General features: G+C 56.1%; 98 protein-coding genes, 5 tRNA genes and 1 riboswitch (2 of these 104 cut by a window edge). Of the genes, 67 read left to right on the top strand and 36 right to left on the bottom strand.

The genetic code is table 11. The features are described 5' to 3' along the window. On the bottom strand, nt 1-311 hold the start of the coding sequence (locus HMJ29_RS04525; protein ID WP_171590351.1) for an aspartate-semialdehyde dehydrogenase. It extends 685 nt beyond the left edge of the window; the window shows 311 of its 996 coding nt (coding positions 1-311); it begins with the start codon at nt 309-311; its stop codon lies off the left edge, out of view. Nucleotides 312-479: 168 nt separating this feature from the next. On the opposite strand from HMJ29_RS04525, the gene HMJ29_RS04520 reads away from it, so the two are divergent. Further along, entirely contained in the window at nt 480-3,080 is a 2,601-nt protein-coding gene (locus tag HMJ29_RS04520; protein ID WP_171590350.1) for a lamin tail domain-containing protein, read from the top strand. Between the two features lie 349 nt (nt 3,081-3,429). Here HMJ29_RS04520 and HMJ29_RS04515 read toward each other — a convergent pair whose 3' ends face one another. Then, nucleotides 3,430-3,645 carry a hypothetical protein gene (locus HMJ29_RS04515; RefSeq protein WP_171590349.1) on the bottom strand — a complete coding sequence of 72 codons (216 nt, stop codon included), beginning with the start codon at nt 3,643-3,645 and terminating at the stop codon, nt 3,430-3,432. Between the two features lie 249 nt (nt 3,646-3,894). Here HMJ29_RS04515 and HMJ29_RS04510 point away from each other — a divergent pair, with 249 nt between their 5' ends. The 4 genes from HMJ29_RS04510 to HMJ29_RS04495 all read left to right on the top strand — a co-directional run bounded on the left by HMJ29_RS04510 (nt 3,895) and on the right by HMJ29_RS04495 (nt 7,701). After that, a complete protein-coding gene (locus tag HMJ29_RS04510; protein ID WP_171590348.1) occupies nt 3,895-5,433 on the top strand; it encodes a DUF1800 domain-containing protein in 1,539 nt (512 codons plus the stop codon). 34 nt (nt 5,434-5,467) lie between these two features. Then, nucleotides 5,468-6,682 carry a DUF1501 domain-containing protein gene (locus HMJ29_RS04505; RefSeq protein WP_171590347.1) on the top strand — a complete coding sequence of 405 codons (1,215 nt, stop codon included), beginning with the start codon at nt 5,468-5,470 and terminating at the stop codon, nt 6,680-6,682. Nucleotides 6,683-6,787: 105 nt separating this feature from the next. After that, nucleotides 6,788-7,177, top strand: coding sequence for an SPW repeat domain-containing protein (locus HMJ29_RS04500; protein ID WP_171590346.1), 390 nt, complete (start codon nt 6,788-6,790; stop codon nt 7,175-7,177). Between the two features lie 152 nt (nt 7,178-7,329). Then, nucleotides 7,330-7,701 (top strand): hypothetical protein, encoded by a 372-nt coding sequence (locus HMJ29_RS04495; RefSeq protein ID WP_171590345.1) that lies wholly within the window; start codon nt 7,330-7,332, stop codon nt 7,699-7,701. An 82-nt stretch (nt 7,702-7,783) separates the two neighbouring features. Here HMJ29_RS04495 and HMJ29_RS04490 read toward each other — a convergent pair whose 3' ends face one another. From HMJ29_RS04490 to HMJ29_RS04480, 3 genes are all read right to left on the bottom strand, one after another. Beyond that, nucleotides 7,784-8,632 carry a transporter gene (locus tag HMJ29_RS04490; protein WP_171590344.1) on the bottom strand — a complete coding sequence of 283 codons (849 nt, stop codon included), beginning with the start codon at nt 8,630-8,632 and terminating at the stop codon, nt 7,784-7,786. Nucleotides 8,633-8,689: 57 nt separating this feature from the next. Continuing rightward, complete coding sequence (locus HMJ29_RS04485; protein WP_171590343.1) at nt 8,690-11,164, bottom strand: TonB-dependent receptor; 2,475 nt, start codon at nt 11,162-11,164, stop codon at nt 8,690-8,692. Between the two features lie 141 nt (nt 11,165-11,305). Further along, on the bottom strand, nt 11,306-12,685 hold the full coding sequence (locus HMJ29_RS04480; RefSeq protein ID WP_171590342.1) for an Nramp family divalent metal transporter: 1,380 nt from the start codon (nt 12,683-12,685) through the stop codon (nt 11,306-11,308). Between the two features lie 162 nt (nt 12,686-12,847). On the opposite strand from HMJ29_RS04480, the gene HMJ29_RS04475 reads away from it, so the two are divergent. After that, nucleotides 12,848-13,846, top strand: coding sequence for a cation diffusion facilitator family transporter (locus HMJ29_RS04475; RefSeq protein ID WP_171590341.1), 999 nt, complete (start codon nt 12,848-12,850; stop codon nt 13,844-13,846). 115 nt (nt 13,847-13,961) lie between these two features. Here HMJ29_RS04475 and HMJ29_RS20595 read toward each other — a convergent pair whose 3' ends face one another. Together HMJ29_RS20595 and HMJ29_RS04470 are read right to left on the bottom strand one after the other, a co-directional pair. Further along, nucleotides 13,962-14,093: a hypothetical protein gene (locus HMJ29_RS20595; protein WP_262922199.1), complete on the bottom strand. Its 132-nt coding sequence runs from the start codon at nt 14,091-14,093 to the stop codon at nt 13,962-13,964. A 104-nt stretch (nt 14,094-14,197) separates the two neighbouring features. Then, nucleotides 14,198-15,610, bottom strand: coding sequence for a PQQ-dependent sugar dehydrogenase (locus HMJ29_RS04470; RefSeq protein ID WP_171590340.1), 1,413 nt, complete (start codon nt 15,608-15,610; stop codon nt 14,198-14,200). 146 nt (nt 15,611-15,756) lie between these two features. Here HMJ29_RS04470 and HMJ29_RS04465 point away from each other — a divergent pair, with 146 nt between their 5' ends. The 3 genes from HMJ29_RS04465 to HMJ29_RS04455 all read left to right on the top strand — a co-directional run bounded on the left by HMJ29_RS04465 (nt 15,757) and on the right by HMJ29_RS04455 (nt 17,840). After that, complete coding sequence (locus HMJ29_RS04465; protein WP_171590339.1) at nt 15,757-16,191, top strand: GNAT family N-acetyltransferase; 435 nt, start codon at nt 15,757-15,759, stop codon at nt 16,189-16,191. 258 nt (nt 16,192-16,449) lie between these two features. Next, complete coding sequence (locus tag HMJ29_RS04460) at nt 16,450-17,097, top strand: HD domain-containing protein (protein WP_171590338.1); 648 nt, start codon at nt 16,450-16,452, stop codon at nt 17,095-17,097. A gap of 116 nt (nt 17,098-17,213) precedes the next feature. Further along, the gene (locus HMJ29_RS04455) at nt 17,214-17,840 is read left to right on the top strand and encodes a hypothetical protein (RefSeq protein WP_171590337.1); all 627 of its coding nucleotides are present in this window, start codon (nt 17,214-17,216) and stop codon (nt 17,838-17,840) included. Between the two features lie 306 nt (nt 17,841-18,146). Here the strand turns inward: HMJ29_RS04455 and HMJ29_RS04450 are convergent, their stop codons facing one another. Continuing rightward, entirely contained in the window at nt 18,147-18,677 is a 531-nt protein-coding gene (locus HMJ29_RS04450; RefSeq protein WP_171590336.1) for a hypothetical protein, read from the bottom strand. A 234-nt stretch (nt 18,678-18,911) separates the two neighbouring features. Beyond that, nucleotides 18,912-20,957 carry a HelD family protein gene (locus HMJ29_RS04445; protein ID WP_171590335.1) on the bottom strand — a complete coding sequence of 682 codons (2,046 nt, stop codon included), beginning with the start codon at nt 20,955-20,957 and terminating at the stop codon, nt 18,912-18,914. 249 nt (nt 20,958-21,206) lie between these two features. On the opposite strand from HMJ29_RS04445, the gene HMJ29_RS04440 reads away from it, so the two are divergent. Together HMJ29_RS04440 and HMJ29_RS04435 are read left to right on the top strand one after the other, a co-directional pair. Next, entirely contained in the window at nt 21,207-22,022 is an 816-nt protein-coding gene (locus HMJ29_RS04440) for an ion transporter (RefSeq protein ID WP_171590334.1), read from the top strand. Between the two features lie 123 nt (nt 22,023-22,145). After that, entirely contained in the window at nt 22,146-24,593 is a 2,448-nt protein-coding gene (locus HMJ29_RS04435) for a prolyl oligopeptidase family serine peptidase (protein ID WP_171590333.1), read from the top strand. A gap of 86 nt (nt 24,594-24,679) precedes the next feature. Here HMJ29_RS04435 and HMJ29_RS04430 read toward each other — a convergent pair whose 3' ends face one another. Continuing rightward, nucleotides 24,680-26,116, bottom strand: coding sequence for a hypothetical protein (locus HMJ29_RS04430; RefSeq protein ID WP_171590332.1), 1,437 nt, complete (start codon nt 26,114-26,116; stop codon nt 24,680-24,682). A gap of 406 nt (nt 26,117-26,522) precedes the next feature. On the opposite strand from HMJ29_RS04430, the gene metK reads away from it, so the two are divergent. Continuing rightward, nucleotides 26,523-27,785, top strand: coding sequence for a methionine adenosyltransferase (gene metK / locus HMJ29_RS04425; RefSeq protein ID WP_171590331.1), 1,263 nt, complete (start codon nt 26,523-26,525; stop codon nt 27,783-27,785). A 115-nt stretch (nt 27,786-27,900) separates the two neighbouring features. Here metK and hpf read toward each other — a convergent pair whose 3' ends face one another. The 4 genes from hpf to HMJ29_RS04405 all read right to left on the bottom strand — a co-directional run bounded on the left by hpf (nt 27,901) and on the right by HMJ29_RS04405 (nt 30,784). Then, on the bottom strand, nt 27,901-28,200 hold the full coding sequence (gene hpf, locus HMJ29_RS04420; RefSeq protein ID WP_135529833.1) for a ribosome hibernation-promoting factor, HPF/YfiA family: 300 nt from the start codon (nt 28,198-28,200) through the stop codon (nt 27,901-27,903). Nucleotides 28,201-28,230: 30 nt separating this feature from the next. After that, entirely contained in the window at nt 28,231-29,118 is an 888-nt protein-coding gene (locus HMJ29_RS04415; protein ID WP_171590330.1) for a tyrosine-type recombinase/integrase, read from the bottom strand. A gap of 151 nt (nt 29,119-29,269) precedes the next feature. Then, on the bottom strand, nt 29,270-29,467 hold the full coding sequence (rpsU, locus tag HMJ29_RS04410) for a 30S ribosomal protein S21 (RefSeq protein WP_088844346.1): 198 nt from the start codon (nt 29,465-29,467) through the stop codon (nt 29,270-29,272). 177 nt (nt 29,468-29,644) lie between these two features. Then, on the bottom strand, nt 29,645-30,784 hold the full coding sequence (locus HMJ29_RS04405) for an acyl-CoA dehydrogenase family protein (protein WP_171590329.1): 1,140 nt from the start codon (nt 30,782-30,784) through the stop codon (nt 29,645-29,647). A 238-nt stretch (nt 30,785-31,022) separates the two neighbouring features. On the opposite strand from HMJ29_RS04405, the gene HMJ29_RS04400 reads away from it, so the two are divergent. From HMJ29_RS04400 to HMJ29_RS04350, 11 genes are all read left to right on the top strand, one after another. Continuing rightward, nucleotides 31,023-31,967, top strand: a complete 945-nt coding sequence (locus HMJ29_RS04400) for a polysaccharide biosynthesis/export family protein (protein WP_171590328.1) — start codon at nt 31,023-31,025, stop codon at nt 31,965-31,967. A 32-nt stretch (nt 31,968-31,999) separates the two neighbouring features. Next, nucleotides 32,000-34,456, top strand: coding sequence for a GumC family protein (locus tag HMJ29_RS04395; protein WP_171590327.1), 2,457 nt, complete (start codon nt 32,000-32,002; stop codon nt 34,454-34,456). Between the two features lie 18 nt (nt 34,457-34,474). Next, on the top strand, nt 34,475-35,251 hold the full coding sequence (locus tag HMJ29_RS04390) for a tyrosine-protein phosphatase (RefSeq protein ID WP_171590326.1): 777 nt from the start codon (nt 34,475-34,477) through the stop codon (nt 35,249-35,251). Nucleotides 35,252-35,304: 53 nt separating this feature from the next. Then, nucleotides 35,305-36,312: an NAD-dependent epimerase/dehydratase family protein gene (locus HMJ29_RS04385; RefSeq protein ID WP_171590325.1), complete on the top strand. Its 1,008-nt coding sequence runs from the start codon at nt 35,305-35,307 to the stop codon at nt 36,310-36,312. Nucleotides 36,313-36,489: 177 nt separating this feature from the next. Further along, entirely contained in the window at nt 36,490-37,887 is a 1,398-nt protein-coding gene (locus HMJ29_RS04380; RefSeq protein ID WP_171590324.1) for a tetratricopeptide repeat protein, read from the top strand. A 186-nt stretch (nt 37,888-38,073) separates the two neighbouring features. Continuing rightward, entirely contained in the window at nt 38,074-38,904 is an 831-nt protein-coding gene (locus tag HMJ29_RS04375; protein ID WP_171590323.1) for a phosphosulfolactate synthase, read from the top strand. A 94-nt stretch (nt 38,905-38,998) separates the two neighbouring features. Continuing rightward, complete coding sequence (locus HMJ29_RS04370; protein WP_171590322.1) at nt 38,999-39,901, top strand: alpha/beta hydrolase; 903 nt, start codon at nt 38,999-39,001, stop codon at nt 39,899-39,901. Between the two features lie 147 nt (nt 39,902-40,048). Further along, on the top strand, nt 40,049-41,386 hold the full coding sequence (locus tag HMJ29_RS04365; RefSeq protein WP_171590321.1) for a PQQ-dependent sugar dehydrogenase: 1,338 nt from the start codon (nt 40,049-40,051) through the stop codon (nt 41,384-41,386). A gap of 144 nt (nt 41,387-41,530) precedes the next feature. Beyond that, nucleotides 41,531-42,199, top strand: a complete 669-nt coding sequence (locus tag HMJ29_RS04360) for a spermidine synthase (RefSeq protein WP_171590320.1) — start codon at nt 41,531-41,533, stop codon at nt 42,197-42,199. Between the two features lie 86 nt (nt 42,200-42,285). After that, the gene (locus HMJ29_RS04355; RefSeq protein ID WP_171590319.1) at nt 42,286-42,921 is read left to right on the top strand and encodes a DedA family protein; all 636 of its coding nucleotides are present in this window, start codon (nt 42,286-42,288) and stop codon (nt 42,919-42,921) included. 153 nt (nt 42,922-43,074) lie between these two features. Beyond that, entirely contained in the window at nt 43,075-43,818 is a 744-nt protein-coding gene (locus tag HMJ29_RS04350; RefSeq protein ID WP_171590318.1) for a shikimate dehydrogenase family protein, read from the top strand. Between the two features lie 34 nt (nt 43,819-43,852). Here HMJ29_RS04350 and HMJ29_RS04345 read toward each other — a convergent pair whose 3' ends face one another. Next, nucleotides 43,853-46,339, bottom strand: coding sequence for a TonB-dependent receptor (locus HMJ29_RS04345; protein ID WP_171590317.1), 2,487 nt, complete (start codon nt 46,337-46,339; stop codon nt 43,853-43,855). 323 nt (nt 46,340-46,662) lie between these two features. Here HMJ29_RS04345 and HMJ29_RS04340 point away from each other — a divergent pair, with 323 nt between their 5' ends. Both HMJ29_RS04340 and HMJ29_RS04335 read left to right on the top strand, forming a co-directional pair. Then, complete coding sequence (locus tag HMJ29_RS04340) at nt 46,663-47,847, top strand: sensor histidine kinase (protein ID WP_171590316.1); 1,185 nt, start codon at nt 46,663-46,665, stop codon at nt 47,845-47,847. A gap of 201 nt (nt 47,848-48,048) precedes the next feature. Then, complete coding sequence (locus HMJ29_RS04335; protein ID WP_171590315.1) at nt 48,049-48,813, top strand: LytR/AlgR family response regulator transcription factor; 765 nt, start codon at nt 48,049-48,051, stop codon at nt 48,811-48,813. Between the two features lie 96 nt (nt 48,814-48,909). On the opposite strand, the gene HMJ29_RS04330 is transcribed toward HMJ29_RS04335, so the two are convergent. From HMJ29_RS04330 to HMJ29_RS04320, 3 genes are all read right to left on the bottom strand, one after another. Continuing rightward, entirely contained in the window at nt 48,910-51,471 is a 2,562-nt protein-coding gene (locus HMJ29_RS04330; protein ID WP_171590314.1) for a TonB-dependent receptor, read from the bottom strand. Between the two features lie 187 nt (nt 51,472-51,658). Then, the gene (locus HMJ29_RS04325) at nt 51,659-52,504 is read right to left on the bottom strand and encodes an ABC transporter permease (RefSeq protein WP_171590313.1); all 846 of its coding nucleotides are present in this window, start codon (nt 52,502-52,504) and stop codon (nt 51,659-51,661) included. Then, the gene (locus tag HMJ29_RS04320) at nt 52,501-53,430 is read right to left on the bottom strand and encodes an ABC transporter ATP-binding protein (protein ID WP_171590312.1); all 930 of its coding nucleotides are present in this window, start codon (nt 53,428-53,430) and stop codon (nt 52,501-52,503) included. The genes HMJ29_RS04325 and HMJ29_RS04320 overlap by 4 nt, the downstream gene beginning before the upstream one ends. Nucleotides 53,431-53,636: 206 nt before the next feature. Between HMJ29_RS04320 and HMJ29_RS04315 the strand changes: the two genes are divergently transcribed. Both HMJ29_RS04315 and HMJ29_RS04310 read left to right on the top strand, forming a co-directional pair. Beyond that, the gene (locus HMJ29_RS04315) at nt 53,637-54,944 is read left to right on the top strand and encodes a histidine kinase (protein ID WP_171590311.1); all 1,308 of its coding nucleotides are present in this window, start codon (nt 53,637-53,639) and stop codon (nt 54,942-54,944) included. 174 nt (nt 54,945-55,118) lie between these two features. Continuing rightward, nucleotides 55,119-55,868 (top strand): LytR/AlgR family response regulator transcription factor, encoded by a 750-nt coding sequence (locus tag HMJ29_RS04310; RefSeq protein WP_171590310.1) that lies wholly within the window; start codon nt 55,119-55,121, stop codon nt 55,866-55,868. A gap of 76 nt (nt 55,869-55,944) precedes the next feature. Here the strand turns inward: HMJ29_RS04310 and wrbA are convergent, their stop codons facing one another. After that, nucleotides 55,945-56,556 (bottom strand): NAD(P)H:quinone oxidoreductase, encoded by a 612-nt coding sequence (wrbA, locus tag HMJ29_RS04305; protein ID WP_171590309.1) that lies wholly within the window; start codon nt 56,554-56,556, stop codon nt 55,945-55,947. Between the two features lie 411 nt (nt 56,557-56,967). Between wrbA and HMJ29_RS04300 the strand changes: the two genes are divergently transcribed. The 6 genes from HMJ29_RS04300 to HMJ29_RS04275 all read left to right on the top strand — a co-directional run bounded on the left by HMJ29_RS04300 (nt 56,968) and on the right by HMJ29_RS04275 (nt 63,664). Then, nucleotides 56,968-57,657 carry an RNA polymerase sigma factor gene (locus HMJ29_RS04300; RefSeq protein WP_171590308.1) on the top strand — a complete coding sequence of 230 codons (690 nt, stop codon included), beginning with the start codon at nt 56,968-56,970 and terminating at the stop codon, nt 57,655-57,657. 4 nt (nt 57,658-57,661) lie between these two features. Further along, nucleotides 57,662-59,254, top strand: coding sequence for a hypothetical protein (locus tag HMJ29_RS04295; protein ID WP_171590307.1), 1,593 nt, complete (start codon nt 57,662-57,664; stop codon nt 59,252-59,254). Nucleotides 59,255-59,373: 119 nt separating this feature from the next. Continuing rightward, nucleotides 59,374-59,739 (top strand): DUF6970 domain-containing protein, encoded by a 366-nt coding sequence (locus HMJ29_RS04290; protein WP_171590306.1) that lies wholly within the window; start codon nt 59,374-59,376, stop codon nt 59,737-59,739. Between the two features lie 234 nt (nt 59,740-59,973). Continuing rightward, a complete protein-coding gene (gene uvrB / locus HMJ29_RS04285) occupies nt 59,974-62,010 on the top strand; it encodes an excinuclease ABC subunit UvrB (RefSeq protein WP_171590305.1) in 2,037 nt (678 codons plus the stop codon). Between the two features lie 216 nt (nt 62,011-62,226). Then, nucleotides 62,227-62,949: a GAF domain-containing protein gene (locus tag HMJ29_RS04280; protein ID WP_171590304.1), complete on the top strand. Its 723-nt coding sequence runs from the start codon at nt 62,227-62,229 to the stop codon at nt 62,947-62,949. 175 nt (nt 62,950-63,124) lie between these two features. Further along, a complete protein-coding gene (locus HMJ29_RS04275; RefSeq protein WP_171590303.1) occupies nt 63,125-63,664 on the top strand; it encodes a hypothetical protein in 540 nt (179 codons plus the stop codon). Here HMJ29_RS04275 and HMJ29_RS04270 read toward each other — a convergent pair. Further along, on the bottom strand, nt 63,633-64,139 hold the full coding sequence (locus tag HMJ29_RS04270; protein WP_171590302.1) for a DUF421 domain-containing protein: 507 nt from the start codon (nt 64,137-64,139) through the stop codon (nt 63,633-63,635). The two genes, HMJ29_RS04275 and HMJ29_RS04270, sit on opposite strands and share 32 nt — an antisense overlap. 163 nt (nt 64,140-64,302) lie before the next feature. On the opposite strand from HMJ29_RS04270, the gene HMJ29_RS04265 reads away from it, so the two are divergent. Then, nucleotides 64,303-65,838, top strand: a complete 1,536-nt coding sequence (locus tag HMJ29_RS04265; RefSeq protein ID WP_171590301.1) for an ArnT family glycosyltransferase — start codon at nt 64,303-64,305, stop codon at nt 65,836-65,838. A 164-nt stretch (nt 65,839-66,002) separates the two neighbouring features. Further along, nucleotides 66,003-66,806, top strand: a complete 804-nt coding sequence (locus HMJ29_RS04260; RefSeq protein WP_171590300.1) for an outer membrane beta-barrel protein — start codon at nt 66,003-66,005, stop codon at nt 66,804-66,806. Between the two features lie 109 nt (nt 66,807-66,915). Here the strand turns inward: HMJ29_RS04260 and HMJ29_RS04255 are convergent, their stop codons facing one another. Further along, entirely contained in the window at nt 66,916-67,563 is a 648-nt protein-coding gene (locus tag HMJ29_RS04255) for a hypothetical protein (RefSeq protein ID WP_171590299.1), read from the bottom strand. Nucleotides 67,564-67,697: 134 nt separating this feature from the next. Beyond that, nucleotides 67,698-67,770, bottom strand: a tRNA-Gly gene (locus tag HMJ29_RS04250). Nucleotides 67,771-67,950: 180 nt separating this feature from the next. Between HMJ29_RS04250 and HMJ29_RS04245 the strand changes: the two genes are divergently transcribed. The 3 genes from HMJ29_RS04245 to HMJ29_RS04235 all read left to right on the top strand — a co-directional run bounded on the left by HMJ29_RS04245 (nt 67,951) and on the right by HMJ29_RS04235 (nt 70,304). After that, entirely contained in the window at nt 67,951-68,193 is a 243-nt protein-coding gene (locus tag HMJ29_RS04245) for a hypothetical protein (RefSeq protein WP_171590298.1), read from the top strand. A 412-nt stretch (nt 68,194-68,605) separates the two neighbouring features. Next, nucleotides 68,606-69,142, top strand: coding sequence for a GNAT family N-acetyltransferase (locus HMJ29_RS04240; protein WP_171590297.1), 537 nt, complete (start codon nt 68,606-68,608; stop codon nt 69,140-69,142). 52 nt (nt 69,143-69,194) lie between these two features. Continuing rightward, nucleotides 69,195-70,304 (top strand): hypothetical protein, encoded by a 1,110-nt coding sequence (locus HMJ29_RS04235; RefSeq protein ID WP_171590296.1) that lies wholly within the window; start codon nt 69,195-69,197, stop codon nt 70,302-70,304. A gap of 512 nt (nt 70,305-70,816) precedes the next feature. Here the strand turns inward: HMJ29_RS04235 and HMJ29_RS04230 are convergent. The 4 genes from HMJ29_RS04230 to HMJ29_RS04215 form a co-directional block, all read right to left on the bottom strand. After that, a complete protein-coding gene (locus tag HMJ29_RS04230) occupies nt 70,817-73,159 on the bottom strand; it encodes a B12-binding domain-containing radical SAM protein (RefSeq protein ID WP_171590295.1) in 2,343 nt (780 codons plus the stop codon). Nucleotides 73,160-73,398: 239 nt separating this feature from the next. Then, nucleotides 73,399-74,892 carry a hypothetical protein gene (locus HMJ29_RS04225; protein ID WP_171590294.1) on the bottom strand — a complete coding sequence of 498 codons (1,494 nt, stop codon included), beginning with the start codon at nt 74,890-74,892 and terminating at the stop codon, nt 73,399-73,401. A 116-nt stretch (nt 74,893-75,008) separates the two neighbouring features. After that, the gene (locus tag HMJ29_RS04220) at nt 75,009-75,581 is read right to left on the bottom strand and encodes an AraC family transcriptional regulator (protein WP_135529793.1); all 573 of its coding nucleotides are present in this window, start codon (nt 75,579-75,581) and stop codon (nt 75,009-75,011) included. After that, on the bottom strand, nt 75,578-75,931 hold the full coding sequence (locus HMJ29_RS04215) for a hypothetical protein (protein WP_171590293.1): 354 nt from the start codon (nt 75,929-75,931) through the stop codon (nt 75,578-75,580). The genes HMJ29_RS04220 and HMJ29_RS04215 overlap by 4 nt, the downstream gene beginning before the upstream one ends. A 276-nt stretch (nt 75,932-76,207) precedes the next feature. On the opposite strand from HMJ29_RS04215, the gene HMJ29_RS04210 reads away from it, so the two are divergent. Beyond that, nucleotides 76,208-76,483, top strand: coding sequence for a hypothetical protein (locus tag HMJ29_RS04210; protein ID WP_171590292.1), 276 nt, complete (start codon nt 76,208-76,210; stop codon nt 76,481-76,483). 121 nt (nt 76,484-76,604) lie between these two features. Here the strand turns inward: HMJ29_RS04210 and HMJ29_RS04205 are convergent, their stop codons facing one another. Both HMJ29_RS04205 and HMJ29_RS04200 read right to left on the bottom strand, forming a co-directional pair. Continuing rightward, on the bottom strand, nt 76,605-77,699 hold the full coding sequence (locus HMJ29_RS04205; protein ID WP_171590291.1) for a YncE family protein: 1,095 nt from the start codon (nt 77,697-77,699) through the stop codon (nt 76,605-76,607). Between the two features lie 27 nt (nt 77,700-77,726). After that, nucleotides 77,727-79,616 (bottom strand): TonB-dependent receptor plug domain-containing protein, encoded by a 1,890-nt coding sequence (locus tag HMJ29_RS04200; RefSeq protein ID WP_171590290.1) that lies wholly within the window; start codon nt 79,614-79,616, stop codon nt 77,727-77,729. A 248-nt stretch (nt 79,617-79,864) separates the two neighbouring features. Then, a riboswitch (cobalamin riboswitch) is annotated at nt 79,865-80,093 on the bottom strand. A 116-nt stretch (nt 80,094-80,209) separates the two neighbouring features. On the opposite strand from HMJ29_RS04200, the gene HMJ29_RS04195 reads away from it, so the two are divergent. After that, nucleotides 80,210-80,809 (top strand): DNA-3-methyladenine glycosylase, encoded by a 600-nt coding sequence (locus HMJ29_RS04195; protein WP_171590289.1) that lies wholly within the window; start codon nt 80,210-80,212, stop codon nt 80,807-80,809. A 217-nt stretch (nt 80,810-81,026) separates the two neighbouring features. Here the strand turns inward: HMJ29_RS04195 and HMJ29_RS04190 are convergent, their stop codons facing one another. Then, entirely contained in the window at nt 81,027-82,214 is a 1,188-nt protein-coding gene (locus HMJ29_RS04190) for a class I SAM-dependent methyltransferase (protein WP_171590288.1), read from the bottom strand. 156 nt (nt 82,215-82,370) lie between these two features. Continuing rightward, on the bottom strand, nt 82,371-82,985 hold the full coding sequence (locus HMJ29_RS04185) for a hypothetical protein (protein ID WP_171590287.1): 615 nt from the start codon (nt 82,983-82,985) through the stop codon (nt 82,371-82,373). A gap of 406 nt (nt 82,986-83,391) precedes the next feature. Here HMJ29_RS04185 and ahcY point away from each other — a divergent pair, with 406 nt between their 5' ends. Continuing rightward, the gene (gene ahcY / locus HMJ29_RS04180) at nt 83,392-84,711 is read left to right on the top strand and encodes an adenosylhomocysteinase (RefSeq protein WP_171590286.1); all 1,320 of its coding nucleotides are present in this window, start codon (nt 83,392-83,394) and stop codon (nt 84,709-84,711) included. Between the two features lie 54 nt (nt 84,712-84,765). On the opposite strand, the gene HMJ29_RS04175 is transcribed toward ahcY, so the two are convergent. The 3 genes from HMJ29_RS04175 to HMJ29_RS04165 all read right to left on the bottom strand — a co-directional run bounded on the left by HMJ29_RS04175 (nt 84,766) and on the right by HMJ29_RS04165 (nt 86,854). Beyond that, nucleotides 84,766-85,056 (bottom strand): hypothetical protein, encoded by a 291-nt coding sequence (locus HMJ29_RS04175; protein WP_171590285.1) that lies wholly within the window; start codon nt 85,054-85,056, stop codon nt 84,766-84,768. A gap of 63 nt (nt 85,057-85,119) precedes the next feature. Then, nucleotides 85,120-85,989: an SDR family oxidoreductase gene (locus HMJ29_RS04170; protein ID WP_171590284.1), complete on the bottom strand. Its 870-nt coding sequence runs from the start codon at nt 85,987-85,989 to the stop codon at nt 85,120-85,122. Between the two features lie 70 nt (nt 85,990-86,059). Further along, a complete protein-coding gene (locus HMJ29_RS04165; RefSeq protein WP_171590283.1) occupies nt 86,060-86,854 on the bottom strand; it encodes a T9SS type A sorting domain-containing protein in 795 nt (264 codons plus the stop codon). Nucleotides 86,855-87,002: 148 nt separating this feature from the next. On the opposite strand from HMJ29_RS04165, the gene HMJ29_RS04160 reads away from it, so the two are divergent. The 7 genes from HMJ29_RS04160 (at nt 87,003) to nadD (ending at nt 92,327) form a co-directional block, all read left to right on the top strand. Then, nucleotides 87,003-87,764, top strand: coding sequence for a glycosyltransferase family 2 protein (locus tag HMJ29_RS04160; protein ID WP_171590282.1), 762 nt, complete (start codon nt 87,003-87,005; stop codon nt 87,762-87,764). Continuing rightward, nucleotides 87,761-88,819, top strand: coding sequence for a glycosyltransferase family 9 protein (locus tag HMJ29_RS04155; protein WP_171590281.1), 1,059 nt, complete (start codon nt 87,761-87,763; stop codon nt 88,817-88,819). The genes HMJ29_RS04160 and HMJ29_RS04155 overlap by 4 nt, the downstream gene beginning before the upstream one ends. A gap of 90 nt (nt 88,820-88,909) precedes the next feature. Then, nucleotides 88,910-90,136, top strand: a complete 1,227-nt coding sequence (locus HMJ29_RS04150; RefSeq protein ID WP_171590280.1) for an O-antigen ligase family protein — start codon at nt 88,910-88,912, stop codon at nt 90,134-90,136. A gap of 63 nt (nt 90,137-90,199) precedes the next feature. Beyond that, nucleotides 90,200-90,838, top strand: coding sequence for a sigma-70 family RNA polymerase sigma factor (locus HMJ29_RS04145; protein ID WP_171590279.1), 639 nt, complete (start codon nt 90,200-90,202; stop codon nt 90,836-90,838). Nucleotides 90,839-90,858: 20 nt separating this feature from the next. Beyond that, nucleotides 90,859-91,143, top strand: a complete 285-nt coding sequence (locus HMJ29_RS04140; RefSeq protein WP_171590278.1) for a hypothetical protein — start codon at nt 90,859-90,861, stop codon at nt 91,141-91,143. A gap of 9 nt (nt 91,144-91,152) precedes the next feature. Continuing rightward, nucleotides 91,153-91,737 (top strand): guanylate kinase, encoded by a 585-nt coding sequence (gmk, locus tag HMJ29_RS04135; RefSeq protein WP_171590277.1) that lies wholly within the window; start codon nt 91,153-91,155, stop codon nt 91,735-91,737. Beyond that, nucleotides 91,734-92,327: a nicotinate (nicotinamide) nucleotide adenylyltransferase gene (gene nadD, locus HMJ29_RS04130; protein ID WP_171590276.1), complete on the top strand. Its 594-nt coding sequence runs from the start codon at nt 91,734-91,736 to the stop codon at nt 92,325-92,327. Before gmk ends, nadD begins: the two co-directional genes overlap by 4 nt. Before the next feature lie 86 nt (nt 92,328-92,413). Here the strand turns inward: nadD and frr are convergent, their stop codons facing one another. The 3 genes from frr to HMJ29_RS04115 form a co-directional block, all read right to left on the bottom strand. Next, on the bottom strand, nt 92,414-92,977 hold the full coding sequence (gene frr / locus HMJ29_RS04125; RefSeq protein ID WP_171590275.1) for a ribosome recycling factor: 564 nt from the start codon (nt 92,975-92,977) through the stop codon (nt 92,414-92,416). Nucleotides 92,978-93,089: 112 nt separating this feature from the next. Then, nucleotides 93,090-93,851 carry a UMP kinase gene (pyrH, locus tag HMJ29_RS04120; RefSeq protein WP_171590274.1) on the bottom strand — a complete coding sequence of 254 codons (762 nt, stop codon included), beginning with the start codon at nt 93,849-93,851 and terminating at the stop codon, nt 93,090-93,092. 101 nt (nt 93,852-93,952) lie between these two features. After that, nucleotides 93,953-94,456, bottom strand: coding sequence for an acyl-CoA carboxylase biotin carboxyl carrier protein subunit (locus tag HMJ29_RS04115; protein WP_171590273.1), 504 nt, complete (start codon nt 94,454-94,456; stop codon nt 93,953-93,955). A gap of 98 nt (nt 94,457-94,554) precedes the next feature. Here HMJ29_RS04115 and HMJ29_RS04110 point away from each other — a divergent pair, with 98 nt between their 5' ends. The 19 genes from HMJ29_RS04110 to rpsG form a co-directional block, all read left to right on the top strand. Next, nucleotides 94,555-97,152: a M1 family aminopeptidase gene (locus tag HMJ29_RS04110; protein WP_171590272.1), complete on the top strand. Its 2,598-nt coding sequence runs from the start codon at nt 94,555-94,557 to the stop codon at nt 97,150-97,152. Nucleotides 97,153-97,392: 240 nt separating this feature from the next. After that, nucleotides 97,393-97,472 (top strand) — tRNA-Tyr (locus HMJ29_RS04105). A gap of 73 nt (nt 97,473-97,545) precedes the next feature. Next, a tRNA-Gly gene (locus tag HMJ29_RS04100) sits at nt 97,546-97,618 on the top strand. Between the two features lie 62 nt (nt 97,619-97,680). After that, a tRNA-Thr gene (locus tag HMJ29_RS04095) sits at nt 97,681-97,752 on the top strand. Nucleotides 97,753-97,918: 166 nt separating this feature from the next. Beyond that, entirely contained in the window at nt 97,919-99,106 is a 1,188-nt protein-coding gene (gene tuf, locus HMJ29_RS04090; protein ID WP_135431220.1) for an elongation factor Tu, read from the top strand. A 118-nt stretch (nt 99,107-99,224) separates the two neighbouring features. Then, nucleotides 99,225-99,298: transfer RNA gene (locus tag HMJ29_RS04085), tRNA-Trp, on the top strand. A gap of 53 nt (nt 99,299-99,351) precedes the next feature. After that, entirely contained in the window at nt 99,352-99,546 is a 195-nt protein-coding gene (gene secE, locus HMJ29_RS04080; protein ID WP_171590271.1) for a preprotein translocase subunit SecE, read from the top strand. 21 nt (nt 99,547-99,567) lie between these two features. Beyond that, nucleotides 99,568-100,134, top strand: a complete 567-nt coding sequence (nusG, locus tag HMJ29_RS04075) for a transcription termination/antitermination protein NusG (RefSeq protein WP_088844289.1) — start codon at nt 99,568-99,570, stop codon at nt 100,132-100,134. A 189-nt stretch (nt 100,135-100,323) separates the two neighbouring features. Next, nucleotides 100,324-100,767, top strand: coding sequence for a 50S ribosomal protein L11 (gene rplK / locus HMJ29_RS04070; RefSeq protein WP_171590270.1), 444 nt, complete (start codon nt 100,324-100,326; stop codon nt 100,765-100,767). 18 nt (nt 100,768-100,785) lie between these two features. Next, the gene (rplA, locus tag HMJ29_RS04065; RefSeq protein WP_171590269.1) at nt 100,786-101,481 is read left to right on the top strand and encodes a 50S ribosomal protein L1; all 696 of its coding nucleotides are present in this window, start codon (nt 100,786-100,788) and stop codon (nt 101,479-101,481) included. Between the two features lie 19 nt (nt 101,482-101,500). After that, the gene (gene rplJ, locus HMJ29_RS04060) at nt 101,501-102,055 is read left to right on the top strand and encodes a 50S ribosomal protein L10 (RefSeq protein ID WP_171590268.1); all 555 of its coding nucleotides are present in this window, start codon (nt 101,501-101,503) and stop codon (nt 102,053-102,055) included. 64 nt (nt 102,056-102,119) lie between these two features. Further along, a complete protein-coding gene (gene rplL / locus HMJ29_RS04055) occupies nt 102,120-102,500 on the top strand; it encodes a 50S ribosomal protein L7/L12 (RefSeq protein ID WP_171590267.1) in 381 nt (126 codons plus the stop codon). Between the two features lie 286 nt (nt 102,501-102,786). Next, nucleotides 102,787-106,662 (top strand): DNA-directed RNA polymerase subunit beta, encoded by a 3,876-nt coding sequence (gene rpoB / locus HMJ29_RS04050; RefSeq protein WP_171593253.1) that lies wholly within the window; start codon nt 102,787-102,789, stop codon nt 106,660-106,662. 81 nt (nt 106,663-106,743) lie between these two features. After that, nucleotides 106,744-107,325 carry a MolR family transcriptional regulator gene (locus HMJ29_RS04045; RefSeq protein ID WP_171590266.1) on the top strand — a complete coding sequence of 194 codons (582 nt, stop codon included), beginning with the start codon at nt 106,744-106,746 and terminating at the stop codon, nt 107,323-107,325. Nucleotides 107,326-107,588: 263 nt separating this feature from the next. Next, the gene (rpoC, locus tag HMJ29_RS04040) at nt 107,589-111,941 is read left to right on the top strand and encodes a DNA-directed RNA polymerase subunit beta' (protein WP_171590265.1); all 4,353 of its coding nucleotides are present in this window, start codon (nt 107,589-107,591) and stop codon (nt 111,939-111,941) included. Between the two features lie 315 nt (nt 111,942-112,256). Continuing rightward, the gene (locus HMJ29_RS04035; protein ID WP_171590264.1) at nt 112,257-112,604 is read left to right on the top strand and encodes a DUF3467 domain-containing protein; all 348 of its coding nucleotides are present in this window, start codon (nt 112,257-112,259) and stop codon (nt 112,602-112,604) included. A 119-nt stretch (nt 112,605-112,723) separates the two neighbouring features. Then, entirely contained in the window at nt 112,724-113,599 is an 876-nt protein-coding gene (locus HMJ29_RS04030; RefSeq protein ID WP_171590263.1) for a hypothetical protein, read from the top strand. A 218-nt stretch (nt 113,600-113,817) separates the two neighbouring features. Then, nucleotides 113,818-114,246 (top strand): 30S ribosomal protein S12, encoded by a 429-nt coding sequence (gene rpsL, locus HMJ29_RS04025; protein WP_045688446.1) that lies wholly within the window; start codon nt 113,818-113,820, stop codon nt 114,244-114,246. Between the two features lie 84 nt (nt 114,247-114,330). After that, on the top strand, nt 114,331-114,553 hold the 5' end (the start) of the coding sequence (gene rpsG / locus HMJ29_RS04020; protein ID WP_171590262.1) for a 30S ribosomal protein S7. It continues 245 nt past the right edge of the window; the window shows 223 of its 468 coding nt (coding positions 1-223); it begins with the start codon at nt 114,331-114,333; the stop codon falls past the right edge of the window.

Here is a 114,553-nt window from a genome sequence, read left to right as displayed (position 1 = left end):
AGCTTCTTGGTGGGGTCCATGCGCCAAGCCGAGGAATTGTCGATAACCACGGTGCCAACCTCGGCAAAGCGGGGGGCATCCTCCTTAGAGGTAGTACCGCCCGCTGAGAAAATAGCTACTGCTGGCCGGGCCGCAATGGCGTCGTCCATGCTCACCACTTTGTATTTCTTGCCCTGAAATTCAATTTCCCGGCCTACTGATTTCGCAGAGGCTACGGGCAGGAGTTCAGTGACCGGGAAGTTGCGCTCGGCCAGTACTTTCAGCATTTCGCCCCCGACCAGGCCGGTGGCACCTACTACGGCTACTTTCATGAGTTTAGGAGTTGTACGGCCGCAAATGTACGGCACGAAATTCTGGTTATATTTCATGCCTGATTATAGAATACCAAGCTTCTGGTACTTTTCAAGGGACTAACTGCTTGTGGTGAGAATAAGCAAGCATAATTTTGAGCTACGCCCCAGCTACTTAGTCTATTCTTTGTGAAGAAATGGTTACTTCTGCCGCTGCTACTAAGCGCGGTGCCTGCCGCCGCTCAGCTGGTTGACACATTCACTGACGGCAACTTTACCCAAAACCCCACCTGGACCGGCGACGGGGCCGCTTTTCAGGTAAACGCGGCCCAGCAGCTCCAAACCAACGGGCCGGCCACTACCGGTACCGCGCTGCAGCTGGTTACGCCCTGCACCGCTACCACGGGTACAACCTGGGAGTTTTGGGCCAATCTGAAGCTGGCTACCAGCAGCGGCAACTACGCCGATGTGTGGCTGATGGCTGACCAGGCCGACCTGAAAGCCACCGGCACCAAAGGGTACTTCGTGCGCCTCGGCGGGGCGGCCGATGAGGTCTCTCTTTTCCGTAAAGACGCTACCGGGAGCCCGGTAGTTGTCATTAACGGGCAGGATGCCACGCTCAGCTCCACGAACAACAACCTGGTGCGGGTGCGCGTGACCCGCACGGTGCAAAACCAGTGGAAGCTGGAGCGCGACCTAACCGGCGGGGTGGCCTACGTGAGCGAGGGCATCGCCACCGATGCCACGCACCAGCGCAGCGTCTACTTTGGGGTGTACGCCACGTACTCATCGGCTAACAGCAAGGCCTTTACCTTCGATGATTTCCGGGTGACGGACGCCACGCCGCCGGTGCTGGTAAAAGCCACTGTGCCCGCCGCCCAGCAACTTGATCTTGCCTTCAATGAGGCTGTAGCGCTAGGCCAGGTGGCCACCAATTACCGGCTCACTACTGGCCTGGCAGCAACCGCCGCCCAGCGCGATGCCACCGACCCCACCCTGGTACACCTGACGTTTGCCACCGACCTGCCGCTGGGCGCCCTGACCCTGGAAGCGCAAAACGTGGCTGATCAGTTTGGTAATGCGGCGGGACTGCTCACGGCCACGGTGCAGAACAACGGGTTTCCGGTGGCACCCAGGCTAAACCAGCTGCTTATCACGGAAATTATGGCCGATGAGAGCCCAGTGGTAGGCCTGCCGGCTTCAGAGTTTGTCGAAATCTATAACCCCTCCGCCACCGCCTTGCTTGATTTGGCCGGGGTGCGCCTCCTCAAGCCAGGCAGTGCCAGCAGCGCGGCCGTGTTTCCGGCGGGGGCGGTGCTGCTGCCCGGCGAGTATGCCGTGGTATGTGGCAGCACCCGCGCCACGCAATTTGCCGCGTATGGCAAGGTGTTCGGGCTCACCAATTTTCCCAGCCTGACCAACTCCGGCGACCAGCTGCTGCTGCGTGGGAAAGACGGCCGCACGCTCTTCGAAATCAGCTATTCAGACACGTGGTACAAAGACACCCGCAAGAAGGAGGGCGGCTGGACGCTTGAAATGCTGGATGCCGCCAACCCGTGCAGTGGCCTGGAGAACTGGTCGGCTAGCCTTGACCCCAGTGGGGGCACCCCGGGCCGCCACAACTCCGTGCAGGCCGCTAACCCCGACCGCACGGCGCCTAAGCTGCTGCGGGCCCTGGCGTTGTCGGCTACGTCGGTGCGGCTGGTTTTTGCGGAGAAGCTGGATAGCACGGCGGCCGCGGCACTTGCTCTGTATGCCCTCAGTACCGGTACGGCCATTACGCAGGCAGCTCCGATAGCGCCAGATTTTCGGGTAGTAGACCTCACGCTGGGCAGCCCGCTCATGGCCAACCAGCCGCTCTCAGTAACCGTGCAACGAGCCGTAGATTGCGCCGGCAATGCAGCGGGGCTGGCCACCTCGGCCACGTTTGCCCTGCCCGTGCCGGGTAGCCCCGGCGATGTAGTGGTGAATGAAATTCTATTTAATCCGCGCTCTGGCGGGGTTGATTTCGTGGAGCTGCTCAACCGCTCTGCTAACTACCTGGATATGCGAGGCTGGCAATTGGGCGGGCAAAAAACAGATGGTTCACTGGCTTGGGAGCCCATCAGCTCGGAGCCTAGGCTACTGGGCCCGGGACAATTAGTGGTGCTAACCACCCAGCCTGAGGTAGTGCGGGCCCACTATACCACCAACGACCCGGAAGCTTTTCTGACTATGCCCGCGCTGCCTTCTTACCCCGATGCGGCCGGCCTGGTGGTAGTGGCCGATGCCCTAAGTAAGGAGCTAGACCGCTATTCCTACACTGAAAAGCAGCACCTGGCCCTGCTGGATTCGCGGGATGGGGTGTCGCTGGAAAGAATCAGGGCCACGGGGCCGAGCTTGCCCGTAAATTTTCATTCTGCGGCCAGCAGTGTGGGCTACGCCACACCGGGCCGCCCCAACTCCCAGCAGCAGGCTGACCCCACCGGCGCGGGCATGCTAACGCTGGAGCCGGAGCTATTTACCCCCGATGACGACGGGCAGCAGGACTTTATCACGCTTAGTTACCAGCTTGATGGGCCCGGCTATGCGGGTTCCGTAACTGTTTATGATGCTCAAGGCCGCCTCGTGCGCCGGCTGGTACGCAACGAAACCCTGCCCACTAAAGGATTCTGGCGCTGGGATGGCCTGACTGATCAGAACCAAAAAGCCAGCGTAGGCTACTATGTGCTGTTGGTAGAGCTGTTCAGGGCGAACGGCGGTGAGAGGCACGAATATCGCAAAACAGTGGTTGTAGGTGCCCGTTTTTAGGCGAGGAGAGGGGGTGAAAGTAATTTTCACGCAACAAAGGCTAAAGGGTTACATTTTGTGGGCTTTGCAGTGTCAATTTCATAACAAGACGGCGCAACAGCGGCTGTATCATTTGTGTTGGCGCGTTGCCACGCAGACACTGCGCTCGGTTTATGGGCGTGGAGCAGGCAGCCGGCTCCGTTAACGAGGACAAGCAGGCCGATACGGTGCTACTCCGCGCCCATCCACTGGCGGCTATAACCAACGCCGACCGGATTGCGGCGGTAGTGCCGCGGGAAAACTTTACCCGAAAGCCGAACGAAAGGCTTTGCTGGGAGCCGCGCGGAATACCCAGCAGCGGCTTTGCTACTTACATGGTAGTGTCAGCGGCTTGCATGGTAGAGGTGGAGTCGGGCGGTAAGTCAATCCGCGGGGCAAGCTCGTCCGTTTCGGCTTGCGTTTTCACGCCCGGCGTAGGGGCGGTGCTGGCATCATATTTATTTCTGTCGGCGGTATCAACTTGGCACGAACTCAGGGCGGCAGTGGCAATACTGACTACCAGAAAGAGCTTACTGAGATTTTTCATTTCGTAAAAGGGTAAGAATGAGCTAAGAGGAATAGCTATTAAAACGAAATAGGTAGGTGCTTGGGTTGTGAATTAGACAAATAAGCCAACTGCTGCCTTCAATCAGTAGACTTTTTTCGGCCTGTTCTTTAGGCAACAAGGTGCCGAAAACGACCTTGCCGCTGCGGGTGGGAAGTAGGCTGTAGTGTTGGGCATTAAACCTCCTGCCGCGAGGCGCATCTAACCACCCGAACCCACCCCGCAGCCGGTATGACTTCGCAGCAGCAACTACAGCATTTGTACTGGCGCGCCGGCTTCGGGCCGCGGCCCCAAGACGTAAAAGCCGGCAGCTCGCCGCGCAAGGTATGGCACCAGCTGCTGCAAAACTCTCAGGTTTTTGAGCCGCTTACGGGGCCGGCCCCACCGCCCAACGAGCCGCAGCTGGTAATGTCTGCCGCCCCAGCTGCTGGTACTCCGCAAAGCAGCATGATTACCACCCCCGACCAGACCCAAAGGCAAGGCATGATACCGGCGGCCGGAGGTGCGGCGCAGATGCAAGCCGGCTCCGTAGGCCAGATGCGCCGCCGGGAGCTGACGCCGGCCCAGCGCAAGCAGCGGAACCTGGAGATTCGGAGTGCTTTCTATGCCATGAACACGGGCTGGCTGAACCGCATGGCTACTTCACCGGCCCAGCTGCGCGAGAAGCTGACGTTTTTCTGGCACGGGCACTTTGCCTGCCGGGTACGCCAGCCAGAGGCGGCGCTGCAGCTCAACAACACCATTCGGCGGCTGGCGCTGGGCAAGTTCTCTGAGTTGCTGCTGGCCGTGAGCCAGGAGGCAGCCATGCTGCAGTTTCTCAACAATCAGCAGAACCGTAAGCAGCGCCCCAACGAGAACTTTGCCCGCGAGGTAATGGAGCTCTTCACGCTGGGCCGCGGCCACTACACCGAGCAGGATGTAAAAGAGGCCGCCCGAGCCTTTACCGGCTGGGGTGCTGATGCCCAGAACCGCTTTGTATTCCGGGCGAAGCTGCATGATGATGGTCCCAAAACCTTCCTGGGCCACACCGGCAACTTTGGGGGCGAGGACATTCTGCGCATCATCTTGGAGCAGCCCCAAACGGCGGAGTTCATTACCACTAAGCTCTACCGCTTCTTCGTGAACGATACGCCCAACCCGGCCCACATTAAGTTGCTGGCGCAGGAGTTTTACAAGAGCCAATACAATATCAGTGGCCTACTGGAGCGCATATTTCTGGCCGACTGGTTTTATGCCGCGCCCAACGTGGGTACGCGTATTAAGTCGCCGGTGGAGCTGCTGGCGGGCATGAAGCGCACGTTTGGTGTGCAGCTCGCCGACGACCGGCCCCTAGTTGTATTTCAGAAGGCGCTGGGCCAAACGCTGTTTCAGCCGCCTAATGTGGCGGGCTGGCCCGGTGGTCGCAGCTGGATAGACTCTTCTTCCTTGCTGTACCGCCTGCAATTGCCCTCGGTACTGTTTAAAAACGCCGAGTTTCGGGTGGCGCTAAAAGACGACGAGAACGACATTGCCCCGCAGCTTTCCCGCGCCGACCGCACCTTTCAGCAGTCCGTGCAAACCACCGTGAAACTCGCGCCAGTACGGGAGCTACTGGCCCAAACCCCCGCACCGCAGCAAGCCGCCCAGCTGGCCGATTTCGTGCTGCAAACGCCCATCCGGCCTGATAGTCTGGCGCTGGTACAAACTGCCGCGGCCAGCGCCCCCGACGAAAGCCGGCTGCGCACCCTGGTAACGGCCCTGCTCAGTTTGCCGGAGTATCAGTTGATGTAACCAAACGGTTGGCGCTGCCTAAAACCCCTTTCCTATGCCTACTTCCCGTCGTGATTTTCTAAAGGCCTCGGTGCTGGCCAGCTCCCTGCTGTTTGTGCCCAAGTTCCTGCACGCGCTTGACCGCCAGGGCCTGCAGCCACTGCGCAACTCCAATGGCCGGCGGCTGGTGGTGGTGCAGCTGGGCGGCGGCAATGATGGCCTCAATACCATCATCCCGTACCGCAACGACGAGTACTACAAGGCCCGCCCCACGCTGGGTATTCGGGAGCAGAGCGGCATCCTGACGCTAGGCCAGGACCTGGGCTTCAACCCCGCCATGACCCAGCTCAAAGGCCTGTATGATCAGGGCAAGGTGGGCATTCTAAACGCCGTGGGCTACCCCAATCCCGACCGCTCGCACTTCCGCTCTATGGACGTCTGGCAGAGCGCCTCCGACTCAGATAAGTACGTGGGCACGGGCTGGCTGGGCCGCTACCTTGATGCTACCTGCTCCGACGGCCACCTGCCTTATACTGGCCTAGAGCTGGATGACACGCTGAGCCTGGCCATGAAGGGCAACTTGCGCAAAGGCCTATCCCTCAAGAACCCCGAGAAGTTTCATCAGCTCACCCAAAACCGTTTCATTGCTCAGGTAAGCCGCGAGAAAGCTTCTGCTGCCAGCGGCTCAGAGCTGGATTACCTGTATAAAACGCTGGCAGAAACGGCTTCCTCGGCGGAGTACCTGTACCAAACCTCCAAGGTGTACAAGTCGGGGGTGGCGTACCCCAATACGGAGTTTGGTAAGAGCCTCAAAACCACCGCTGAGCTCATTAATTCCGGCATTGACTCGCGGGTGTTTTATGTGTCGCTCACGGGGTTTGATACGCACGTGCGGCAGCAGGAGCAGCAAGGCCGGCTGCTGGGTGACCTGAGCAGTGGCCTAGGCTCGTTTACCGAAGACTTGCAGAAAGCCGGCAACCTTGATGATACCCTGATTCTGGTGTTTTCGGAATTTGGGCGCCGTGTGAGCCAAAACGCCAGCAACGGCACCGACCACGGCACCGCCAACAATGTGCTGCTGCTGGGGGGCGGGCTGAAGCAGCAGGGCATCCTTAACGCGGCCCCCGACCTGCTCAACCTCGACCAGGGCGACCTGCGCTACCAGCTCGACTTTCGTAGTATTTACGCCACTGTGCTCCGCGACTGGCTAGGTGCTGATGATCAGCTGATATTAGGGCGAGAGTTTGCGCGCCTGCCCGGGCTGGTATAGGCGGTGGCTGCATGTGTGAGATGATAAACTGCAGCAGCTCAACTATATCCTTTGGTTTTCAGAAGCGTAAAAAAGGCGTTCGTTCTCTCTAACACCTTTTTAGCTATGAAAGTCATTTCACCCCGCATGCACGGCATGCTTGATTACGGCACCATTGCCCTGTTTGCTCTGGCGCCCACAATCTTCAACTTCGATGGGCCGTATGCCACGGCGTGCTACGTGCTGGCCGCCGGTTACCTGCTCATTACGCTGGCTACTGATTTCCCGCTAGGCCTCATGCGCCTGATTCCCTTCCCCATGCACGGGGGCCTAGAGCTAATAAGTGGTCTGGCGCTGCTGGCAGCTCCCTTCATCTTCGGTTTCCATGATGATAATACTGTAGCCCGTAACTTCTTCATGATTATGGGTATCGTGTTCCTGGGCTCCTGGATGCTGACCGACTGGCGCGCCGACACCCACACGCACACCCAGAATAACATGATGCCTCACCACTAGGCCAGAGTAAGTCTTGCTAATGAAAAAATCCCGCGACGTACGCCGCGGGATTTTTTATGATACCTGGAGTGCGGCGCATAAGGTGAACCGTATCCTTGTGGTAGCCAGGCCGTATTCTTTAGCATGGTTCCACCCCTCAAGCCTAGTATTTCATGAAAATCATGTCTCCGGCCGCCCACGGCGTTGTTGATATAGCGTTCATCACCACTCTTACCATGGCCCCCATCATGTTTGACTTGGTGCCAGCTGTTGATATTGCTTGTTTCGTAATGGCTGGCGGCTACCTGCTAGTCACTCTCCTCACTGACTTTAAGCTCGGTCTGATCAAGGTTATTCCCTTTCCTGTTCACGGCTGGCTCGACCTGCTCACGGGCCTGGCCCTGCTGGTAGCCCCCTTCCTGTTTGATTTTAAGGCGGGCAGCGCCGAGCGTAATCTCTTTTGGGTGCTTGGTGTGGTGTCAGTAGTCACGTGGTTTATCACCGATTGGAAAGCCAATACCCGCAGCCTCATGACCGATCAATAAGCCTCTCCTGGGCTACTGCCCTCATTATGCGCAAGGCCCCCTGCTGCAGTAACAGCGGGGGGCCTTATTCGTGAATGCACGCCTAGCGGCGCAGTACCAGTCCCACAAAATACTCCCGGTCGGCCTCGCGGGTAAGGGCCAGGTGGCGGCCAACGTCTAGTTGAGCGTTTTTACCAAGTAAGAACACCGGTCCGAAATTCAAAGCTGTACTCCACTTGGGCTCCCGAAAATCATGAATCGTGACGGCCTCCACAAAGCCGGTTAGCCAAGGCCGGAAGCTATGATCCAGGTTAAGGGAAGGCGCTAGCTCAACGTAATGCTGGCTGGCTTCCCGGTCGTAGTTAAGGCGGGAAGCCAATTGCCCACTGAGGTTCCAATTGTCGGAGAGGGCATACGTGGCGGGCACCAACAGGCCATACTCTAGGCCACCTTCACCTACCTTCTTTCCCGTGGGCAGCAAAACATAGCCAATGAGCCCCAGCGCCAGCGGCCCGCGCGTGGAGTCGTTGCCGATAAGATTACGTTTTACCCGCACTGTGATGTCGCCGAACCCAGCCTGTCGCTCGGGCGGACCGCCGCCGTCGGGCCACTGCTTCTCAATTACGTAAGGGTCCACGAAGAGCTGCAGATCAGTTTGGTCGGAGAGGCCTAGCTTGAGGCTAAGGGCATCGAGGCGGTAAGAGCGGGTGTGCGACGTTGCGCCGGGGCGGCTACCTATGTACCGGGCCAGGTCTGACTCAAACATGAAGTGGCCGGCATCCAGAGTGAACGGGCTTTCCGTCACGCCGGGGCGGTCGGGGGTGAGGGGGCGCATCTGGCTCCGGGGCACCGGCCGAAATAGCGTGTACCGCGGGCCGGGCGGCGTCTGCTGGGCCATTAGGGCCAGGGGCCAAAGCAGAGCCACTAGTAGCAGAGTATAGCGTGTAATCATGAGGGGAGAGGAAAAGAGGTGTGTATCCCGCCCCTACGCAAACGCCCCGGAAGTGGCCTAGAACGCCATTGTTATTTTCAGGCTGAAGTTGCGCCCCTGGTTGTAAATGCCCCGCCGCCCCGTAGGAGAGGCCGCGTAGTATTCAAAGTATTTCAGCCGGTTAAGGTGCGACTGGTACGTGGTGTTCAGGGCATTATCAAGCTGCACAAAAAGCTGCAGCCATTCCCGCTTCTCGGGGCCGGTAGCTAGGCCAGTACCCAGGCCTACGCCCAGCAGGGCATAGCCCGCCGTGCGGGTTTCAGTGTTATCAACGGCGTAAAAGCGGTTTTGCGGCGCATTATAGTCTAGCACGGCCCGCACGTAGGCGTGCACCAAGTGGCCCCAGGGTTGCTGGCTGGTGAGGCGGGCTTCAGAGCGGGTGCGCAAGGGCGGGATAAGGGGCAGGTATTTGGCGGCAGCACCGTTGGCTTCCAGCAGTTGCGCTTCGCGGTTGAGGCCCGTAACGTAAGCTAAGCTATTGCTGAGCGTCAGGCTGGGCAGCGCCCGCGGGTGCAGATTTACTGTGGCCTCAGCACCGTATAGCAATGCCCGGCCCTGCTGGTACTGGTAGGTGGCGTTGCCGGGCACAATAATCACGGGTTGTCCGTCGGGGCCATTCAGGCGGGCCTGGTAGATGTAGTTGTTGATGGCGTTGTGGAAAACGCTGGCACTCAGCTCCGCATCGGGGAGGTAAGCACTAAGGCCCAGGTCTTCCTGCAGGCTGAACTCGGGCCCGAAGCTACGGTTGCCCAGGTACACAATGTGGGCGCCCGGGTCGAGGCCATTGGAGCCAACCTCTGTGATATTGGGTGCCCGATACCCCCGGGCCACGTTGGCGCGCAGCACCAGCCGGTCGGAGAGGCTATAGGTGGCCCCCACGCTAGCCGACACTCCCCGGTACGTACCCCGAAACGCGGAGAACTGGGGCGCCAGGCCACTGCGACCCTCCACTTGCTGCGGAAAACCGGTTGCCGGGTTTTTTCCCACGTAGAAATCTGCCCACCGCAGTACCCGTGTATCGTAGCGCAGGCCCCCAGAGAGGTCGAGCTTGCCAAAGCTTTTCTTCAGAAAGAAGTACCCGCCCACATCAAATAGGGTGTAATCAGGAATGGGGAAGTCGGTAGCGTTGCGGTTGGTGTTGGTCTGGTACATGCCGTTCAGGCCCAGCGTGGCTTCAATACCTTGCCAGGCTGGGGCGGCATAGCGCAGGTCGTAATTGTAGGTATTAAGCGCCACGGCTAGGCCAGCCTGCGCGGGTGCCGTGGGGTGGTTGTACTCGCGCCGTACATTCTGCTGCGCCCCTAGCAGGGCGTGCAATTCCCCCTGCGCCAGCCGTAGCCGGGTGCGGCTGAGCAGGCGGTAGTGCTGTATGCGTTGGTGCAGCGGGTTGATGCGATAGGTAGCCAAGTCGGCATCGGAAACGAGGGGGCGGTGCTTGATGTCGTCCTGCTCACCTTCAAACACCTGCCTTGTAAAGCGCCGGCTCAGGGAGTCGCGGCTGCCGTCGGGTATCTCCTGCAGGTTGTTGTAGAGCGTGGCGTAGAGCTGGGTAGCGCCCCAGGTTTTCTCTAGGCCTGCCATGGCCGTTAGGTTGAGCTCCCGGAAAGCCGTGCCGTACACGCGGCCCTCCAGCGCGTTGCGGTAGGCCTGGGCCAGGCGGTAGGAGCCCCGTGCCGCGTACTGCCAGCCGTTGCGGTTATAGTGCAGGCCCAGGGAGGTGCCAATCAGGTTGTTGTTGGTTTGATACTCGGTCAGGGCGTCGCCGTGCAGCTCGCCGGCGGGGCCGTTGGGGAGGCGGGGCAGCATGTTAATAACGCCCGCTACGGCATCGGAGCCATAAATCAGGCTAGCGGGGCCTTTCACTACTTCAATCCGATCAATGTCGTACTGGTCAATCTCAATGCCGTGCTCATCACCCCACTGCTGGCCTTCCTGACGTAGGCCGTTGTAGAGGGTGAGCACCCGGTTGTAGCCGAGCCCCCTGATGAAGGGCTTAGAGATATTGGGCCCTGTGGTAACGGCGCTGAGGCCGGGCACACCCTTCACGGCGGCGTCAATCACGTTGCTGCTGCCGTTGAGGTTCACCTCCCGCCGACTGAGAACGGCAATAGGTACGGGGCTCTTGCGCAGCTCCGTAGTCCGTGAAACTCCCGTTACTACCACTTCCTGCAAGGCTGCCGGCGTGGGAGTAAGCTGCACGTGTACGCTGTGGGTTTGGCCCGCCACCACCGTCAGGCGCTGCCGCTGGCCCTGGAACCCAATGCTTGAAATCACTACTTCTTGGCTGCCTGCCGGTACCCCATCGAGCACAAAATGGCCCTTGGCGTCGGTGGCGGTACCCAGGCGGTTGCCGGGGAGCACCACGGTGGCCAGTTCCAAGGGCTTGCCCTCGGCCAGTACCTGCCCCCATATGCTACCCGTAGCCTGGGCTGACGCCACTTGGCTGTAGCAGCTAAGAACAAACGTAAGCAGCAGAAAGTAAGTGAGTTTCATAGCGCAGTGCGTTGGAAGATGTACTAGTTGAGAGGTGGCAACGAGAATATTTAAACTGGGGTAAATAAATATTTAGCCTCGTCTAAAAGTATAATCTCAAAAAAGCGCTGCTTTGGCCAGGCCAACAGCAGCGCTTTCGTTTTATCCGAAGAAGGTTTGGAACAGCAGGTAGCAGTTAAGCAGCACAATAATGCCCGACACGCTCCAGGCCGTAGTCTGTAGCCAAGGCTTGTTTACAAACACGCCCATTTTGGCCTTGCTGCCCGTAAACAGCACCAGCGGAATCACTGCAAAGCTCAGCTGGAAGGAGAGAATAACCTGGCTGAGCACCAGTAGCTCACCCGTGCCTTTCTCCCCGTACAGCCAGGCCACTATAAAGGCCGGCACTACCGCAATACCGCGCGTAATCAGGCGGCGCACCCAGGGTTTGAGCTTAAGATCCAGGAAGCCCTCCATCACAATCTGTCCCGCCAGTGTGCCCGTGAGGGTAGAGGTTTGCCCGGAGGCTAACAGCGCCACGGCAAACACAATAGAGGCGGCACTGGCACCCAGTACCGGTGCCAGGAGCTGGTGTGCATCGGCAATGTCGGCCACGTTTTGGTGGCCGTTGCGGTGGAAGGCCGCCGCCGACGTAATCAGGATGGCCGCATTCACGAAAAAGGCCAGGAACAGAGCCACCGTGCTGTCAATGGTAGCAAACTTGATGGCCATGCGCTTACCGGGCTCGTCCTGGTCGAAGGCCCGGGTTTGCACTATGCTGGAGTGCAGGTACAGGTTATGGGGCATTACGGTAGCCCCCAGAATGCCAATGGCGATATAGAGCATCTTGGGCGTGGTCACAATCTGGGGCTGCGGCACCAAGCCACCCAAAATGCCAAACCAGTCGGGCTTCGAGACAATGATTTCATAGAGAAAGCACCCGAAAATCACGGTTAGTAGGCCCGCTACAATGCTTTCGAGTACCCGGAAGCCTCTGCTCTGGAACAGCAACACCACCAGCACATCCAGAATGGTAATGGATACCCCCCAGGTGAGCGGCAGCCCAAACAGCAGGTTCAGGGCAATGGCAGAGCCAATTACCTCGGCCAGGTCGCAGGCGGCAATGGCTACCTCGCACAGCAGCCACAGCACCTTGGCCACCGGCGCAGAGTAATGGTCGCGGCAGGCCTGGGCCAGGTCGCGCCCGGTTACAATGCCCAGCTTGGCTGCCAGGTGCTGGAGCAGCATGGCAAACAAATTGGAAATCAGAATTACCGAAAGCAGCGTATAGCCGAAGCGGGAGCCCCCCTCAATATCGGTAGCCCAGTTGCCGGGGTCCATGTAGCCCACGGCCACCATCAGGCCCGGCCCCCAGAACGCCATCAGCTTGCGCCAAAAAGAAGCACTTTGCGCGGGTACCCGAATGGAGGCGTATACCTCGGCCAGCGAGTTATGCTTCCGGGCCCGGCGCCAGCCGGTAGCGGCCTGCGTGTCCGCTTCGGAAGGAGTAGTAACGGGAGGAGGCTGTATAGCTGGAGGCATAGAGTCAGGGGTACTTGAAATCACAAAGTAAGCAATTTTAGGGTAGTCTAAATTTATTTTTAAGACAGGTTAATTACTGGTTTTGTTTCAAAAAGTTGTGTCATCGGTGGCCCACCGGGTTTTTTACCTGAATTTTGTTGTTCGCTCCACGGTTACGTCCTCATGGTTTCACTCCCCCTCAAAACGCGCTACGGGCTATTATCGTTGGTTGTCAGTGTGGTGTTAGTAGCAATTAAGTTCTACGCCTATCTGCTCACCCGCTCCCAGGCCGTACTCACCGACGCGCTGGAGTCTATCATCAACGTAGTCACGAGTGGTTTTGCCCTGTACAGCATCTACCTGGCCAGCCTCCCCAAAGATGAAAACCACCCCTACGGCCACGGCAAAATTGAGTACCTCTCCATTGGGTTTGAGGGTGCCCTGATTCTGACGGCCGGCGTGTATATTTTCCGCTCGGCCATTCTTTCTTTGCTTGACCCGCACGCCGTAGAGCGGCCCGACTGGGGCATGGCCCTGCTGGCCTTCACGGCCGTGGTAAACCTGGTGGTAGGCTTCTTGCTGGTGCGCGCCGGCCGGCAGCATAACTCCGTAGCACTGGTAGGTGATGGGCAGCACCTGTACATGGACTCGGTGAGCACCCTAGTATCGTGCGCGGCGCTGCTGCTGGTGCTGTTTACCGGCAACGTATTGTTTGACTCCGGCGCCGCTCTGGTGCTGGGCGTATTTATTGTGGTGAATGGCTACCGCATGCTGCGCCGCTCCATTGGGGGCCTCATGGATGAGTCAGACGTGAAAACGGTGAAGCAGGTGATTTCTGAGCTGCAGGCGCACCGCCAGCCCTCCTGGATTGACGTGCATAACCTACGGGTGCTGCGCTACGGCGCCGATCTGCATGTGGATTGCCACGTGACCATGCCCTACTACTTCACTCTCGATGAAACCCACGGCCAGGTGCACCGCATTGAAGAATTCGTGGCCAGCAAGTTTGACGTAGAGGTAGAAATGTTTGTGCACGCCGACCCCTGCACCTTCGCGGCCTGCTCGCACTGCCACATGCCCGACTGCCCCGTGCGGCAACACCCCTTCAGCCAGGAAATCCCCTGGACGCTGGCCAACACCGTGAAGAACGAGCGCCACCAGCTGCTGTTGGAAGAGGAGTAACCTCACCCTCAGCCCCTCTCCTCGGGGAGAGGGGTGCCAAACGACTTGGGTGACTGAGCTATACGTTAGAATGCACCCCTCTTCCCGAGGAGAGGGGCCGGGGGGAGGTACACAGTTACTTATCAATAAACCAGGAGTAGAGCAGCCACAGCAGCGTCAGGAGCCCAAAAACGTACCAGATCCATTTGTTGGATTCAGGATCGGAGCCGCTGGTTCGCTCGCGGCGTTTCAGGAAAGGAGGAAGCATAGGGAAGAACGTAGGCTTGAACAACGAACTACTCCTCCCATACGGACGCCAAGAGTTGGCGTTCCGGGCCACGGTGCGGGCTGCACGCTTCCGCGCTTTCATGGCTATTCTACTACTAGGCGCTGCGTATAGCTTCCGGTTGGGGTGAGTACGCTAGCCGAGTACAGCCCCGGCCGCAGCCCGGCCACCGACATAGCCAACGACGACTGGCCTACGGCGAACCGGCTGCTCAGTACCACCCGGCCCAGGGCATCACGCAGTTCAGTGGGCAGGGTAGCCGTAGCTGGGGCAGGTAAGCGCAGCGTTACGCTGCCTCGGGCAGGGTTGGGCCATAGGCCTAGCATTTCTTGCCGGGCCGCGGTGGTGGGGGTAGGTACGTAGGCGAGGTTTTCGAGCACCAGAATACGGTCGTCGGTGGGGGCGGGGGTGCCGCGGCCGTCGCGGTTGCTGGTACCCACGTACACGCGCCCCTGCGGCGAAACGCAAATGGCCCGCAGCCGCCCGAAGGAGGTAAGGCTAAACACGCCCTCGCCCGCGGCAGCCGTACCGGCCGTGTTAAGCGGAATTTGGGTGAGCTTGCTGCCGCGCAAAGTAGCCGCCAGCAAGCTATTGCGCCAGCCCGGAATAGCGGGGTGGTTGTAGTAAGTGAGGGCGGCTACTCCTACGGTGGGCGCCCAGGTGAAAATGGGTTCCCGTACGTTGTTTGCGCTGCAGTAGGCCTGTTCGGCCGGGAGGTTGCAAAGGCCCTCTACGGTAGGCCAGCCATAATTGCGGTTGGGCTCAATGATGTTCACCTCGTCCTCGGCATCCTGCCCATGCTCAGAGCTGTACAGGATTCCGTTGGCCGCCCGCACTAGCCCTTGGGGGTTGCGATGCCCAAAGGTATAGCTCGCGTTGCCGGCCACTGGGTTGTCGGCCGGAATGGTGCCATCGAGGTTTAGGCGCAGCACCTTGCCATTGAGAGAGGCGCGGTCTTGGGCAGTGGGGCGGTCCTGGGCGTCGCCGGTGGTCATAAGCAGGGTGCGGTCGGGGAGGATGAGCAGGCGCGAGCCGCTGTGGGTGCTCACGGCCAGAATGCCTCCTAACAGCACCACGGGGCTGCCCAGCGTACCGTTGGCGTAGGTCAGGCGTACCAGCTTCTCCTTATAGCCATTGTCGTTGTAGTTGTACACCACATACACATAGGGCGAGGTCGAAAAATCGGGATGGAGCACCATGCCCAGTAGGCCACCTTCGGAGCTGGTTACCACATCACTGAGCGTAATAAGGGGGGTAACAGCGCCGGTGTTGGGGTTCACGCGACTGATGCGTCCGCCACGCTCCGTCATCCAGATAAAATTATCGGGGCCCCATAGTAGCTCCCACGGCACCTCTAGGCCAGTGCTCAGCGCCGAAACCGTAACGGTAGTAGTACCCACCGGAAAGGTGGTAAGCACCGGCAGCGTTTGTGCCCGCCCTACCACGGCCGCGCTGGTTACTACAAGGCCAGTGATACATACTGCATACAGAGTTTTCATAGTCAGGGGGTTATTCAAAGGATAGTGTTCCTCCGATGAACGAATTATTCTGCCAGACGGATGAAGCCGCTGCACCTTTTCAGGCCGTACCTTGCTAGCCTGTTTCTCACCTGGCTCTAGGCCACTTGTTCTGCCTGTCCTCCCGCATGTACACCATCAGCACCGACCCCGCTCAGCTCGACGTTACGGCTATTCATCACTACCTGTCCCAAGAGTCGTACTGGGCAAAGGGAATTCCGCTGGAAACGGTGCAGCGAGCTATTGCCAACTCCCTCAACTTTGGTGTGTATGCGCCCTCGGGCCAGCAAGTGGCCTACGCCCGCATCATCACCGACAAGGCCACTTTCGCCTGGCTCTGCGACGTATTTGTGCTGCCCGCGTTCCAGGGGCAGGGCATTGGGAAACAGCTACAAGCCGCCATCTGGGCCCATGCGGAGTTGCAGGGCTTACGGCGCTACTTGTTGGCAACCTTAGATGCGCACGGCCTGTACCGGCAGTTCGGGTTTCAAGACCTGGCCGCTCCGGAGCGCTATCTGGAAATCCGGCGGCCCAACCCGTACGGTACGCCCACGGCCAACTAGCAGCGCAGCCGTAGCAGTGGCCTAGGCCACTTTGGAGCCTATGTAAAGTAGGGCCCCGTTATTATACTATGCCCTCAAGCGGGGCCGTTGTGCTGTAATAAAATATAGAGAAAGATATACGTGTTTGTTGGTCAATGGCTTTGGATATAAAAGACCATTAACTGCAAAAAACACAAGCTCGTCTACTATAATCTGCCTGCCGGAGGTAGTATATTTCTATCATACGCCCCACCTAGTTGCTTCAGTATTGCCATGGTTATGAATACGACTTTGCCTGCTCGCTGGCACCAGCTGACAGCGCCTCTTATCCCAGATGAAACTCGTCGTACGGCAGCCCTCAAGCAACTCACAGAAGCGTACCAAGCCTCCGACCGGCACTATCATTCCCTGCAGCATATCCGGGCCCTGCTCAACTGCGCCGATCTGCACGCCAGCCTTCTCCAGGATGCCGAAGTGGTGCAGTTAGCCATTTGGTTTCATGATGCCGTGTACAGCACCCGCCGCGACGATAACGAAGCTCGGAGCGCTGCCCTGGCGCTGGAGTTTCTAGGACACTCTACGCTCTCTCCGGAACGCCGCCAGCGAGTGGCCTACCTCATTGAGCGCACCCAAGACCACACCCAGCCCCAGCCCGCCGCCGATCCTGACCTGCACTTCTTCCTCGACGCGGACCTGAAAATCCTCGGGGCCCCGGAAGCCGATTACTGGCAGTATGCCCGCCAGGTGCGCCAGGAGTACCGCCTCGTGCCCGATTTCCTCTACCGCCGTGGCCGCCGCAAAGTGCTGGAGAAACTACTCACCGCCCCCGTTCTCTATCAAACCTCCCTCTTCCGCAACAAGCTCGACGCGCAAGCCCGCCGCAATTTGCAAGCTGAGCTAAAAGCCTGGGAAAGTGGAGGGGTGTAAGAGTTATAAGTAAACATAAAACGACTTATCAGACAGTTTGAAGTGGAGAACGTAGCGGCAAGAGCGATGAAGTGTATTTAGCACGCTCTTATCCCTTGTCTTACCTTTCGCCCTTGATGACGCCTCCAATCTTCCACAACCGCCGAATTATTTGGGAAAGCAAAGCCAAACTGGTGGGTGTGATTAGCATCAGTTTCCTGTTTGTAGCCGCAGCCTTTTGGACCCGAGATCAATCTTCTTCCTTCATGTTTTGGGGAAGTATTCTGTTCTGGGGGGGAGGAGGCCTAATGCTCCTCTACAAGCTGCTCAACCCCAAGAACCTATTCGTAACTCATAATTCTGCGTTGGGCAAACAGGTGATTGCGGAGGAATTCAAAGCAGCACAAGCTAGCCTGGGGCCTTTCTCTTATGACGCAGCGGGGTTCCTACTAACGCAAGAACTTGGTACGGCTTATTATGCCTGGGGCGACTTGGAATCCGTTTTTGGCTACAAAAGGGACGAGTACGTCACCGATGAAATATGCCTTGACCTCTTCTTCGGCAACACCTCGTCCTTAACCTTGACGGAATCAACGCTTGGCTGGTATCAGTTCCTGATAAAACTCCAGCAGCACGTCCCCTCTATTTCCCCCGATTGGCAAATGATTATAGCAGTGCCGGCCTTTGAAACTCGGCTCATCCTGCTCTTCGACAAAGCTAGCCGGCCCCAGCACCAAGTAGAACCTCTTTGCTACAAAGAGTAGACTATCACAAACAGGACTTTCCCTCAACCAAACGGCTCTAGAAAGTCCCTCACCTGTCTGGGTTTCGTCCCTTATCATAATGTATATTATAAACGAGGACTTAGGAAAAGGATAGTTTATCCCTACTGCACCTGAATCTTGGTTGTGGTACTAGGCTGGGAAACGAGCTTCTGTTAATAGCCCATAGTAAGCTAGAAGTGGTAGACGAATTGCGCTGAGTTCGTTGGCTCGTAGCGTTAGAGTGCTAGCTGTGTTGAGGATTATACAGTGTGCTCCTATAAGAAGGGAGTACTAGGCCGTACCGGGTTATTCATTCCCGGGTTTATTGGTAAGTTGGCTCATGCTCTCTTGCAGGCGGGCCAGCTCCTCTTGCACGATTTCGGTGAAGCACGTACGCATCGTGGCCTGGAAACGAGAGGCCTGTTCTGTATAGGGCTTGAAGTTGCCGTTGTAATACGTTTCGGCGGGCGTGGTGGAGGCTGGGGACCGGCCCGCTCCAGGCTCCACAAACGCAAAGTCTTTCACCTCGTACCGGTAGCGGCCTTCGCGCACCGAGATGGTGGCAGCGTACCGCAGCTCACCCAGCACGGCCTGCCCGCCCCACTCGTATGCAAACGGGCAGGCACCCGTCGTCTTAACCACTTCCGTATCGGGCCCGCTCGTGCTGATGGGTAGCTGGCCGGCCGGCGTGACCCGCCGGGCCCACGCACCGGCGCGCAGCACCAAGTCTGCCTGAATTACTCCAGCCACCGGCACTACTGCCGTATACACGAAGCGGTGCGTTCTGGCGTAAAGCGGCCCGGTTGACCTGGCCTGCCCGCACGCAGGGCTAGCCAAGCTGCTGAGGCAAACCAACAGCAGCCACTGGAGGCGGGCAAGTACAACGCAATACTTCACCCAAATAGACCTAAGCAGGGCAATGATGCATAATCACGGCAACGCGAAACGAAGGCAGCAAAACCCTACCAACCGGAACCATCACGGCAGTGGCCTAAGCTACCACTTTCTCGGGGCTGTGCTAACTACCAGCCTACTGGTTAGTTCTGACATGCACGAGTAGAAACCGTTGCTTTAAGGAGCTAAAAAGGGCGTAAGTTCCCCTGAGTACGTTAGGGTGAGCTGGTGCATAGCCCGGGTACAGGCCACGTAGAGCATGCTTTTATCAACTTCCGTTTTGTAGTTGCGGGCAGAAGCAAAGGGCACAATAACCTCATCAAACTCCAGCCCTTTCGCCAGATGGGCCGTGGTAATGATAACCCCTTCCTTAAAGGACGAAGACTCCTCCGTAAGCAAATGAATGCCCGGAGCCTGGAGCGCCTCGAACACCTCTTCTGCCTGCCGAAGAGTTTTGCAGATAACCCCCAGCGAGTGGTTGCCCGACGCTTGAAAGGCCGTTACCAGCTGCTTAATGGCCGTTAACTCTTCTGTTGGGCGCTCAAAGCGAGCTGTGGTAGGCTCCGGGCCGTGCCTTTCCAGCGGAATGATATGGGGATTGGGAGTAATGCGTTGCGCAAAGGCAGTAATTTCTACCGTTGAGCGGTAACTGCGGTAAAGCTTAACTACATCAGCCTGCGGGAATACGCGCTCAATGGTTTCGGCTGAGGAAGCGCTGTACGGGTTCACCGTCTGGCTCACATCACCAAGAATGGTTTTGCGGCAGTGAAAAACCCGCGACAACACGGCGTACTGCACCGGCGTGTAATCCTGCATCTCATCTACCAGCAAGTGCTTTACCTGATCATAAGAGGGTAGTCCTTCCAGGCGCAGGTGCAGGTAAATCAGGGCAAACACATCGGCGTATTCCAGGGGCTGCGGGTGGGCTAGCTTCAGGAGCTCGGGCCGGCCAAGCCAGCGGTAAAAATCGCGGTATAGGTCTAGCACCTGATGAAACCTGAACATGCGAGGAATGCCTTCCCCAATGGTGGCTTTCTCGCGCCCGCTCAATTTGCGGCGCACGGCATCGCGCACGTAGGCCCTAACATCATCGGCTACCAGCGCAAACCGCTTGAGCATCGGTACGCGGTGGTAGGTTTTAAATTTTGCCTGAATCAGGGCGCTGGGTACCACCGTAGAGCCCACTCGCAACTCAGTAACGGTAAAGTAGTTGTTCTCAATATACACGAGGTACTGGTTCAGCTTGCTGAGAAACTCAAACGAAGACTTGAACTGAATGCGCTCAATAAATGCCGGATCGTGCCGCTCCAGCAACGCCGATACCTGCTCAAAAAAGGTCTGGAACGCGTAACGGTTGCCAAGCAGGTCGGCCGCCAGCTCTTCCATGCCCATCTCAGGAATGTGCTCTTCCCCCAGCTCAGGCAACACGTTGGAGATGTAGTCGGCGAAGACCTTGTTGGGAGAAAGTATGAGCACGTCTTTGGCTCTTATGGTTTCCCGGAAGCGATACAGTAGAAAAGCAATCCGATGGAGGGCAATAGACGTTTTACCTGAGCCCGCCACACCCTGAATAATCATCACCGGAGCCGTTTCGTTGCGAATTACCGCGTTCTGGTCCCGCTGAATGGTGGCGACAATGTTCTTCATCTTGTCGTCGGAGGACTTGGCTAGCTCCTGCTGCAACACATCATCGTGGATGTTCACGTCACTGTCAAGCATGAACTCCATTCGGCCGTCGCGGATCTTGTATTGCCGCTTGAGCTCAATGGTGCCCTGTACGGTGCCAGAAGGAGTGGAGTAGGAAGCCTCGCCCAGCTCAAAGTCGTAGAACAGCGAGGATATAGGGGCCCGCCAGTCGTAGATCAGGTTCTGGCGCTGTTGCTCTTCAAAGAATGAGTACACCCCAATGTAAACCGGCGTTTTCACCTGGTTAGGGGTTACAAAATCAATGCGACCAAAGTAGGGTGACTGGCCTAGCTTGAGCAGCCGCCGCTTCCGGGCCACGGCACCTTCGCCCGTGAAGGCCATGCGGTTAATAGATTGGCCCGCGGCTACCATGTCGGCTTCGTCCATGCCCGACTGGTGCTCATGGATATATTGCTTTTTCTGCCGCAGCTCGTCGGAGAATTGCTTTACGGCCTCATCTACCCGCCGGATGGCCAGCGTCAGCTTCTCCTTAATTTCTTCCAGGTATTCTTTTTCTTCCGATTCGGTTACGTTCATCACGGGCGGTTCTTCTAATGCGGACCTTAAAGGTGACACCAAAATCCGGGCTATAGAAGAAGTAGCCCCATTTAATTGGGTGAAGCGGCTGTACCTAGGTGCTCTGCTGACGGGTTTACTGAAGCGTAACCAGTAGGCAAATTGAGTGGCCTACCATTGCTGGGCCAGCTCCCGTTTGGTCTGGCCACCTAGAACCCCCTTTGGTAAGGGGCGTAAACTCAGGGTACGTCGACGTGAATTCTGCCTTCTATGCCCCACCTAGACCCCGAAAAGAAGCAGCTTCAGCATGAGCGCTACCAACTTCTGCAGCAACTCACCAACTGGCTAGAAACGCCCATGCTGGTGCTGGGCTTTGGCTGGCTGCTGCTGCTGGGAGTAGAGCTCCTCTGGGGGCTTACTCCGGTGCTGGAAATGGTGGGCACCAGCATCTGGGTGATTTTCATCCTGGATTTTCTGCTAAAGTTGCTTTTGGCGCCTCATAAACTGCGGTTTCTCAAGCGCAACATCATCACACTGATTTCACTGCTGGTGCCAGCTCTGCGCCTGTTTAGGCTGGCGCGCGTGTTTCGGGCGGCGCGGGCAGTGCGGGGCCTACGGCTGGTGAAAGTGGTAGGCTCCCTCAACCGCGGCATGAAAGCACTGGCAGCCAGCTTTGGGCGGCGCGGCGTGGGCTACGTGCTGGGCCTGACGGGCGTGGTGCTGCTCATGGGCGCGGCCGGCATGTATGCCTTTGAGAAAGATGTGCCCGACGGCCTAAAAACTTACCCCGAGGCCCTGTGGTGGACGGCCATGCTGCTCACCAGCATGGGCAGCGACTACTGGCCCCGCACCGGCGAAGGCCAGATGCTGTGCTTTCTGTTGGCGCTGTATGGCTTTGCCGTATTTGGCTACTTCACGGCTACTCTGGCCACGTTTTTCATGGGCCGCGATGCCGAGAACCCGCAGGCGGAAGTGGCCGGAGCCGATGCCGTAGCAGCCCTGCATGAGGAAGTACGCCAACTGCGCGCCGAGCTTCGGCAGTCGAGAGGGCTTGTAAATTCAGCAAGCCCTCCCAAGCCTGACTAGGATAGGTGGTGTGTTGGGGCGGTACCCAACCAGAAGGGCTACTCATGCAACACTCACGCCGGCGCTATGTCCCTTGGCTGCCGTGATGTAAGTTGCAGTCCGGCTTTGTTATGTGCCGCTTCTATGCTGAAACGACTTCTCCTGCTGCTGGCCGCTGGGCCCGCTTTATCACCTGTTGTTCGGGCCCAGCAACTGGCGCCGCTTACCGTTGAGAAAATCATGCGCGACCCCGCGCAGTGGATTGGTAGCTCACCCAGCAATATTTATTGGGCCGAGGATGGCAAGCGCATATACTTTACCTGGAACCCCGAAAAGGCCCGCCGCGACTCGCTCTACAGCATCAGCCCCAGCGGCGGCAGCGCCCGCAAGGTAAGCCAGCGGAAGCAACGGGAGTTGCCCGCCCCCGGCGGCGAATACGACCAGCGCCGCACCCGCAAAGTGTATGAAAAAGACGGCGACATCTACCTGCTCGACCTTAAGACCCAGCGCGTGCGCCGCATTACCAGCACCGCGGAGCGGGAGCTAGACCCCACGTTTGCCTTGCAGGGCCGGCTTATCAGCTATACCCGTGCCGGCAACCTCTACACCTGGGACCCCACCACCGGCGAAACCGTGCAGCGCACCGACTTCCGCCGCGGCAACAGGCCTACGGATGGCTCTTCTGATAAATCAGATAAGTTTCTGAAGGCCCAGCAGCTGGCGCTCTTTGATATCATCCGGCAGAAAGACCAGGATGCCAAGGCCCGCCAGCGTCAGCAGAAAGCCCTGGCGCGCCTGCGGCCCAAAGCCATTTGGCTGGGCCAGCAGTCGGCTCGTAACCTGCGCCTCTCACCCGATGGACGCTACGTAACCTACACGCTGGTGCAGGAGCCCAGCGGCGAGAAAGTAGCGCTGGTGCCCAATTTTGTAACTGCCTCTGGCTTCACCGAAGACATTAATACGCGCACCAAAGTAGGGGCCCCCCAAACCGCTTACCAGCTAGGCCTGTATGATATTGGCCGCGACACGACATTTGTGCTGGGCTACCGTGAGCTGAAGGGGTTGGATGAGCAACCAGCTTACCGCAAGGAGTACCAGCTGCAGCCCAAGGCCCCCGCCCCCGCCGACTCTGCCAAAGCCACTACTGCCAAGAAAGAGAAGCCGGCCAATGAGCTGCGTCGCGTAGTGCCCTATGGTCCTTTCTGGTCTGAGGATGGCCAACGGGCGTTTCTCGTGATTCGCAGTACCGATAACAAGGACCGATGGATTGTGGGCCTCGACCCTGCCACCCAGAAGATCACCCTGCTCGACCGCCAGCACGACGATGCCTGGATTAACGGCCCTGGTATTGGCTACGAGGAAGGCAACGTGGGCTGGCTGCCCGACTCGCGCCGCATCTGGTTCCAGAGTGAGGAGAGCGGCTACAGTCACCTTTATACCGTTGATGTAACCACCGGCCAGAAGAAGGCCCTGACCAGCGGCAAGTTTGAGGTGCAGAAAGCCCAGCTCAGCCAGGATAAAAAGACTTGGTACCTCACGGCCAATAAAGTGCACCCCGGTGAGCAGCACTTCTACCGCATGCCCGTAAGCGGTGGCGCCCTGACGCAGCTTACCTCCCTGCCCGGCGGCAGTGAAGTAACCATCTCCCCCGATGAGAAAATGCTGGCCGTGCGCTACAGCACGGCCAATACCCCCTGGGAGCTGTACGTAATGGAGAACAAGCCCGGCGCTAACATGCGCCGCCTTACCCACAGCACCACCCCCGAGTTTGAAAGCTACGCCTGGCGCACGCCTGAGGTTATTACCATTAAAGCCCGTGACGGGGCCGATGTGTACGCCCGCCTGTACCGGCCTACCAGCCCGCAGGCCCAAGGCCCAGCCGTAATTTTTGTGCACGGTGCCGGCTACCTGCAGAATGCTCACAAGTGGTGGAGCACCTACTTCCGTGAGTACATGTTCCATAACCTGCTGGTAGATAAAGGCTATACCGTGCTGGATATTGATTACCGCGGCTCCGCCGGCTACGGCCGCGATGTACGCACGGGCATCTACCGCTTTATGGGTGGCAAAGACCTCTCCGACCAGGTAGACGGCGCCAAGCTCCTGACGGAGAAGTACGGCGTGAACCCGCAGCGCATCGGCATTTATGGGGGCAGCTACGGCGGCTTCATCACCCTGATGGCCATGTTCACCCAGCCTGATGTGTTTAAGGCCGGCGCGGCCTTGCGCTCCGTAACCGACTGGGCCCACTACAACCACCCCTACACCGACAACATCCTCAACGAGCCCTACAACGACTCCCTGGCTTACGTTCGTTCATCCCCAATTTATTATGCCAATGGCCTGAAAGGAGCCCTGCTGATGTGCCACGGCATGGTAGATACTAACGTGCACTTCCAGGATATTGTACGCCTCACCCAGCGCCTTATTGAGCTGCACAAAGAGAACTGGGAGCTGGCAGTATACCCCGTTGAAAACCACGGCTTCGAGGAGCCTGCCTCCTGGACGGATGAGTACAAGCGGATTCTGAAGTTATTTGAAACCAACCTCAAACCCACTGGAGCGGCTGGGGGGAGTACGGGGGGGCAGTAAGCTTAAGCTTACTGTTGTGGCTAGAAACAGGTAGGCCGGCACTTCTGCAAAGGAGTGCCGGCCTACCTGTTTCTGGTGAGCCTCACTTACTTATCGGTGTTGCGGTTGAGGCGGTAGGCCACGTTGAGCTGAAACTGCTGGGTGCGATACGAATACAGAGTAGTATTTACCGCCGCAATAGTGTTGTTGTCGCGGTTGTACAAGACTCGGTTGATAGTAGAGGGGTCCTCAACAGTATCGGAGAAGTAACGCCAGTTAAGCGTGCCCGTCAGGCGTCCGCGCCGATAGCCCAACTCTGCATAAGGGGCAAACTGAGAATTGCTGTTTACCAGTACGCGTGCGTCGGGTAGGCGCAGGCCTCTGAACTCCCGTTGGCTGGCGTCGGGGAAATCTACCCGGCTCGGCAGGGAAGAGTTGTATTGCAGTGCCAGCCCTGCGCCCGCAACTACCTGGCCTAGGCCTACGGGGCGGAACAGCCGGAACCCTAGGGCCACGGAAGGGAGCGTCCTGGCGCCCACCGTGTAGGTTTTAGTGGGGTAAGTGGCCTGATTAGTTGAAAAAGCAGCAGTGTATTGGCTACGCCGCCGAACTTGCCCTTCTAGGTGCAAGGCAAACCGCCGGCCCGGAAACAAAGCATCCAAGTAGGCGCCGGCTACGGGACGCACCCCACGCTCAAGCTGCGCGCCAGACAGGTAGGCTTGCTCCAGATTAACATCCTCCAGGTTTGCTCCCGGACCCGGGTAGTTTACGTCGGTTGTGATGTAGCTTGGCTTGGAAAAATGGCTGTTCACGAAGCTGGCCCCCGCTAGCACGCCCACCTCTAAGCGCATTTTTCCGGCCCCCGTAACTGCAGGCTGGGCTCCGGGCTCTGGTTTGAGAGCTGGCAGGCCCAGGCACTCTGTTTTGTAGGCCACTAAAAAGGTGCGTAAGCTGGCGGCCTCAAAACGTAACTGGTTCCAGCGCTGCGCAACAGCTGGGCACTCCGGCTGCAGGTATAGCCGCAGCTGCTCCCGAAAATTATTCACCTGGCTAAGTATCTCTCGTCCATCGGCATTGGTGCGCGAATACACGCGGTTCACCAGTTCTAAGGGGGCTTGGCCCGCCCGCTGCACAAAATAGTGAGGGCTCGTACTCCGGAAAGCAACCGTCAGGCTAAGAGGGCCATCCAGCAGCAATTCTGTCAGCAAGGTATCCGTTACCATTCGGGTGCGGGGCGCATCGCGCTGCACATAGGTGCGGCGGCTTTCAGCGGCAGCATCATACGATAGTACCTGCGCCCGCCATTGCCGCCCACTGCTTAGCCCGAAACCACGGAGCGAGCGTGTAGATACATTCATAATGGCTGCCGTCGGCTGCGACCGGAACCGCAACTCACGGGGCGCATCCTCCCAAAACTCATTTTCAATGGTGCCGCGCAGCGTGTCACCGGCCTGGCGCACTAAATAGCCCGGCTCAAACTGCTGCGCCTGCGCCGCCACAGTTACCAGCCCCAATGCGGCAATAGTGAGTAAATTTTTACGCATAAGTAGTGAAGCTTGAACAGAACCCTTGCGCTGGCCTACACCCTATAAGCCAACACTTGCTCTGGCTACTTGAGTGGTTGTGAAATCACGTAGCCAGCCAGCTCCTGAAGATATAGCACAAGGATACGCAAAAGGGCTTCCGGAACTATGTAGGCAACTCAACATAATAGGGGCTCTATCTCATGCTATTTATTCAGGCGCAATAACTGCCTCAAGCGGCTCTGGCTACCACAGTGGCTGCGTCAGAAGGCACAACAGTGAACGAACCTAGGGGCGACCGACTCTGCTGATTATTTCTGAGGCTTCTATCCATGTATAAAACTCGTAGCTTTGCGGCCCTGCCCGGCCTTTCGCCAGGGCGGGGCAGGGGCTGCCGGCCCCTCGCGTACTTCTACCTTACAAGCTGATGCCCTACCTGTTCACCTCCGAATCTGTTTCGGAAGGCCACCCCGATAAAGTAGCCGACCAGATATCCGATGCCATCCTCGACGAATACTTGCGTCAGGACCCTACGGCTAAGGTGGCCTGCGAAACCCTGGTTACCACTGATTTTGCGCTGGTAGCCGGCGAGATTAAATCAACGGCCCACGTGGAGGCCGAGCCCATCATTCGGGAGGTGATTCGCCGTATTGGCTACAACAAGCCCGAGTATCTGTTCAACGCCGATACCTGCGAGGTAATGAACCGCCTGCACGAGCAGTCGGCTGATATCAACCAGGGCGTAGAGCGTGCCAAGCCCGAAGAGCAAGGTGCCGGCGACCAGGGAATGATGTTCGGGTACGCTACCCGCGAAACCGACAACTACATGCCGCTGGCGCTTGACCTTTCGCACCGTTTGCTGCGCGAGCTGTCGGCCATTCGCAAAGCAGGCCAGGAAATGACCTACCTGCGCCCCGACGCCAAAAGTCAGGTAACCATCCGCTACAACGACGATAACACGCCGGAGGCCATTGAAACCATTGTGGTAAGCACCCAGCACGATGATTTCGACCAGAACGAGCAGGTAATGCTCAGCCAGATTGAGCAGGATATCAAGAGCATCCTGATTCCGCGCGTGAAAGCTCAACTCAGCCAGGAGGTACAAGCCCTCTTCACGGAAGACATCAAGTACCACATAAACCCCACAGGTAAGTTCGTGATTGGTGGCCCCCACGGCGACTCTGGTCTCACGGGCCGCAAGATTATTGTGGATACCTACGGGGGCAAAGGTGCTCACGGTGGCGGCGCTTTCTCGGGCAAAGACTCTTCCAAGGTTGACCGCTCAGCAGCCTACGCCGCTCGTCACATTGCCAAAAACCTGGTAGCAGCCGGCGTAGCCGATCAAGTGCTGGTGCAGGTGGCCTACGCTATTGGCGTGGCCGAGCCAGTGGGCGTGTTTGTAACTACTTACGGCACTACCAAAGCTACCGGCTCGTTCGGTCATCAACTCACCGACGGCGAAATTGCGGGCAAGGTGCAGCGCATTTTTGACCTGCGCCCCTACGCTATTGTGCAGCGCCTGGGCCTGCAGAACCCCATCTTCGCTGAGTCTGCCGCCTACGGGCATATGGGCCGCCAGCCCGGTACCAAAGAAGTACAGCAAGCCGATGGCTCCACTAAAACCGTGGAAACCTTCACGTGGGAAAAGCTGGATTACGTTGACAAAATCAAGGCTGAATTCGCTCTGTAGAATAGCTTAATTGCACAAAAAAGCCCCGACTGCATTGCAGCAGTCGGGGCTTTTTTGTGCAATTAAGCAGCACCAAGTGGCCTAGCCAATACTGCTAGGCCACTTGGCGGAAAGCTTAGTGGCTCACGAGCTTGTCTTTGTACTTGGTGATCTGACGTTTTAGGCTATCGGCGGCGGCATCGGCAGCGGCCTCAAACGTGCCGGCATCTTCCTGGGCAAAAAGCGTGGTGCCGGGTACGCGCACTTTCACTTCTACCGTTTTATTGTTTATACCATCCTTGTTATTCAGGCGCATAATCACTTCGCCTTCCGTGACGTGGTCATAGAAGGTCTCAAGCTTATCAAGTCGCTTCTGGATGAAGTCAATCAGTTTTTGGTCGGCATCAAAATGCACCGATTGCATCTGTACTTTCATCGGATGTTGGGTTAAGGGTAAAAGAAAAAATCAGGCCTTTGGATGAGCCTTTTCAAATACTGATTTGAGCTTGTCAATACTTAAGTGGGTGTATACCTGGGTAGCCGCCAAATTAGCGTGGCCCAGCAACTCCTTGATAGCGTTCAGGTCAGCCCCTTTGCCTAGCAAATGCGTGGCAAATGAATGACGTAACACGTGCGGATGCTGCTGACCAGAAGCCGTAGTAATCTGGCTTAAATAGTGCTTTACCGTGCGATACACAAACTTTTCGTAGAGCGGCTCTCCTTTGTCCGTAACGAGGAGCGCCCGTCGGGCGTTGCTGTCCGAGCTAAATTCACGTTGCTTATGCGCTATATAGCGCTCCAGCACTAAAAGCAAGGTGGGGTTTAGCGGCACGAGGCGCTGCTTATTGCCTTTGCCCGTTACGCGCACGGTTTTACCAGCCAAGCTAATGTCTTCGTGGCCGATTCCAATCAGCTCCGACAAACGGATGCCCGTGCCGTAAAGCAACTCCAGAATCAGCTGGTCGCGGGAGCCTGCCAGGTCTTGCGGAAACTCAAACGTGTTGAGTAGGCCATTAAGCGAATCCTCCGCTACAAAGTCGGGCAGCTTCTTGGCTACCTTAGGCGAAGTAATGCGCAGCATGGGATTTTTCTGAATGACCCCGGTACGCAGCAGGTACTTGTAGTAGGAGCGCAGGCAGGCAATCTTCCGATTCACCGTACGCGGATCCTGATGCTGCTGCATAAGGGCTACCACCCAGGAGCGGATGAGCATGTGGTCGGCCTGCGCCGGATCCTTCAGCTCATAAGTGGCTTCTAGGAAAGCAGAAAACTGTCGCAGATCGGTTTGGTACGAGAGTACCGTGTGCGGACTGTAACGCCGCTCGAACCGCAGATAATCAAAAAATAATTCCATACGCTAAGACCCAACAGCTGAGCTGTGGATACTCAATGTATGGAATTCAACGGAAGAAAAAAACGAAATAGTTGGGCATGAAAAAGCCGGCTGTTGCGCTACAGAAGCGCAAATCAGCCGGCTTTTCTAGCTTATAGAAAGCTTCCTGAGACTATTGGCTAGCCTCGTTGCCATACGTTACCTGCTTGTAGATAGCTTTCTGCTTCTGCTTGCGGTTCGTGATGGAAGGCTTCTGGAAAAACGTGCGGCGACGCAGTTCTTTCAGCACGCCAGTGCGCTCGAATTTCTTCTTGAAGCGCTTGAGCGCACGGTCAACCGACTCGTTTTCTTTGATTTGTACGATGATCATATCTTCAGTGAGGTTGAAAACTTTCCTGGCTAGAGGGCTGCAAAGATAAGGAACTCTACGTGGTAGATGCAAATGGTTTACGGATTAACTAAGATTCAATAGTTTATCTGCTCCATTTTAACGCTAGGCCACTCCGCACATCCCTAAGAGCAACTTACTGCTCCCAGCGCCTGCACGCTACTTCAGAATAGTACGGGCAATAACCAGTTTCTGAATTTCAGAGGTGCCCTCGCCAATCGTGCACAGCTTAGCGTCGCGGTAATACTTCTCCGCCGGATAGTCTTTGGTGTAGCCATAGCCACCAAAAATCTGCACTCCTTCGTTAGCCGTGCGCACAGCTACTTCTGAGGCGTATAGCTTAGCCATTGCTGACTCCCGGTTTACGTTCAGGCCGCGGTCTTTCATATCGGCGGCCCGGTAAGTGAGCAATGAAGCCGCTTCAATCTCGGTAGCCATATCGGCTAGCTTGAAACCGATACCCTGGAAGTTGCTGATGGGCTGGTTGAACTGGTGGCGCTCCTTTGAGTATTGTAGTGCAGCCTCATAGGCACCCTGCGCAATACCCAGGCTCAGGGCTGCAATGCTGATACGACCACCATCCAATACTTTCAGCGCCTGCACAAAACCGTCACCTACCTTACCAATGATATTCTCCTTGGGTACGCGGCAGTCGGTGAAAATAAGCTCCGTGGTCTCGGAGGCCCGCATACCTAGCTTGTCCTCTTTGCGGCCGGCTTCAAAACCAGGCGTGCCACGCTCAATGATAAAAGCAGTCATGCCGTGCGAGTCGCCTACTTCCCCCGTTCGGGCAATAACTACGGCTACATTGCCAGTTTTGCCGTGGGTAATGAAGTTTTTGGCACCGTTAAGCACATAAAAGTCGCCGTCTTCAACAGCCACTGTGCGCATATTGCCAGCATCAGAACCCGTATTAGGCTCCGTTAGGCCCCAGGCGCCAATCCACTCGCCAGAGGCCAGCTTCGGGAGGTATTTGTGTTTCTGCTCTTCGGAAGCATGTTGCAGAATATGACCAGTGCAAAGCGAGTTGTGCGCCGCCATGCTCAGGCCAATGCTACCGTCAATTTTAGAGAGCTCTGCAATAGCAGTTACATACTCCACGTAGCCGAAGCCAGCCCCACCGTACTCCTGGGGCACCAGCACGCCCATGAGGCCTAGCTCGCCGAGTTTGTGAAAGACGTCAGCAGGAAACTCCTGCGATTCGTCCCATTTCATCATGTTGGGCTTGATGTGTTGCGCGCCAAAATCGCGCACCATCTGAGCAATCATTGTCTGGTTTTCTGTAGCGACCAGTTCCATAAGGGGGTGGAGTAAGGGTGGGGTGGGAATGCAGAGTGAACAGGACAGCGCCCGTTTTGGGTCCGCGAAAGTACGATTTTATGAGGGCAGAAACCAGTACAGGATTTAGGGATGAAGTGGCCCGGATTTTGAAAGGGCGCACCGATTCGGTTACTTTGATAGTTCTTTCCCGGAATTCCTCTTGGTGATTTTGGGTTTCACATCAAGTCCTGACCTTGAACCCGGTCCTCCGGTTTGCATGCAAAAAGACACGTTTTCCCGCCTGCTGCGCCTCTGTGTGTTATGCGTTTGCGCCGCGCTGCTCTCCTTCTCCTGTACAACTTCTAAGCTGCGCCAGCAAAACATATTGTTTCGCACTACTGGCGCCGGCGCTTTGGATACGGCCCGTTTACGGGACGTAGTTAACCGGGCTGAGCGGAATTACATCATCCAGCCCAACGACTACCTATATGTTCAGGTTGCAACCAACAAGGGCGAGCGAATTATTGATCCTAATGGAGAACTGGGCTTTGGGTCTCCGGGAGGGATTAATGGCGGCGGTGCTAACAGACAGCCACTTGGTCGTTCCGGATCAGCGGGCGGGCGCAACAACCAACAGCAACAGCAGGGTTCTGGTCAAAGTGAGTTTTTAGTGCAGCATGATGGCATGATCAGGCTGCCAATGATTGAACCTCTGCGTATAGCGGGGTACACGTTGCTGGAAGCAGATAGTGTATTGCAACTGCGGTACAGTGTTTACTACAAGGACGTATTTGTCCAAACGCGGGTCAATAATAATCGGGTGGTAGTAATGGGTGCTGTTGCTGGTGGACCAGGGCAGGTTATCCCGCTGTATAACGACAATATGAACCTACTTGAAGTGTTGGCTTCGGCAGGTGGTATATCAGGTGGCTACGTCGGAACAACGTCTGCTAGTGGCCAGTCAGGGCGCGCGGATAATATCCGTCTAATTAGAGGCAACCTGAAAAATCCACAGGTGCAGATTATCAATCTAACCACCATTGATGGTATGCGGCGGGCAAGCTTACAGGTTGAGCCTAACGATATTATCTATGTGGAGCCCATACGCCGACCAGTGTATGAAACGTTGAGTGATGCACAGCCTTACTTTGGTTTATTGGGAACACTAGTAGGTGTCTTCACGACATTTCTCCTTGTCCGTAATGCCATCATTTCGAAGTAGGCTTTCCTTTTATTTACTGAGCACCTGCCTATATGGCTCTGAACGAAGAAGCTGAACTGGAAGAGTTAGTCCGTAATGCCGGGGGTGAGGCGGATGAAGACGAAGGCGGCGGATTAGATCTGACTACCCTGGCAATGGTGGCTCGTAAGAGTTTGCCCTGGGTATTACTTTTAGTAGCGCTGGGCTTGCTGTGTTCTTGGTTGTTTTTACGCTACACCAGCCCCGTTTACCAGTCGTCATCTACCCTTAAAATCGACGAAAAAACTGAGGCTGGCGTACTGGGCCTTGAAGGGCTTGGCAAGATGGTAGAGCAAAAGCAAACTATTGCGCAGCTCTCCGGAGAAATAGAGCTGATTAAGTCTGATCTGATTTATCGTCGGCTACGCGACTCGCTTGACCTAGAGGTAAACTACTTCGCGGAGGGTACCGTGCTGGAAACGGAGCTTTATCGAGCTTCTCCTTTTAAAGTAGTTTATGAAACGAAAGCTGGTGGTGCCGGCCAGCTTAATACAAAGTTTGGGCTCCGGTTTCTGTCGCCTCAGCAAGTAGAGCTGACCTACCAAGAGGCAGGGCAAGAGCGCACTGAGAAAGCTGCTATTGGAGAAATAGTAGAAACCGCTGGGTTGCGCCTCAAGATTGAGCAAACGCCTCTGTTCCGTCCAACAGACGTGGATCGGAGCTTCTATTTCATAATTAGAGATGATGGTTTCATTAACGGTTACCTTAGCTCTAACCTACAGGTTCAGGTAGTGAACCCAGATGCCAACACCATCAGCATCTCGTTTACTGACCACAATCCACTTAAAGCACATGATATTGTGAACAAAGTGGATACGGCTTATCTGGTTGAAAAGATCCAGCGCAAGCAGGAGCAGTCGGCCAAAACACTCCGGTATTTGGCTGAACAGTCGGAGGAGAATCGCCGGCTTTTGCGCCAGGCAGAAGAGCAGTTGCAGGACTACATGAAGCAGAACAAGCTGTTTGATGCTGAAAGTGAACTGGGAAGCCTCACCACACTGCTGAGTACTCAGGAGGAGGAGCGGCAAAAGCTCCAGGAGCAATTGTCGCTTCTGCGTAACCTAAACGGACAAATAGAGCAGAACCGGTTTGTCGCTGTAGAAGGGGTATCTGCTGAGCAAAGTATTCCGGCCCTAGCAGAAATTAAGGCTCCCGAGCTTTCTGAGCGAGTATCTGAACTGTACGACCTACAGTTACAGATCAATCGGATTTCCAACTCCTACACACCTGAAACGCAGACAATTAAGAATCTGCAACAGCAGATTGCCTTTGTCAAGCGCAACATCATACAGTTGCTCCGCCAGAATCAGCAGTTATTACAACGCCAGCTGGATCAGATGAATGGCAAAGCCAACGAGTTACAAGGGCGCTTAGCTGAATTGCCAGAGATTAAAACGCAGATTGAGCGTTTGCGCCGTCCGCGCGAGCTATATGAGAAGTATAGCTTGCTGATGATGGACAAAACGCTGGAATATAATATTGCTAGGGCTGGTATTACTGCTGATTTCCAGGTGCTGTCACCAGCGAATTTGCCTAGCGCACCTATTGCTCCAGTACGTACGATGGCTTATGCTATTGGGCTGGCAGCTGGGTTGATACTAGGACTGGGCTTGATTGCCGTGCGGTACCTGCTGCATAATACGGTAACAAGCGTAGCGGAACTGGAGCGTAATACTTCTTCCCCGGTGCTAGGAGTCATTCCTACCTACGACAAGGAGAAAATGTCAGTGTCCAAGCTGATAGTGGATAAAAATCCTAAATCGGCAATTTCAGAGGCTATCCGCTCTATCAGGACAAACCTGGAGTTCATGGCTTCGTCTAAAAAGAAGCGTTTAATTTCTGTAACGTCCACTATTAGTGGAGAAGGGAAAACCTTTGTAACGGTAAACCTGGCTGGTATTATTGCTGCTTCAGATCAGCGGGTAATAGTACTGGACCTGGACATGCGCAAACCAAAAGTGAATCTGGCCTTTGAGGCTGAAAACACTAAAGGCGTAAGCACTATCCTGATCGACAAGCACTCCTGGCAGGAATGTGTGCAGCACACTAGTATTCCTACGCTGGACTTTATCTCTGCGGGCCCAACACCACCCAATCCATCAGAGCTGATTTTGAGCTCTCGATTTGATGATCTGATTGAGCACCTGTATCAGTTTTATGATGTAATAATCATTGACACCCCGCCGGTAGGATTGGTGACGGATGGCATCCTGATTATGCGGAAGGCCGATGTGCCGATTTATATTGTTCGGGCTAACTACTCTAAAAAGGCCTTCCTGAAAAACATCAATAAACTGGTTCGGGTGAATGGCTTTACCAAAATCACTACCATTCTCAACGATGCCAAAGCCAGTGGAATGTATGGCTATGGCTACGGTTATGGCTATGGGCAAGGCTACGGGCAGGGGTACTACGAAGAGACAGCGCCCCAAGCAGGGGTAGTAGAAAAAATCCGCAAGCGGTTCTCTTAACATTGCTCTTTCGGTAGTATGGCTTCTTTCTTCGAGAAACTATTTGGCACCAAGCCCACCATTGCCTCCTCTCAGGAGGCAATGGTGGGCTTGGCCGTATTGGGAACCGATATGCACTCCCACCTGCTACCAGGCCTCGATGACGGAACTGAAACCCTGGAGCAGGCGGTAGAGTTGGTGAAAGCCATGCAGCAACTGGGATACCGCAAGCTAGTAATGACCCCACACATAATGGGCGATTTTTACCGCAATACCCCTGAGGGTGTGAGAGGAGCCCTATCCGCATTGCGGAAGGCGGTGGCAGCAGCCGGTGTTACCGGTGTTGAGCTTGACTGTGCAGCTGAGTATTACCTGGATGAGTGGTTTGGGCAAAAGATGGAGGCCAAGGAGCCTTTATTGAGCTTTGGAGGAGATAAGAACTACGTGTTGGTAGAAACTTCTTACATCAACGAGCCCTTCAACTTCGCTGATACTATGTTTCAGCTCAAAGCCTATGGGTACCAGCCCGTATTGGCTCACCCAGAACGATATACTTACTTATATGGGCGGTTTGAGCAACTAGAAAGCATTCGGGAGAGTGGAGTGCTACTGCAGGTGAATCTGAACTCTCTCGCTGGCTATTATTCAGCTGGGGCCAAGCGAGTGGCAGAGAAGATGATTGACGCCGGGATAGTAGACATGCTGGGTACGGATGCTCACCATAGCAAGCACACCGAATTCTTACGTGCCAAGGTATTATCTAGCAGTTATCTACAAAAAGCTCTATCCTTGCCTCTGCTCAACAATACGTTGTAGGCTCGCTTGTATAGCTGATAGCTTGTTTGAGTTTACAGCCTCAATTTGCTTGCATGATATTCGTTACCGGAGGTAGTGGCCTAGTAGGCAGCTTTTTGATTGCCGAACTGATTGCGCGGGGCGAGAGCGTTAGGGCGCTGTACCGAGGCGAGAATACTCCGCAAATACCCGGCGCCGATCAGGTAGAGTGGGTATCTGGCGACCTGCGCGATGCCCTGGGCCTGCGGGTAGCCTTAGCAGGTGTAACCCATGTGTTCCATTGCGCCGGCTTGGTCTCCTATGCCCCGCAGGATGAAACAGCCTTGCAGCAAATTAATGTGGAAGGCACCGCTAATGTAGTAGATGCCTGTTTGGAGCGGCCCGGCATTCGGTTAGGGTACGTGTCATCGGTGGCAGCCCTGGGCAGCAAGCCTGGGGAGCAGCCAACCGGTACGGTGCAGCTAGACGAAAGTGCTAAGTGGGACCTAGGAGCGGAGCATAACGCGTATGCTACCTCTAAATACTTGGCAGAGCTGGAGGTATGGCGGGGTATTGCGGAGGGGCTGCAGGCTGTGGCGGTTAACCCATCCGTAATTTTGGGACCCGCCGACTGGAACCGTAGCAGCACCCGGCTCTTCCGATACGTCTACAACCAGCACGCCTTTTACACTCCTGGCAATATTAATGTGGTTGACGTGCGTGATGTAGTGGACATGCTAGTGCGGCTGACTCTGGATACGACTATCAGTGGGGAGCGGTATGTGTTGAGTGCTCAGGCTATACCTTTGCACGAGTTTCTGGGGCAGGCGGCTGCTTGCTTCCGCCGCAAAGCCCCAACCGTAGCGGTGCCGGAGTGGGCCGCTGAAACCATTTGGCGTTTTGAGCACGTGCGTTCGGTATTAACGGGGGCTAGGCCACTAATCACGAAAGACACCGCCCGAGCTGGCCGGCACCCAGTTGAGTACAGCGCCCTTAAAGTGCAGCGCGTACTGGGCCAGTCGTTCCGGCCTGTGGCGAATACCATTGCGTGGTGCTGCGAAGAACTGATGGCCAAGAAGCAACCAACTAAGCAGGTGGCCTGACCCAACTGGCTACGCCTGCCAAAGAACTTTTACGAAGCGAATTATGGCCTGAACCAGCGTGCCTCCGGTGCGGTTGTTGTATATTCAGGACCGACACCTTATTTGGGTGAGATACGTCGCTCACCTTTGCGTAGCCTGCCAGAATGGCGGCTACGTGCCGATTGTAGCAGCATGAGAATGAATGAGAATTTTGAGGACCGGGATGAAGTACTGGATACCGTGCGCCGTTTTGAGCGGATGGTAGCTCAGAACGAACCCGTGTTTTTTGACCTGGCCGATTTTGAGAACATCATCGACCACTATACCACCAACACTCAGTACGACAAAGCCTTGCAGGCCTGTGAAGCGGCCATTGCGCAATATCCTTTCAGCACTGAGCTGCTCATTGACCGCTCCCAGGTGCTTGCCATGAAAGGCGAGTACGGAGCAGCCGCCCAGCAGATTGAGGACGTAGCTCAACTCGACCCCGATAACCCTGATGTGGCTGTAACGCGCGGCATTATTGCCACCCAAAAGGGCGACTTTGCCGAGGCTGTGGCTTTCTTTCAGCAGGCCGCAGAGCACACCCAGGACCGCGACGATATTTTCTTTAACCTCGGCCTGGCCTATCAAAGCTGGCAGAAGTTTAAGAGTGCCGCAAAGTACTACAAGCAGAGCCTGCGCCTTAACCCTGATAATGATGTGGCGGTGCAGGAACTGCTGTACTGTCTGGAAATAAGCGAGCGGCTGGAGAAAAATCTGGAGTTCTTCCGGCGCTTCACCGACGACGACCCTTATTCAGCGGTGGCCTGGTACAACCTAGGCCAAGCGTATTACCGGGCTGGTAAGTTCGATGATGCCATCAGTGCCTTTGACTATGCCATTCTCATTGATGCTAAATTTCATGAGGCGCATGGTTTCTTGGCTAGCACCTACGTTAGCTTGGAGCGCTACCGCAAAGCCATTGAAGAGTTTGAGCTGAGCTACCCTGAGGGGCAGCCCACGCCGGAAGCTTTATGCAACATTGGCGAGTGCTACGAAAAGCTTGCCGAGTGGGATAATGCCCGCAAATTCTACCAGCGCGCTATTGACCAAGATGCCACTATTGATGAGGCGTGGTTCGGGATTGGTATTGTGATGAATGCGCAGGAGCGTTACTTTGAAGCTATTCACTTCTTCCGGAAGGCGGTGAGCCTGTATGAGGAAAGTGTGGAGTACTGGCTGGCTCTGGCCGCGGCTGAGTATCAGATTGGCAATGTGGTATCCTCGATAGAGGCCTACGAGCGCGCGACGCAAGTGGCGCCGGATAACAAAGATGCTTGGCTGAACTGGAGCATTTTGCTCTATGAGCAGGGCAATTTTGATGGTGCCATTGACCTGATGCGCAATGCCGTAGAAATTCAGCCGGCTGAAGCAGAGCTGCACTACCGGTTGTGTGCTTATTTGCTAGCCGCGGGCCGCTACCGCGAAGCCTACCAGTGCCTGGAAAATGCGCTGGTACTTGACTTTGATAAACACCGGTTGTTGTTTGAGTACTTCCCAGAGCTAGAATCGCAACAAGCGCTGGCTAAGCTGATTGATCAGTACCGGAAATAACCGCTGCTCAACAAGCTGTAACAGGCGCCCCGCCGGCGTGGTGATACCACTAAGCCAGCGGGGCGCTTGGCGTTTCCGGCTGTTACAGAATTCGGGCGTACTTTTGGGCCCGCCGGGTGCCTACTGTAATGCATGAGGCAGCTGCCGGCGCAATACGTTCGTTTAGTATCCAGAAAAACACTTAGAATGAATTACACCCTCAATCAACTCCCTGAGCGTACCGAAAAACCCCGCGAGCAAGGCTTTACCATGGTAATGGACAAAGGCCTGAGCGTGCGGGAAGTGGAAGATTTCCTGGAGGTAGGTGCGCCCTACACCGATATTGTGAAGCTGGGTTGGGCTACTTCTTTTGTAACCCCCAACCTGAAGCGCAAGCTGGCCGCTTACAAGGAGGCGGGCATACCGGTGTATTTCGGCGGAACCCTGTTTGAGGCATTCATCATCCGCAACCAGTTCGATGACTACCGCCGCCTGCTAAGTGAGTTTGGGATGGAATATGCCGAGGTGTCGGATGGCTCCATTGACTTGAACCACGACCGGAAGCTGGAGTATATTCAGCAATTGTCGAAAGACGTGAAGGTGCTGTCGGAAGTAGGCTCAAAGGACGCGGAGAAGATCATTCCGCCCTACAAGTGGATTTCGCAGATGAAAACCGAGCTGGAAGCCGGCGCCATTAAAGTTATTGGCGAAGCCCGCGAAGCTGGTAACGTAGGCCTGTTCCGCAGCACGGGCGAAGTGCGCTCGGGTCTGGTGGAAGAAATTCTGACTCAAATTCCTTTCGAGAAAATTCTGTGGGAGGCCCCACAAAAAGCGCAGCAAGTGTGGTTTATAAAGCTGCTGGGCGCCAACGTAAACCTGGGCAACATTGCGCCCAATGAAATTGTAAGCCTGGAAACCATCCGGTTGGGCCTGCGCGGCGACACGTTCACGCACTTCCTCGACATGGACGCCGTGCACGAAGATTTCCGGCCAGAGAAGCCCACTGGCAAGCCGGGTACCTCTATGCCCCGCGGCTAACAGCCAAGCCTATCAAGCGAAAAGCCCACTGCCTATCAGCGCAGTGGGCTTTTTATATATACTAACTCCCCCGAGAAGTGCCTACTTTTCCGGTATGCGCTACCTTATTTCTCTATTCTCGCTACTACTACTGGCCTACAGTACCCTGGCGCAAACAGCGCCGGTGGGTGGTGGCCGGGTAGAGCATTTGGCTGATTTCCAGTCTAAGTACGTGCAGCCACGCAGCGTAGATGTATGGCTGCCAGCTGGCTACCCCAAGCCTGGTATGAAGTACCCCGTACTGTACATGCACGATGGGCAGAATCTTTTTTCACCCGTAACAGCCTACGGTGGGGTAGCCTGGGAGGTAGATAGTGTACTCACAGCCCTCAATCAGCAGGGGCTCGTGCGTGAGTGCATAGTAGTAGGCATCTGGAACGCCAGCTTGCGCATGCGAGAGTACACGCCAGCAAAACCGGTTGGCTTGCTCACCGCCACCCAGCGCCAAGCAGTAGAGCAGGAGCAAGGTGGCCCGCCGCTGTCTGATGACTACCTGAAGTTTGTAGTGACTGAACTCAAGCCCTACATCGACGGGCACTACCGCACCGCCGCCAGACGTACCAGTACTTTTATTGCGGGCTCTAGCATGGGAGGCCTGATTTCCCTGTATGCAGCGCTGGAGTACCCAAAGGTATTTGGGGGTGCGGCCTGCTTGTCTACGCACTGGCCCCTGAGCTTGCAGAAAAACAACGCGGCCTTTACCGACGCTCTAGTGGCCTACCTGCCCGCCAAGCTGCACCATCAGCCCCGGCCGCTGCTGTATTTCGATTATGGTACGGCTACCCTGGATGCGTGGTACGCAAACCACCAGCTGCGCATAGACCAGGCGCTCATGGCAGCAGGCTACCCAGCGCATAAGTATATGACGCGCAACTACACGGGTGCTGCTCATAACGAAGCCGCCTGGAAACGGCGCGTGGCAGTGCCCTTGCAGTTTCTGTTGTCGGCTCGCCCCTAGGCCACTCTGCACCTGATGGACCTTAACGTAAGACAGCCAGAACCAACTAAAGCGTAACCAACTCAGCAGAAAGGAGTAAGTAATAGCTGTTTGGCTCCCTGATGAATGGAGCTCAGGTACTTATTTATCCTCGCTTTTCAGTTGATAATGCATTCCTCTAAATTTTATCCGGCCTTGCTGAGCTTAGGCCTATTGGCAGCTTGCGGCGGCCCGTCTAAACAAGAAAAGGCCGAAGCTGCCGCCGAAACTCCCGCTGATACCATGGCTACTACTGCCACCAATGTCAAGCTGCCTGAACCCTACGCTACCGAATCGGCGACTAAACGGAGCAAGGTTATTGGCTGGCCCTCAGGGAAAACTCCCACCGTGCCTGCTGGCTTTACCATTCAGGAGTATGCCGGCAACTTCCAGAGCCCGCGCTGGGCGTACGTTACGCCCAACGGCGATGTGCTAGTTGCGGAGGCCAACACCGTCCCGACTACCCCCAAGAAGAAAGTGACGGCTGCCCTAGACCTGGACCCTTCCAAATCACTGCGGGCAACCAGTGCCAACCGCATCACGCTGCTCCGCGATACCAACAAAGATGGCAAACCCGATGTGCGGGAAACCTTTCTGGCTGACCTGAACCAGCCGTTTGGTATGCTGGTGCTGGGCCAGTATTTCTACGTGGCCAACACCGATGGCGTGTGGCGCTACCCTTACCAGGCCGGTCAGACCAAAATCACGGGCCCGGGCGAAAAGATTCTCAGCTTACCAGAGGGCGGGTACAACAACCACTGGACCCGCAACCTGCTGGCTAGCCCCGATGGCAAGAAGATTTACGTATCGGTGGGGTCTGGCTCTAACGTGATGGAGCACGGCCCCGAAAATGAGGAGCGTAGGGCCAATATTCTGGAAATTAACCCTGATGGTTCGGGGGAGAGAATTTATGCCAGTGGTCTACGCAACCCCGTAGGAATGGATTGGGTGAAAGGCACCGGCCAACTCTGGACGGCCGTGAACGAGCGTGATGAGCTCGGCGACGAGCTGGTACCCGATTACCTGACCAGCGTACAGCAAGGCGCTTTTTACGGCTGGCCCTACTCGTACTACGGACAGCACGAAGACCCACGCCGCAAGGGAGAGCGGCCTGATTTGGTGAAGAGGGCCGTGGTGCCCGATGTGCCCCTGGGAGCACATACAGCTTCACTGGGGCTGGCTATTTATGATGGGCAGGCTTTCCCGGCCAAGTACCAGGGCGGGGCGTTTGTTGGGCAGCACGGGTCCTGGAACCGTTCAGAGTTCTCGGGCTACAAAGTGGTATTTGTACCGTTTAACAACGGCAAGCCTAGCGGCAGTATGCAGGACTTTGTTACGGGTTTCATTGCCAACGAAGAGAACAAGGAAGTGTACGGTCGCCCGGTGGGCGTAACCGAAATGCCCGACGGCTCTTTGCTAGTGCTAGATGATGCCGGCGAGAAAGTATGGCGCGTAGCAGCCATATAAAGTAAGCCAGCAACGCAAAACAACTCGTAGCTCGCCCCCTCCAAACGATGGGAAAGGCTGCCCTGTTTTGCCACAAAGGGGCCTAGAGCGCAGAACCTGCGCTTTAGGCCCCTTTTGCGTGGTAGCTGCCGTACCTTGGGGCTCATGAACCAGTTGCTTGCCTCATTGCGCCGAATAGTTAGCTACGCCATGCCGCTTACGCGCCGGGTAAAGACGGCGTACAGCGGAACAGTAGAAATTACGATGGACCACGGCCACAAAACCCTGGACACCGCCCACGCTAACTATTCTTATGGCTCTTTGCAGCGGGTATTGCGCTACGGCCTGCAGTTCACCCAACCCGAAACGGCCAAGCAAGTACTGGTGCTGGGCCTGGGAGGAGGCAGCGTGGTGGAGGTGCTTCGGAAAACGCCGGCTTTTAAGGGGGATATTACGGCCGTAGAACTTGACCCCGTGATTGTGCAGATTGCCGACGAGGAGTTCAATGTGCGTTCCGACGAAACACTGCACATTGTATGTGCCGATGCCTTTGCGTGGGTGCCGACTGCGCCCGAGCAGAGTTTTGACCTGATTATTATTGACTTGTTCCTGGACCTGACCCTGCCAACGGGCCTCAGCTCTGGCAGCTTCTGGGAGCATATAGCGCGCGTGGTGCAGCCTAACGGGCGTGTGCTGTTTAATAGCCTTACTGCTAACTCCGTCCTGATTGACCAGCAGCCCGCCGACAGCTACTGGGCTCAGCATGGTTTTGAAGTAAAAGAAGTGGAAGTAGAGCTACTGAACCTGCTCTACATTCTGCGCAGGGTGGCCTAGGCGCCTACCTATTTCATGTATGCACCCGCAGTGGTGCCGGTGGTTTAGCAGCCAAGTGCTTTCTTTGCAGGCTCAAACCTCACTCTATGGAAATTGTTGATTTCGTCCTGCACCTGGATAAGCATTTAGCTGCTCTGATTCAGGACTATGGAACCTGGACCTACGCCATTCTTTTCCTCATCATTTTCGTGGAAACGGGCGTAGTAGTGCTGCCCTTCCTGCCCGGCGACTCACTGCTGTTTGCAGCAGGCTCTTTAGCCGCACTGCCCGGCTCACCCCTCAACGTGTGGGCCCTGATGGGGCTGCTCATTCTGGCGGCCGTACTCGGCGATGCACTCAATTACCATATCGGCGACTATCTGGGGCCGCGGGTATTCAGCGGCAACTCGCGTTTTCTGAAGCGTGAGCACCTCGAGAAAACCCAGGCCTTCTATCAGAAGCACGGAGCCAAAACTATTATTCTGGCCCGCTTTATCCCAATTATCCGCACGTTTGCGCCGTTTGTGGCGGGCGTAGGTACCATGAGCTACACCAAGTTTCTATCGTACAACCTGGTGGGGGCCGTGGCCTGGGTGCTACTCCTTACTGGAGCCGGCTACTTCTTTGGCTCCATGCCTTTCGTGCAGAAAAACTTCTCACTGGTAGTTGTAGCCATCATTGTACTGTCGGTGCTGCCGGCGGTATGGGAGTTTTTCAAGGCGCGTCGCGCACCGGTGGCGTAAGCAAGTTCCCTACCCGGCAGCAGTGGCCTACCGCTGCCACAGTAACCCGGGAGCAAACGCTTGAGTTACCTGAAAAATAAAAAACCACCCGCAGGCTTTGGGCCGGGGTGGTTTTTTTGTTGCTTTAACGAAGTTGACCCCAGTGCTTTCTATATGCGTGAATTTGGCTTGATTGGTCGTACCCTGCGGCACTCGTTTTCTCAAACGTATTTCACCCAAAAATTTCATAACCTCGACCTGGCCGACCACCAGTACGAGTTGTTTGAATTAGGGACGATTGAAGAGTTGCCGGCACTGCTAAACGAGCACCCGAACCTCTGCGGACTGAATGTGACCATTCCCTACAAAGAAAAGGTGTGGCCATTTCTAACCAGAGTGGCTCCTTCAGCCGCGCGCGTAGGGGCCATCAATACCATTGAGTTCACGCAGGATGGGTACCTCATTGGGCATAATACCGATATGGTGGGCTTCCGCGATTCAGTCAAAACCTTTCTGCCGCCGGGCTTTACCGGTCGGGCGCTGGTGCTGGGCAGCGGGGGCGGCTCTAAAGCCGTAGAGGTTGCTCTCCGCGACCTGGAAATCGGGTACTGGGTGGTTTCACGCAACCCGCTAGGCCAGGGCCTTACCTACGACGACCTCACGCCGGAGGTCATGCGCGAGCATCCGCTCATCATTAATACCACCCCCTTGGGTACCTTCCCCGATGAGCACGAGTGCCCACCCATCCCGTACGACACGCTCACGAGCCAGCATTACCTCTACGACCTGATCTACAACCCCCGCGAAACCGAATTCATGAAGCGCGGTTTAGCCGTAGGAGCGCAAGCTAAAAACGGGTTTGAGATGCTCTGCATCCAAGCTGAAGAGGCCTGGAAAATCTGGAATACGAAGTTATAACACCCTAATCCACTGTACTCACTCGCTCACTCCCTTATTGTTGCCCCTGGCCACCGCCGCCACCTTTAGAGTCGTCGTTGCGGATGGTTTTACGCTGGCGCTGACCGCCATCTAGTTTGCCGAAGCGGTAGTTGAAGGAGAGCCGTACGGAGCGCTGGTAAGAGTAAAAGCTGCCCTGATTGATGAAATCAGGCGTAATGGTGGTGCTGCGAAACTCGCGGCCGGGGGCCAGAAAGTTGTTTAGGCCCAGCGTGAGGTCGGCTTTTTCCGCGAGCAGCAGTTTCTTCGCGCTCAGGCCATAGTACAAGCCCCCGGAGTAGCGCGTTTGGAGCTGCACCCCACCCGTCCAGAAGCCGCCGTAGCCTTGCAGGGTGTAGTTCTTGCCCAGTTTATAAGAGGAGTTTATGCTCATATACATGCTGGCCCGGCGGTTGGGGCGGCTTAGTATGCGGCTGCGCAGGGTGGTGTAGTCGGCGCTTAGGTTGCTGCTCAGGTCCCAGTCTTGGAGGGGCTTCCAGGAGCCATACAGGTTCACGCCATAAACAGAGGCCGTGGCCAAGTTGCCGTAGGTTGTCTCGTTGCGAGCCAACGTTTCATTATACTGGCTATAGCGCTCAATGGAGTTGCCCGTGCGCCGCACGAAGCCCGAAGCGTTGAAGGACGTTTTCTCGCCGAAGGTGCTGTACGTAAGCTCCGCCAAGTCCGCAATTTCGGGGCGCAGCTCAGGGTTGCCGAAGTTTACCGAGTTAGGAGTAACCTGGTTCACATACGGGTTCAGGAAGTAAATCTGAGGGCGCTGGATGCGGCGTGAATAGCTCAGGCGTACCGTTTGGCCTTCTTTCTTCAGCGTGCGGGTGGCGCTCAGGTTGGGCAGCACGTTCAGGTAGTTGTTTTGAAAGCTACCTTCTTCATTCTGAAACTCGCCCTCAATGGCGGTGCGCTCCAGGCGCGTACCTAGGCTCAGGGCGTATTTCTTACCCACCGCAACGTTATAGGTACCGTAGGCCGCCAGCACGTTCTGGTGGTAGTTAAAGCGGTTTGAGCGCAGGGCGCTACGGACAAAAGCTGTTTGTTCACTGGCCAGTAACGTATCCACGGTATAGTCGCTGCTGGCCTGCCGACGGATGTGCTTAGCGCCTGCCTCCAGCGTGTTCTTCTCCCCAAACGGGTGAGTATAGTCGGTCTGGAGGGTGGTTTCGAGGTTGCGAGCAAGATTGTGGCTGGCTTCCTGGTACTCAACGGGGCCTCTGAAATCACTAGTCGGGAACTGGTTGAGGCGATACTGCTCGCGGCTGCGGCTGCTGGTATGCTGGGCCAGCACGCTCCACTCGCGGCGTGGCTGTTTCTCCCCAAAAGTGCGCGTGTAGCCCGCGTTCAGGTCGTAGTTGCGGCTGTCGTCGCGGCGGCTGATGTCGCGGGTGTACAGCGTATCCAGCTGGGGCTGGCCTATATATTGGTTGAAGAGCTCCTGCGGGGCGTTGTTCTTATACAGGTTGCTGTTGCCGCTGATGGTGAAGCTGTGTTGGGGAGAGGGGTCGTAGGTGAGTTCAACCTGCCCGTAGCCGCCCTGGCCCTGGTTGCGCGAGGTAGTGCGCTCCGTAAGCTGGCCCGTGGTGCCGTCAGGCAGGTAGCTGGTGCGGTTGGTGCTGCTCTTAAAGGGGTAGAGGCTGCGGAAACCGCTGAGCTTAGTGTTGATTCCAACTACGCCCTGCTTCGCGTTGAGCGCGCCATTTATGCCCTGGTTGCGGTTGCCGCCGTTGGCCCCTATGTTGCCACTTATGCCCTGTAGGCTGTTTTTCTTCAGCACAATATTGATTACGCCGCCTGAGCCTTCGGCATCATACTTGGCTGAGGGGGCCGTAACTACCTCAATGGCCTTAATCTGGTCGGCCGGAATCTGTTTCAGCGCATCTGCTAGGTTACCAGCGAGCAGGGCCGAGGGCTTGTTGTTGATAAGAATGCGCACGTTACTGGTACCGCGCAGCTGCACGTTACCTTCCCCATCGAGGTTCACTAAGGGGGTTTTGCGCAAAATGTCGGCCGCCGTGCCACCGGTATTGCTGGGGTCCTGCTCGGCATTGTACACCAGGCGGTCGGGCTTGTTTTCCACGATGGGCTTTTCACCCGTTACAGTTACACCGGCCAGATTTTGGGCCGAGGCCGTTAGTGTAAGGCTGCCCAGCTCAGTGGCAGCGCCAGTGAGGGTTACCGCTTCTAGCCGCGTAGCGTACCCCACAAAGCTGATTTGTAGCCGAAAGGAGCCCGTAGGCAACTCCTTGAGCTCAAAGCGGCCCTGCTCATCGCAGGTAGCGCCGGTGAGCGGCGCGGTGCCCGTGGCCGGCAATAAAGCCACGGTGGCGTACTCTATGGGCTTTTGAGTAGCGGCATCCAGCACGCGCCCGGTCAGGCGGCTGGTGCCCTTGGGGGCTGACGCCGAAGCGGGGATAGGGGTGACGGTTTGCGCGTGGGCAGCTGCGGCCGGCAGCAACGCCAGCAACATTAGCGTAATGAATGGCTTCATCTAAAAAGGAATAGGCTAAAAAAATAGAATGGTTGCAGAGTAGAGCAGCCCGCACGCTAATTGGTGGCACAGTGAATCAAACGTAGAGCTTATTTCTTCTGAGACTCTTATAAATTCAACCAACGGCATCCTGCCCTTCTACTAAACCCACTTCTGCTCATACCAGCATGATGAAGTAGCCCAGCAAGCTATCTGCCCGGTATTTCGCTGATGCCATCACCACATTGATTGAAGCTTGGGTGCTGCTGGTTGAAAAGAGCGGGGCACTGGCCTACTAATACTTACTTTAGAGCTGGAAGGCGTGTAGTGCCCCCAACTTGCGCATGCGTACTTCTTTCTCCTCGGCCCGCCGCCCTCTGCAACTTCCCCGGTTCCTGAAGAGCCTGCCCTGGCCGCACTTAGTATGGCTAGGCCTGTTGCTGTACTTTGATGTGCAGCTGCGGCTGCTGCGCGTAGGCCCGTTCCTGCCCGCCCTCGAAGAGCACTTCTGGCTCAACGCCATCCTCACCGACGTGCTCGACTCAGGTCTGTTCTATCTGAACTGGCTCCTGATGCCGCACCTGTTCGTCCGGACGCGGCTGCCGGGCTACTTCCTCACGCTAGTTTTGGGGCTGGCCACGTTCACCGCCCTACGTATTGGCTTGAGCTATGCCTTTGAGGAAGTGAAAATTCAGGGCGTGCCCCAAACGCTGGCCTACTACGTGCAGGTGCTGCAGGCCTACTACCTGCTGCTGGGCGGGCAGATTCTGCTGCTAAGCTTTTTCCTGCGGCTGGCCGGCGACTATCTCCGCGAGCGGGACGACCGGCGCGAGCTGGAACAGCAGCACCTGCGCACGGAGTTGGCCCTGCTCAAAACCCAGCTGCACCCGCACTTTCTGTTCAACACGCTCAACAACATCTATTCCCTCACGCTGAATGCCTCGCCGCAGGCCCCCGAGGCAGTGCTGCGCCTCTCGGAGCTGATGCGCTACCAGCTCTACGACAGCGCCGCCGATACCGTGCCGCTGGCCCGCGAAATCAGCCACCTGCAAAGCTTCCTGACGCTGCAGCACCTGCGCCTACCACCTGATGAGGCCGACGAAGCCATCCAGCTCACCATACTGCTGCCGCCGGGCGCCGAGCACGCCTACCAGCTGCCGCCCATGCTGCTGTTGCCGCTGGTAGAAAACGCCTTCAAGCACGGCGACCTAGCCGCTAGGCCTCATGTGGTGCGCCTTTCCCTGGAGCTGGCCGACGACGGGCAGCTCCACTTTGCGGTGCGCAACCGCCGGGCTGCCACCGGCGCAGTGCTACCCGGGCGGGGTGGCGTAGGCCTGGCAAACCTCAAGCGCCGCCTTACCCTGCTCTACCCTGGGCGCCATGCCTTGGTGGTAGTCGAGAACAACGAAGAGTATTCCGTCAGAATGTCGCTGCAACTGGATAAGAAGACACTTGCCAGCTCAAGAGCTACCCCAGTACCGCAGGAGGTTCCGGCCCCTGTTGCGCCTGCCTCTCATCCACTGGCCTAGCCCTGGTAGGCAATACTGCAAGCCCGCTATACCGGGCGTCACTGAAACGACTCTCGCTACGTTGCTATTTCAGGGTAGCAAGTAGTCAGAGGGGGGAGAGGTGCTTCGACTGCGCGGACGCCAGATCAAGCATGATGAGCTGTAAGCTCGTTAAGCAGACCTCTTTCAACAAACCACTTCACCACTTCGCAACTTCACCAAATGGAACCACCCATCTCGCGCCGCCCCCTTACCTGTGCCATCGTCGATGACGAACATCTGGCCCTGAAGGTGATGGCGGAATACTGCGGACAGGTACCGTTTCTGGAGTTGAAAGGGCAGTTTCATGATGCGCTGGCCGCCGTAGCCTTCCTGCAGGATAACCCCGTAGATGTGGTTTTCCTGGATATTCACATGCCACGCCTGACTGGCCTACAGCTGGCGCAGCTACTGCCCCAGCCCGGCCCGCGCATCATCTTCACCACCGCCCACCCCGACTACGCCGTGCAGAGTTACGAGCTGCCGGCCCTGGATTATCTGCTGAAGCCAATATCCTTCGAGCGGTTTGTACAGGCGGCCCACCGTGCCCGCGCCGCCCTAGGCCACTCGGCTACACTCCCGGCTGCGTCCGCGTCCGCGCCAGAAGCGCCTGGCGAAGTTCTGGCTGGAGAAGCCCTGTTCGTGCGCCACGATAACCGCCTGCGCCGGGTGCCAGTGGCCGATATTTACTACGTGGAGGGCCAAAAGGAATACCTGATGCTCTACACCGGCGGCGGCAAAATCCTGACGCTGCAGTCGTTTCGGAAGCTGGAGGAGCTGTTGCCACCGGGCCGCTTTGCCCGCATCCACAAGTCGTACCTCATCAGCCTGCGCCACCTGGAGTATGTGGAGCGCACCCGCGTGCAAGTACACGGCACGTCCCTCCCCATCGGTGAAACCTACCGCGACGCCTTTATGGACATGCTACGGTATCATGGGAAAATGTGAAGTGGCCTACGTGTCATTGCGAGGAGGTACGACGAAGCAATGACGGAGCCGCTAGGCCACCCTAATACTTCACTCTATCACTTCATCACCCAAAACCTACTGCTGACCCTGGCCGGTGCTTTCACCCTGCTTGGTGTCGTCGTTCTGGATGCTGCGGCGGCGCTTCTGGGGCTGAGTGGTGGTTTTGCCGAAGCGGTAGTTGAAGGCCAGGCGCACCCCACGCAGGTAGATATAGTTGTTGCTCTCCTGGCGGAATTGGCCGGGGCTGTTGAGCTCAATGCTCAGGTTGCGGGTAGCCGTGAGGAAGTTGTCGGCGTTCAGGGTCAGGTCGGCCTTGTCCTTGAGCAGGTTTTTGCGCAGGCCCACGGAGTAGAATGTCCAGGCGGCTTGTTTGCCCTGCAACTGCACGCGTGGCGAGTTGAGGCCACCAAAGAACTGCAGGCTCAGGCCCTTCTCAAATTTGTAGCTGGAGTTCAGGTTCAGGTTGTACATCACCCCATCATTGTTGAAGCCCAGCGCCGGGCTCTTCAGCGACACGTAATACACGTTCACGTTGCCGCTCACATCCCACTTAGGAATGGGCTTCACTGAGGTAAATAATGACACCCCGTAGGTAGCGTTGCGCCCAATGTTGCGGAAAGTCTGGTTGTTAACGCCAAACTCATCTACAAACCGGTACGACTCAATGGCCTTATTGGTGCGGCGGGCGTAGGTTGAGATGTTAACTACCGAGCCTTTGATGAAGGTGGTGTAGTTCAGCTCAAAGCTGTGCGTCAGCTCGGGGCGCAGCTCGGGGTTGCCGTAGCTCACGTTGAGTGTATCGGTGGTGTTACGGAAGGGGTTCAGGTAGAAAATCTGGGGGCGCTGAATGCGGGTAGAGTAGGCCAGGCGTACCGTTTGCCCCGGCTTCTTGGGGTTCTGAGGCTGGTAGCTCAGGCTCACGTTTGGCAGCACGTTGGTGTAATTCTGCTTCAGGCCGGAGTTTTCGCTGAGCTGTTGGGCAAAGCGGCCATCAATGCGTGTATTCTCGGCGCGCGCCCCAATGCGGGTGCTAACCTTTTTGCTCAGGTTAAAACCGTAGGTGCCGTACGCCGACAGTACATCCTGGTCGTAGTCGAACACGTTGGAGCGGGTATTGCTCCGGATGAGGGGGCCGTTACCGGTCTGGTCCTCTGACACGTCGTAGTCGCTGCTTACGCGGCGCAGAATGGCTTTAGCGCCCGTTTCCAGCGTGGCCGTCTCCGAGAAGGGCTGCACGTAGTCGGTTTGCAAGGTGGTCTCCAGGTTCTTAGCCAGGTTAAGGCTCTGCTCGCGGTAATCAACGCCGGTTTCGGGGCCTAGGCCAAACCCAGTGTTGTTGAACTGATCGAGGGCGTACTCCTGGTTGTTACGGTTGCGGGTGTGCTGGGCCAGCACGCTCCACTCGCGGCGCTTTTGCTCAAAGGTGCGGGTGTAGCTGCCGCTCAAGTCGTAGCTCTGGGTGTGAAACTTGCGGTCGAAGTCGCGCAGGAACTCCTGCTGCACCGGGAAGATGCTGTTGTTGTAGAGGCTCTGGTCGCCGCTGTTGCGGAACAGGTTGCCCTGCAGGCTCAGCGTAAGGTTGTGGTACTTGGCGGGGTCGTAGTCGAGGCTTAGGCGTCCGAAGCCGCCACCACCGATGGTGTTGCCGCTGCCGGTCTGCATCAGGGAAAGCGCTTCGCCCCCGGCAGTCAGGGGCAGGTAGCGGCGCAGCTCACTGCGGTTGGGGCTGTAGAAAGCAAACCCGCTCACTGAGCTGCTCAGGCCCACTTTACCCTTGCGGTAGTTGAGCGTAGCGTTGCCATTGGAGCTACGCGTGCCACCGGCCAGGCCTACGGAGCCGTTCAGCCCTTCGAGGTTATTCTTCTTGAGAATGATGTTGATAATGCCCCCGGTGCCTTCGGCGTCGTACTTCGCCGAGGGCGTGGTAATTACCTCCACGCTCTTGATCTGGTCGGCCGGAATCTGCTTCATGGCATCAGCCACCGAGCTGGCTACAATGCCCGAGGGCTTGTTGTTGATGAGCACGCGCACGTTGCTGGTACCGCGCAGCTCCACGTTGCCATCGGGGTCCACGTTTACCAGGGGCACCTTGCGCAGCACATCGGCCGCAGTACCCCCCGAGTTGGTAATATCCTTATCAGCATTGTACACAATGCGGTCGGGCTTGGTTTCTACCACGTCACGCTCGCCGGTTACGGTTACTTCACCCAGCTTCTGCGCCGATGACTCCAGTGTAAGAGTACCCAGGTCGGTGGCGCCATCAGTAATTGTAACGTTCTGAGTACGGGCCGTGTAGCCCAAAAAGCTCACCTGCACCCGGTAAGCGCCGGCGGCCAGCCCTTTCAGGGTAAAGCGGCCCCGATCATCGCAAACGGTCCCATCAATGGGGGTAGTGCCAGCCAGGGGCAGCAGAGCTACGGTAGCATACTCAACGGGCTTCTTGGTAGTGGCATCAAGAATAATACCCGTGAGGCGGCCGGCACCCTGCGAGGTTTGTGGTAAAATGGGCTTAGCAGCGGGTGCCTGCCCCGGTGTACCGGCTGGGCGTGCCCCAGCGGGCGGCGTGGTTTGGGCTACAGCAGGGGCCGAAAGCAGGCCCGTTAGCAATAAGGATAGCGGTAGATAGGCGTTTTTCATCGGAGAAAAGCAGATTGCACTCGCAAAGAGCCGGTAAAAAGGAGGAAGTAGAAAGTAAAAGCAGCTGAGCTGTAGGAAGCGGGTGCTGAAGGGTAGAAATAGAAGACTGAATGGTAACGCTGGCGCAGAGGCACCGTTGAGCTTAGAAGGGTTGCACTACGCCGAAGAAAAAGATGAGCTAGGCCACCTAATCGGCGCGGCGCAGCTGCAGCAGCACGTACCCAATGAGTAGGGCACCGGCAAACCACGCCAGGCTGTACCACTCGTGCCTGAACAAGGTGTGCGCAACCTCCAGGCCACTAAGCTTGCTCATCTTCATCTGCATGGTAGTGCCCAGGGGTGCCGAGTACGGGATTTTGTCGACGTGCTCCCACCGGAGCAGGGCAATGGTGACTACCACTGCGCCCATGCCCACCCCCACTGGCACCACAAAAGAGCGCCAGTACAAACTCACGATATACTGCACCGCCAGCAGCCCCAGCGTGGCCACGTAGGTGTGGCCATACATCCAGAGCACTGTTTGCAGCGGGGCCTGGTGGGTCTGGAAGCCCAGCCCCGGCTTCACTAGGCCTAGCAGGAAACCTGCGCCCAAGAGCGCAGCCACAAACAGCAGCAGCGCCAGCGCGTTGAGGCCCAGCAGTACCAGCAGCTTAGAAAAGAACACCGCGCCGCGGCCCACTGGCAGCGCAAACAGGTGTTTCCAGGCGCTGGATTTAGTTTCAATGTTTACAATTAGGCTGGTGAGTAGCACCACAAACAGGGGCAGCAGCAAGGTGCCCGCCGTTTGCCAGGCCATGCTCACAAATTGCGGCCACGGATTTACGCCACCCTTAATGATGTACTGCCCCTTAAAGTAAAGAATGCAGAACGTGAGCAGTACGGGCAGTACCCCACTGAACAGCGACAACCGGAGGGCGGCCGTGCGGCGCAGCTTCAGCATATCACCCGACAACGTGCGCTGCAGCTGCTGCAGAGGAGAAGGGGCAGCCGGCAGGGCTACGGCAAACTCGGCGGAGGGTAGGGTAGCGCTCATATAGCGGCGTTGGTTTCAGTGAGGTGAAGGAAAGTGTCTTCGAGGCTGGGCTGCTCAGAGCGTAAGCCGTAAATGGGCTGGCCGGCGGCTACCAGTGCTTCGGCCAGCGTGGCTACCTGCTCGCGGGAGTGGTAGGGCAGGCGCAAAGAGCCCAGGCCGGTAACAGTGGCCTCAGCCAGCAGCTGGGGCAGCAGGTTGCGGCAGGTATCGGCGCTTTTCGTTTCCAGCACCAGGTTGGCCCGGCCAGTCTGGAGGTGCTGCAGCTCAGGCAGGCTACCCTGAAATACCAGCTTGCCTTGCTGAATAACGCCCACGTGCGTGGCTACTTTTTCAATCTCAGCAATGAGGTGGCTGGAGAGCAGAATAGTTTTACCCAGGCCCTGCAGGCGCCGTAGCAGCTCCCGCATCTCAATAATACCGTTGGGGTCGAGGCCATTGGTGGGCTCATCCAGCATCAGTAGGTCGGGGTCGGGTAGCAGGGCCAGCGCCAGGCCTAGGCGCTGCCGCATTCCTAAAGAGTACTCCTTGGCGGGGCGCCCCGCCGATTCAGCGCTAAGGCCTACCAGCTCCAGCACCTCACTCGTGCGGGAAGCCGCTATGCCCCGCAGGCGGCGCGTGGCCTCCAGGTTCTCATACCCGGTAAGGTGGTCGTAGAGGGAAGGGTTTTCGATGAGGGCCCCCACCCGGCTGAGCAGGGCCACCCGGTGCTTGGCTAAGTCATACCCAAACAGCTGCACGGTGCCCGCCGCCGGCCGCAACAGGCCTAGCAGCAGCCGCATGGTGGTGCTTTTGCCCGCCCCGTTTGGCCCCAGAAACCCATAGATGCTGCCGGTGGGTACTTGCAGGTTAATATCGTGAAGGATAGGCCGCTTGCCGAAGCGGAAGGACAGGCCCTGGGTTTCCAGGAGTAGAGCAGGGGTAGCCATAGCACAGAAAGAATGGGAGAACCTGGAGCAAACGTAGGGCAGGCTCTATATCTACTTTCTGCTATTCAACCAACGCAAAGTACCAGGCCCGTAACGGCTGGTTTTACCCATCAAACACTACCACTTAGTCCTTGATCTGGCTTAGGCCACTTTCACCAGAGGTAAAGGGCCGTTGGCGGTCTGGGCAGGGAGGTTGATTGAAAAGGATGGCCCTTCGCACAGTGGGCTTCGTATTTTTCGGGATGGAAATATCATCCGTACCGCTTGTTGGCCTGAGTGCAGAAGAAGCCGCTATCCGGCGGAGCTGGCGGGCCCGGCTCGGCTCCCTGTTGCGGCCCACTAACTGGTCGGCGGCACCAGACGCCGGGCGGGTACCCCGCGGAATTCATGCTTTGCTCTGGCTCTGGCTGCTGGCCTTCGATGGCCTAAAGCTCATTGGCCCGGTTTCCGCCCTTGCTCACTTTCCGGCTACGGCTGCTGAGTGGCAGCCGCTGCTGTTGTTGCTGGGCCGGTTGCTACTGGAAGATATAGGAGCCGCCACGTTGTTTTATCTCACGTGGCGCTGGCTTATTCCGCGTACGTTGGCCCGGGCCCAGGTAGTTCAATACATATTGCTGGCCATAGTGCTGGTGGCGCCCTACGCATTGGTAATAGGAGAAGTAACCTACCACACGTCGCCGAGAAAGGCAGGACGCGCCTACCAGGTCACGGAAACCGCTCCTGGGCAGAAAAAACCTGTTACTACCGTTGTGAAGCCTGCTAAGTCGGCTGTTTCGGAGGAGTGGATGCGCGTGTTGGTTGCCGGATTCATAGGAGCGTTCATTGTGGGCAGCAGCTCGGCCCTGCGCATCACCGGCGACTACGTGCGTGGGCAGCGTAACCGCCGGGAGCAGGAGCGCCAACAGCTGCTCACGGAGCTAGCCATGCTCAAAACGCAAATCAACCCGCACTTTCTCTTTAATACGCTCAACAACATCTACTCCCTCACCAGCCGCAAGTCAGACAAAGCCCCGGAGGCAGTACTGCGCCTGGCTGAAATTATGCGTTATCTGCTCTATGAAAGCAGCACTGATACCGTGCCGCTCAGCCGGGAGCTAGCCCACCTGAACGCCTTCCTGGACTTGCAGCGCCTGCGTTTGCCCGCTTCAGCACCCGATGCCATTCGGCTGGACATTAGCGGTACCTCACCCGACTGCGCCCATCCCATTGCGCCCCTGCTGCTGCTGCCGCTGGTAGAAAACGCTTTCAAGCACGGCGACCTGGCCGCCAGGCCAGTGGCGGTACATATTACCCTGAATCTGGACCCCGGTGGGTTAATCCGGTTTTCGGTGCTGAATTATGTGGCCGACCCCGATGCTACCCGTGATTTACCCAAGCAGCCCGGCGGCGTGGGCCTCGTGAACCTGCACCGCCGCCTGGAGTTGCTGTACTCGGGCCGGTACACGCTAGAGGTGCAAACGCCGCCCGGCCAGCACCAGGTTACGCTCACGCTGCAAAGCGAACAAAAGACGTAGCGAGTGGCCTAGCACAATCAGATTTGCAGCCACAGGCAACCGTTCGGCCTCGCATGAGCATCTCACGGGCATAAGCTCTGCCAGCTGGGTATACTCCTGCGCAAAATGCCGGGGCCAGTATATTTACCCCCTCACATTAGTCTGGCAACTATCCGCTAATTCTACTCTTACTCCATGACCTGCGCTATTCTCGATGATGAACCCCTGGCTCTCGACCTGCTGGCCGACTACTGCGCGCAGGTACCTGGCCTAGAGTTGAAAGGGCAGTTTGATGATGCCCTGGCCGGGTTAGCTTTCCTGCAGGATACGCCCGTAGACCTGGTTTTTCTGGATATTCACATGCCGCGCCTCACTGGCCTGCAGCTGGCGCAGCTACTGCCGCAGCCCGCCCCGAAAATCATCTTCACCACTGCTTATGACCAGTATGCAGTGCGCAGCTATGAGCTAAACGCCGCCGATTATTTGCTGAAGCCCATTGCCTTTGAGCGGTTTTTGCAGGCCGTGCAGAAGGTGCGGCAGCAGCTGGCCGGGGCAAGCGCGGCGCCGGCGGCCACTGGCCTGGCGCCCGCTCCCGTTGCTTCAGCAGAGCACCAGCCCGCTTCTTCCGATGCCATGTTCGTGAAAAACGAGCACCGGCTGCAGCGCGTTGCCTTCAATGATATTCTCTACATCGAGGGCATGAAGGAGTATCTCATGATTTACACCACCACCGGTAAGGTGCTCACGCTGCAGTCGTTCAGGCGGGTAGAGGAAGTGCTGCCCCCCGACCGTTTTGCCCGCATCCATAAATCGTACCTGGTAGCCCTGAGCCGCATTGAGCACCTGGAACGGGGCAAGGTGCAGGTAGCCGGCCGGCTGCTGCCCATCGGCGACACCTACCGGGAGTCTTTCGCCAGCCTTATCAAGGCATATAATCAGTTATAGAACCAGGCAGCTACCACACAAAAAGCCCGACCAGAGTATTCTGGTCGGGCTTTTTGTGTGGTAACAAATGGCAAGTTTACTTGGCTAGCTTGCTGGCAATTTCGGCGGTGTGCCGACCCTGGAAAATTGCGCCTTCCAGCTCGTTCTCGCTGGGCTGCCGCTCGCCCTGGCCGCCGGCCACGGTGCTGGCGCCGTAGGGCGTGCCACCCGTTACGGTCTCGTGGCCCATCTGACCCTGCCAGGCGTAGGGGAGGCCCACAATTACAAAGCCGTGGTGCAGCAGCTCAGTATGGAAGGCACGAATGGTGGTTTCTTGGCCGCCGTGCTGAGTGGCGGTGCTCACAAATACGCCGCCTACTTTGCCTACCAGCTTGCCCTGGGCCCACAGGCCACCCGTTGAGTCCATGAAGGCCTGCATCTGGCCGCACAGGTTGCCGTAGCGAGTGGGCGTACCAAAGATGATAGCGTCGTACTGCTCCAGTTCATTAGGCGTAGCCACCGGAATGTGCTCAAATGCCTTTTGCGCCTCGGTGGCACCAATCTGGTCCAGAATAGCCTGGGGCAGCGTTTCGGGCACGCGCTTTACCACTACCTCGTTGCCGGATACCTGGCGGGCACCTTCGGCTACTGCTTCGGCCATTTTCCAGATATGACCATAGGTTGAATAGAACAGAACAAGGGTTTTCATGTAAGTTGGGTTTGGTAAAGTGGGTAAGAGAATTTTCGTTGGGCGCCCGGCGCCACCTACTAATGCTACGCAGGAAAGCTACCGCGAGGCTAATATATGTATATACATGATAAGTGGTGGCATTGTTGTGGTCGGGTAAATACGCCGGCTCATCTAGCTTTTGCCGGGAGTGCAGCCCGGAAATTTTAATTTTATGGGGAGGGTATGCAACCTAACCAGCGTGAACCGGCATCTCCATCCCAGAACGCCACTTACCCTGTATAAAGCGGCGCTTTAGTTACCTGTTTAGCATCAAGCTTATTCGAATTAGTAGCGTATGCAGCATTCTTACTTGCGCGGTTATGCACCCCAGGAGGGACCAGCCGCGGGTGAGCGTCTTACTGCCGGACCCCGCGCGGGCCGGACAACTCCATGAGCGCCTTGTCGGCATCAGTAGGAGGGGGCGGGCTGCGCAGCCTGTTACCTAACCGAGCCACTACCACCCGCTCGGAAGCCCTATCCTCGTCGTTATCCGCTCCTGTGCGTACTCTCACTCCGCCTTCGCAGCTCACCGACAATGAGCTGCTGGACGGTTGCCTGTCTGGTAGCCGCCTGATGCAGAAATACCTTTACGAACGTTTCGCGGGCCGCATGATGGCCGTGTGCATGCGGTACGCTCAAACCACTTTCGAGGCCGAAGACGTGCTGCAGGAAGGGTTTCTGACGGTGTTTAAGAATTTGGGCAGTTTCCGGCGGGAGTGCCCGCTCGAATTCTGGATTCGCCGTATTATGATAAACGCCGCTCTGCGCCAGCACCGCCGCAACGCGCCGCTGGTGGCAGTCAGCGACGGCGGGGAGTACCCCGAGGACCTGGCCGGCGAAGAATTTACCTTGTCAAACTACAATTTCGAAGAGCTCTTGAACCTGATTCAGGATCTGGCACCGCGCTACCGCATGGTGTTTAACCTGTTCGCCATTGAGGGCTACGGGCACAAGGAAATCGGCGAGATGCTGGGAATTTCCGAAGGCACCAGCAAATCACAGTATTCCCGGGCTCGGGCAATTCTGAAAAGTAAAGTAGAGCGCCTCGACGCGCAGCGTACCCATGGCTTCCGCTCCTAATAACATGTCTAACAACCCGCGCCCTTCCGGCGACCTGGAGCACTTGTTCCGGCAAACCTTTGCGGAGGCCGAAATTCAGCCCCGCACGAACCTCTGGGAACAGCTCGATCATGAGCTGGTAGTACAACAAAACGACAGCTTCCGGCGGCGCCTGGTGGTACACCGCTGGGTGGCCGCTGCCTGCCTGCTGCTGGCCCTGGGCTTTGGCAGCTGGGCCGCGTTATGGCAGTTAAACAAAGGCAACGCCGGGCCGGTAGCTGCCACTGGCACCCGCGGCGCCGGCAACTCCCGGACTGGCCTAGAGGCCGGCGCCGCCACAGATGCCCAATCTGGCAATAATAGCTCAGCCACTGAGCTGGCGAATGATGGTACACAGCCTGGCGCCGGCGCAGATGCGGCCGACCTGCTGGCCATGGGACCGTTAGGCCAGTCGGGGGTATATGGTGCGGCTACGGGGGCAGGTGCTGGTAACCTCTATTCAGGAGCCGCCGCAGCCAGTGCTGCGCGGGAACAGGCCTACGAGCTAGGCCAGTTGAACAGCTACGCCGCGGCCAACCGCCCCGCAGCTTATGGCCGCTCAGGAGGCACCGCCGAGGGTGGTATCAACTATGGCTTTGCCTCACAGGGGCAGTATGGCGCCGCTACCTCATCTGACAACCTGATGGGCCTTTCATACCTCACCTCACGGTTGCGTAGCTCCCTGGGCCTAGGCCTGCCCGATACGCTGAAGCCCTCCCTGCTGGCGCAACCCATGCCGGCAGCCGCCCAGCTGGCGGCTGTAACGCCTCCAGCGTCCGAAGAGCACCAAGCGCCGAAGCTCTGGCACCGCCTGCGGGTGGGTGGTACCTACGCGGCTTCGGCCTTCAACCCCAACATCAATTTTTCGCAGGTTGATGGCCGCGTGAATGCCGATGCCGTAACGCTGGCACTCAACAGCTATTACCGTGAGGATGCCGAAACCGAGTACCGCCGTAACCTGCGCGCGGGCCTGGCTCAGCGGGTAGCCTTAACGGTAGATTACGCCATCACTAAAAAATGGAGCGTGGGCTCAGGAGTAGAACTCGCCGACCAGCGCGCTACCTCGGCCACTTCTTATGGCTTTATTGATGGCAAGCAGGTGCGCAGCAGCGACGTGGTGCTGTTTAGCTCCGCCTCGCGGGCATACCCCACGGTTCCGCAGGAGGCGCGCACTACCTCCTATCGGTACCGGAGTGCCAGCGTGCCCGTAACGGTTCGTTATGGATCTAGCCGGCCGGGCGCTTCTCTCTACGCCAAAGTAGGGGCCGCCGTAAATGTGCTCCTGAGTACGCATTCTGAGCTGGATGGCTCCCCCGGAGTTGCCCGCACCTACACCCTGGCCTCGCAGGACTCACCCTACCGCAAGGTGATGACGACGGTGCGTGGTGGCGCAGGGGTACGCTACCAGCCTGCTACGGCCAAGTGGAGCATGGCCGTGGGCCCCGTGGCCGAAGCCGGCTTAACCACCCTCAATGCTCACCCAAACCAGGCCACTCTGCACCAGAGCCGCCCATACTCAATAGGCCTGGAGGCCAGTGTGGAGTTTGGCACTGTCCGGCCCGTGGTAGCGCTGCACTAAGCCCGCGTAACCAGCGCCGGTAAGCAGGAGGGACACATTCCCGGGCGGTTCAAACAGACCTGGAACTTTGCCGCCGGCTCAACCATTCCCTCAGTCCGGGTTCTCCTCTCATCCACCCTATGAATAAAACGATTACCCTTTTGGCAGCACTGCTGCTCTCCCTGTTCAGTGCCTGCACCGCCGATTTATCTGGCGACAACACCAATATGGTGTGCCCCAGCGACTTTTCTGCCACTCTCATTGAGCAGTTGAAGCAGAAACCCAAGCAGACCCCCGCCGCGGAGGTAACGCAGTATACCTACAAGGGCAACACAGTGTATCTGGTAACCGGAGGCTGCTGCGACAACTACAACTACCTGTTTGACCGTTGCGGCAATGTGCTGTGTGCGGCCAGTGGCGGGCTGTCAGGCACGGGCGATGGCCGCTGCGCTGATTTTACCGCCAAAGCCACCGATCCGGTGCTACTGTGGCGCGACCCGCGCTAGTGGTGAGGTAGTAAAATTGTGAAGTGGTGAAAGGCCTTGGGGCCTGAAGCGCTTTGTGGCGCTCCTGACCTGCTAAACGGCCTTAGCATGGCCGGTTTATACCGCTCTGGGCCACTGCTGCTACCCTCCTGAAAACCCATTTGCCTGGCAAGTGGGTTTTTTCTTTTGCCAGGAAACCTCCGCTATTCTAATTCAGTTATCATAGGCTACCCTTTCTGGCCTATATTTCCCTGCATGGAATACCAACTGACCTCAGAGTTTAAACCCACCGGCGACCAGCCTACCGCCATTGCGCAATTGGTGGAGGGCGTGAATAACGGGGAGCCGGCGCAGGTGCTGCTGGGTGCCACCGGCACGGGTAAAACCTTCACCATGGCCAACGTTATTGCCCAAACGGGCAAGCCGGCCCTGGTACTCTGCCACAACAAAACCCTAGCGGCGCAGCTTTACGGCGAATTCAAACAGTTTTTCCCCAACAATGCCGTCGAGTACTACATCAGCTACTACGACTACTACCAGCCGGAGGCCTACATTGCCAGCACCGACGTATTCATTGAGAAGGACCTGGCCATTAACCAGGAAATTGAAAAGCTGCGTCTGCACTGCACTTCCACGCTGCTCAGCGGCCGCCGCGATGTCATTGTGGTGGCCTCGGTGTCGTGCATCTATGGTATTGGCAACCCCGAGGAATTCGGGAAGAACGTAATTTACCTGGCGCCGGGCCTGCGGTATTCGCGCAACAACCTGCTTTACTCCTTCGTGCAGATTCTGTACTCGCGCACCGAGATGGAGTTTACCCGCGGCTCGTTCCGGGTGAAGGGCGATACCGTGGACATTTTCCCGGCCTACGCCGACCACGCCTACCGCATTTTCTTCTACGGCGACGAGATTGAGGCCATTCACAAGATTGACCCCGCCAGCGGCAAAAAGCTGGCCGATGAAAAATCGGTGACGCTGTACCCCGCCAACCTCTTCGTGACGGGAAAAGACACGCTGAATCAGGCTATCAAGGAGATTCAGTTTGATATGGTGCAGCAGCATGCTTACTTCGAGAAGGAGGGGCGCGACTCAGAGGCTAAGCGGATTGTAGAGCGCACGGAGTTTGACCTGGAGATGATTCGGGAATTGGGCTACTGCTCCGGCATTGAGAACTATTCGCGCTATTTTGATGGCCGCCAGCCGGGCTCCCGGCCTTTCTGCCTGCTCGACTACTTCCCCGACGACTACCTGCTGGTAGTAGACGAGAGCCACGCCACTATGCCCCAGATCAGGGCCATGTGGGGCGGCGACCGGAGCCGCAAGGCGGCCCTCATTGAGTACGGGTTCCGCTTGCCCTCCGCCTTTGATAACCGCCCGCTGACCTTCAATGAGTTTGAGAGTATGATCCGGCAGGCCGTGTTTGTATCAGCCACGCCCGCCGACTACGAGCTGGCCCGTGCCCAGGGTGTGGTAGTGGAGCAGATTATCCGCCCGACGGGCCTGCTCGATCCCGAAATTGACCTGCGCCCCAGCGTGAATCAGATTGACGACTTGCTGGATGAGGTGGACAACCGCGTAAAAATGGGCGACCGGGTGCTGGTAACCACCCTCACCAAGCGCATGGCCGAGGAGCTGCAGAAGTACATGGAGCGCCTGGGCATTAAGTCCAGTTACGTGCACTCCGATGTGAAAACCCTGGACCGGGTAGAGATTCTGCGGCAGCTGCGCCTGGGTGAAATTGACGTGCTCATTGGGGTGAACCTGCTTCGGGAGGGTCTTGACCTGCCCGAAGTAAGCTTGGTGGCCATTCTGGACGCCGACAAGGAAGGCTTCCTGCGCGACCAGCGCAGCCTGATCCAGACCATGGGCCGCGCCGCCCGTAACGACCGGGGCAAGGTGATTATGTATGCCGACCGGATTACGGGCTCTATGCAGCGGGCCATTGATGAAACCAACCGCCGCCGCGCCACCCAGCTAGCCTACAACCAGGAGCACGGCATCACGCCCCGCACGGTGCGTAAGTCGCGGGAGGCTATTATGGAGCAAACGTCCCTCTCTGATTACCGCATTGTGGAAGCGCAGGGCTACGCCGGCCCTTCCGAGGATGTGACGCTGGCCATTGCCGCCGAGCCGGTGGTATCCGTTATGGCGCGCCCCGAGCTGGAGAAGCTCATTAAGCAGACCGAGAAGCAGATGGAAGCTGCCGCCAAAGACCTCGACTTCCTGACCGCCGCCAAGCTCCGCGACGAGCTGGCCGCCCTCAAGCAAGTGCTCAAAACCAAGCGAGAATAGGCCATATAATACACACCAGCGGCGTAGTAGCAGGGGGCCCCCACGTAAAGCGTAAGCGCTGAGTGTGGGGGCTGTTGCATTTAGTACCTTCGCGGCAGAAAACTCCTAAAGTGAATAATCGTTAAGCAACTCGGTAAAGGTTGAGCTTGGGATGTACTACGGAGGTGCAGCTCTGGTAAGCCAGGGCCTGAAGGTGTTATTGTTGTTGAGGTAGCTATGAGTATTTCCCCCGAGTTTCATCCGATGCCTCTTGATGAGGAGGCGCGCTTACAGGCCCTGCGTCCGTACCAGCTACTCAATACCATGCAGGATGAAACCTTCGCGGAGTTGGTGCGCCTGACGGCAAAGCTGTTTCATGTGCCCATCTGCATAATTGCGCTGGTGGAGGAAGATGTAGTGCGGTTTGGCCTTAACCACGGGCTGCCACCTGCTATGGACCGGGTAAACCGCTGGGAAACGCTCTGCTCCGTAGCGTTGCTGGAAGAGGGCACCACCGTGTTTAAGGATCTGCACACCGAGCCCTGCGCCCTCATCAACCTCTCCCTGGTAAAGCACCTGAACCTGGGATTTTACGCGGGCCACGCCCTGCGCACCCCCGACGGTCAGCCCATTGGAGTTCTGTGCGTAATTGACCATCAGCCCCGCGAATTCAGCCCCCGGGACTTGGCCCTGCTGGAACCACTGGCGGGGGTAATCATGAGCCTGCTGAATGTGCGAATAGCCCTGACCCAACAGCCCCGCTGGAATCAGGAGCTCTGGACCGAGATTTACCGCCGCATTGAAACATCGGTTACCCGGCTGGAAACCCTGGCCGCGCTGGCTAACTGGGAGGAGGGGGCCGACAATGCCACCAGTCAGGCCTACCAAGCCTCCACCTACGAGGAGATGCTGCATGTTATTACCGTGCTGCATCAGCAAATAAGGGCGGCGCTGCGCTAGCTGAATATCTTTACTATACTCAGCATCAGGTTTCCTGAGCGTAAATTATACCAGTGCCTCACTTGGCCGGCAGGGTGGCCTACAGTGCATTTTTCGGCACGATAGTAGAAATCAAATAAGTCCTCGGGGGTAGTAGCACGCCCCAGGGGCTTCTTTCATTTTACTGCTTAGGTATATGTTGTTATTCGTACGCTGTGGTTTTCTGTTACCCGCCGTACTCGCACTGCGGCTGGCTGCGGCCCAGGGGCAGCCCCACACAGGTAAAGCCCCCGTGGCCCCGTTGCCAAACCTGCCGGAAACGGCTTTACAGCCAGTGCTCCTGAGTACCGTGTTACCACCGGCGGGTGGCCTACGCTTCCGGTATCAGATAGTGCGGTTGTACAATGATAGGTGCGTGTACTTGGCGCCTGCCTGGCGCGGGCAAACCAAGCTGCAGCCACCCAGGCAGGGCTTGTTCTCCAGTCCTGAACCGGGCGAAGTAGATGCCCTGCTGGTGGGTGCCGTGAATGAGCTGGCCCAAGAGGGGTGGGAGCTGGTGGAAATCCAAACCTCTGCGCAGCCGCTCCAGGCCACGCAAAAAGTAGAAACCTCCCTGGCCTACCACGACCCGCAACGGCCCACCTACACGGGTACTACCACCATCGAGATGCTCCACCAAACCCGCTACCTACTCCGCAAGCCACTCACGCCTGCTTCTTCTTCGGGACCACGCTGATGCGGCCATTGCGCTCCAGGTAGGCCTGTTCCACTTGGGTGATGTCGTCGAGGTTACCGCTGTTGCGAAGTCCTTCGTGCAGGTCTTTTTCCGAGAAACTGATTTTCCGGAGGTTGAGCGGCAGCGGCTGGCCATGCTTAATCAGGGGCAGGGCGTCGCCTTTCACCAGCCGTCCCACCGCATCAGAGTAATAGGAGATGTAAGACAGCAACCGGTACAGGCCTACCAGCACGCCACCCGCCATCAGGGTAGCCCAAAACGGAGAGGCAGCCACAATAGCCCGGCTCAATACGGCCCCGAAAATTACTTTCAGCACCATATCAAGAGTGCTGCCGCTGCCAAAGGCCTGGTGGCCTGCCAGCCGAAGCAGGGTGAGGGCCCACAGAAAAACAACAATAGCGCGAGCGCACATTTGCAGGGTAGTGATGTTGTGCGAACTCGCGTGGAGGCCGAGAAGCTCGTTGAGGAAATGCATGGGAGGGGAGTTAACAGTTCGGTAACCTAGCTATACCAAGGGGGCTGGTACCGGGTTGCTGCGGAGCTCTGGCCACCGCGGCATGTAAGCCCTGGCCGCTACCTTTGGGTGGCACACGCCCGGCCCAAAAGCCCGGCACCCCGCCCTCCTGAACCAGTAGTATATGTTGGCACCTCTAGGCCGTTGGGTATCTCACCCACCCAACCAAATATATCTTGTGCTGCTGCTGGTAGCCAGTGTGCCCTTGCTCTATGGCCTGGGTACCACGGTTATGCACCCCTGGGACGAGGCGCGCCTGGCCATTAACGCCAGCGAAATGGCCCTAAGCAAGCAGTGGCTCCTAACCACCATAGGCGGGCAGCCCGACCTCTGGAGCACCAAGCCGCCCCTGCTGATCTGGTTGCAGGTGGTTGCCATTAAGTTGTTAGGCAACACCGAGCTGGCCATCCGGCTGCCGAGCGCGCTGGCCGCTTTTGCTACCCTGAGCCTGCTGTACTGGTTTGGCGTGAAAACCCTGCGCGATACAGCAACCGGCATCTTTACCTGCCTGGTGTTGCTGACGTCGGCGGGGTATACCGGGTTTCACATGGCCCGGTCCGGCGACTATGATGCGCTGCTGGTCTTTTGGCAGGTGCTGGTCTGGACATCCTTTTTCCGCTATCTGGAAGACGGGCGGCCCCGCAACTGGTGGCTGGTGGTGGCCGGCTTGCTCGGGGGCACGCTCACCAAGAGCATTGCGGGCCTGCTGGGAGTGCCGTCGCTGGTGCTGTACGCCCTGTACCGGCGGCAGGCCTGGAAATTGCTCACTCAGCGCCGGTTTTATGGGGCCCTAGGCCTGTTTGTGCTGCTGGTGGGCGGCTATTATGTACTGCGCGAGCAGGCAGCCCCTGGCTACTGGCAGGCCGTGCAGTACAACGACCTGCTGGGGCGCTACACCACTGTGCAGAACAACAACTCCGGCTCACCGGTCTTCTATCTGTCGTACCTCAAGAACCAGCACTTTGTGCCCTGGTTCCTCTTCGTGGGGCCGGCGGCAGTGCTGCTATGGCGGCAGCCAGACCAGCTGCAGCAGCGGGCGGCCCTGCTAGGGGTACTGTTTGCGGGTACCTGGCTGCTGCTCATCAGCCTCTCCGCCACCAAGCTCAAGTGGTACGATGGGCCCGCGCTACCGGCGCTGGCGTTACTGGTAGGCCAGGGGCTGGCCTGCATCTACCGGGCGCTGCACCAGCACTACACCGCTTCCTGGGCAATCGGAGCCAGCCTGGCGCTGTTTGCGGGATTGGTGTTTTGGTGGCCCTACCGGCTCCTGCTAGAAAGCATTACTACCCTGGAACAGGGCCTATATCCCGAGTATTATCCGTACCGGACCTTTCTCTCCGCACTGCCAGCCACCCACCCAGGCCTCACCCGGTTCACGGTGCTCTCGCCGGTGCTGTTCACTGATATCGTAGCGGCCAAACCCCACGAACCTACTCCCGACTACAACCCCGTGCTGCAGTATTACCAGCTGACCTACCGCATGGAAAAGGGCCTGCACTTTCAACTCAAGAGCGCCCGCCAAATTGCCCAGCTCCACGCGCAGGATACGGTGGTGCTGTGCGCACCCCAGGTGCGAGCCCGGCTAGACTCGGTGTTTGCAACTCGCTTGCTGTTTCACGATGGGCCCTGCACTACGCTGGTACTTGATCAGCGGAAATAGGCCTGGGCCCGCTGGAGCTTGGTAAAGTAATCTGCTGCCGCTGTCGCGCACGTTTACAATCTGCAATTGGGGTGCGTCTTTGAGGTAGCGGCGCAGGCGGGTAATGAACACATCGAGCTACGGCCTTTGATGAAGTTGTCGTCGCGGCGGTGCAGCTGCAGCCCGTGGCCGATAACACCAACCCCCTGAGCGTGCGCCTCGGCAACCCCGACCTGCGCCCCGAGTACATCCACACCCTCACGGGCACCTACACACAGTTCAACGCCGTGAACAACCGCAGCGTGTTTGCCTCCCTCAACGGCAGCAAGGTGCAAGACCGCATTGTGTCGGCCACGTCGTTCAGCGCCCGGGGCGTGCAAACCACCCGGCCCGTAAACGCCGATGGCTACAGTACGCTCAACGGCTTTGTGTCGCTGGGGCAGCGCCTGGCCTGGCACAAACTGAACCTGAACCTGACCACCAACGGCAACCTCACCCGCAGCCGCAGCTTCGTGAACGACCAAGCCAACGACACGCGCTCCTGGAACCTCGGGCAGGGCGTGAGCCTCAACTCCGCCTTCAACGACCACTTGGAGCTCGGCCTGCGCGCCAACGCCACGTACCAGCGGGCCACCTACTCGCTGCTGCCCCAGCAAAACACCTCTTACTGGACCCACACCCTGGAAACCGACCTGTTCTACCAGCTGCCCAGCAACTGGGCCATCAGCAGCGACCTGTGGCTGACGCGCTACGCTGGTCGCTCCGCGGGCTTCAACCAGAGCGTAGCCCTCTGGAACTTGGCCCTCACGCGCCAGCTCTTCAAAGCCAAACAGGGCGAGCTAAAGCTACAGGCCTACGACCTGCTCAAGCAAAACCGCAGCGTAGTCCGCAACGTGACCGATACCTACCTGGAAGACGTCCGCAGCAACGTCCTGACGTGGTATTTCCTGCTGAGCTTCACCTACAACCTGCGGCAGTTTGGGAGGTAGGGCCTTCGACGCCAATTACTTGTTCACATATATTGAACCGACGTTCAAAGAGTGTAAAACGGAGCTATTGCAGTTTAAAAAATTTAAAAGTCTTTGTTAGTAAGTCCAACTAAACATAACCTCCACGAATACCTATGTACACCTCTCTCTCACTCAAAGCTGCCACAGAGTTTGGGTAAAGGCCAGCCCAAAAGGTGTTTTTTACTACCACTTCAGGCTGTAGATTATGCAGTATGGTGAATCCTCTGCTTTGTGCAATCAGAATATCTTCTCCTAAAAAGGTAAAGGCCTCTGGAGAGTCATTAAAATCTAATAGTTTGACGTAGTCGAAATGAGGTGCTTCTCCTGTCAATTGATAAAGAGCCCCACGAGTTAAACCCATGTGAGCAAGGCCCTCAATAAAGTAGACATGCCCCTTGGCTTGAAAGAGGAAACGTACGTTACCCGCTTTAACAAGTACAGGCTTAGCCTTCTTTGCTGTGAAAAGAAGTTCTCCTCCCCACTCACCCCGGTCTTTACCCTGAAACGTTCCCTCTGCTATTATCAAGGTGGTTGTATTCACCTCCCGGCTTGTGTGAAGCACAAGGTGGTCATTGATAATCTTTACCGCGACCCCTGTACCATGATTATTTAGTTCTACCCATGGTTTGCTAAGAGGCTCTGGAGGAGCAATTTCTTTAAAGGAAGAAAGCTGATGAGTTTGTCCAATACAAGGGAGCGTTATGCACCAGAGTATGAGCAGGAGAAGTTTTGGCATGGATAAAAAGCACAGAGGGATATAACTGATTGTTAGATAACTTATCAATGCTCGTCGAGAATGGCCCAAGTACTGATTGATCTGTATAAAGAAACAGCCACTCAATCTTGCGATTAAGTGGCTGTTTCACAATGAGCGAGAAACGAGGTTCGAACTCGCGACCCTCAGCTTGGGAAGCTGATGCTCTACCAACTGAGCTACTCTCGCTGATGAAGGTTGGTAGTGGCAAAAGTACACGCCTAAAATCAATTTGCAACTGCGGCGGCTAGGGAAGTGAGCAGAGTTTTCGCTGTGAGTGGCGGCTTTTCCGTAAGTAGGCGTTCTACGCAGCGGTGGGCTACTCCTGAGGGCCCTGCCTGCTGCCTCACCTTTCATACCTTTCTACGTATGCCTTGGCCGCTTTCGCCCCCTACACGCCGCTTGGTGGGGCTGCTGTTTCTGCTTTCTGGTGCTTTGCTCGTGATTGGGGAGGCCCTGCGCATGTACGTGCTCTACACCCTGTATGCCACCCAGGGTACCGATGCCGTTACCTCGGTCCAGATTATCATAAACCTCACGCTGCTGGTGCTAGGCCTGTTGATGCTGCGCTACGGCTGGCGCGAGCGGCGCGGCAATGATACCGTGGATTAGCGGTAGGCGCTGCTAGAGCTAGTTCCCCTCCTTAATTAAGGAGGGGCTAGGGGTGGTTGACTGGCCTAGAACGATACTGTTGAACGACTACATAAGAACGTCATGCTGAGCTTGTCGAAGCATCTCTACCGCTTCGTTGCTGAAGCCTAGGCCACTCGGATGAACGTGCACTAGCCCAGGGTTTAAACCCTGGGCTATGGAGCGGGCAATGTGCTAGGCCAGTTGGTTAGCCAGCGGTAGAGATGCTTCGACAAGCTCAGCATGACGTGCTAGGTAGACAGCGCTCCGGTCAACCACCCCCAACCCCACGCCGCTTGATGCGCGGAATCATCTGAGAAGGGGAGTTGACGTTCTGTAGAAGCCGCGCTAGGCCTGTTACCTTTGCGGCTCTTCCTCGATCTGATTTCTTCCTATGACTTCTCCGCTTCGCATTTTGGTGGCCAAACGCACCGCGGCCACCGCGGCCCAACTCGCCGAGCTGGGCCGGCAGACCTTTCACGATACCTTCGCGGCCCAGAACAAGCCCGAGGATATGGCGGCCTACCTGGCGGCGAACTTCAGCCCCGAGCAGCAGCTGGTGGAGCTGCAGGACCCTAACGCGGTGTTCCTGCTGGCCCAGATGGTGCAGGACGTGGTGGGCTACGCTAAGCTCAAGCTCCACTCCACGCTGGGCCAGGAGGAGGGTAAAGTGCCCGAAGACCGGCTGGAGATTGAGCGCCTGTATATCCTGGAAGACTGGATTGGGACGGGCTTGGGCGCCACCCTCATGCGCCGCGCCATTGAGGAAGCCCGCCAGCAGAAGTGCCGGGCAGTGGTGCTGGGCGTGTGGGAGAAGAACACCCGCGCCATTGAGTTCTACCGCCGCTTCGGGTTTAAGCCCATCGGGCAGCACGAGTTTCTGCTGGGCCAGGATGTGCAAACCGACCTCATTCTGCGGAAGGGACTGTAGGGCAAGCTTGTGTCGCCTACCTTTACACGTTGTACCCCTTAGCTGCTTGCTCTTGAAATCAGTTTGGTATGCTTGTTCGGCGGAGCGGATATCCGCTCCGATAGTAGCCCCGCGGGGCCGGTGGTGGCTGAGCGCCGTGGCCCTGGCCTTCACTACGGCCTGCTCCCTGGATAGCTCCCGCGACCAGCCCACCATTCCGCTGCCCACGGGCCACTACGAGGGCCCCATCACCTACCGCGGCTCCGAACTGCGCGTGGCCCTTGACCTGCGCGAGGCCACCCCCGGCCAGTTGCAGGGCGACATCAGCTTCCCCGAAAACCCCGGTCTCTCCTTCCCGGCGGGGCAGCTACGGTACAAAGAGCCCCAGCTGCGCCTGGAGCAAGACCCCACCCAACCCGGCGGCATCAGCCTGCACGCCCTCCGTGAAGGCGACTTCCTGCGCGGCGTATTAAGCTGGGACAGCGCTCAGGTTGACTTTGTGTGGGTGCGCCGGGGCGAAGCCGCTCCCCGCGGCTACCGCGAGCAGGACCTAAAGCTACGCTACGCCGGCCTGGGCCAACTGGCTACCATGCGCCTGCCCGAAGACACCGTTGCGCGCCACCCGGCCGTGGTAATGCTGGGCGTGCCCGCCGCCCAAGCAGTCAGGCTAACCCGCCAGGGCTACGTGACCCTGGTGCTGCCCGCCGCCGTCCCCACCGATTCGGGAGCCACGGCAGCCGTAAGCGCTGCCCTAACCTTGCTGCGTACTCAGGCAGCCGTTGATAGCAGCAAAGTAGGCGTCTGGAGCCGCGGGCCCGCCGCGCCATGGGCCGTAGCTGCTGCCGCGCAAGCTCAGCCCCAGGCGGCCTTTGTCGTACTGGAGGGCGCCCCCGCCCGCACCGCCGCCGAGGCCAAAGCCTACCAGGTCCTGAGCCAGCAGCGCATCCCGGCCCTGGGCCTCTACGCCGCCCTCGACACCTCCCTCAACATCCCCGACAACTACCGCAACCTGCGCAGGGTGCTGGGCCTCCGCCGCAACGGCATGGTCCGCACCTACCCACGCGCCACCGCCGCCTTCATCGTCCCCGGCCGCGCAGGCGCTAACGGCCAGTGGCAGTGGCCTACGCCCGCCCCCGGCTACTGGGAAGGCCTCACCGACTGGCTACGCGCAGTGACGAAGTAGGGAAGGGCTGTAAGAACGGCTGGTAGAACGACAGCTCCCCTCCTCCGATGATTCCGCGCATCAAGCGGCGTGGGGTTGGGGGTGGTTGATGCTAGCGGAACGACTACCCTCAAGCCCGTCATGTCGAGCTTGTCGAGACATCTCGCGTGCTGACGTTGCAATGGTAATCTAGCGCACCCGTACGTCACCTTGACCAAGCAATCCTATCTACCGCTGACGCTGCATTAGTAATCTAAGCCCCTCTCCTGAGGGGAGGGGTTGGGGTGGGGTGCAACGCTGAAACGACTGGCCTAGCGCCTCGTGCTAACGTGAGAAGATCCTTTCTTCGTCAGGATGACGTGCTTTTAGGTTGAATTAGTCCGACAACGTCAGCACGCGAGATGTTTCGACAAGCTCAGCATGACGTTCTAGTTTGGTCGTTCCGCCAGCATCAACCACCCCCAACCCCACGCCGCTTAATGCGCGGAATCATCTGAGGAGGGGAGCTGCCGTTCTAGTTGCTCTTACCTGGCCTACAGAATCAACAGGCCCTTTTCCCGCAGCAGATGCCAGCTTTGTGATTGCAGGAACTGCTCGAAGCTCTGGCCTTGTGGGAAAGTGCGGGCGGCATCTTTTAGCAGGACTTTAGTATCGTAATCCGCAGTTAGCCCCACTAGAAGCTCCTGCAGCCACTGGCCTATGGCAGCGGGTACCTTTACTTCGAAATCCTCAGCCTGCTCATAGAAAGTGAGCACGGCGCGCGGGCCTTTCTTACCGGCTTCCATCGTCAGCTCCGGGGCGTTGCCCAGCCAGAACAGGCGCTGGTTTTGCTTGGCGAAGTCGGGTTTAACGGGTTCCTGCAGGGCCTGCTGAATCAGGTGGCGCGGCACGGTGGGCTTGGGCACCCGGAAATCAAACCAGAAGCTGAGAGGCTCATTGAGGGCTACGCCGTGCAGGTAGTTATAAAGGGCCTTGGCCAGGCCCGGCCCGAACTGTTCGTGGTCGGTGCCGGTGGGGTCGTCGTGCCAAAGGTCGTTCCAGGCGAAGGGGCCGGGTTCTGGGCCGATGGGCTGCACTTTATACTTCTCCGGGTTTTTGCCTACGGGCGAGTGGGCCGTCATAGAAAACCGGTGCCAGTAGCCGCTCTGCACGATGCCCGCTCCAAACAGCTGCCGCACCACTTCCAGCGAATCCACGGTTTCCTGGGCGGTTTCGGTGGGGAAGCCATACATCAGGTAGGCGTGCACCATAATGCCGGCCTGGGTGAAGCCGTCCGTCACGCGGGCTACCTGGGCAATGGTTACGCCCTTCTCCATGAGGGCCAGCAGCCGGTCAGAAGCCACCTCCAGGCCACCCGATACGGCAATGCAACCGGAGGCCGCCAGCAGGCGGCACAGGTCGGGGGAGAAGGTTTTCTCGAAGCGGATGTTGCCCCACCAGGTAATGTTCACCTGGCGCTTTAGCAGCTCAATGGCCAGGTCGCGCAGGGCCAGGGGCGGGGCAGCTTCGTCCACGAAGTGGAAGCCGGTCTGGCCGGTTTGCCGCACAATCTGCTCGATGCGGTCAACCAGCAGGGTACTGGGCGCGGTTTCGTAGCGTGAGATGTAGTCCAGCGTGACATCGCAGAAAGAGCAGCGCTTCCAGTAGCAGCCGTGGGCCACCGTGAGCTTGTTCCAGCGCCCGTCGCTCCAGAGCCGGTGCATGGGGTTCAGCACCTCAATCACCGACAGATATTCCGTCAGGGGCAAGTCGGAATAGTCCGGTGTGCCAACTTCCGGGTGCGGAATATCCGGGAAGGGCTGGTTGATATACACCACCTCCCCCGCCTCATCCCGCAGGAAAGTCCGTTGGAAGGGAAGCTGGTGACTCAACAGAACGTCATGCTGAGCCTGTCGAAGCATCTCTACCGCTTCGCCCACACGATTGGAGTTAGCCAGCGGTAGAGATGCTTGCCTAACGGCGACCTGCGGTTCGACAGGCTCAGCATGACGTTCCAGTACTGGTACAGACTGCCGTTCTTTCTCCTCACTCAAATATCCCAGCAGTCGCAGCCAAGGGCCCTCGCCGTCATCCAGAGTCAGGAAGTCGATGTAGTTAAAGAAGCGGGGCTCCTTGATCTGGCGTAGCTCGGTATTAGGATACCCGCCACCCATAAGGGTTTTCACTGTCGGGCGCAGTTGCTTCACACGGCCAGCGAGGCGCAGCGCCCCGTACAGGTTGCCAGGGAAGGGCACCGTGAAGCCCACTACGTCGGGCTCGGTGCCGGCCACCAGCTCATCCAGCAGCTCCAGCAGCATCTGGTCCAGGAGGTTGGCGGGGGCATCCAGCGCCTCCTGCAAACCGTCGAACAAGGTGGCCGACATAGCCAGCTTCTCGGCGTAGCGCGAAAAGCCGAACTGCGGCCCCACGGTTTCCTTAATCAGGTCGCCGAGGTCTTCGAGGTAGAGCGTGGCCAGGTGGCGGGCCTGGTCGGTGAGGCCCATGGTGCCGAAAGCACTTTCCAGGTCGGCTACGTTGTCAAACCGGCTGGCTTCGGGCAGGAAACGGCTGTGGCAGATGCGCGGGGCCAGCGTGTTGTCCTTGTTCTGTAGAAACCGAATAACCGGCTCAATGGTGCTGAGGTAGCTGCGGCGCAGGCGCAGCATGCGCTTAGCATTGTCGCTCAGGTCAAAACTGCCCTCCTCAATAGCGTTGAAAACCCGCGCTAGGCCAGTCTGCGAGAACAGCTTCAATACCAGTTCCAGGCCCAGGTCAGCTTGCGTTACGCTGTAGCCACGCGAGCCGAGAAAGCCCTTCAGGTAGGCCGTAGCCGGGTAAGGCGTGTTGAGCTGCGTAAGCGGCGGGGTAATGAGCAGGATGTTGAGCGAAGCAGACACGGCAGCACGAAGTCAAGAAGGGCTACAAAGATACGCCCGAACGACGTGGCGCTAAAGTCCGTTCCGTAGGCCTGTCATTGCGAGGACGCAGGACGACGCAATCTGTTCTGCTTGCAGTCAGAAACCCGCGTAAATAAAAAGCCCTCACATCCACGCAGGAGGTAAGGGCTTTTGAATAGATTGGTGTTGGAAGAAGGCCAAGGAAGGATTGCTTCGTCCTGCGTCCTCGCAATGACACCTTACATCCGCTTCATCAACGACGGGTTTAGGCGCAGATACACTTGCCCCGATACCGGAGTGCGGCCATAGAAATAGCGGATATCTGAATCGGGACGGTAAACGGTAGCCTGGGCGCCCAAGGTGAAATCAGTTTTAGCTACCTGCGCCACGCGGTAGTTAGCACCCACCGTGAGGGCGTGCACGTTATAGTTAGCGGTTACTTCCTCGTCGGCGGGGCCAAACAGTGGAATGCCTAGTTCTTCATTTGATTTCTGCACGAACTCATACCGGCCGTACACGGCGGGCTTGCCCAGCTGCACATTGGTTTCAGCCAGCACCGAGTGCGAGGCGCTGCCGTGGCTGTGGCCATCAGCTTCCACATGCTTGTTCATCCCCCAAACCAGTGCTGAGGTGATAAAGCGGTAGTCGCCCCATTGGTTGCTCTGGATTACGGAAGCCGTAGTACGCTTCACGTCTTCATCCAGATGTAGCTCCTCAGGGCTTTTGATGTAGGCCTTCGACACCTGCAGGGCCAGTGAGGGGGTGGGGTTCCAGTTCAGGCGGCCCGCCCACGAGTCGGCGCGGGGCTTGTCGAAACCGTAGCGGTGCTCATCGGGCTCACGGCCCGTGAAGTTGGAGCCTTCCAGCTTAAACTGCTTGTAGCGCAGGCCTACGGTGGCTACCCCGAAGGCAATGTGGGTGGCATCCTGCCAGTGGTGACCTAGGGCAGCATCGGGGTTGGGCATGGCTGAAATGCGGTGCATAAACGCCACGGGCCCGATGGCCGGCTCGCCGGGGTAGCCCAGGTACAGGGTCAGGTCTACATCTTCGGAGAAAGCGTGGGTGTAGCCTATGCTTAGGGCCGAGAACAAGTCGTGAGGGTGTTGGCGGTCAACGAGCGGCTTGCCCTTGTAGGCCTCTCCGCTCTGGAACAGCAGCGGATAGCCGTTACCGCCTTCCGTAAGCGGGTCGAGGGAAATCATGGCCGTGAGGTTGAGCAGGCCTTTCTCCCCGATGCGGCGCTGGGCCATAGTCATAAACCAGTTGGGCGCGTCGAAGGTGCTGCCGCCCCGCTGCCCGCTGTTGCGGCCAATGTTCTGATTGGTGTAGCGCAAGTTCAGGGCGCCGTGGTTCATGATCATCCACTGGCCTTTGTGATGCATCCACATGAACATGGGCGTATTATCGGGGTTCCAGGCCGTGCCCGAGCCGTTGCGGCTCATGGGCAGGTTGCGGGAATACGCGTGGCTCATGTTCAAGCCCCCGTGGTCCATGCCGGCCATGTTGCTCATGTCGTGGCCCGAGTGGTTCATGCCTGGCATAGACTTCGCTTTACGGGCTGTGTCGGGTGTGGCCGGTATGCCGGGCATGGTGTGGCCCATGTGCTGGCTGTGGTCCACGGCCTTCTTGGCGCGAGCCGTATCAGCTGGGGAGGCCATCTTGTGCATATTATGCTGGGCGTAGGCAGTGACCGAGAGCAGCAAAGCAGGGAGGAGCAGGCGGGAAGAGGGCATAAAAAACAAGTCGGGGTACTACAGCAAAATCACTCTGCAATAGTACCCCGACACGGGTATCAAAGTTTTACATGATTAGTGCTGGGCACGTGCAAGGTTGTGCCCGGCGCAGTGGCCTACACCAGTTGATCCAGCGAAAGGCGCTTGGGCATCAGGTCGCGGCGGAACTCGCTCACGGAGCGGCCCGTCACTTGACGGAACTGGTTGCTCAGGTGCTGGCCGCTGCTGTAACGCATGTGCTCAGCTATTTCACTTAGGGTCATTTCATTGTAGCTCAGCATCTCCTTCACGCGCTCAATTTTCAGACGGATGAGGTATTTCTCGATGGTGAGGTTGGCCGTGCGCGAGAACACTTTGCTCAGGTGCGAGTACGTAGCCGCAAAGCGCTCCGTCAGGAAAGCAGAGGTAGTTAGCGGCATGCGGGCGGTACGCAGGTGCTCTAGGTATTCTACCAGGGCCGCCTTGATCTGTTCCGTTAGTTGGTCAGCCCGACCCAGGAGCACATCAAAGCCCGCTTCCCGCAGGATGGGAGCCACCGAAGCGGGGTCCACGGGCGTACTTTGATCGAGCTGCGCCTGGCCAAGCTTGACATCGGTGGCATGGTAGCCGGCTTGTTCGAGGAGGGTGCGCACGGCATCAATGCAGCGTGGGCAAACCATATTTTTGATGTGGAGGAGCGTCGTTTTCACGGGTGTTTAGTTGAGTCCAACCGCGTAGCGGTCCGCGTAGGTTTACGAGTGGAGGAAGGGGCAGCACTTGAGCGAGGGCGCCGAGTAGGGGCCGGCGGAGCCTCGGTCCAGGCTTTCCCGAACCAGCTGGCGGCTGCCCACGTCACGAAGGGCACTATGCCCAGAAACGTAACAGCCAACAGCCAGAAAAATACGAAAAATGCGCCAAACAGGCGGCCGAAGAAATGGTCTTGTACGCCAAACAGATAGGCCACTAATACCAGCGCCAGCCCTAAGCTGATAGCTGCTAACGTGGCGGCCCGCCGCAGAAGCGGTTTGTAGGTAACAGACCAGGTAGGGGTACGGTTCATAAGCAGCCCAAAGGGGGGCGGCAAATATATTGGTTGTGGGGCGTTTTACGGAATGGCAGGAGTGGGTCGCCGCGCAGGGGCAAACAGTGCGGGTAACGTGTAGTCATGGTTGTGATTGTGGACAATAAAAATAGAACGGGTTCCCTGACATAACCCCTGCTAACTCTTTCGCCACGGTGCTGTTTCGTCAAGGAACTGGTTGTACGGAAAAACCACGAAGGAGGTCAGCCGTACAGCAGAATAGTTTCCCTTTTTTGTGCCTCCTTTCCCTGCACCATGAAAACCCTCTTCCCCCTTCGTTCAGTAGCCGCTGGTTTACTGCTTTCCGCGGCCCTTTTTACCACCGCCTGCGACACCGGTACCGATAACGGCGACACCAACGTAGAGCGCGGCGACTATAAGCAGAAAGACCCCGATCCTGGGCATAGCCTGGCTTCTGACTCAGCTACCTCTGGGTTGAATGCCGCCGACAAAAACCGGCCAACCGGGCGTGAGCAGTATGAGGCGGCCGGCGACGCGCAAGACCATAACCGCGACGGACTGGCTGACTAAGCCTCGCACGTTGGCTTTACCACCGGTGATAAACGCGAAATGACCGGCCCCCAAAGGGAGCCGGCCATTTCGCGTTTCAGGTATGTAAGACTTGTACCGCTCAGCTGGGGTGCTGAGCAGCTTAGTAGAACACGAAGCCGTTGGGCAGCAGGCCTACGTTGAAAGAGTCGATGGCGGTGCCAGTGCTCTGGTACCGGATAAATTTGCCGGTAGAGGTATAGGGGGCTATTGAGCCATAAATGGTGTTGTCGGCGGGGTCAACCTCCAGGCCATAGAAGCTCCGACGGATGAGTGGCGTAGTGGGCAGCGTTAGGTCTGAGGTGTTCATGCGGTACACTGCTCCGCTGTAGCGGTAATACAGCTGATTCTTGGCGCCATTAGTGCGCAAGCTGCTGGCTCCCCCCTTGGCAAAGGGCAGCGTGACAGAAGCCGCAGGAGTAGTTGTGTTTAGCCTCACTAAGTTGGCAGGCGTAGAGGAGAGCACGGGGTATGATGGAGCCCCACCGTAGCGGGTAATACCTCCGCACAGCACCCAAATGGCGCCGGCCTGGTCTAGCACCATGCTGCTGGGGCCATCTTGCACCGTAAGCGTTGTTTCTACGGCATCGGTAGTGGGGTTGATAACCGAGATGGTGTTCTCATCAGAGTTAGCAACATACACTTTGCCATTGGCCAGCAGTAACTGCTCCGGCTGACGGCCCACGGGAATGGTTTTGGTGATTTTATTGGTGCGGGTGTCAAGCACCGCCACGCGGCCCGGCTGGCCTAGGGCCACCCACTCCGTAACGTACACTTTATCGGTAGCTGCTGCTATGGCGTAGCGTGGCTGCTCAAACCCTGTTATGGCATCGCCCTGCGCCTGCAGCGTTTTAAGGTCGAGTACCTGTACTTTCTTGCTGTTGTTGAGTACCACGTAGCCTCTCTCACCTACCACCAGCATGGATTGTACCACGTCGCCGAGGTCGCGCTGGTTTACCGTGCGGAAGGCGCTGTTGTCGCGTACTTCCCGCGCTGTTTTGCTGAACAGGCTGATTTCGCCGTTGGGCGTGCCATACTGGCCTTCGTTCAGCACAAATACATTGCTGCCATCTTTGCTAAGGCTATAGATGGGTTTGGCCTCCTCGTTCTCTGGGTCGCAGCTGGTGAGAGCCAGTACACCGGCCCCAATAAGGAAAAAGCGGTTGATAAAAGATGTGGTGCGATATGCTTGCAGCATGAGTGAAAGTTGAAAAGGAAAATAGTGTTAGCGCCAGTTCAGGCGTAAGCTCAGGCTACCCCAGCGGGGAGGCATGGCCCGTGCTTCATACACCTGATAATTCTGATTCGTGAGGTTGAAGCCCTGCGCGGCTATCAATAGGCCTAGCGCCGGCGTAAGCTTGATTTTGTAGCCCAGCGTGGCATTCAGCAGTAGGTAGGAAGGCAGGTAGCGCCCATTGCCGGAGTAGAGGTAGCGGTAGCCGGTGTAGCGCAGCGCCGTGGTGAGCTGCCACCCGTGCCAGCCATGCTCCGTGGTTAGCGCCGCGCTGTGCAGGGGCACGTAGGCCAGTTGCTTGCCCGCCGCCAGCTGGTCAGCGGCATCTCCCTTGGTTTTCTCTGACTGGGTGAGGGCATAGCTGGCGCGCGCGCTCAAGCGATACGCTCCCGGTTGCCACTGCGCCTGTGAGCTGGCCTCCAGGCCCTGGGCCCGTACCTGCCGCAGGTTACGCGGGGTAGTGAAGTTGGTGCGCGGGTCAGAGGTCCACTCCACCCAGTTATTTACCAACTGGTGATACCCCGTCAGCTCAGAAACGAGCGTGAGTTGAGTTGTGGGTTTCACCGTGTGCAGTAGGCCACCCTCGTAGCCAAAGCCACTTTCCGGCAGCAGGTTGGGGTCGCCGCCCTGGGGCCAGAACCGCTCGTTGAGGGTGGGTGCCCGGTAGCTGCGGGAGGTGCTGGCCTTAAGCGTAAGCTGCTGGTGGCTGGTTTGCCAGACCTGCCACTCAGCGCCCAGCGTAGGGGTAAGCGGCACCCGCCGGCCGGGCAGCACTGCCTGTCTCACATTGGCTGAGAGGTGCAACGCAGGGCGTGGGTCGTAGCGCAGCAGCACATAGCCCGCATACCGATTTTCGGTTACCGGGCGGCGGTACAGCTCGGGGGTTACGGCAAAATGCTGGGCTTCTAGGCCACCCCGCACGCTGGCCCGGCTGCCGAAGTTGATGGTATGGTCGGCCTGGGCTTGAGTGGTGCGCACCCTGGAGTTGCTCACGGTGGCCTCGTTGCGGTAGTTGAGCACATCCTCAAACCAGGCCACTCGCACCCCCGTCTCCTGCTGGCTCGTAACGTGCCGGTACCCGGCCAGCAAGCGGCGGCTTTGGTCCCACTCTTGGGCGTGGGTGTTGGCTGAGCCAATAGCCGGCTGAATCTGGCGGTCGGCATCTGTCAGCCACGCCGAGGCCTGGATCTCGCCCTGCTGGCCTACGCGCAGTGTTACATCTTGGGCTACGCTCCATTGATGCAGCGCAGCGTTTGCTTGCCGTTGCCGCACTAGGCCTGTTGTGCCTGGGGTAGAGTAGGGGAAATCGTTGTCGGCGGTGCGGTAGGAGGCGGCGGTGCGCACCGAAATGCGCTGGTTGCTGAAGCTGCCCTCGGCACTGCCGGCCCGCAGGCCATAGCTGCCGGCATCCGTCTGCACAGTGCCGCGTAGCCCCGCGCCCCACACCACCGGCGACGATAGCAGCACTGTACCACCCACCGCGCCGGTGCCATAGGTAGCGCCAGCAGGCCCGTGCTGTACCTCGGCACGGGTGTTACCACTCAGCGGCAGCAGCGCAAAATCCGACTGGCCTAGCGTGGGCAGCATCACGTTAAAGCCGTTCCACAGCACCGCGGTATGTTGAGCCGATGTGCCTCGAATAGAGATGGAAGCCAGCTGCCCCGGCCCGTACTCTTTCAGGTATAAGGCCGTGCGGGAGGCCAGGGCTTCCGCCAGGGTGGCGCCCGTAGGTAGCACTGCCCCCGAGTCTAACACCGACGTAACCCGGCTGCCCACTGCAAACCTGCTGGGCCGTACTGCCTGCACCCGCACTGAGGGCAAGGCCTGCACCGAATCAAGCGAAAAGCCCGGCTTATTTTGAGCCGCTGCCGTACTGGCCATCAGCCAACCAGTAGTGAGTAGCGCATAGCTTCGCCCCGTCCGTGCCAAGCGGAGCAAGTGTAGGAGGGGCGCACAAAACTCAAACATCCGAACCAAAATTTCCGGGGTAGGAAAGTTCAGTTCAAAACTTCTGGTACTGTTTTCCGAAACCGGAATACTCTACCGAAGCCGAGGCCGAATACAGGGAATTCAAGCTGCCCGAAGGCCGCTTACTGCAATCATTCTCCGCCCTTCCTCCGAAGGCGCTGAACATGGGAAACGTAAAGGCAGGTCTCCTGGCTTGCTTCGGGTCGGTCGCCTTCCCATTTCTCCGGCAGCTGCAGAGCGCAGCTGCTTTCATCGAAACAGTGGCAGGGGGAATGACCGCCTGGGTAAGTGAAGCGTACAGTTGCGGGGACAGCTCCGGCATTGAACCGGATTCCCTTTTAAGCCTCGCCCTGCAATTAGGGTCTGGCCACCTTTACGGCCGCAAAGATAGACAAAGTGGCCTAAGCTTCGACTCATCCGTATCCGAAGTTTGTTTGATGCCGTGCAGCCAGCGGCTTCCGCAGCTACCAGCATGGGTTGCGGAGTGTTGTTTATGTAATTCCTTTATGAAGATTCCCCTCGACTTTTACCGCCGCTCCAGCCCTGTAGAAATTGCCCGTGAGTTGATTGGGAAGTACCTGTTCACCCACATTAATGGGGTACTGACCGGCGGGCGTATCGTAGAAACGGAAGCCTATGCCCACATTAACGACCAGGCCTGCCACTCGCACCTTGGCCGCTACACCGCCCGCACCAAAGTCATGTATGAGCCCGGCGGAGTGGCCTACACCTACCTCATTTACGGCCGTTACGTCCTCTTCAACATCATCACCAACGAGGCCGGCAAAGCTGATGCCGTGCTGATAAGAGGCTTAGAGCCCACCGAGGGAATCCCAGAAATGCTGCTGCGCCGCAACCTAACCGCAGTGCAACGTAACCTCACCGCTGGCCCTGGCCTACTCACCCAAGCCCTCGGTATCACTACCGCCCATTATGGCACCGACCTTACTGGTGACCTAATCTGGATGGAGGACCTAAACGAGGAAGTGGCCTCCGACGACATTATTGCCTCACCTAGAGTAGGCATTGATTACGCCGGCGACGATGTTTCTCTACCCTGGCGCTTCCGCCTACAAGGCAGTAAATGGGTAAGCCCGGCGAAGTGATAAGGTGAAATGGTGAATTTGTGCCGTGTCATTGCGAGGAGGTACGACGAAGCAATCCTTCCTTCGTTGCTGCACGAACCTTGAAAATAGAAAAGCCCTTACCTCCAGCACGGAAGTAAGGGCTTTTGCGTAGGTCGAGGCTTGAGGAAGGCGAAAGGAGGGATTACTTGGCTCTGCCGGCAGTAACTGGCCTAGACCATTTCGCTCAACCACCGTGTCATAGTTTCTCACACACCAGTACCATCAATTTGCCTTCCAAGTTGGTGGTAGCAAATAGGTACAAGTCGCCGCCCTCGCGGATGCCGGTCCGGTGGCGGAACTCGGCTACGGTGTCGGGGAAGTTACGGGTGGTCACGTGGGCCCGGACATCGGGCCCCAGGTGCGCACGCAGGGCAGCGGCATCGTACCGCTCCGTAGCTTTAATCCGGAAAATGCGGCCTGGGAATTCAGGGCGCAGAATATCGGAGGTGTAGAGGTGGCTGTGCTGATGCAGCTTCAGCATCTCAAAGGCTGTACCTACGCTGCGGAAACCACCCGCCTTTAGCACCGCCACATTGGGCTCATAGAGGTATTGCTGAGGCAGGGCGTAGCGGGCAATGGCGCGACCTTCACGGGCCCGGTTCAGGCGGAACTCCTGCTGCTGGCCATTACGGAGCAGATTTACCGTGAAGCGCTCGGGGTCAACGGCAGGTTCCGGGCCTAATTCGTACAGCACCTCTTTGCATTCATTATCTACGGCCAGTACCCACAGGCGGCGCACGTGGCGTAGCTCCTGGAGGGCCTGCTCAATATCGAGCATGGGCGAGGTCTTGAGCAGTACACTCCGGCTCTTTTGCAGCAGCAGTGGTAGTATGCGTAACACATCGGGCTCACAATCCTGCAACCGGAAAATCTTGCGGGCTGCCGTGTCGCGCCGGGCGGGGTCGAGGTACAGCCAGTCGAAGTGCTCGGGCGTATTGCGCAGGAAGTGCACAGCATCCTCGTTGTGGCACTGCACGTTTTCAATGCCCAGCTGCTGCAAATTGTAGCGCACTACGTCGGCCAGCGCTGCGTTGCGCTCCACATAATGCACCTCTGGTATGGTGGCCGCAAAGTGGGCGGCATCAACCCCAAAGCCTCCCGTAAGATCAGCAAGGCGTTGGCCTTGTACCAGGCTGGCTTTATAAGCTGCCGTGCGGGCCGAGGAAGCCTGCTCCACCGAGAGGGTAGGCGGAAAAATCAGGTCAGGGTTTTCGGCCCAAGTGGGCAGCTTAGCCCGGGCTTTCTGGCGCGCCTGAATCTGGCGCACGAGGTCCGGAACGGGGAGGCCTGGGTATCGGCGGGCCTGCAGCGCCAGTTGGGCGGGGTCGTCGTGCAGATGCTCGGCAACGTATTGCCGGGCCGCTGCCGGCAGCGGGTATTCCATGTAGGGTTCCTACGAAAAAACACTAGCCTTAGTCAGCAACTAAAGCAGAAAGGTTTACCAAACGTAAGGAGGAATCCGGCAACTGACCCCCAGAAGCTGGAAGCTAGTTGCCGGATTCCTCCAAAAAAACTATCTGAATACGTAACGCCAGCAGCGCTAGCGCAGGTTCCAGCTCAGCGCAACCTGCGGCTGGCCCCACCGGCTAGCTGTGAGGCCTACGGTACTTGGGCGCAATAACTGCAAGGCTCCAGTGCGGGCAGCGGGCAGGCCGGCATTGTGCGCATCTACGGCACGCTGGAAGTGCTCATTGGTGTGGCGCGAGATGAAAATATTCGAAAGCAGACTTACGGCTGCTAGGCCTACCGCAGCTTTCTGCGTGTTGTTATGGTATTGCTGCACCTCCGGGTCAGCTAGCACCTGCTGCCCATAGAGGCCTACGGCGCCTACAAACGTCAGGCGCTCAGCCAGGAACAGCCACTTTTGCCGGCGGTAGTTGTTGAGTTCATGGAGCGCCTCCTGGTTGCCCGCCAAATAAGGGCGGAGCTTCTGGCCGAAGAAACCAGCGCTCTGATAATCTGATTCTTTGGGGGTGTCAAGACCCGTAGCAAAGAAGAAATTTTTCTGCACCCCATTTAAGCCCCGTGCCTGGTCTTCTGGGCTAAGCTGGACAAGTGTTGCTGGCTTCTGCTGAGCATGAGCGAAAAATGTCACGAAAGCAAGAGGCAATAGGAGTAGAGCGCGGCGCAAGGAGCCAAAATTTGGAATCATCATAGATTGAAGCATGTGAGCAAATGTAGTTGGCTAAACCACAGCTACCTAAGCCTCTCATCGAAAAAAAAGTGCAATTCGTCGAAGAATAATTTTAGCGCAACTCGTTACGGCTGAAAGCCCCAAGTGACCCGTGTGGGCTCCCCATAATTCGCTCAGCATACTCAGCAAATTATGAGGACATTCTCAGCTACTCTATATGGCGTATGGCGCAAGAGATAGAACTGTTGGCCCACCTAATCAATAATCTATTCGCTCCTGACTTTAGAGGCCTTGGCCTGCCTCCGCGAAGGATAGGGCTTACACCAAAGCCCGCCATGTGCGTTTAAGTGCTTGTAATTCAGTTGTAGAAGGAAAAGGCTAACAAATCAGTTACCTTTGCGGTTGATTCGCAAACATTCTCTGCATCATGGTTGAGACCAAGACCACGGCCTACGTTCCGTATAAAGTAAAAGACATGAGCCTCGCTGAGTGGGGCCGCAAGGAAATCCGCTTGGCGGAGGCAGAAATGCCCGGCCTGATGGCGCTGCGCGAGGAGTTCGGTGATTCGAAGCCGCTGAAAGGCGCGCGCATCGCTGGCTGCCTGCACATGACCATTCAAACGGCAGTACTCATCGAGACGCTGATTGCGCTGGGGGCTGATGTTACGTGGTCTTCCTGCAACATCTTCTCTACCCAGGATCACGCGGCGGCGGCTATTGCGGCGGCTGGCATCCCGGTATATGCCTGGAAGGGCATGAACGAGGAGGAGTTCAACTGGTGCATCGAGCAGACGCTGTTCTTCGGCGAGAAGCGCGAACCCCTGAACATGATTCTCGACGACGGCGGCGACCTGACCAACATGGTGCTCAACCAGTTCCCGGAACTGGCTGCTGGCATCAAAGGCCTGTCGGAGGAAACTACCACGGGCGTGCTGCGCCTCCTCGACCGGGTGAAGAACGGTACGCTACCCATGCCTGCCTTCAACGTAAATGATTCGGTAACAAAGTCGAAGTTCGACAACAAGTACGGCTGCAAAGAGTCGGCTGTTGACGCTATCCGTCGGGCCACCGACGTGATGATGGCTGGCAAAATTGCCGTGGTTGCTGGCTACGGCGACGTCGGGAAAGGCACTGCTGCCTCGTTGCGCGGCGCTGGTGCCCGCGTTATCGTAACTGAAATCGACCCTATCTGCGCTCTGCAGGCCGCCATGGATGGCTATGCGGTAAAGAAAATGGCCAACGCTATCAAGGAAGCCGACATCGTGGTAACTGCTACCGGCAACTGCGACATCATCACCGAAGAAGCGTTCCGTGCTCTAAAAGACAAAGCTATTGTCTGCAACATCGGCCACTTCGACGATGAGATTGACATGGCTTGGCTGAACAAGAATTACGGCCACACCAAAGATACCGTGAAGCCGCAGGTTGACATCTACAACATTGATGGCAAAGAGGTAATCATCCTCGCCGAAGGCCGTTTGGTAAACCTGGGCTGCGCCACTGGCCACCCCTCGTTCGTAATGTCGAACTCGTTCACGAACCAGACCCTGGCCCAGCTTGAGCTGTGGCAGAATGCTGACCAGTACGAGAACAAAGTGTACACTCTGCCCAAGCACCTCGATGAGAAGGTAGCCCGCCTGCACCTAGCCAAAATTGGCGTGGAGCTGGATGAGTTGAAGCCTAAGCAGGCTGAGTACATTAACGTACCAGTTGAAGGCCCATTCAAGTCGGATCTGTACCGCTACTAGACTACTTTGGTCCACTAGTAAAAAGCCCCGCTCTGTAATAAGAGCGGGGCTTTTTTAATGTAGTGTGTTTTCGTCTTTTATAGGCATCTGACCGGTGTAGTTCTCCATACTGGTGTACACTTGCGTCCCTAAAACAGACCAGTCATGCTTCACTGATACGTCGTATTGAAAAGCATTGTCCTTTACGTTAAGTATACCATCCTGCGCACTCCAGGAGTGGCCTAGCATAAAGGGGATAGTTGTAGCCGTGCCGACGTGGCTCTTCAGAAAACGGCCTACGCGCCAGCAAGCGTAGAGGAATAGCAGTACAAGCAGCAGGTTGAATATAGACCAAGCTATAATCATCGGATAAACAGGCTAGAATGAGATAGATGCTGAAATATAACTGCACGATGGAAACCTGGTGAATTAATCCAGGAAATTCTGCTCTACTAATGCTTCTGTCTGTTCCCAAAGTTGCTGGGCGTCGGTGGGAGTGGTGAAAGGGTGCTTCACGGCCACGGCTTTCTGCTTCGCAAAAAAGCCCCCGCTAATGTGGCCGGCTGCCTCATCAGTAACCAGGTACAAAGTAGTTTGTGCACCCTGCTCCGGCGAAATCATAAAGGGGCGGAATAGCTTGGTTAGTTTGGCAAGCCAGCCCTTGGCGTTGTCGCCGAAGTTGCTGGCAACTACGCCTGGGTGTAGGCTGTTCGTTACCACGTTAGAAATGCCTTTAGTACGTAGGCGCCGACTGAGCTCCTGTGTAAACAGAATATTGTAGAGCTTGGTGTTGCCGTACTGCCGCATGGCACCGTAGCCCCGTTCCTGGTTTAGATTCGTGAGGTCAGGCTTCGCAAATCGGTATGCCATAGAAGCCACATTGATAATTCGGGCCGCCGGGCTTTGGCGTAGCTTGTCCAGTAGCAGGGCAGTCAACAGAAAAGGACCGAGGTAGTTGGTGGCCAGTGTCATCTCATAGCCCTGGGCCGATAACTGGCGCTCCTTGCCAAACAGCAGCCCAGCATTATTCACCAGCACATCTAAACGGGGGTAACGCTGGTTAAACTCAGCCGCCGCTTTCCTTACCTGAGTTAGGTCAGAGAGGTCACATAGCAAAATATCTACCCGGTCGTGGCCGGCTGCGGCTCGTATCTCGTGCTGGGTGCGTTCTGCTTTTTCGGCGGAGCGGGCCAGCAGTATTACGTGAGCACCTTGCTTGGCCAGGGTTTGAGCCGTGACCTTACCAATGCCGGATGTAGCACCCGTAACCAAAATGAGTTGCTGCGCGAGAGGGGCCATAGGTCTAGTAGTTTCTTAACAGCTCCTCTATACGGAGTTACGAAGAAAACAACCGTTTGACTTTGGCGCTCTACCGGCTGATGAGCAAGTGCAGAGCACTAGCTTTCTGACCTCGCAAGCCATCCGCCCGAACCGTATACTGGCCTACGGGCAACTGGGATAAGGGCAGCGTGAGCGTATGAGCAACCGTTTCTATGCGGTACACGCACTGGCCGGTAGGAGTAAATAACTGCACCGTACGCTTGCCCGGCTCTGGGAAGCGCACGGTAGTATAGTGCTGCGCCGGATTTGGGTAAAGCACTGGCGCCTCCTGCGTGTCAGATGGGGGGTGGCGTACCGCAGCAGTAGCTACCCTATACACCGTGAAGCTATCAATTTCAGTGGTGTAGAAGTCTCGGAGCTGCCGCACATCAAACTGCAGCCGGCTAGAGTCGCGGGTTAGGCTTTGGTACCGGACTAAGCCCGAGAATCCTCCTTGCTTTACTGCCTCCGATAAATCCAGCATTTGTTCCCAGCCGGTAGCTAAGCCCTGTACCTCGTTGCCGCGGATGCGCATGGCGTGCACCCAGTAGGCGGTGCCATTGTTAGGCTGCACCACATAGTAAAGCTGCTTGTAACGAAACGCCCACGCATTCAGGAGGGTATCTGGGGTGCCTGACCGGGTAATAATATTGCGTTTCGATACGGGGTTGTACTGCACCTGCAAATCCAGGGTATCTCGCGCTGAAACAAGGTGCAAGCGTGAGCCCAGTACCTTTTCCAGGTTTTGAGGGTGTCGAATGTGAAAGGCATCAAACGTGGTACTTGGGCTCTCGCAACCAAGCAATACAAGCAAGGGTAACCCGAGAAATGCAGAAGTGCGCATAATGCCCATATCTGTTTGATTTGAAGTGGCCTATAACTGCTGTTTAGGCTGATGATCAGTGAAATGTAACCTTCGGGCAACGGCCCCCAGCTCCTCGCTGCAACTCCCGAAACTGATTAGCGGCCAAATTGCGGATATTTGCTTCTGCATGCCCACCGTCTTCTTATCAGTTGTTATCATCACCTACAATGAAGAGCGCAATATTGCTCGCTGCCTGGAGGCTGTGCGCAGTATTGCCGATGAGGTAGTGGTAGTAGACTCCTTCTCCACTGACAATACCGTTGCTATCAGCCAGCAGATGGGCTCGCGGGTGGTGCAACACGCATTTGCGGGCTATGTGCAACAGAAAAACTTTGCTACTGCCCAGGCCACGCACAACCACGTTTTGCAGCTCGATGCGGACGAAGTCCTGACGGAGGAGCTCCGGCAAAGCATTCTGGCGGCTAAAAGCAACTGGCAGCACGCCGGCTACACCTTGGCCCGCCTTACCAACTACTGCGGCTCCTGGGTGCGCCACGGCGGCTGGTACCCTGATCGTAAGTTGCGCCTCTATGATCGGCGCCTGGGCCAGTGGGAGGGCTTGCTCCTGCACGAGCGCTATGAGGTAGCCGTAGGCCAGTCAGTAGGAGCCCTCACCGGTGATGCCCTGCATTATTCCTATGATTCTGTGGAGCAGCACGTGCAGCAGCTCAACCGCTTCACCAGCATCGCGGCCGATGAGTTGTGGTTGCGGGGCAAGCGCCGGGTTTCGCTGTTTCACTTACTGCTGAAGCCGTGGTGGAAATTTGTGCACGGCTACTTTTTCCGGCTCGGTTTTCTCGATGGCTTCGCGGGGCTAAGTATTGCTACTATCTCGGCGTGGGGCGTATTTCTGAAATTCGCTAAGCTCAAAACCAAAGCTGCCGTATGAAGACGTTCCTCATTAGCCGCACCGATGCTATTGGCGACGTTGTGCTCACGCTGCCCGTAGCTGGGCGCCTTAAGCAGCTATACCCTGGCTGCCGGGTGGTGTTACTTGGGCGCACCTACACGCAGGCAGTAGCAGAAGCCTGTCCGTGGGTAGATGCCTTTCTGAATTTTGATGAGTTGCTGAGTTTAGATGAACAGGCCCAGGTAACGCTGCTACGCCAGCAACAGGCCTACGCCATTCTGCACATCTTCCCCAATAAGCTAGTAGCCAAACTGGCCCGGAAAGCAGGAGTGCCAGTCCGTATTGGTACACGCAACCGCCTGTTTCACTGGTTTACCTGCAATCAACTGGTAGCTCTCAGCCGCCGCCACTCTCCACTGCATGAGGCCCAGCTCAATCTGCAATTGGTGGAGCCGCTAGGCCAGGCAACAGTGCTACCACTACCAGAAACAGCGGCGCTGGTTCGCTTGCAGCCCGTGGCTGCCTTACCAGCGGTTATACAAGAGCTGTTGGCTGCTCGCCAGCCTCATCAGTTAAATGTCATACTGCATCCGCGTAGCCGGGGCAGTGCTCGTGAGTGGGGGCTAGAGCACTTTGGCACTCTGGCCCGGCTACTGCACCAGGCGGGGCATCGTGTGTTCGTAACCGGCACTGCCGCCGAAGGGGAGGAGTTGCATTCCTGGCTTCAGCAGCATCACCAGTTCCTGGCCGCCAACCTAACCGGACAGCTCAGCTTGCCTCAACTTTTGGCCTTCATTGGTGCCGCTGATGGCCTAGTGGCGGGCAGCACGGGGCCTCTGCACCTGGCTGCCGCCTTGGGGCGCCATGCGTTAGGCCTGTACCCACCCATCCGGCCTATGCACCCAGGCCGCTGGGCTCCCTTGGGCCCTTATGCTGAGTATCTGGTATTCGATAAGCCAAACTGCCAAGACTGCCGCGCCCAGCCAGCTGCTTGCAGTTGCATTAAAGCTCTGGAGCCTACACAGGCGCTGGCTCGCATTCTGAGTTGGCAGCCGTTGGTGCTGACATCAGTTCCATCTATCACCACCCGTTAAATGAGGGCGCATACCATAAAGCACCACCCACAAAAAGCGTGGTGGTATTCCTGGTGGCGTTCTGGGCTACTATCGCAGCATTTGCTGTTGTTGGCATGTACTGCGGGCGTAGTAGGGCTGCTAACATCGCGGGCCCTTGTAGCACTCAGCCCCGTAACGGGTGTGGTGGCCGCTTTAGCTAACCCCGCGCTTAGTCGGGCGCTAGGCCAGTGGCTCCGGCTGCGTACCGTCTGGGCACCGGCGGCTATGTATGCCCTGCTGCTGTTGAGTGGCTTCCATACTGAGCAATGGAACGTATGGCGTCATGAAACCTTTCGGTTGTTGCCCTGGCTTGGTGTGCCCTTGGCTTTTGGTGTGGCTGTGCCGCTTACCAAGCGGCAGCGCTCAGGGATAGGCCTATTGTATGTAACGGGCTTTGTGCTAGTAGCCCTGGCTACTCTAGGGCAGTACTTTTTAGATCCGGCCGCCGCAAACAAAGCTTTCGGGTTAGGGCAGAGCTTACCTTCCGTTACGGGCATTTTCCATATTCACTTTGGGCTGATGCTGGCATTGGCAGCCTTTTTTGCCCTGCTGCTGCGCCACAACAGCCATACTCCGGGTCTGCGCCTGGGGCTCCTGATAGCTGCGGCCGTGTGCGTTGTGACCTTACACTTACTGGCCTACCGCACAGGGCTGCTGGTGTTTTACGTTATGGCGTTGCTAGAGGCGCTGCGGCTGCTGCTTAGAAAACGCCTGTTGTTAGGGCTCGGAGTGCTCTTCCTGCTTGTGGCCTCGCCGTTAGTAGCGTACCACACCCTTGAGCCCGTACACCAGCGCCTAGATGCTACCATCTGGGATGTGCAGCAGATCCAACTCGGGCATGATATCAATGAGTATTCCCTCTCCCGCCGCCTAGCCGCCTGGCAAACGGCCCTAACGGTTGCCCAGGCGCACCCGTGGCTGGGAGTGGGCCCCGCTGATGCTTACCAGGCAATGATGAACCAATACAGCTGGAAGAATTTTGGCCTTCGCCCTGAAAACCGCGTAATGGTTCATAATCAGTATCTACATCAGCTGCTGAGCGGCGGAATTGTAGGCCTGAGTGTATGGCTCTTGGTGCTATTTGGTCCCCTTATGCAACCTAGCCTGCGGCGCAATCCGTACGTGTATCACTTCCTGTTGATGGAAGCTACCGCTATGCTGGTAGATTCGCTGCTTGAGCTGCAGATCGGCTTCAATTTGTTCGTGTTTCTCTACGGTTTTATCGTGGTAGCCACCGAACGCCGTGTAAGTCAAGAAGCTGAAACGCTAAAACCTTCCGCCCTTCCTACGGTATAATCCGTAACATCATTTGTCTATCGGCAGTAATTTTTCAATATTCGGCCGCAATTTTCAGCGTTTATGAGCGACTCTCCCGAACGGGTTCCCAAACTGAGCAAAGAGGAAAAAGACCGGCGTTTTCAGGCCGAACTCATGCCTGTGCTCGATTCGCTGTACAACTTCGCATTTCGCCTTACGCTTGACGAAGATGACGCAAATGACCTCGTACAGGAAACTTATCTGAAAGCATATCGCTTCTTTGAGTACTTCGAGCAGGGAACAAACGCCAAAGCGTGGCTGTTTCGCATCCTGAAAAATTCGTTCATCAACGATTTTCGCAAAAAGAGCAAGCAGCCTGCCAAGGTTGACTACAGCGAAATCGAAGGGTACTACAACTCAGAAGATGTAGAAGCCGAAGGCGACGCCGGCAGCACTTCCTCTGACATGCGGCAGCAAGCCGTGCGCGACCTCATCGGCGACGAAGTGGCCAGCGCACTTAACTCACTGCCCGTGGATTTCCGCACCGTCATTATCCTCTGTGATCTAGAAGGGTTCACGTACGAGGAAATGGCTAAGGTACTTGACATCCCCATCGGAACAGTGCGCTCTCGCTTACACCGGGCGCGTAACTTCCTGAAGGATAAACTTGAAAGATACGCTAAGTCAATGGGCTACGGCTCAGATGGCGGCGACGAAACCGATTCAGACGACACCGAATAAACTCCTGCCAGGAAACAGTTATGGAAACTACTTCTACAAAAACCAACCAGAGCGGGGCCATCCCCAATGCCCCCGACTGTGAACGCGTGAATACAATACTCGACCAAATTATCGTAGGCCAGGAGCCCACGGCTGAGGACGAAGACTACTTCGTAAATCATGCCGAAGATTGTTCTCCCTGTTTCGACAGCATCGATAAGCAGCGCATTTTTATCGATTTCTTGTCGCAGCATGTAGGCCGTAAAGGTGCTCCTTCTTCGCTGCCCAACGCAATTCTTGCGCGCGTTCAGGCAGAAATGGCCTAATTTTACCCCATGCAGGGTAAAATCATCGCCTTTTCGGCTCCCTCCGGAGCCGGTAAGACCACTATTGTTCATCGGCTCCTGGAGCGAATCCCAGAGCTAAGCTTCTCAATATCAGCCTGTACGCGCGACAAGCGCGGCCGGACGGAAGCCAACGGTAAAGACTATTACTTCATATCCGTTCAGGAGTTCCAGGAGAAAATCCGGCACGATGCATTCGTGGAATGGGAAGAAGTATACGAAGGTGCCTTCTATGGAACGCTCAAATCTGAAGTTGAGCGCATCTGGGAAGGCGGCCATCATGCCGTGCTGGACGTAGATGTGAAGGGTGGTTTAAGTATCAAGGAGTTTTACAAAGACCGTGCCTTGGCCGTGTTTGTAAAGCCTCCTTCCCTTGAGATTCTGGAGCAGCGCCTGCGCAACCGCGCTACCGACTCTGCCGCCAGCATTTCTTCCCGTCTCTATAAAGCCAACTTTGAGCTGACGTTCGAAGATCGTTTTGATGTAACCATCGTGAACGACGATCTGGATCGGGCCATTGATGAAGCGGAGCAGCTCGTTCGGAAATTTATCATGTCCGAGTCAGAGATACTGTGAACACCGCTACTCCGGGAAAGAAAGTAGGGCTACTCTTCGGCTCTTTCAATCCTATTCATACTGGGCACCTGATACTGGCCAACTATATGGCCACTCACACTGACCTAGATGCAGTGTGGCTGGTGGTTTCGCCGCAAAGCCCGTTTAAGGTTGGCCAGGAGTTGCTTCCTGAAAGCCAACGCTATGAGTTGGTGCAATTGGCTATTGTTGGCAATTCGAGGTTGCAAGCACTCAACATTGAGTTTGAGATGCCTAAGCCAAGCTACACCATCGATACGCTTGATGAACTGCATCGGCGGCACCCGGCGTATCGTTTCGTGCTCCTGATGGGCGAGGATAACCTACCTGGCCTACCACGCTGGAAACACGCCGAGCGTATTCTCAATGAACATGAGGTATATGTATACCCAAGGCCTGGGGTTGACATTACCGGAGTGAATGCCCATCCAGGAGTTAAAGTAGTAGATGCACCGTTGTTAGATATTTCTGCTACGTTCATCCGCGACTGCGTACGGGAGCATAAGTCTATCCGCTACTTAGTACCCGATGCCGTAGAAGCTCGCATTGAGCAAGGAGGGTTTTGGCGCTAGGCCAGTAACACTAACTCAACAACAAAACAAAAGCCCCACTCATTTTGAATAAGTGGGGCTTTTCTGTGAACTGAGGGCAACAGAAATCAGATAGTCATGATTTCACTTTCCTTCTTACTCAGCAAGTCGTCAACTTTCGTGATGTAAGAGTCAGTGGCCTTTTGCACTTTGGCTTCGGCATCCTTGATAGCATCTTCCGAGGCTCCCTCTTTCAGCAACTTCCGCAACGATTCGTTTACGTCCTTCCGGATGCCGCGAATGCGCACCTTGCCACTTTCCGATTCGGACTTAGCCTGCTTCACCAGTTCCCGCCGACGCTCCTCGGTCATGGCTGGAATGTTCAGGCGCACGCCTTCGGCGTCTGATTGCGGGTTGAGGCCTAGGTCGCTATTCTTAATAGCCTTGGCAATTTCGCTGATCATGTTCTTCTCCCAAGGCTTGATAAACAGCGTGCGGGCATCTGGCGCCGACACGTTGGCTACCTGTGCCACGGGAGTAGGGGTGCCATAGTAATCTACCCGCAGCGAGTCGAGCATTGCCGGCGAGGCCTTACCTGCCCGAATGCGCGTTAGCTCCACGCCAGTGTGCTGCAGGGCCTTGCCCATTGATTCTTCAGCCTCGTCGAGGTAAAACTTAATTTCTTCGTCCATGTGTGAAGGAATAAAACAGTAAGAAATGAAAGCCTAGGCTATGAATCAGCGCTCCGCCTCAACTTTCACTTCATCATTCTAGTTGATTGGTGCCAGTTCCGTAAGAAGATGCTTACACAGCTGGTTGCAAGGTGTCAGTGGCAGATGGCTGTTGCGCCTCTGAGCCTTTCATGCTCACCAGCGTACCTACTTTTTCACCCTCAATCAGGCGTTGCAGATTGCCTTCTTTGTTCATATCGAAAACAATGATTGGCAGGTTATTCTCTTTGCAAAGTGTGAAGGCCGTCATATCCATCACGTTGAGGTTCTTCTCCATTACCTCATCAAACGTGATTTCCGGGTAGCGCACTGCCGAAGCATCCTTTTCGGGGTCAGCGGTATAAATGCCGTCTACTCGCGTACCTTTCAGTACCACGTCGGCCTCAATCTCAATGGCCCGCAGTGAGGCCGCCGAGTCGGTGGTGAAGTAAGGGGAGCCAATGCCGGCCCCAAAGATTACCACACGGCCTTTCTCTAGGTGGCGTAATGCTCGCCGACGTATGTAAGGCTCACAAACCCGCTGAATGGTTACCCCAGAAAGCAAACGAGTATTTACATCCAGCTTTTCCAGCGCACTCTGCAAGGCCATAGAGTTGATAACCGTGGCTAGCATACCCATGTAGTCACCTTGCACACGGTCTAGGCCAAAAGCCTCCGCCTGTACGCCGCGAAAGATATTACCACCTCCAATAACTACGGCTATTTCGGTGCCAGTGGCCGCCGCCGTCTTGATTTCCTCCGCGTACTGCATTAGTCGGGCGGCATCAATACCGTACTGTTGCTGGCCCATGAGAGCTTCGCCGCTCAGCTTTAGCAGAATCCGTTTATACTTCAAAACAAATGGGGTTAGGCGTGAAATGCAGTAAATAAGCTTGGCAATAGCCAGTAGCTGGGGTGGCGCAACGCTACCAGATGCAGGTTGGGCAAGAGGGTGGCCTAGCTGAAAAGCACTAGTACCTGTCCTTTCGTAACGTTGTCGCGCAAGGTTACTTTAATGGCTGATATGGTGCCCTCTCCAGGTGCTTTTAGAATATTCTCCATCTTCATGGCTTCCAGTACTAACAATGGGTCGCCCTTCTGTACTACTTGGCCCGGCTCCACCCGAATGTCAACAATAAGGCCGGGCATGGGAGCCTTTAGCTCATTGACTTTGCTAGCCGTAGTATTGCTCATACCTAGCTTGTCCAACAGCAAGTCAAACCGGTCTTTAGCCTGCAACTCCAAGCGTTGCCCATTGAGTTTTAGCACAAAGGTTTTGGAAGGGTAATCTACTGAGATAAGCTCAGCTGCGAAAGATTGCCCATTGTGTAAAATATGGTATTGCCCGTTGCCTAAGGAGGCCAAATCCCACTCAAATACTTGGCCGTTCACAGTGGTAGAGCCGCCAGGGCGGTAATCAATGTCCCATACTTGATCAGGACCGGTGCGTACTTGTAGCATGTGGGAGAGGAAGGTGTAGAGCGGAAAAGGGCTTAAAGATAGGTCAAATCTGAAATAAATTCGGAACTTGACCCTTCATTCCCCTATTGCGTTTATTCATGAAATATCCGGTCCTCGGTGCTCTTAGCCTGATTCTGACCTGTTATATAGTGGCCCCAGCTCAGACTACAACCACGTCTAAATCAGCCACTAATAAAACGGCCGTTCGTAAGAAAGTACCTGCTCCGGTGGAAGCAGCGTCTATAGCCGCGCCTGCCCAGTTACCCGTGCCCAATTGGTTGCCGCCTACTAATCCAGTTCAGCCAGCTGCCACTATCGTTCATGACCTATTAGATACCAAGCTTGATGTTCGTTTCGACTGGGCCAAGCAGTGGCTGCTCGGGACGGCTACTTTAACCGTTAGGCCTCATTTTTATCCGCAAAACCAGCTTGTTCTGGATGCGAAAGGTTTTGATGTAAAAAACGTAGAGCTGGTTACTAGCGCTGAAAAGGGCAAAGACCTAAAGTTTGCTTACGATAAGAAAAAGCTGACGGTCTTTCTTGACCGCTCCTATACTCGTACCGAACCCTGTCAGGTTCGCATCCAATATGTAGCCAAACCTAATGAAATCCTCTCAACCGGGGGCAGCGAGGCTATTACCGACGACAAAGGGCTGTACTTCATCAACCCTCTTGGTACCGACAAAACCAAGCCCCGACAGATCTGGACCCAAGGTGAGTCGGAATCTAGCTCGTGCTGGTTCCCAACTATTGATAAGCCTAACCAGCGCATGACGCAGGAAATCAGCATCACGGTTGAAAGTGAACTAAAGACTCTCTCCAATGGCTTGCTAACCTCCTCTCAGCGCAACCCAGACGGTACCCGCACCGACGTGTGGAAGCAATCATTACCGGCGGCTCCGTACCTGACGATGCTCGCCGTCGGCGACTTTGCCGTCGTATCTGATCTGTGGCGGGGTAAAACAGTGGCCTACTACGTTGACCCCGCTTATCAGCATACTGCCAAGCGAGTATTTGGTAATACTCCCGAGATGATGGAATTTTATTCCAAGAAACTAGGGGTAGATTTTCCCTGGGAGAAGTATTCGCAAGTAGCCGTACACGATTTTGTGTCGGGGGCTATGGAAAATACCTCTGCCACCACCATTCAACAACAGCTCGTGCAATTCACTAACCGAGAGTTGCCCGATGTCAGCTACGATACGGAATCAGTAATCACCCACGAGGTGTTCCACCAATGGTTCGGCGACTATGTGACTACGGAATCATGGGCCAACCTGCCACTAAACGAATCCTTTGCCGATTACTCGGAGTATTTGTGGGCAGAGCACAAATACGGTGAGGATGCGGCTGGCCTAGTGTTGCAGACCAAGCTCAATAATTATCTGCAGGAGGCGCAAACGAAGCGGGAGCCCCTAATCCGGTATCGTTATGCGAACCGAGAGGATATGTTCGACCGGCACTCCTATGATAAGGGTGGCCGGGTACTGCACATGTTGCGCAACTACGTTGGCGATGAGGCATTTTTTACTGCTCTCAATCACTACTTGAGTCAGAACAAATTTTCAGCCTCCGAAATTGCCAAGCTGAGAATTGCTTTTGAAGATGTGACCGGAGAGGACTTAATGTGGTTCTTTGACCAGTGGTTTATGCAGCGTGGTCACCCTGAGCTGCGCATTACTCACAGTTACGATAATGGGCAAGTTGCGCTGCGTGTACGCCAAGTGCAGGATACCCTGTTTCAGCCAGTATATCGGCTGCCAGTTACTGTCACTACCTGGAACAATAACCAGCCTACTGATCACCACATTGTCATTACCAAGGCTGACCAGACGTTTCGTTTGCCAGTAAGCCAAAAACCTAGCTTGGTAAAGTTTGACAATGAAGGCGTGCTATTAGCGCAATTAGATGAAGAGCGCACCCAAGATGAATTGATATATCAATACAACCACGCTCGTAGTTACTTGCAAAAGTTTGAGGCGCTTGACGGTCTGAGAAATAAAACAGCTGATTTAAATGTCAGCGCCATATTTCGAAATGCCTTAAATGATAATTTCTGGGCCATTAGACAAAAATCTTTAGAAGGCTTACGCCGCTATAAAGGGGCTGAGGGCATTGCCATACGGAAAGAACTCCAACGCTTAGCACTCAATGAGAAAAAAGGCGTAGTGCGTGCTGCCGCTATTACTACACTAGCCTCCTTCCCCAATGAAGATTTTAGTGAGCTGTATTCAGCGGCATTGCGCGACAGCTCCTACCTAGTGGTAGGGGCCGCTGTTGATGCTTTGGCAAAATCGCCTACTGTAGCCACCCGTGAGCCAATCAATGCTCTGCAAGACACTAAAAACCCCGGCCTTATCACTGCGCTGTCAAATTATTATGCGCTAAATGGCACCGCAGATCATTACCAGTGGTTTCTGGCCAGAACTAAAGACGCTCCGAGTGAAGTATTATATACTTTACTAGAAAACTTTGGTACGCTTATGCAGCGCATGCCGCCCATAGAGCGTGAAAAAGGGATACAGCGATTAGAAGTGCTTGCTCGTACGCATCCTATGTACTATGTGCGCTTAGGTGCTTACAAAGGCCTAAACGAGCTGATAGCGAGTATGCCAGTGCTTAAACCTACCCTTCAGGATATTCGGGCAAAGGAAAAAGATGAGCGACTGAAATCGATTTACAGTCTCATTCCATAAACTTTTTTTCGCTGTTGGCTAGAGTAATAATAATTTGCTTGTTATAGAGTATCAGATGTTTGTGAGGTTAGAAAAACATTTAGGTGGAGGTTTTAAGAAAAAAGTCAAAACGTTTTTTGCTTCAGCGCTTGACTTGCATCAGAAAGCCCTTAATTTTGCAGCTCCAATCACAACCAGAACGGCATCGGCCACGGAAATGAAAGGGTTCGTTTCTCATAAATGGTGAGGAATATGCAAGCTGGGGGCGTCGCATAGCGGCAATTGCGGGTGACTGTAACTCACCTCCTTCGGGTTCAAAGGTTCGAGTCCTTTCGCCCCCACATATATCTGAGTTGTTGAAAGAATGAGGTAGTGGCCTAGGTTAGTATCTCGCTATTTCGCCACCTCACCTACGCGGGAGTAGCTCAGTTGGTAGAGCGGCAGCCTTCCAAGCTGCAGGTCGCGGGTTCGAACCTCGTCTCCCGCTCAGTGCAAAAGTTTGCTGGTTGAATTGTTGATTCGCTAGCGTACCTTTGTTGAACAGAATAAGCCGTTTTAGCTCAGTGGTAGAGCACTTCCTTGGTAAGGAAGAGGTCATGGGTTCAAATCCCATAAATGGCTCAGAATTACGAGTACCAACGGAATAGCTGGTCTACTCTGCTGGATCTGTCAGACAAGTAAAGCGACGTGCAGTCCTCACTAAACGGAGCTGCGTTTCGCTTTCTTGCAGTATAGCCACTTCGCTTTTTCCCCCTCTTTACTTCAAAGTCTCTTAATCTCTGTTACAATGGCCAAAGAAAATTTTGATCGTTCCAAGCCGCACGTGAACATCGGTACGATCGGGCACGTCGACCACGGCAAAACCACCCTGACCGCTGCAATCACCACGGTTCTGGCGAACAAAGGTCTGGCCGCTAAGCGTGACTTCTCGTCGATCGACAACGCTCCCGAAGAGAAAGAGCGTGGTATCACGATCAACACCGCTCACGTTGAATACGCTACCGAAAACCGTCACTACGCTCACGTTGACTGCCCTGGTCACGCTGACTATGTGAAGAACATGGTAACGGGTGCTGCCCAGATGGACGGTGCTATTCTCGTAGTAGCTGCTACCGACGGCCCAATGCCCCAGACTCGTGAGCACATCCTGCTTGCTCGTCAGGTAGGTGTACCTCAGCTGGTAGTGTTCATGAACAAAGTGGACATGGTGGATGACCCCGAACTGCTCGAGCTGGTGGAAATGGAAATCCGCGAATTGCTCTCGTTCTACGACTTCGACGGCGACAACATTCCAGTTATCCAGGGTTCTGCTCTAGGTGGCCTGAACGGCGACGCTAACTGGGTTCCCAAGATCGAGGAACTGATGGCTGCTGTTGATAGCTACATTCCAATTCCTGCTCGTCTGACCGACCTGCCCTTCCTGATGCCAGTAGAGGACGTGTTCTCTATCACGGGTCGTGGTACGGTTGCTACCGGCCGTATCGAGCGTGGTATCATCAACTCGGGTGAGCAAGTAGAAATCCTCGGTATGGGTGCTGAGAACCTCAAGTCGACCGTAACTGGTGTTGAGATGTTCCGCAAAATCCTTGACCGTGGTGAAGCTGGCGACAACGTAGGTCTGCTGCTCCGTGGTATTGAAAAGGAAGCCATCCGTCGTGGTATGGTTATCTGCAAGCCCGGTTCAGTTAAGCCTCACCAGAAGTTCAAAGCTGAGGTGTACGTTCTGTCGAAAGAAGAAGGTGGCCGTCACACGCCGTTCTTCAACAACTACCGTCCTCAGTTCTATTTCCGCACCACCGACGTAACCGGCATCATTTCGCTGGGTGAAGGCGTGGAAATGGTAATGCCTGGTGACAACGTAACCATCTCGGTTGAGTTGATCAACTCGGTAGCTATGGAAAAAGGTCTGCGTTTCGCTATTCGCGAAGGTGGTCGTACTGTAGGTGCTGGTCAGGTTACTGAAATCCTCGACTAATTTCTGCTAGAATAAGCCAATCCGCCCTCGATATTTTTCGGGGGCGGATTTGTTTTGTCTAAACACTTCAGTACATTTGCAGTCCCAATCCAGCACCTTGAAGGGTAGGGACGCATACACGGGCGTAGTTCAAGGGTAGAATAGAGGTCTCCAAAACCTTTGATGGGAGTTCGAATCTCTCCGCCCGTGCCATAAACAAGGCTGCCACTGCAGCCGCACCTACCAAGCCTAACCGGTGCCGCATCATGAGTAAGCTGACAAACTATTTCCGCGAAACCTCTGAGGAGATGCGTTACAAGGTAACGTGGCCTTCTTTAGAAGAACTACAGAAGAGCGCTGGCCTAGTGCTGCTCGGCTCGCTTCTTTTCGCTGCAGTAGTTGGCATCATGGATGTGGCGTTCAGCAAGAGCCTGGAAGCGTTTTACACTTCGTTCCGGTAAGCGGCAGAACACACGACGACAATGGGCGAGTTAAAATGGTATGTGGTCCGCTCAGTTAGCGGACAGGAGAAAAAAGCCAAAACCTATCTGGAAACAGAGATTGGCCGCCATGGTCTCTCTGATCTAGTGCCTCAGGTACTGATTCCAGTAGAGAAGGTGTTCGAGATGCGCAATGGCAAAAAGCGTGTGCGCGAAAGAAACCTTTATCCTGGCTATATCATTATTCATGCTGATCTGACGCACGGAGAAGTTGACCACATTATCACTAGCACCCCGGGAGTAATTGGGTTCCTCAGTGATAAAGAAGGGAAAGCAGCTAATCAGAACACGAAGCCAGTGCCTCTGCATATTTCTGAAGTGAACCGCATTCTCGGTATCGTGGACGAAGCAGAAGAACAAACAGCTACTCTAGAGACTCCATTCGTAGTAAACGAGCTGGTGAAGATTGTAGATGGTGGTTTTGCTGGAATGTCTGGTACAGTTTCGGAAGTTTTCGAAGAGCGTAAGAAGCTCAACGTAATTGTAAAAATATTCGGCCGTAGCACTCCAATGGAGCTGAGCTACACGCAGGTTGAAAAGGAGTCATAAGCTGATTTGAATTAAGGAGCTTAGAACTGAGAATCATCTGACTCTGAGTTCTAAGCTCTCTAATATAGCTTCAGCACAAGCAACGTCGCCAGTTATCCGCTCCGGATTGGCGGTGCTTCCACTAGGAGCAATCAAAAAAACTGAGGATGCTGCGTGTTACGATGCAGAATCCGAAGCCTTACAAACCAAATGGCCAAGGAAATTAGAGGTTATCTGAAGCTTCAGATAAAGGGAGGCGCCGCGAACCCCGCGCCGCCGGTTGGACCTGCACTTGGTAGCAAAGGCCTTAACATTATGGAGTTCTGCAAGCAGTTCAATGCTCGCACCCAGGATAAGGCCGGCCAAGTTTGTCCTGTACTCATCACCATGTACACCGACAAGTCGTTTGACTTCGTTGTGAAGACTCCTCCGGTGCCAGTTCTCCTTATGGAGGCTGCTAAGCTCCAGAGCGGTTCAAAAGAGCCTAACCGTAACAAGGTTGGCTCGGTGACCTGGGACCAGGTACGCACCATCGCTGAGACGAAGATGCCAGACCTGAATGCTTTCAAAGTGGAGTCGGCAATGCTGCAAGTAGCCGGTACGGCTCGCAGCATGGGCATCACTGTGTCGGGTGCTTCTCCTTTTGCTGAATAATCTAACGACGGAGAAGACATGGCACAAGTAAGCAAAAAGCGCAAGGAAGCCCTTGCTAAGCATGACCTGACCGAAGTTCGGAATCTGGTTGAAGCTGCCAAAGTGGTAAAGGACATCACCTATACCAAATTTGATGCTTCAGTAGATATCGATGTTCGCCTGGGTGTTGACCCCCGCAAAGCTGACCAGATGGTACGTGGCGTAGCAACGCTACCCCACGGTACCGGTAAAACTGTTCGCGTTCTGGCTCTCGTAACGGCTGACAAAGAAGCTGAAGCAACTGCTGCTGGCGCTGACTTCGTTGGTCTGGACGATTATATCGCCAAGATCGAGAAAGGCTGGACTGACATTGACGTAATCATCACAATGCCATCAGTTATGGCTAAGGTTGGTCGTCTGGGTCGCGTACTAGGTCCTCGTGGCCTGATGCCTAACCCTAAGTCTGGTACGGTTACAACTGATGTAGCTAAAGCTGTACAGGAGGTGAAAGCTGGTAAAATCGACTTCAAAGTTGACAAGACTGGTATCATCCACTGCTCAGTAGGCAAAGTGTCGTTCGACGAGCAGAAGCTCGCTGAAAACGCTATCGAAGTAATCCAGACGCTTCAGCGTCTGAAGCCTTCTTCGGCTAAAGGTACGTACATCAAGAGCATCACGCTTTCGAGCACTATGTCTCCTGCTGTTCCGGTTGACACCTCGGTAACTTCCGCATAATTTTAATCAACACGACGATATGATCCGGGAAGAAAAACAAGCCCTCGTCGACGAGTTGAGCGAGAAGTTCCAATCGCACAACGCGTTCTACATTGCCGATGCTTCGGGAATGTCGGTGGCGAAAATCAACGAATTCCGTCGCCTGTGCTTCAACCGCGGTATGGAGTTCAAGGTGTACAAGAATACGTTCATCCGTAAGGCGCTCGATACTCTCGGTACCGATACTACGGAGATGGACGCTGCACTGAAAGGCCAGTCGGGCATCCTGTTCTCGAAAGAGTCAGGCAATGCTCCTGCTAAACTGCTGCAGGATTTTTATAAAGCACAGAACTACGGCAAAAACGTAGAGCCGAAGCCTGCTCTGAAAGGTGCTTACGTAGATGCTAGCATCTATATCGGCGCTAATCAACTGAGCGGCCTCAGCACGCTGAAAGGTAAAAACGAGCTCATCGGTGAAGTTATCGGTCTGCTCCAGTCGCCTGCCAAAAACGTTATCTCTGCTCTGTCAAGCGGTGGCAACATTCTGGCTGGCCTCATCAAAACGCTTTCCGAAAAAGAAGAGGTTGCAGGCTAACCGCTGCTCATCTTTTTCACTTTCAATTTCTTTTAATAACCCCCCTTTTTAACAATCTACAGAAATGGCAGATTTGAAAGCATTCGCCGAGCAGCTCGTTAGCCTGACGGTAAAAGAAGTAAACGAACTGGCTACTATCCTGAAGGACGAGTACGGCATTGAGCCCGCTGCTGCTGCTCCCGTAATGATGGCTGGTGGTGGCGCTGGCGCTGCTGCTGACGCTCCTGAGGAGAAGACCTCGTTCGACGTAATCCTGAAGTCGGCTGGTGCTGGCAAACTGGCTGTGGTGAAACTGGTGAAAGACCTGACCGGTCTGGGCCTGAAAGAAGCCAAAGAACTGGTTGACGGTGCTCCCAAGGCCCTGAAAGAAGGTGTTGCTAAAGACGAAGCTGAGTCGCTGAAGAAGCAACTGGAAGAAGCCGGCGCTGAAGTAGAAGTTAAGTAATTTCTGCTGCCTGCTCTTAAAACCAGCAAATATGGAGAGGCCTGGCAACTAAGCCAGGTCTTTTCCTGTTTGTAGGCAACAAACTAGTCGGAAGTTCGTTTGCACGCCGCTTTGCGGCTTTTTGTGCCTACGGACGCTGAAGCGCAAAGTTTTGCTTTGCGCTTTCGTGCGCCAACAACTTCTCATTTTTTCAAGGTAGTAGTACTGCTATTGCCCTGAACTGGATTCTCTCAGTGTCCATTTCCTAACCCCACATACATTGGCTACACCGAAAGCACAGACAGGTCTGCAAAAACTGCAGGCGGCTGACGAGCGGATCAACTTCGCCAAGATTAAAAAGGTTATTGAGTACCCGGATTTCCTGGACGTGCAGGTTCGCTCGTTCATGGATTTCTTCCAGTTGGAAACGGCTGCCGAGAACCGTACCGATGAGGGTCTCTTCAAAGTATTCGCCGAGAACTTTCCGATTTCGGACTCGCGCGAGAACTTCGTGCTGACCTTTATTGACTACCACGTCGACCCGCCTAAGTACTCAGTAGATGAGTGCATCGACCGGGGCCTGACGTACTCGGTACCGCTGAAAGCTAAGTTGCGCCTGGTCTGCAATGACACGGACAACGAAGATTTCGAGACGATCGAGCAGGAAGTGTTCTTGGGTAACATCCCTTACATGACCGAGAAGGGCTCGTTCGTAATCAACGGTGCTGAGCGTGTTATTGTATCGCAGCTGCACCGTTCACCCGGTGTATTCTTTGCGCAGAGCAAGCACACCAACGGCACTAAGCTGTACTCGGCCCGTATTATTCCGTTCAAAGGCTCGTGGATTGAATTTGCCACGGACGTGAACAATGTGATGTACGCGTACATCGACCGGAAGAAGAAGTTTCCGGTTACTACGCTGCTTCGCGCCATCGGTTACGGCACCGACAAAGATATCTTGGACCTGTTCGGGCTATCGGAGGAAGTGAAGGCCGATAAGAAGAACCTTAAGAAGGCAGTAGGCCGCAAGCTGGCCGCTCGGGTGCTCCGCACCTGGACGGAAGACTTCGTGGATGAGGATACCGGTGAAGTGGTATCTATTGACCGGAACGAGGTACTGCTGGAGCGCGACTCTACTATCGAGGAAGAGGACATTGACACCATCCTGAACGCTGGTGCTAAGTCGGTAATTCTGCACCGCGAGAATGTAAACATTGCGGACTACGCAATTATTTACAACACCCTGCAGAAGGACAACTCTAACTCGGAGAAAGAAGCCGTTGAGCAAATCTACCGTCAGCTCCGTAACACGGAAGCTCCCGACGAAGAGACTGCCCGCGACATCATCCAAAAGCTATTCTTCTCGGATAAGCGCTACGACCTTGGTGACGTAGGCCGCTACCGTATTAATAAGAAGCTGGGTATTGACACGAACTGGGATGCCCGCGTGCTGACCAACGAGGATATCGTTCTCATCGTGAAATACCTGATCGGTCTGATCAACTCGAAGGCCATTGTCGATGACATTGACCACTTGAGCAATCGTCGTGTACGCACGGTAGGGGAGCAGTTGTACGCCCAGTTCGGCGTAGGCTTAGCCCGTATGGCGCGTACTATCAAGGAGCGCATGAACGTGCGCGACAACGAGGACTTCAAGCCAGTTGATCTGATCAACGCTCGTACTCTGTCGAGCGTAATCAACTCGTTCTTCGGTACGAACCAGCTTTCGCAGTTTATGGACCAGACTAACCCTCTGGCCGAGGTGACGCACAAGCGTCGTGTATCGGCACTGGGGCCAGGAGGTCTGTCGCGGGAGCGTGCTGGTTTCGAAGTACGTGACGTTCACTACACCCACTACGGCCGTCTCTGCACTATCGAAACGCCGGAAGGACCAAACATTGGTCTGATTTCGTCGCTTTGCGTGCACGCCCGAGTAAACTCCATGGGCTTCATCGAAACTCCTTACCGCACTGTTGAGAACGGTAAGGTGGATACGACGGAGAACGTGAAGTACCTGACGGCTGAAGAGGAAGATACTCACCACATCGCGCAGGCTAACGCCCGCATCGATGAAGAGGGTAACTTCATCAACGAGCTGGTAAAAGGTCGTTTCGAAGGTGACTTCCCCGTAGTAGGTCCCGACGAGTACAGCTACATGGACGTAGCTCCTAACCAGATTGTATCGGTAGCTGCTTCGCTGATTCCGTTTCTGGAGCATGACGATGCTAACCGTGCCCTGATGGGTTCGAACATGCAACGTCAGGCAGTACCGTTGCTGAAGGCGGAGGCCCCCATCGTGGGCACTGGCCTAGAGGGGCGCGTAGCAATTGACTCGCGCACTCTGGTAGTAGCCGAGGGCGACGGTGTAATTGACTACGTAGATGCTAACCGCATTGTAGTGAAGTACGACCTGACGGAAGACGATATCCTCGTAAGCTTCGATGCTGAGAAGATTTCGTACGACCTGATCAAGTTCCGTCGGACCAACCAGGACACCTGCATCAACCTGACGCCTCTCGTGAAGAAGGGCGAGCGGGTAGTGAAAGGACAGCCACTCTGCGAAGGCTACGGCACGAACAAAGGTGAGCTGGCCCTGGGCCGCAACATGCAGGTGGCATTTATGCCATGGCAGGGCTACAACTTCGAGGATGCTATCGTAATCTCGGAGAAAGTAGTACGCGACGACATCTTCACCTCAATTCACATTGAGGAGTTTGAGTTGGAAGTACGCGAGACCAAGCGTGGCGAAGAAGAGCTGACCTCGGAGATTCCGAACGTAAGCGAAGAAGCCGTGCGTAACCTCGACGATAACGGCATCATCCGTCTGGGTGCTGAGGTTCGCGAGGGCGATATCCTCATCGGTAAGATCACGCCTAAGGGCGAGACCGATCCAACCCCAGAAGAGAAGCTACTCCGCGCCATCTTCGGTGACAAAGCTGGCGACGTGAAGGATGCCTCGCTTAAGGCGCCACCTTCCCTGAATGGTGTAGTTATCGGTACCAAGCTGTTCTCACGTCCTAAGAAAGACAAAAACCTGCGGGCCAAGTCCAAGAAGGAAGTAGAAGAGCTGAAGGATTCGTATGCTAAGGAACTGCGCGGTATCAAAGCCGTGATGGTTGAAAAGCTGGTGCAGCTACTGGAAGGCAAAACCTCCCAGGGTGTGAAGCACAAGTTTGGCGACGAAATCATCTCGAAGGGTGTGAAATTTGGCAAGAAGAACATTGCTGAAAACCTCTTCCCCGAGAAGAACCCCTACAAGGACGAGAGCAACTACGCTGTTCCCGAAGAGGTGAACATGTTTAAGGACCTCGTGCTGGAAGGGTGGACTGCTGACGCTCGCGTTAACAGCATGGTGCTGGACCTGGTGAAAAACTACGCCAAGAAGCGTAACACCATCACGGCTCGCTTCAAGCGCGACCGGTTCACGCTGGAGGTAGGTGACGAACTCCCCGCTGGTATCGTGCAGCTGGCCAAAGTTTACATCGCCAAGAAGCGTAAGCTGAAGGTGGGTGATAAAATGGCAGGTCGTCACGGTAACAAGGGTGTGGTAGCCCGCATCGTGCGCGATGAGGACATGCCCTTCCTGCCCGACGGTACTCCGATGGACATCGTGCTCAACCCGCTTGGTGTACCAAGCCGGATGAACATCGGTCAGATCTACGAGACTGTATTGGGCTGGGCTGGCTTGAAGCTGGGCCGTACCTACGCTACCCCAATTTTCGATGGTGCTACCGAAGAGGAAGTATCGCGTGAGTTGACGGAAGCAGGCCTACCAACCTTCGGCCGTGCTTATCTGCACGATGGTCTGACTGGTCAGCGTTTTGACCAGCCGGTAACCGTTGGGGTAATTTATATGCTGAAGCTAGGCCACTTGGTTGATGACAAGATGCACGCCCGTTCAATCGGACCGTACTCGCTCATCACTCAGCAGCCGCTCGGTGGTAAAGCTCAGTTCGGTGGTCAGCGCTTCGGCGAAATGGAAGTATGGGCTCTTGAGGCCTTCGGTGCTTCCAACGTCCTCCAAGAAATTCTGACGGTGAAGTCGGATGACGTGGTAGGCCGCGCTAAAGCGTACGAAGCCATTGTAAAAGGTGACGTACTGCCCAAGCCGAATATCCCTGAGTCATTTAACGTACTCATCCACGAGCTACGCGGTCTGGCTCTGGAAATCACGCTTGACTGAGGTTTGAAAGTAGTGGCTGCTGATGCGCAAGTATCGGCAGCTACTTTTCAAGTCTTTAAATACTGAATAAGAAGTAGCCAGATGAAACCGCAGAAATTCTACTTCGACGACGAAGAGGAAGGATTGGCAATTCAAACCAGCCACCCCAACTTCACCGCTGTGGTAAAAGAAGAATTCTACTTCGACTGCGTAGACGATTTCTCCCCTTTCGGTAATGATGATGGCGCTGATGCTCTACTCTCATTAACCGAGTGGTACCAAGAAACCAGAGGGAGAAACAAGATTGTCAACTGGTTATTTCGAACCATTGATGAGTACGGGTTTTCCTATCAAAGCAAATGGGCTTCAGGCTTAGTAAGTGCTGAGGAACTTCAGAAGCTTGAAAAGGAAGATCCAAGTTTCATTGGGTGTATGGACCGGACAATCATCGGCGTAGGATTTGGCCAATGCAAAATCACGGGAAGCATTAATGTAGAGTTAAAGCAGCTTGTAAAAACTGCAATTGCGCGGCAGAAAATGATTCACGAGAAAGACCTAGCAAAAGGCAAGCAAATACACGGTGACGTTGGGAATGATTTCGGAAACGATGAAAAGCTGCTTAGGGAATACTTAGATCGGCTTGATATCATGGAAAGAGATTTATCCGCATTCAAAGAAGCTTAATCAAAACATAGTAATCATAGCTCAATAGACTCATCATATCTGATGTTCCGAGACATGGTCAGAACATCATCAGAGAGGATTAAAGAGTCTTGCACAGCTTGATCTAGAAGTATAGACCTGGCGAAAAACTACTGCGTGGCGTACCTGTCCGACCCGTAGAGCACTTTTCGCAGAGTCGAACTGTTATGTTCTTTCCGACCACTCTTAAGACTGGCGGAACCAACGGACAGATAAAAGCCACCAGCTAACAACAGCTACTCTACATGGCGTTTGCAAAAAACAAAAAACTGGTACAGGACTTCTCGAAAGTTACCATTTCGCTGGCCTCGCCCGAATCCATTTTGGAGCGGTCGAACGGTGAGGTTGTAAAGCCTGAGACGATCAACTACCGGACGTACAAGCCCGAAATGGGTGGCTTGTTCTGCGAGCGGATTTTCGGTCCCGTGAAGGACTGGGAATGCCACTGCGGTAAATACAAGCGCATCCGGTACAAAGGCATCATCTGCGACCGTTGCGGCGTAGAGGTGACCGAGAAGAAAGTACGTCGGGAGCGGATGGGCCACATCGAACTGGTGGTGCCCGTTGCGCACATCTGGTACTTCAAGTCCCTACCCAACAAGATCGGCTATCTGCTAGGCCTGCCTACCAAGAAGCTTGATCAGATTATTTATTATGAGCGCTACGTAGTAGTGCAGCCGGGTGTACTGGGCGAAGAAGGCGTGCAGCAGCTCGACTTCCTCACCGAGGACGAATACCTCGACATCATCGACAAGCTCCCCCGCGAGAACCAGATGCTGCCGAACGAGGATCCGAATAAATTCATTGCCCGTATGGGTGCTGATGCTCTGCAGCTGTTGCTGGAGCGCATCAACCTCGACGAGCTGTCGTACTCATTGCGTGACTCTGCTGCGCACGAGACTTCGCAGCAGCGTAAGGCTGAGGCTCTGAAGCGTCTGCGCGTAGTGGAAGCTTTCCGTGATGCCGCAACCCGCGTGGAGAACAAGCCCGAGTGGATGGTCATCCGCATGGTGCCAGTTATTCCCCCGGAATTGCGCCCACTGGTTCCATTGGATGGTGGCCGTTTCGCTACTTCCGACTTGAACGACCTGTACCGTCGCGTGATCATCCGTAACAACCGCCTCAAGCGCCTGATTGAAATTAAGGCTCCTGAAGTGATTCTGCGGAACGAGAAGCGCATGCTGCAGGAAGCAGTAGACTCGCTCTTCGACAACTCACGTAAGGTTAACGCCGTGCGTGCCGAGGGTAACCGCGCGCTGAAGTCGCTGTCTGACATGCTGAAAGGCAAGCAGGGCCGCTTCCGTCAGAACCTGCTCGGTAAGCGTGTTGACTACTCTGGTCGTTCGGTTATTGTAGTAGGCCCCGAGCTGAAACTGCACGAGTGCGGTCTGCCCAAGAACATGGCAGCTGAGCTGTTCAAGCCGTTTATCATCCGTAAGCTCATCGAGCGCGGTATCGTGAAGACGGTGAAGTCGGCTAAGAAAATCGTTGACCGCAAGGACGCCGTAGTATGGGACATCCTGGAGAATGTGCTGAAAGGCCACCCAGTGCTCCTGAACCGTGCTCCTACGCTGCACCGCTTGGGTATCCAGGCGTTCCAGCCCCGTCTCATCGAGGGTAAGGCTATCCAGCTGCACCCACTAGTGTGTACGGCTTTCAACGCTGACTTTGACGGTGACCAGATGGCTGTGCACGTTCCCCTGGGACCGGCCGCTATCCTGGAAGCCTCTATGCTGATGCTGGCGTCGCACAACATCCTGAACCCCGCCAACGGCGCGCCCATCGCGGTACCGTCGCAGGACATGGTTCTAGGCCTGTACTACGTAACCAAAGGCAAGCGCAGCACTGAAGAGGAGAGCATCCAAGGCGAAGGCCGCATGTTCTACTCCGACGAGGAAGTGGTTATTGCTATCAACGAAGGTCAACTTTCGAAGCACGCCTATATTAAGGTGCGCACGAAGGTTCGTGACGAGGAAGATAACCTCGTAACGAAGATCATCGAGACGGTGGCTGGCCGCGTGCTATTCAACCAGCTCGTACCAGAAGAAGTAGGTTTCGTGGATGAACTGCTGACGAAGAAGAAGCTTCAGCAGATCATCTCGATGGTGTTCAAGCGTACGGGCATGGCCCGCACGGCGCAGTTCCTCGACGACATCAAGACGCTGGGCTTCCAGTCGGCTTACAAAGGTGGTCTATCAATGGGTCTGGGCGACATCCAGATTCCGAAAGAGAAGGATGCCCTGGTTCTGCAAGCGCAGAACGACGTGAAGGCCGTTACTCAGAACTACCAGATGGGTCTGATTACCGACAATGAGCGTTACAACCAGGTTATCGACATCTGGACCCGCATCAACAACCAAATCACTGAAACCCTCATGGGTCGCCTCGAAAAGGAGAACCAGGGCTTCAACTCGATTTACATGATGATGCACTCCGGTGCTCGTGGCTCGCGTGAGCAGATCCGTCAGCTCGGCGGTATGCGGGGTCTGATGGCTAAGCCACAGAAGTCGCTGCAGGGCTCGGTAGGTGAGATTATCGAAAACCCGATTCTGTCTAACTTCAAAGAAGGCCTAGACGTAATCGAGTACTTCATCTCTACCCACGGTGCCCGTAAGGGTCTGGCCGACACCGCTCTGAAGACGGCTGACGCCGGCTACCTGACGCGTCGTCTGGTGGACGTATCGCAGGATGTTATCGTAAACGAAAACGACTGCGGCACTCTCCGTGGCATCGAAACCTTCGCTCTGAAGGATAACGAGGACATCGTAGAGCCGCTGGCTGAGCGTATCCTGGGTCGTGTAGCAGTACACGATATCATCGATCCGCTGACCGACGAGGTGATTCTGACGGCTGGTGACGAAATCACGGAAGAAATCACGCGTCGTATCGACAACACCAGCATCGAATCGGTGGAAATCCGTTCGGTACTGACTTGTGAGTCGAAGCGTGGTATCTGCGCCCGTTGCTACGGCCGTAACCTGTCGTCGGGCCGCATGGTACAGAAAGGTGAGGCTGTAGGCGTAATTGCTGCTCAGTCGATCGGTGAACCCGGCACCCAGCTGACCCTGCGTACCTTCCACGTAGGTGGTACTGCCTCGAACATTGCCGTTGAAGCTAGCATCCGTGCTAAGTTCGCCGGTGTGGTGGAGTTCGAAGACATCCGGACCGTTGAAACTGCTAACGCCGATGGCGAGCCAGTGAAAGTGGTAATGGGTCGTTCGGGCGAAATTCGTATCGTGGAGAAAGGCACCGGTAAGGTGTTCATCTCGAACCACGTTCCATACGGCTCATTCCTGCTGGTTGACGAAGGTCAAGAAGTAGAGAAAGGCCAGGAGCTGAATAACTGGGACCCCTACAACGCCGTTATTCTGGCCGAGTTTGATGGTACCATTCAGTATGACGCCATCACCGAAGGTATCACTTACCGCGAGGAGTCGGACGAACAGACTGGTCACCGCGAGAAAGTGATTATCGAATCGAAAGCCAAGGACCAGAACCCCTCGATCATCGTGCGCCCCGGCAAGAAGGGCGACATGGAAGGCTCAAAGGGCTACAGCATCCCGGTAGGTTCGCACTTGAACGTAGAGAATGGCGAGAAAATCAAGGCTGGTCAGATTCTGGCCAAGATTCCGCGTGCCGTGGGCAAAACCCGCGACATTACCGGTGGTCTGCCCCGCGTTACGGAGCTTTTCGAAGCTCGTAACCCCTCGAACCCGGCTGTTGTGTCGGAAATCGACGGTGTAGTAACCTACGGTACGGTGAAGCGTGGTAACCGTGAAATCTTCGTGGAGTCGAAAGACGGCGTCAAGAAGAAGTACATGGTGCCGCTTTCTAAGCACATTCTGGTGCAGGACAACGACTTCATCCGGGCTGGTATGCCGCTCTCCGATGGTGCTATCACGCCGTCCGACATCCTGAGCATTCAGGGTCCCGGTGCGGTGCAGGAGTACCTCGTGAACGAGATTCAGGAAGTATACCGTTTGCAGGGTGTGAAGATCAACGACAAGCACATCGAGGTGGTAGTTCGCCAGATGATGCAGAAAGTCGTGATCCTCGACGCCGGCGATACGACCTTCCTGGAGCATCAGGTTATCGACAAGATCGTGTTCATGGAAGAAAACGATACCATCATCGACATGAAGGTGGTAACGAATGCCGGCGACTCGACCAACTTGAAGCCTGGCCAGATTGTGAGTGCCCGTCGCCTGCGCGACGAGAACTCCAGCCTGCGTCGTCGCGACTTGGCTCTGGTAGAAGTACGCGAAGCACAGCCGGCCGTATCGCGGCCCACGCTGCAGGGTATCACCCAGGCTTCGTTGGGTACGCAGTCGTTCATCTCGGCCGCTTCCTTCCAGGAGACGACCAAGGTGCTGTCGGAAGCTGCCATCCGTGGCAAGGCCGACGAACTGCTGGGCCTGAAGGAGAACGTAATCGTAGGTCACCTCATTCCGGCCGGTACCGGTCTGCGCGAATACACGCGTCAGGTCGTGGGCTCGAAGGAGGATTTCGAAGCCGCTCAAGCTGCGAAGACCGACGAAGCTGCGGCTCCTACCAAGCGCCCCGCCCGGGCCTCACGCCGCGAGTCCGTATCGGAGTAGTTTTGAAGTAGCGTAAATAGGAGAAGCCGGCCGAAGCAATTCGGTCGGCTTTTTCTGTTATTTGACGATATTATGAGCTTGAAAAAGACAGGCTATATATCACTTATGGTGTGCTCCACTTGGTTACTTTTCTACCATGTTATTATGCTAGTATTTGCTGTTGTCAATAGCTTTAATAATCAGCTTGATCAAGATGCTTTTGATGTTATTGGGTATGTAAGCGTGTTGCTAACTACGGTTATCTCTATTTTTACCATTTATGTGAGTAGGCAAAGGCTCATGCAACTGAAATCAGAGCACAAACAATAACTCGACATGCAACCCAACCAACCAGCAGATCCTAACGCCCCACAACAACCCCAGGACCCCAATGCCATCAGCATTGAGCTATCGGAGGAAATTGCCGAAGGGCAGTACGCCAACCTGGCGATGATTGCGCACAGCACGAGCGAATTCGTTATCGACTTTATACGGTTGATGCCAGGTTTACCGAAGGCTAAGGTAAAAGCGCGGATTGTGATTACGCCCGAGCATGCGAAGCGCTTGGTTACTGCTCTAACCGAAAACCTAGACCGATACGAAAAGGCATACGGTCCCATTAAGGTGCAGCCTGACGCTCAGGGGTACCCAATGGGTTTTGGTGGCACGATGGGAGAGGCCTAGAAAGTAGAATAATGCAACGGGTGTAACGGCTTTTACCGGGATGGTAAAAGCCGTTGCTGATTTAAAGACAATTCTAGACCAGTCGAGAACAGGTGACTCTAGGCTGGTATCTTTACGGAATGAACTACCTGATCTACCTGGCCTACGGCTCAGCGGACATTCGTAACGAAGCTTTCTATAGCATCCTTTCATATGACCAGGTAACTCCTACAAGGGCGGATACTCAGATACTGATTTATACAGATGATGCTACGCCTTTTCAGGAGGTGCTAGGCCACCGTCCCGATGTTCAGTACCCGGCCGTGGAATCGGAGCAGTGGCAAGCGTGGCTGGGAGCGGTGAATAAAGTGTACCTGCTGAAGATTGGAGTGCTGGAGCATGCCGCGGCACACTACCCCGGTAACATGTTCTTCCTCGATACCGACACTATCTGGCGTAAAGATCCTAGGCCACTTTTTGAGCAAGTAGAAGCCGGTACATTCTATATGCATCAGAACGAGGGCAAGCTAATCAGTGGCAATACGCTCAGCCGTAAAGTATATAAGCACCTACGTGGCCATGGGTGGCCTAGCGGTGGTCATACGATGCGCGTAACTCCCGAAACAGAGCTGTTTAATTCCGGAGTGCTGGCATTCCGCAGTGACAAAGCCTATCTGCTGCGCGAGGTTATGGCACTAGCCGAGCAGCTCTACGCTACCTATAACAAGCACATGATGGAGCAGCTGGCGTGGAGCCTGCGCTTCGCGGTAGAAGGTCCTATTGCTGATGTGCCGGACTATCTGTGGCACTACTGGAATCTGAAGGATGCTAGGCCAGTTATCTCACAGGTAGTAGCCAAGTATGGCAAACAGTCTCAACTATTGGGGCAACTAGATAAGCTCAACCTGCCGATGATACATCAGCAGGAACTGGCCTACCGCAACCTCCCGAGCTGGCAGCGGACGCTCCGCAAGCTAGTAGGGCAGCGCTGGAAGATGCCGCAGTTAGAAGTTTGAACCGGTGGTAGGGGAGGGGCCAACTGTTTGGAACAGTCATAAGCACCATTTAAACACTACCGTAACCATTATTTAAACTCCGGCAAGCAGCCTCAAAAAAGCGGGCTGGGTTTCTCTAAAATTATCTATTTCAACCCGTTTGCTATTTCAACCCATCTTCTATACCTTTGCAAGCCTAATTTTTGGGAGAGAACCCTCCTTGACAAAACATTCCATAAATGCCTACTATCAACCAGTTAGTACGAAAAGGCCGCGAGAAGCTGACGACGAAGTCGAAGTCGCCCGCCCTTGATTCGTGCCCGCAGCGCCGTGGCGTTTGCACTCGCGTGTATACCACTACGCCTAAGAAGCCAAACTCGGCTATGCGTAAAGTTGCCCGCGTGCGTCTGACCAACGGCAAAGAAGTTAATGCCTACATCCCAGGTGAAGGCCACAACCTGCAGGAGCACAGCATCGTGCTGATCCGTGGTGGCCGTGTGAAAGACCTTCCCGGTGTGCGTTACCACATCATCCGTGGTGCTCTTGACACCGCTGGCGTAAACGGTCGTCTGCAGCGTCGTTCTAAGTATGGCGCTAAGCGTCCGAAGCCAGGCCAAGCTGCCGCAGCAGGCAAAGGCGGTAAACCAGCACCCGGCAAGAAAAAGTAATTGAACGAGTGAGGTAGTGCCCAGTGCCGGATAGCACATGGTTCTTATCCCACTGCTCGCTACTTACCACTCATTTCTACACCCATGAGAAAGTCAAAACCAAAGAAGCGCATCCTCCTGCCCGACCCCAAGTACAAGGAGACGCTGGTAACCCGTTTCGTCAACTACATGATGTATGACGGGAAGAAAAACCTGGCCTACACCATTTTCTACGATGCTTGCGAGCTAGTAGAGCAGCGCACTAAAGAGAGTGGCGTAGAGATGTGGCGCAAAGCCCTGAACAACGTAATGCCAACCGTAGAAGTGA

Source organism: Hymenobacter taeanensis, from assembly GCF_013137895.1.
GTDB classification, from domain to species: Bacteria; Bacteroidota; Bacteroidia; order Cytophagales; family Hymenobacteraceae; genus Hymenobacter; species Hymenobacter taeanensis.
The sequence above is the reverse complement of the archived record's forward strand: the minus strand, read 5'-3'. Positions and strand labels throughout refer to the sequence as shown.

What these genes read in the sequence shown, in the direction of transcription:
- HMJ29_RS04515 (WP_171590349.1), bottom strand. Translation starts at nt 3,645, where the DNA reads ATGAAAAATCTCAGTAAGCTCTTTCTGGTAGTCAGTATTGCCACTGCC.
- HMJ29_RS04510 (WP_171590348.1), top strand. Translation starts at nt 3,895, where the DNA reads ATGACTTCGCAGCAGCAACTACAGCATTTGTACTGGCGCGCCGGCTTC.
- HMJ29_RS04505 (WP_171590347.1), top strand. Translation starts at nt 5,468, where the DNA reads ATGCCTACTTCCCGTCGTGATTTTCTAAAGGCCTCGGTGCTGGCCAGC.
- HMJ29_RS04500 (WP_171590346.1), top strand. Translation starts at nt 6,788, where the DNA reads ATGAAAGTCATTTCACCCCGCATGCACGGCATGCTTGATTACGGCACC.
- HMJ29_RS04495 (WP_171590345.1), top strand. Translation starts at nt 7,330, where the DNA reads ATGAAAATCATGTCTCCGGCCGCCCACGGCGTTGTTGATATAGCGTTC.
- HMJ29_RS04490 (WP_171590344.1), bottom strand. Translation starts at nt 8,632, where the DNA reads ATGATTACACGCTATACTCTGCTACTAGTGGCTCTGCTTTGGCCCCTG.
- HMJ29_RS04485 (WP_171590343.1), bottom strand. Translation starts at nt 11,164, where the DNA reads ATGAAACTCACTTACTTTCTGCTGCTTACGTTTGTTCTTAGCTGCTAC.
- HMJ29_RS04480 (WP_171590342.1), bottom strand. Translation starts at nt 12,685, where the DNA reads ATGCCTCCAGCTATACAGCCTCCTCCCGTTACTACTCCTTCCGAAGCG.
- HMJ29_RS04475 (WP_171590341.1), top strand. Translation starts at nt 12,848, where the DNA reads ATGGTTTCACTCCCCCTCAAAACGCGCTACGGGCTATTATCGTTGGTT.
- HMJ29_RS20595 (WP_262922199.1), bottom strand. Translation starts at nt 14,093, where the DNA reads ATGCTTCCTCCTTTCCTGAAACGCCGCGAGCGAACCAGCGGCTCCGAT.
- HMJ29_RS04470 (WP_171590340.1), bottom strand. Translation starts at nt 15,610, where the DNA reads ATGAAAACTCTGTATGCAGTATGTATCACTGGCCTTGTAGTAACCAGC.
- HMJ29_RS04465 (WP_171590339.1), top strand. Translation starts at nt 15,757, where the DNA reads ATGTACACCATCAGCACCGACCCCGCTCAGCTCGACGTTACGGCTATT.
- HMJ29_RS04460 (WP_171590338.1), top strand. Translation starts at nt 16,450, where the DNA reads ATGAATACGACTTTGCCTGCTCGCTGGCACCAGCTGACAGCGCCTCTT.
- HMJ29_RS04455 (WP_171590337.1), top strand. Translation starts at nt 17,214, where the DNA reads ATGACGCCTCCAATCTTCCACAACCGCCGAATTATTTGGGAAAGCAAA.
- HMJ29_RS04445 (WP_171590335.1), bottom strand. Translation starts at nt 20,957, where the DNA reads ATGAACGTAACCGAATCGGAAGAAAAAGAATACCTGGAAGAAATTAAG.
- HMJ29_RS04440 (WP_171590334.1), top strand. Translation starts at nt 21,207, where the DNA reads ATGCCCCACCTAGACCCCGAAAAGAAGCAGCTTCAGCATGAGCGCTAC.
- HMJ29_RS04435 (WP_171590333.1), top strand. Translation starts at nt 22,146, where the DNA reads ATGCTGAAACGACTTCTCCTGCTGCTGGCCGCTGGGCCCGCTTTATCA.
- HMJ29_RS04430 (WP_171590332.1), bottom strand. Translation starts at nt 26,116, where the DNA reads ATGCGTAAAAATTTACTCACTATTGCCGCATTGGGGCTGGTAACTGTG.
- metK (WP_171590331.1), top strand. Translation starts at nt 26,523, where the DNA reads ATGCCCTACCTGTTCACCTCCGAATCTGTTTCGGAAGGCCACCCCGAT.
- hpf (WP_135529833.1), bottom strand. Translation starts at nt 28,200, where the DNA reads ATGAAAGTACAGATGCAATCGGTGCATTTTGATGCCGACCAAAAACTG.
- HMJ29_RS04415 (WP_171590330.1), bottom strand. Translation starts at nt 29,118, where the DNA reads ATGGAATTATTTTTTGATTATCTGCGGTTCGAGCGGCGTTACAGTCCG.
- rpsU (WP_088844346.1), bottom strand. Translation starts at nt 29,467, where the DNA reads ATGATCATCGTACAAATCAAAGAAAACGAGTCGGTTGACCGTGCGCTC.
- HMJ29_RS04405 (WP_171590329.1), bottom strand. Translation starts at nt 30,784, where the DNA reads ATGGAACTGGTCGCTACAGAAAACCAGACAATGATTGCTCAGATGGTG.
- HMJ29_RS04400 (WP_171590328.1), top strand. Translation starts at nt 31,023, where the DNA reads ATGCAAAAAGACACGTTTTCCCGCCTGCTGCGCCTCTGTGTGTTATGC.
- HMJ29_RS04395 (WP_171590327.1), top strand. Translation starts at nt 32,000, where the DNA reads ATGGCTCTGAACGAAGAAGCTGAACTGGAAGAGTTAGTCCGTAATGCC.
- HMJ29_RS04390 (WP_171590326.1), top strand. Translation starts at nt 34,475, where the DNA reads ATGGCTTCTTTCTTCGAGAAACTATTTGGCACCAAGCCCACCATTGCC.
- HMJ29_RS04385 (WP_171590325.1), top strand. Translation starts at nt 35,305, where the DNA reads ATGATATTCGTTACCGGAGGTAGTGGCCTAGTAGGCAGCTTTTTGATT.
- HMJ29_RS04380 (WP_171590324.1), top strand. Translation starts at nt 36,490, where the DNA reads ATGAATGAGAATTTTGAGGACCGGGATGAAGTACTGGATACCGTGCGC.
- HMJ29_RS04375 (WP_171590323.1), top strand. Translation starts at nt 38,074, where the DNA reads ATGAATTACACCCTCAATCAACTCCCTGAGCGTACCGAAAAACCCCGC.
- HMJ29_RS04370 (WP_171590322.1), top strand. Translation starts at nt 38,999, where the DNA reads ATGCGCTACCTTATTTCTCTATTCTCGCTACTACTACTGGCCTACAGT.
- HMJ29_RS04365 (WP_171590321.1), top strand. Translation starts at nt 40,049, where the DNA reads ATGCATTCCTCTAAATTTTATCCGGCCTTGCTGAGCTTAGGCCTATTG.
- HMJ29_RS04360 (WP_171590320.1), top strand. Translation starts at nt 41,531, where the DNA reads ATGAACCAGTTGCTTGCCTCATTGCGCCGAATAGTTAGCTACGCCATG.
- HMJ29_RS04355 (WP_171590319.1), top strand. Translation starts at nt 42,286, where the DNA reads ATGGAAATTGTTGATTTCGTCCTGCACCTGGATAAGCATTTAGCTGCT.
- HMJ29_RS04350 (WP_171590318.1), top strand. Translation starts at nt 43,075, where the DNA reads ATGCGTGAATTTGGCTTGATTGGTCGTACCCTGCGGCACTCGTTTTCT.
- HMJ29_RS04345 (WP_171590317.1), bottom strand. Translation starts at nt 46,339, where the DNA reads ATGAAGCCATTCATTACGCTAATGTTGCTGGCGTTGCTGCCGGCCGCA.
- HMJ29_RS04340 (WP_171590316.1), top strand. Translation starts at nt 46,663, where the DNA reads ATGCGTACTTCTTTCTCCTCGGCCCGCCGCCCTCTGCAACTTCCCCGG.
- HMJ29_RS04335 (WP_171590315.1), top strand. Translation starts at nt 48,049, where the DNA reads ATGGAACCACCCATCTCGCGCCGCCCCCTTACCTGTGCCATCGTCGAT.
- HMJ29_RS04330 (WP_171590314.1), bottom strand. Translation starts at nt 51,471, where the DNA reads ATGAAAAACGCCTATCTACCGCTATCCTTATTGCTAACGGGCCTGCTT.
- HMJ29_RS04325 (WP_171590313.1), bottom strand. Translation starts at nt 52,504, where the DNA reads ATGAGCGCTACCCTACCCTCCGCCGAGTTTGCCGTAGCCCTGCCGGCT.
- HMJ29_RS04320 (WP_171590312.1), bottom strand. Translation starts at nt 53,430, where the DNA reads ATGGCTACCCCTGCTCTACTCCTGGAAACCCAGGGCCTGTCCTTCCGC.
- HMJ29_RS04315 (WP_171590311.1), top strand. Translation starts at nt 53,637, where the DNA reads ATGGCCCTTCGCACAGTGGGCTTCGTATTTTTCGGGATGGAAATATCA.
- HMJ29_RS04310 (WP_171590310.1), top strand. Translation starts at nt 55,119, where the DNA reads ATGACCTGCGCTATTCTCGATGATGAACCCCTGGCTCTCGACCTGCTG.
- wrbA (WP_171590309.1), bottom strand. Translation starts at nt 56,556, where the DNA reads ATGAAAACCCTTGTTCTGTTCTATTCAACCTATGGTCATATCTGGAAA.
- HMJ29_RS04300 (WP_171590308.1), top strand. Translation starts at nt 56,968, where the DNA reads ATGAGCGCCTTGTCGGCATCAGTAGGAGGGGGCGGGCTGCGCAGCCTG.
- HMJ29_RS04295 (WP_171590307.1), top strand. Translation starts at nt 57,662, where the DNA reads ATGTCTAACAACCCGCGCCCTTCCGGCGACCTGGAGCACTTGTTCCGG.
- HMJ29_RS04290 (WP_171590306.1), top strand. Translation starts at nt 59,374, where the DNA reads ATGAATAAAACGATTACCCTTTTGGCAGCACTGCTGCTCTCCCTGTTC.
- uvrB (WP_171590305.1), top strand. Translation starts at nt 59,974, where the DNA reads ATGGAATACCAACTGACCTCAGAGTTTAAACCCACCGGCGACCAGCCT.
- HMJ29_RS04280 (WP_171590304.1), top strand. Translation starts at nt 62,227, where the DNA reads ATGAGTATTTCCCCCGAGTTTCATCCGATGCCTCTTGATGAGGAGGCG.
- HMJ29_RS04275 (WP_171590303.1), top strand. Translation starts at nt 63,125, where the DNA reads ATGTTGTTATTCGTACGCTGTGGTTTTCTGTTACCCGCCGTACTCGCA.
- HMJ29_RS04270 (WP_171590302.1), bottom strand. Translation starts at nt 64,139, where the DNA reads ATGCATTTCCTCAACGAGCTTCTCGGCCTCCACGCGAGTTCGCACAAC.
- HMJ29_RS04265 (WP_171590301.1), top strand. Translation starts at nt 64,303, where the DNA reads ATGTTGGCACCTCTAGGCCGTTGGGTATCTCACCCACCCAACCAAATA.
- HMJ29_RS04255 (WP_171590299.1), bottom strand. Translation starts at nt 67,563, where the DNA reads ATGCCAAAACTTCTCCTGCTCATACTCTGGTGCATAACGCTCCCTTGT.
- HMJ29_RS04245 (WP_171590298.1), top strand. Translation starts at nt 67,951, where the DNA reads ATGCCTTGGCCGCTTTCGCCCCCTACACGCCGCTTGGTGGGGCTGCTG.
- HMJ29_RS04240 (WP_171590297.1), top strand. Translation starts at nt 68,606, where the DNA reads ATGACTTCTCCGCTTCGCATTTTGGTGGCCAAACGCACCGCGGCCACC.
- HMJ29_RS04225 (WP_171590294.1), bottom strand. Translation starts at nt 74,892, where the DNA reads ATGCCCTCTTCCCGCCTGCTCCTCCCTGCTTTGCTGCTCTCGGTCACT.
- HMJ29_RS04215 (WP_171590293.1), bottom strand. Translation starts at nt 75,931, where the DNA reads ATGAACCGTACCCCTACCTGGTCTGTTACCTACAAACCGCTTCTGCGG.
- HMJ29_RS04210 (WP_171590292.1), top strand. Translation starts at nt 76,208, where the DNA reads ATGAAAACCCTCTTCCCCCTTCGTTCAGTAGCCGCTGGTTTACTGCTT.
- HMJ29_RS04205 (WP_171590291.1), bottom strand. Translation starts at nt 77,699, where the DNA reads ATGCTGCAAGCATATCGCACCACATCTTTTATCAACCGCTTTTTCCTT.
- HMJ29_RS04200 (WP_171590290.1), bottom strand. Translation starts at nt 79,616, where the DNA reads ATGGCCAGTACGGCAGCGGCTCAAAATAAGCCGGGCTTTTCGCTTGAT.
- HMJ29_RS04195 (WP_171590289.1), top strand. Translation starts at nt 80,210, where the DNA reads ATGAAGATTCCCCTCGACTTTTACCGCCGCTCCAGCCCTGTAGAAATT.
- HMJ29_RS04190 (WP_171590288.1), bottom strand. Translation starts at nt 82,214, where the DNA reads ATGGAATACCCGCTGCCGGCAGCGGCCCGGCAATACGTTGCCGAGCAT.
- HMJ29_RS04185 (WP_171590287.1), bottom strand. Translation starts at nt 82,985, where the DNA reads ATGATGATTCCAAATTTTGGCTCCTTGCGCCGCGCTCTACTCCTATTG.
- ahcY (WP_171590286.1), top strand. Translation starts at nt 83,392, where the DNA reads ATGGTTGAGACCAAGACCACGGCCTACGTTCCGTATAAAGTAAAAGAC.
- HMJ29_RS04175 (WP_171590285.1), bottom strand. Translation starts at nt 85,056, where the DNA reads ATGATTATAGCTTGGTCTATATTCAACCTGCTGCTTGTACTGCTATTC.
- HMJ29_RS04170 (WP_171590284.1), bottom strand. Translation starts at nt 85,989, where the DNA reads ATGGCCCCTCTCGCGCAGCAACTCATTTTGGTTACGGGTGCTACATCC.
- HMJ29_RS04165 (WP_171590283.1), bottom strand. Translation starts at nt 86,854, where the DNA reads ATGCGCACTTCTGCATTTCTCGGGTTACCCTTGCTTGTATTGCTTGGT.
- HMJ29_RS04160 (WP_171590282.1), top strand. Translation starts at nt 87,003, where the DNA reads ATGCCCACCGTCTTCTTATCAGTTGTTATCATCACCTACAATGAAGAG.
- HMJ29_RS04155 (WP_171590281.1), top strand. Translation starts at nt 87,761, where the DNA reads ATGAAGACGTTCCTCATTAGCCGCACCGATGCTATTGGCGACGTTGTG.
- HMJ29_RS04145 (WP_171590279.1), top strand. Translation starts at nt 90,200, where the DNA reads ATGAGCGACTCTCCCGAACGGGTTCCCAAACTGAGCAAAGAGGAAAAA.
- HMJ29_RS04140 (WP_171590278.1), top strand. Translation starts at nt 90,859, where the DNA reads ATGGAAACTACTTCTACAAAAACCAACCAGAGCGGGGCCATCCCCAAT.
- gmk (WP_171590277.1), top strand. Translation starts at nt 91,153, where the DNA reads ATGCAGGGTAAAATCATCGCCTTTTCGGCTCCCTCCGGAGCCGGTAAG.
- frr (WP_171590275.1), bottom strand. Translation starts at nt 92,977, where the DNA reads ATGGACGAAGAAATTAAGTTTTACCTCGACGAGGCTGAAGAATCAATG.
- HMJ29_RS04115 (WP_171590273.1), bottom strand. Translation starts at nt 94,456, where the DNA reads ATGCTACAAGTACGCACCGGTCCTGATCAAGTATGGGACATTGATTAC.
- HMJ29_RS04110 (WP_171590272.1), top strand. Translation starts at nt 94,555, where the DNA reads ATGAAATATCCGGTCCTCGGTGCTCTTAGCCTGATTCTGACCTGTTAT.
- tuf (WP_135431220.1), top strand. Translation starts at nt 97,919, where the DNA reads ATGGCCAAAGAAAATTTTGATCGTTCCAAGCCGCACGTGAACATCGGT.
- secE (WP_171590271.1), top strand. Translation starts at nt 99,352, where the DNA reads ATGAGTAAGCTGACAAACTATTTCCGCGAAACCTCTGAGGAGATGCGT.
- nusG (WP_088844289.1), top strand. Translation starts at nt 99,568, where the DNA reads ATGGGCGAGTTAAAATGGTATGTGGTCCGCTCAGTTAGCGGACAGGAG.
- rplK (WP_171590270.1), top strand. Translation starts at nt 100,324, where the DNA reads ATGGCCAAGGAAATTAGAGGTTATCTGAAGCTTCAGATAAAGGGAGGC.
- rplA (WP_171590269.1), top strand. Translation starts at nt 100,786, where the DNA reads ATGGCACAAGTAAGCAAAAAGCGCAAGGAAGCCCTTGCTAAGCATGAC.
- rplJ (WP_171590268.1), top strand. Translation starts at nt 101,501, where the DNA reads ATGATCCGGGAAGAAAAACAAGCCCTCGTCGACGAGTTGAGCGAGAAG.
- rplL (WP_171590267.1), top strand. Translation starts at nt 102,120, where the DNA reads ATGGCAGATTTGAAAGCATTCGCCGAGCAGCTCGTTAGCCTGACGGTA.
- HMJ29_RS04045 (WP_171590266.1), top strand. Translation starts at nt 106,744, where the DNA reads ATGAAACCGCAGAAATTCTACTTCGACGACGAAGAGGAAGGATTGGCA.
- rpoC (WP_171590265.1), top strand. Translation starts at nt 107,589, where the DNA reads ATGGCGTTTGCAAAAAACAAAAAACTGGTACAGGACTTCTCGAAAGTT.
- HMJ29_RS04035 (WP_171590264.1), top strand. Translation starts at nt 112,257, where the DNA reads ATGCAACCCAACCAACCAGCAGATCCTAACGCCCCACAACAACCCCAG.
- HMJ29_RS04030 (WP_171590263.1), top strand. Translation starts at nt 112,724, where the DNA reads ATGAACTACCTGATCTACCTGGCCTACGGCTCAGCGGACATTCGTAAC.
- rpsL (WP_045688446.1), top strand. Translation starts at nt 113,818, where the DNA reads ATGCCTACTATCAACCAGTTAGTACGAAAAGGCCGCGAGAAGCTGACG.